The following is a 115,343-nucleotide window of genomic DNA, read 5'->3' on the forward strand; positions in this document are numbered from 1 at the left end:
TTGCACAGCCTATTAAATCACCTTGATTGCAAGCTATATAATTTAAATCTAGTAATCCTAGTTTATCTTTATTTAGTCCAAAAACATTGTATGTATTGCTAAGTAGCCCAAGATTATAACAACCAAGAGAGCTTCCAGCATCACAAGCAAATTTATAATATTGCAAACTCTTAAAATAATCTTTTTCTACACCAAGTCCATTTGCATACATGTATCCAAGATTATTACAAGCAAAGACATCTCCACCATTGCATCCAACCATATATAATTCGCTTGCCATGAATCTATCTTGTGGAATATTTTCTGTTCCATTATCATATATTGATGCAAGATTTGAGCAAGCAAGTGCAACACCACCACTACAAGCTTTTTTGTAATAACTCATTGCCTTTTTATGGTCTCCATTTGTGCCGACTGCATACATATACATAAGCCCTACACCAAGACAGCCATTAGCATCGCCTTCTTCATTACAAGCTTTATTAAATAATGAGAATGCTTCTACATAATTTCCTTTTTGTGCAAGTGATATGGCTGCATTTGTCGCTGGAGAATTACCAAAAGAAAAACCAATTAAAAATATCACACAAATAATGTATTTCATAAATATAAACTCCATAATAAGCTTGAGATATTTTAAGCAAAAAGAGTGCCAAAATGTCTATTTTAGTTTATCACTTTTTGTAAATTTTATTAAATCATGCACACTTTTTATATCACAAGGTAGATTTAAAAGCCCCTCTTCAAATACTCTAAGAGCTATATAACAATCAGCATAAGCCCTATGTCTAATTGGATAATTTATACCTAAAAATTCATTTAAAAATCCAAGTCCATATTTTTGTGCTTTTAGCGTTTTTCTTGCAAGTGCAAGCGTGCAGATTACTTGATTTTTCATTATTGGGATTTTTCTTTGGGCTAGTTGTGCATTAATAAAATTAAAATCAAATATTGCATTATGTGCTAAAAAAGTAGAATCTTCTAAAAAAATTTTAAATTCTCTTAAGACTTTATCTATCATCGGTGCATTTGCTACCATAGATGAGCTAATACCTGTTATTTCAGTGATTTTTTCTGGTATTTCTTTTGCAAAGACATAGCTTTCAAATTTATCTAGAATCTTTCCATTTTGATATTTTATCGCCCCAATTTCAATGATATTATTTGTTTGAGGAGAAAATCCTGTTGTCTCAATATCAACAATACAAAAAATATTATTAAATATGCTATCGTGGGTTTTTATAGATATATTATCATCTTTAATTTTTAGTGGGATTCCAAGTGATTTTGCGATTTCTATATTTATTTCATAATCATCACCCAAAATATCTTTAACCTCATTAAAATTTATAGAATCTTTATTTTGTAATATATCTATTAGTTTGTCATATATTTCTAGAGAATCTTGCATTATCTAAGTGAATTTATAGCTTCTTGATAGTTTTGTGATTTAAAAATATAATTTCCAGCAATAGCTATATCAACACCAGATTCTTTTAGCATATTTATATTTTGGCTATTTATTCCGCCATCCATTGATATTTTACAATCAAAATTGCCATCTTTTATTATTTCTTTTAATCTTATAGCTTTTTCTAATGTGCTTGAGATAAAATTTTGTCCTCCAAAACCAGGATTGACAGACATAAGTAATACAAAATCAATATATCTTAATATATATTCTAAAGAATCTTGTGAAGTATGAGGGTTTAGAGCGATACCTGCTTTAATACAATTATCTTTTATTAAATGCAAGATTCTATTTATATGTTTTTCTTCTTCTACATGAAAACTTAAGCTAAAAGGTTTGAGATCTATCATCATTTTTACAAAAAAGTCTATATTTTGCACCATTAAATGTATATCTAATGGTTTTTTTGCTCTTTTTGCGACAGCTTCAATTACACATTTTCCAAAGGTTAGGTTTGGCACAAAATGTCCATCCATAACATCAATATGTATATAATCGCAATCTGTTTTATTTAATTCATCAATTTCTTCATTTAATCGTCCAAAATCTGCAGATAATATACTTGGTGCAACTAACATGTTTTACTCCATATTTAGCTTAAAAATTAAAAGATCATTATATTATAAATATGAAAATATAATATAATTTTGTTTATAAACTATAGGAGTTTTGATGGCATCTGTTTTAGAAGTAAAGAATCTCAGTAAAAATTTTGGCAATATTAATGCGATAAATGATATATCTTTTAATATTAATAGTGGTGAGATTGTTGGGCTTCTTGGTCCAAATGGCTCTGGAAAAACAACATTAATAAAAATTATTACAGGATTGATTAATAATTATGATGGCAAAGTTCTCGTATATGGCAATAAGGTTGGTGTAAATACAAAAAAATACACAGCATATCTCCCAGATAGCAATTTTATTCCACCATCATGGAGTGTGTTTCGCTGTATTTCTTATTTTGCAGATTTTTTTGATGATTTTGATAAGACAAAATCTATATCTTTATTAAAAGATTGCAATATTTCATTAAACTCAACATTTAATACTTTATCAAAAGGAACAAAAGAAAAACTTCAACTAATATTAACTCTAAGTAGAAAAGCAGGATTGTATATACTTGATGAGCCAATTGCAGGGGTTGATCCAGTAGCTCGTGATCTTATTTTTAAATTGATTTTAGAAAATTACAACAAAGAGGCTCCTATGCTAATATCTACACATTTAATATCTAGCATAGAATCTATTTTATCATCTGCTATTTTTATCAAATATGGTGAAATTATAGAATATGACAATGTTGTAAATTTGAAAGAGAAATTTGGCAGTAAAGATTTAGAAAGCATTTTTAAGGAGCTATTTTGAAATTTTTTAAATTATTAAAATATGAATTTTTAGAAAATATTGTCTCTATTGCTTTGATAAATATTTTATTATTAGGATTATTTTATATTATGACAATTTATCTAAATGGTGATATTGATGATTTGTCATGGATATTTGGCTTTGTTTTTGCTCTAACTCCAATCACTATATTTTTCTTATTTATATTTTTACTTAATATAATCATTAAAACACTATATGCAAGATTATTTAATCAAGAAGGATATTTGACTTTTAGTTTGCCTGTTAGTATTGATGCAATACTAGTATCTAAGATTCTAATAAGTATGCTTTGGGTGTCAATTAGTGCTTTTGTTTTTTGTCTATGGTTTGTTGTAGGTATAATTGATAATAAATTCAATGTTATATATAATTTTTTTCATATCATTATAGAAAATTACAATTTATTAGATATTGTAAAATTTATTATGTTTGGATTATGCATTATATCAAAGCCTATAGTTTTAGTGCTTTTGGTGCTATCAATGTTACATATTGGAAAGATTACTAGATTTAAGCAGATTATTGGCATTGTATTGTTTTTTGTTATATGGCTTGCTGAAAATTTTGTTTCAATTTGTTTATTTATGTTAATAAATAATATTTTTCCTTTTGATGCTTCATATAGTCCTCTTTCACCAATAAGTCGCATGCAGGGTGATAATATTGCTCTTTTTATAACTTTACATTTTATAATCAGCATATTACCTACATTTGTATATTATTATTTGAGTAGATATTTGATTAAAAATAAACTAGAGATTTGATTAGGAGATTCTATGCTTTATTCTATAATAGATGCTTTGCAAAAAAGTGCAGTTTGTGTAGATGGTCTATTAAAAAAATGTGACTTTGATTATTTGGAGAGCACAAATATTACAGGTGATAATCAACTTGGTGTAGATGTCGAAGCAAATAATATTTTTAAAGAAGTATTATTAGGGCTAGATTCTGTTAAGGGGATTTGTAGCGAAGAAGAAGATGAAGCAATTTATAAAAAAGATTCAAATGGCATGTATTTAGTTGCATTTGATCCACTTGATGGCTCATCAATTGTATCATCAAATTTAAGTGTTGGTAGTATTTTTGGAATTTATAATGAAGATTTTAGTGCTAAAAATTTAATAGCAAGCGGATATATTATATATGGTCCAAGACTAGAAATGGTGATTGCCCAAGATAGCGTAAATCATTATATTTATAATAATGAAGAATGGAGAAATATAGGAAGTTTGATATTAAATGATAAAGGAAAGATAAACTCTCCAGGTGGAACACAAAAAAATTGGAGTACAAAGCATAAAATCTTGATAGAATCTCTATTTCTAGAAGGATATCGTCTTAGATATTCAGGTGGAATGGTGCCAGATTTGCATAATCTATTATGTAAAGGAGGAGGATTATTTAGCTATCCTTCAACAAGTGATGCACCAAATGGCAAACTTAGAGCTTTATTTGAAGTATTTCCATTTGCTTTTATTTTTGAAAAAGCTGGTGGAGAGGCTGTTGGTAGTATAGGTGATAATCTAAGTTTGTGTAGAATCTTGGATTTAGAAATAGATTCTATTCATCAAAGTTTGCCTTGTTTCTTTGGTAGTAAATATGAAATAGATAGAGTAAAGCTAGCACATAAATAGAAAGGAATGATTTGAGTGATAATTTTGAAGAAAAATTAGACGAAAATATATTAAAAATAAAAGAATGCCAAAAGGAGCATAGTATTGATACTTGCTTTAAATGTGAGCTTATCGTTGGTTGTAAGACTAGAAAAGAATATGTAGATTCTGTTTATTCTAGTATGAACAAAGGAAGCGGTGGATTTTTTAATTTTGAAACTGAATAATGAAAGGGCAGCAATGATAAAGTATGTTACAACTCCAATTTATTATGTAAATGACATTCCTCATATAGGACATGCTTATACAACTATATTGTGCGATATGTTTAAACGTTATCAAGTATTAAAGGGAAAAGAGTGTTTATTGCTAACAGGCACTGATGAACATGGACAAAAGATCGAGAGTTCTGCAAAAGCAAGAAATAAAACACCTAAAGAATATGTTGATGAAACTAGCTTTAAGTTTCAAAATTTATGGAATAAATTTGATATAGCATATGATTATTTTGTCCGCACTACAAATGAAGCACATGATATGGGTGTAAAAAGAGCATTTGAAGAAATGTATAAAAATGGTGATATTTACAAAGGACATTATGAAGGAAATTATTGTATTAGTTGTGAGACATTTTTTACGAAACGACAATTAGTTGATGGTATTTTTTGTCCTGATTGTGGTAAAGAAACAAATTCTATTAAAGAAGAAAGCTATTTTTTTAGATTAAGTAGGTATGAAAAGAAGCTACTTGATTGGTATAAAGCAAATCCAGATGTAATTATGCCACTTAATAAAAAAAGTGAGATTATCAACTTTATAGAAGGTGGGCTTAGTGATTTATCTATTACTAGAAGTGGTTTTAAATGGGGTATTAGTCTTCCGCCTTTTATAGATGATAGTAAGCATATTATGTATGTATGGTTGGATGCGCTGCTTAGTTATATTACTCCACTTGGTTATGGAAATGATATACCAAATAAAATTTATTTATTTAATAATGCTACTCATTTTGTGGGAAAAGATATATTAAGATTCCACGCTATTTATTGGCCTGCATTTTTGATGAGTTTAAATTTACCATTGCCAAAGCAAATATATGTTCATGGTTGGTGGACTATAGATGGTGTAAAAATGAGTAAAAGCATAGGAAATGTAGTAAATCCAGATGATATTGCAAATACTTATGGATTGGAGGTAATGAGATATTTCTTAATTCGTGAAGTTCCATTTGGTCAGGATGGTGATTTTAGTCATAAGGCTTTAGTCGATCGCGCTAATGCTGATCTTAGCGATACTTTAGGAAACCTCGTAAATCGCCTTCTTGGTATGAGTGAAAAATATTTTGATTTAAATATAGAATCTGAAAATTTTGATTATTTAAAGGATGAGATTAATGAAGTATCTACAATTATTAAATCATTAGAATCTTATATGACAAATATGACGCCTCATAAATATTTAGAAGAATTGTGGAAAATTTTTGATATAGCAAATGCAAGTATTGCAAAATATGAGCCTTGGGCGATGATGAAAGCAGGAAAAAAAGATGAAGTCCAAAGTCTTCTTGTATTTATTTCAAATATTTTATCAAAAGGGGCGTTGCTCTTTTATCCTATTTTGCCACATGCTGCACGAGAAATCATGAAATGTCTAAAAGTTGATTTTTCTTATTTTGGAAAACTAATAGAAGATGATGGATTGCTAAATAAATTTAGTCTAACAAAAATTCCTCCATTATTTCCAAAGTTAGAAATAAAAACATCAAATGTGATAGAGAAAAAAAGTGATATAAAAGAAGAAATAGATATTTCACAATTTAATAAGATTGATATTAGGGTGGGAAGAGTTGTTGAAGCTGATATACTAAAAGATTCTAGCAAGCTTTTAGTATTGAGGATTGATTTTGGTGAAAATGTAGGTATAAGACAAATAGTATCTGGCATAGCAAAGCATTATTCGCCAGATGAGCTAAAAGATATGCTTGTCTGTGCTATTATAAATCTAAAACCTGTAAAACTTATGGGAATCTTAAGTGAAGGTATGATTTTGAGTGCAGAAGATTCTAGCGGCATTTTGCGTCTAATTAGTGCTAATGATATTGAAGCTGGCAGTGTGGTTAGATAAGCTTTGTATCTTGATAACTTTGTAGAGATAATTTCAGGAAAAATTCTCAATTCACCTTGTATCTCATCGATAAATAAATTTACTTCAAAACTTGAATGCGTGCAAATAGGCGATGCTTTTATTGCTAAAAATCAAGATGATGCAAAAGAAGCTCTAAATCGCGGTGCATACGCTATCATAACTGATACTTATATGGATATGATAGATGATGAAGTTGCATGGATTTTAATAAGTGATATTGAAATGTCAATATTAAAATTTATCAAATATATTAGATTGATTAATCCTATTGAGATTATTTTTTTTGATGAAATATCAATTTTGCTTGCCAAAAATATCATAAGAGATAGAGAAGTAAGCATCGTATCAAGCATAGAAGAATTGCTAGAATCCTTGGATAAAAAATATATTATTATCAACTTTGATATTTTATTATTTGATATTTCTTATTTGCAAAATTATGATGATTATTTATTTTCTATTACTAGACAAACATTATTTGAGACAAGACTAGAATTTGATGGTGAATCATATAATCTAACCCTGCCAAATATTTTTATAAAAGATTTAAATAATGTCATTACATTTTGTATCAAAAAATTTATAAATATTATTTTGCATATTGATAGCAGTATTTTTCTACCAATATTTATTAGTTCAAATGCAACAATATCGAGTTATGGCTGTGGTATGAGATTTGTATATGGCACGATAGATTCTAATTTGATAAAACGATATATAGAATTTGTCCATAGTGCAACTTGGGGAAAATCATTGTGTATTACAAATAATAATTATGACAATATCGAATGTATTAATTTTTCATCTCTTCAATCCCTAAAAAAAATATTTAAAGATTGTAAGTATCATTTTTTTATTGTTGATGGTGTAAGACAAAATGAAATATTAAATGTCCTTCAATATGATATAGATTCTTCTAACCTTTTTGACTAATAAAATAAAATTGTAATAATCTAACTTTAATTAAGTATAATATTCAAGCTTGATATTGCTTAAGCTTGAATTTCTAATTTGAGGAGGAAGTTTGTCGATGAATAAGGTGTTTAGCTATGTATTGTGGGCTATAATAGCATTTATAGGAGCTAGTTGTTTTGCGGTATTAGCAATGCATACTGGTGAGAGTATCAATGCTATATGGTTTGTTGTGGCTGCTGTATGTATTTATGCAATTGCATATCGATTTTATAGTAAATATATTGCATTTAAGGTTTTAGAATTAGATGACAATAGGGCAACTCCTGCAGTTGTAAAAAATGATGGTAGAGATTTTGTTCCTACAAATAAAATAGTGTTATTTGGGCATCATTTTGCAGCAATTGCTGGTGCTGGTCCGCTTGTAGGTCCGATTCTAGCTGCACAAATGGGTTATTTGCCAAGTATGATTTGGCTTGTCGTTGGTGTTGTATTAGCTGGTGCTGTTCATGATTTTGTAGTGTTATTTTTATCAACAAGAAGAGATGGAAAATCTCTTGGTGAGATGATAAAAATGGAGCTTGGAAATGGTGTAGGAACAATTGCAATGATTGGAATCCTAGGCATTATGATGTTAATTATTGCAATACTTGCTCTTGTTGTTGTAAATGCACTAGCAGAATCTCCTTGGGGATTATTTACAATTGCAATGACTATTCCAATAGCAATATATATGGGAATCCATATGAGATTTTTAAGACCAGGAAAAATAGGCGAAGCAAGTATCATAGGCTTTGTATTATTAATCCTTGCTCTTTATTTTGGTAATCATATAGGACAAGATCCATATTGGAGTGCAGTATTTACAATAAGCAATATAAACTTAGCATATATTATGATAGCCTATGGTTTTATTGCTGCGATACTTCCTGTTTGGTTTTTGCTTGCACCAAGAGATTATTTAAGCACTTTTTTAAAGATTGGTGTTATTGTTATTATGGCTATTGCAATTTTGATTGTAAATCCACCGGTTGATATGCCAAAAATAACACAATATATAGATGGAACTGGTCCTGTTTTTGCTGGAAAACTTTTTCCATTCTTATTTATTACTATTGCTTGTGGTGCTATTAGTGGATTTCATGCTCTTATTTCTAGTGGAACAACTCCAAAAATGCTAGAGAAAGAAACTCATGCAAGAATGGTTGGATATGGCTCTATGCTTATGGAATCTGCAGTTGGTGTTATGGCTTTGATTGCTGCAATTATCCTTACTCCAGGTTTGTATTTTGCTATAAATGTTGCACCTGCTGGATTAGGAACTGCTGGTATGCAAAATTTAAATGTCATTACAAATCCTGATGCATATTTTGTTGCTGCTTCAGCTGCTGCAAATACTATCAATAGCTGGGCTAATGGAATCTTTAGTATCAGTGCAGATGATATTGTTGCATTTACTAAAGAGATAGGCGAGCCAAGCATTTTAAGTAGAACTGGTGGTGCACCTACATTTGCTATTGGTTTTGCAAGTATCATTGCTGAAATGCCATTGTTTAATGCTGGCAGTATGGCATTTTGGTATCACTTTGCTATTCTTTTTGAGGCATTATTTATTTTAACTGCTGTTGATGCTGGAACTCGTGCAGGTAGATTTATGGTGCAAGATGTATTAGGCAATGTTTATAAACCAATGAAAAATATTAGCTCATATCCTATGGGAATTATTGCAACTCTTATTTGTGTTGCTGCATGGGGATATATATTGTATCAAGGTATTACTGACCCACAAGGTGGAATAAAATCTCTATGGACATTATTTGGTGTTTCAAATCAACTTTTAGCAGGTATTGCGCTTTTACTTGGTGTTAGTGTGTTATTTAAAATGGGTAAAGGAAAACTTGCTTGGGTTGTTATTGTGCCTGTAGTATGGGTGCTTGTATCAACAATGACAGCTGGCGTTCAAAAACTACTTCCTGCAAATGGAGAAAAAATACATGATAGCGTAAGCCATGTTGCAGTTTATCAAATACAAAGTGCAAAAGCTAATGATTTATTAGCACAAGGCAATGAAGCAGCTGCTGCAAGTGCACAACTAATTGCAAATAATAACCTTATAAATGCAATACTATGTGCATTATTTATGGTTATTACATTGATTGTCCTTTTTGCAACACTTAAAGTATGTATAGTGGCAATAAAAGGAGGAAAACATAATCCACCGCTAGCAGAATCTCCATATTTAGATGCTAAGGATTATGAAGGTAAAATTGGTGCGCATGGGTGATATTTTAAAATCGATAAAAAAGATATATAAAAAATCTGATAGGTTTTTCCACCTTTTGGTGGGAATGCCAAGTTATGATAAATATTTAGAACATATGAAAATTCATCATCCAGATAAGATTCCAAAAACACAAAAGGAATTTTTTAAAGAGGCGATGGACAATAAATATGGTCCGGGTAGCTCAAAATGCTGATAATAAATAAGGGTAAAGTTTTACCACTACTTATAAAAACCCCAGCCTCAAACATAAGCAAAGTATCATAAAAAATAATATAGCTATACAAAAATAAACTTTCTTTTTTAAATAATAAAGTTAGACTTAAGTCTGTTATCATCACTTTTTTTAAATCCTTTTAAATGATAAAATTTAAATTTTTGTGATACTTTGCCCCAATATTTAGTATGACATGGAGATTCTAGATTACTTTGCAATATCCCTAATTTCACTATAAAACTTACTTATTTTATGGATATTTTGGGCTAAGATTAGAGAGATTTGACTTTGCTTATAATTTTATCTATTAGAATCTACTTGGCACTTTTATCCTAGTCAATCTAACGCCTCGATAGAATCTATTTAGGCTAATTTTTGGCTTATTTGATACTTTGTAATGAATATGTCTTAGATATTCTTTTATATCATTTTTTTTGATTTTTGTTAGATTCTCATATTTGTTTAATATATATTGTGGAATCTTTATGTTTTGATTATTAAATGACTTTGAGAGTTTATTATAAAATTTTTCAAATTTATTACAGCATAGCAATCCAAATACAAATGGAAGTCTGTGTTTTTTATACCATTCTAATCCCAAATCTATATAATCTTTATTTATTGTATGTCCTAGCTTATATTTGAGCGCTCTATCTCCTATTAGAATCTCACCATCAATTTTTAAAACAATAGACAAAGCATTTGAGCTTGCTGATTGATAGTCAAATTTATTACCATTTTTTATTGCAATAACACTCCACACTTCACCATATGATATTATCGCACTTTTGGTTTTTTTTGCTTTTATTCCTGCTATTGATGATATGAATCCTGCATCAATTCTTTTAAATAAAAATTCTTTATTTAGTTTTGCAGGATAATTTTTGTGATGATTGATGAATAATTTAAATGAACTTTGAGTTGGATATTTTTTTATAAAAATATCAAATGGTGCTAAATTTAGATAATTTATTTTTCCAAAACGCATTTATTCTCTTATTTTATTGTCTTACTCTTATGTATTCTATTTTTGTGCTTGCTTTTATTTTATCAAAATATTCATTAAGCAATTCATTTTCTTTCGCCTCTGCATATCTTTGCATTACATTTGGTTTGATCTCTTCAAATGGCATTAATTCTTTGTTTGTTTTTTCTTTTATAAAAAATACAATCAAAGTATTTCCAGAGTTTAAAACAGGTGTAAATTTTTTATCTGGTGTGTTTAAAAATATATTTATAATTTGTGGAGGTAGGCTTTTGATATCTATTTCTTCATCTTTTGATTGCACTTCGGGATTTACAATAAGCGGATTTGATAGAAATTGTTGCAATGCTGCATCATTTATCGATGTATAGCTTGTGACTTTTATAAGTGTTGGAAAGGTAAATAATTCTTGATTAGAATCATAATATTTTTTCAAATCTTCATCATTTGCTAGATTAATGTTTGTTTGTAATATTTTTTGCATTAATTCCCTATTTAATAAATGCTCTCTTAATTCATTTTTATAATCATCAAAATCAACACCTTGTGATTTTAGCGCATTTATTAATTCATCTCTTGTAATATTATTTGCAGAAGCAATATTGCTTATTTCTTCATTTAATTTTGCATCATCAATTTTTATACCAAGTCTTTTTATTTCATTTTCTCTTAATTTATCTCTTAATATTTGTTCTACTGCTTCTTTTTTTCTAATTTTTGCACTCTCTTGTAATTTATGTATTTCATGCATTGTTATTATATTGCCATTTACCTTGATTGCTATGCCATCTATTGTATTTGCCATTATTATTTCTAAAGCAAGTGATATAAATATTATAAATAATTTCATTATTTAACCTTTTTATTTAATAAATTCATCATTAAAGAAATTGATAATGCAATCTCTCATTTCTTTAGATTCTGTCAATGAATTGATTTTGATTCTAAATTCATGTGCATTTTGATGATTTTTAGCATAAGTATGTAAATTTTTTCTAAACATTATACATCCGCGTTCGCCATATTCATCAATCATATTGTCAAAATGCTCTAGCACTATATCTTTTTTTAGCAATTTTGGAAGTTCTTTTGTGTCGTATTTTAATTGATAAAATATCCAAGGTTCTTTTAGTGCAAATCTACCAATCATCACTCCATTTGCATTTGTAATCTTTAATACTTCTTTTGCTTTATCATAGGAATCTATCTCACCATTTGCAATAAGTGGAATCTTTATCTTTTCTTTAATAAGAGCAATCGCATTATAATCAATCTTTTCTTTTTTATATGCATCAATTTTTGTTCTTCCATGCACTACAACAAAATCCGCCCCACAATCATTAATCATGCTTGCAAGTTCAAGTGGAATCTTTTTATCAAAGCCAAGGCGAATTTTTATGCTTGTATATTTTTTGTTTGAATTGAGTTTTATTGTATTTACCAAGCTTGCAAGTAGATTTAAATCTTTTAATAATCCACTTCCATTACCATGAGAGCTTACTTTTGGTGCAGGGCAGCCACAATTTAGATCAATAATATCAATACCATCTTGTGTATTTAAAATATCAATGCTTCGCTTTATGATTTCTTTATTGTTGCCTGCAATTTGGACAGAAAATGGAGATTCAAGAGGGCTTTTTTTAATCATTCTTAGTGTTTTTTTTGAATTAAAACTAAGTGCATACGCACTTATCATCTCGCTTACACTTATATCTACACCAAATTTTTTTACCATACTCCTAAAAGGCAAATCTGTGTATCCAGCAAGTGGAGCTAACATTAATAGATTATTAAAATTAATCACTTGCTTTCCTCGTAATTTTATTTAAAAAATAAATCTGTTGGATAAGATTTTCCTGCTGCTTTTAAATCAAGATATGCACGTATATTTAAGAATTCATACGCAGGTTGTGCCCTTAGTCTTTCTTTTGCGCTATCTAGCATTTCTAATTCTAATAAAACATAGAAATATGCATTTTCTGCATTTTCATCATTATCAGCTAAATATTCAAATATTTTTATCCATGCATTTGGATCGAGTTTGCCCTTTGTGGATTTTACAAAATTTAGATAATCACCCTTTGTAAATTTTGCATTTTTGCACATATCACTTATTTCTTGGTTGCTTAAAGAGATTTTGCCTTCTATAAATATATTTAATAGCTCAAGCGTTATTTCTCTATCATAGCTTATTTGATCTTTGTATTTTTCTATCTCTTTACTAGGTGCATTTTTTATGAGTGCAATAAAAGCAAACTTTTTTAATTCATATATGTAATTTTTATTTTTTATTATTGGAAGTCCATTTTTATAGTTTTTTGAAATACTATTTTTTACATTTAATGTAAATAGAGAGCTTGTTTTAGGTATATTAAATTTATAGACATCTATTTCTTCACCACTTTTTAGATTTGAATACATTGCTAATAATTTTTTTATTTCTGCATTTTGGCATTCTGTAGAATCTTGCTTTGGTGATATATCAAATTGATCTATTATGTCCCCTATTTCTTTAAATAAGCTTGTTTTTAGGATTAGATTCTCATCTTTTCTTTCTATGATTTTATTTTTAACTTTTTGTATAAAGGTTTTTTTGTCGTTTTTTATTGCATTATTGCTTAAAAATTTTCCCATTCTATCTGAAAAGATAAATATAATAGTAATAAAGAAAAATGTATAGATTATTATTACAACCCAAAGTGCAACAGGCATATCATATGTCAAATTGCTAAAAGGTAGTGTATATTCAAATGTAGTACTATCAAGATTGTATATATAAAGACCAAGTAAAGCACCAAGTATTAGTATTGTTAGTGGATAGTATTTATAAAACATTCATTGTCCTTTTATTTTTACTTTTTGTTTTTTCATATATTTCTCTGCAAGTTATACAGAATCTTGCATAAGGTTTTGCCCTTAGACGTCTTATATCAATATTTTTGTTACACATTTCACATTTTCCATATTGATTATTTTCTATCTTTTTTATTGCCCTATTTATATCTTCTAAATACATATTATTATTTTTTAATATATTTTCATCAACATATGCTATTGATTTAAAACTACTGATATCAGCTTCTTCGCTTGTACTTATGCTATTTAGAGTATTAATAGTGTCATTGGAATCTTTTATAGAATTTATAGCATTACTTTTTAATAAATTAAGTTTATTTTTTAGTTCCTCAATCTCTCTTTTTCGCATATTACTCCTTTATTCTTTATGATATGGGTGATTGTTTATGATGCATAATGCTCTAAATATTTGTTCAAATATAATAATTTTTGTGATTTTATAGCTAAAAGTAAGTTTGCTTAGTGATATATTTGTAGTTTTTGATAAAAATGTATCATCAAAACCATATGAACCACCAATAAAAAAATTTATTTCATTTTTATCTCTTAAGAGATTACTAAACTCAAATGTGCTTACTTCTTTGCCATTTGGGTGAAGTGCTATATTTGGCACATTATGTTTAAGATATTTACTAAATTCTATTCCATAAGATTCTTTTGCACTTATAGCAGAATCTTTTTGTGCTTTTTGTATATTAGCATTAAATATGCTTATATCTTCCACTGTTACCCCAAATTGTTTAATTTGTTTTATAAATTCATCACATTTATTTTGTTTTTTTGCTATTGAGTAAATTTTTATTTTCATTTGTTAGCATTTCTAATAAATCACTTAAAGTCTTTTTTAATTCTTTTCTATGGACTACCATATCAAGCAGTCCGTGTTCTAAGAGAAATTCTGCTGTTTGGAATCCTTGTGGTAAATCTTCACCTATTGTTTGTTTTATCACTCTAGCTCCTGCAAAGCCTATTGTAGCTCCTGGTTCTGCTATGATAATATCACCTAAAAATGCAAATGACGCACTAACGCCACCCATCGTAGGATCTGTCAAAATAGAAATATAAGGAAGATTAGCCTTGGATAATTTATCCAGGGCGGCACTTGTTTTTGCCATTTGCATTAAAGAAAATGTGCTCTCTTGCATTCTTGCTCCACCACTTGATGAGCAAATTATCAATCCTTGTCTTTTTTCAATCGCTCTATTGATAGCTCGAAGTATTTTTTCACCCTCAACTGATGCAAGACTTCCACCCATAAATTCAAAATCAAAGATTACAGTTTGCACATCTATTCCATTGATTTTTCCTTCTATGCTTATTGCTGAACTCTCTCTTCCACCTGTTTTTTTTGCATATTCTTCGATTCTTTGTTTATAGCTTTTTTTATCTACAAAATTTAGCGGATCAGTAGGCAATAGATTCCTATCATGTTCTATTGTGCTACCTTCATCAAAGATTAATTTTATCCTATCAAGGACATTTATCCTAAAGTGATAATTACATTTTGGACATACAGAGTTTTGACTTAGCACCTCTTTATAATACATCAATGCATTGCATGAATTGCATTTTATCCATTGTGTTTGTGTTTCTTTTGGTGCAGTTTCTGTTGGTATTTGCTTATTTTTTTTATTAAAAATTCCTAAAGCCACACTCCTTGCCTCCCCTATATAAAAGTTTTGAAAATATTATCAAATAACTTCTTATCTTTACTAAGTTAGTAAAATATATATTTTAGTATCATTAAAATAATTTGTTAATTAAAGATTTATGGAGTTATTTTTTGCAAGGATTTATAAGTGGCATTACGAAGCTAAAAAATGAAGATATCATAGTCCAAATCATCACACAAAATAAATTTTTGAGTTTATATCGATTTTATGGGCTTAGGCATAGCATTATTAGTATTGGTCGCAAAATCGATTTTGATATAGAATATAACGGACAATTTATTCCAAAATTACGCAATATTATACAGCTTGGATTTGCTTATGAGAGTGATTTTACTAAGCTTTATTATTGGCAGCAATTTTTAAAGCTATTAAACAATCATCTACGCGATACAGAAGATATTCCTAGTTTTTATTTTGAAATGCTAAATAATGGCGCTATTATCTTAAATAAGCAGAATCCATCAAGGGTATTAATAGAAATGTATGTAAAATTACTGCATTTTGAAGGCAGATTAAGTTTGGATTCTAATTGTTTTATTTGTAATGAGGAATTATCTAACAAAATAGCTGTAACTAGAGGATTTCTATGCGCTCATAATAGTTGCCTAATAAATAATATTGAAGTAATTGATAAAGATTTATTTTTTGGTTTTATTAAGCTTAAAAAAAGCATATTTCTAAATGATAGTGAAGTTGAATACTTATTGAACGCACTTTTGCTTGGAATCTAAAATAAAATTTTAAAGCTTATAGCAATAAGATTTAGCCTTCTTTTTAAGTGAAATAATGATATTTCTAAGAATCTAGAATCTAAAGGATTTTAGATTCTATTTAGCCTTGCTTCTTGCGATTTTTCTTTGTTTTGCTGCTTCATAACGCCTTTTATCTTCTTTTGTTGTTGGTATTAGTTGATCGATTTCTAGTGGTATTCCATCTGGATCTAGTGCTACCATCGTAAAATACGAACTATTTGTATGTGTTGCTGTCCTATTTTTTATATCTTCACTTATTACTTTTATACCTACTTCCATTGAGCTTTTTCCTGTATAATTTACTCTAGCTAGAAAAGTCACTAGATTTCCAATTGGGACAGGTTGTCTAAAACTCACACTATCTACATACACAGTCACTACATCAACACCGCAATATCTAGTCGCACATGCATAAGCTACTTGATCTAGCATCCTCATAATATGTCCGCCATGGACAACACCGCTAAAATTAGCCAAATCTGGTGACATCAAAATAGTCATAGATAAAGATCGTCTATCAAAAATATCTTCCATAACTCTAACCCCTAAAATGATAATTTTGTAATGATAATTTTATTTTATTATTAAAATTTTGGATATTAACAAACTATTAAAACTAGATATTAATAAAGCTTAATAATAAAAAAGTAACACTCTAAAATAATCTGCTTATATTGTATAATTTTATAGAAAAAGTTATCAAGGAATAGCATTGAAAAATATACTTTTTACTGGTGCAGCCGGATATATCGGCTCTTGTAGTGCTTATCATTTTTTGAAAAATACTTCTTGTAATATTTTTATCATTGATAATTTAAGCAGTGGTTTTGTAGAAAATATTAGTTTCTTAGAATCTAATTTCAAAGATAGAATCTGCTTTATCAACCTTGATTTAAATAATACTTGTGCATTAAAAAAAATATTACAACAAAATAAATTTGATTGTGTAGTGCATTTTGCTGCTTCTTTAATCGTCCCAGAATCTGTTGTAAATCCGCTTTTGTATTATTCAAACAACACTAAAAATACGCTAAATTTGATTTCATTATGTATAGAATCTAAGATAAATAAATTTATTTTTAGTTCTACTGCTGCAGTTTATGGTGAGCCAAAAGTATTGCCTGTAAAGGAAGATTCTATGTTGGTTCCTATAAATCCTTATGGCACTTCTAAAATGATGAGCGAGATGATTTTAAGAGACACATCGATTGCATATAAAGATTTTAATTTTGTTGCACTCAGATATTTTAATGTAGCAGGTGCATTAAGTGATAGTGATTTTAAAAACAAATTTGGACTTGGACAAAGAAGCAAAAATGCTACACATCTAATAAAAGTAGCTTGTGAATGTGCTGTTGGAAAAAGAGAGAGTATAAGCATTTTTGGTGATGATTATGATACAAAAGATGGTAGTTGTATTCGAGATTATATTCATATTGATGATTTAGCATTAGCACATTTAAGTGCTTATGAATTCTTAGATTCTCATAAAAAAAGTGAAGTTTTTAATGTCGGATATGGCAGTGGATATAGCGTAAAAGAAGTGATTGATATTGTAAAAGAAGTTAGTGGAGTTGATTTTAGAGTAGTGCAAGGTAAAAGGCGAGAAGGCGATCCAGCAAAACTAATATCTGATAATGCAAAAATCTTAAAAGAGACTTCTTGGAAGCCAAAATATAATGATTTAAGACTGATTGCAAAAAGTGCATATTTATGGGAGTGTGCTCTAAAGGATGAAAATGCCTAAATATGAGATTGTATATTTTTGCGAGGTATTTTTTCTATCACTCATTATTGCATTTGTAGTTGATAGTTTTATCATACGATACGCACAAAAAAGTGGTTTGTTACTTGATAGAGATTCTTCTATAAAACCACAAAAAATGCATTATGGTGATATTCCTAGAGCAGGCGGAATAGGCATATTTCTAGCTCTTTGTTTTATTATTTTCTTTGGATTAAAATACTTTAATCTTTTACTATTTATTCCTATATGTTTGGTATTTTTAAGTGGAGTATTAGAAGATATAAAAAATTCTCTAAGCCCAAAACAGCGGCTTTTATTACAAGTTTTAGCCTCTATTAGCGCGATTTATTTTTTTGATTGTGTGATTACTGATATTGGATTATCTTTGCCTTATTATATTGGTGTTATTTTTAGTGTATTTTGTATTGTTGGGATTATTAATGCTATAAATATTATCGATGGTTTCAATGGATTAGCTGGAGGATTTAGCATTCTTGCATTGCTAAGTATTACATTTGTTTCATATATCGTTGGTGATATAAAAATATTTTATATTTGCATTGGGCTTATTGGCGGAATCTTGGGTTTTTTACTTTTAAATTTTCCAAAAGGCAGAATCTTTTTAGGTGATGGTGGAGCATACTTGGTTGGCTTCATCTTGGCGTTTTTGCTTATTTTGCTTACTCAAAATAAAGATAATGGAGTTAGCCCATGGTATGGAATCTGCATTATGATATATCCTATTTTTGAAGTCCTATTTTCTATTTATAGAAAGAAAATAATACGCTCTATGTCTGCTATGGAGCCAGATTCTATTCATTTTCATATGTTGATTTATAAGCGAATAACTCGCTCAAATTATAAAACTTCAATATTAATATGGATTTTAAATATTCCATTTATATTTTTACCAATTTTATTTTTTGATAATACATTTATGCTTATTGCTATTTCTATAGTTTTTATTTTTATTTATTTATTTATTTATTTTAGAATTATTAAATTTGCAGGGATAAAATTGCTTTAAAGAGAAATTAAATAAAAATTCATAATTTTGTTTTACAATTTTTTCTATATAAATTTATTTTTAAAAAGAGAATCTTTATGAGAACTATTTTTATTTTGTTTATATTTTTTTTAACGCTAAAAGCAGATTTTTTAGGTAACTTTTATATGGAGTTACAAAAGCTTAAGCTTTCAAGAGAGCAGCAAATACAGCTAAATAATGCCGTAAGAAAGCATCACTCATTTTTATACAAATGGTATGATGATTTCAATAAAGTCAATAATGAGATTGTAGATAGTTTTTCAAACTCATCACTTAGTGCAGATTCTGCTATACTTAATAGAAGCATAGATTTGGAGTCTCAAAGAGTTTCAGCTGAAAGAAACTTTTTGCTTAATGTATATGAGATATTAAATAAAGAGCAAAGAGCGATTTTTGGTGAAAAGATTAGAGAAAGAGAAAATTATAGTAGAATCTTGCAAAATAGGTTTGAAAATTCACAAAGACTTCGTCAAGCTGAAAATAGTGGCAATCCGTTTGAAGAAATAGGAAAATAGAGATTGAATTTTGGAGCATTTATGACACATAAATTATTATTGATTGAAGATGATTTGGAGATGCAAGGACTTATAGTAGCATATTTGACTCAATCAAAATATCAAGTGATTGCGACACATTTGCCAAGTAAGGCATTAGAAATATTAGAAGGCAAAAATAATATAGATTTAATCATACTAGATTTAACACTTCCTGAAATGGATGGATTTAAACTCTGCAAAAAGATTCGGGCAATCACACAAGTGCCAATTATTATATCAAGTGCTAGAAGTGATATTTTTAATAAAGTAGAGGGATTTGAAAGAGGCGCAGATGACTACCTTGCAAAACCATATGAACCTGTTGAGTTATTAGCGCGCATAAATGCAATGTTAAGAAGATTAAAACCAAAAAATCTTGAATTTGGAAATATGGGCATAAATATAGAACAAAGAAATGTCTTTATTGATGGAGTAAATGTAGATTTGACACCAACTGAATTTGATATATTGCTTTTTTTGATAGAAAATAGACAAAAACCTATGAGTAGGGAACAGATTGCAAATAGCATTTCTGCTATAAATGAAGATTCTACACTAAGAAGTATCGATACGCATATAAGAAATATTAGATTTAAGATTAATGATAATGCAAAAGAACCAAGATTTATACAATCAGTTTGGGGGATAGGGTATAGATTTTGCAGTTAAAACATGAATTTGTAATTATAATATTTGTGTTATTTTTCATCACTATAGCTTTTTTTATACAAACAGATAAGATTTTGAAAGAAAGCCAAGATGATAGATTAAAAAGCGAAATGATTGTTTTTGTGCAAACTTTGATGCCTTATTATTTAAGCGGTAATCTTGATGCTGTTTATAGAATAGGAAATAGTTTTGGATATACACAAGTTGTAGATGTCCCTAAAAATGCGACTACATTGTATGAAGATTTTAATAATATGCTATATTTTAGAATCTTCTCTTATGATTCTTTTATGGGCTTTAGTATAGTTTTTTTAGATAATAAAATCACCTTTGTTAGGCTTGTAAGCAGCAATGAGTGGGATAATTATAAGACTATAGTATTATTATTTCACTTAAGTATTATTGCGCTTCTTGCATTTTTCTTATTTCACAAAGTGCTTCGTCCGCTAAATAGATTAAAAAATGCGATTGATGAATTGAAAGCTGGAATCTATGCAAAAATGCTTACTACAAATCAAAAAGATGAAATAGGGCAATTAATGCTTGCTTTTAATGAAATGAATGAAAAAATATCTCGCCTCATTAAAGCAAGAGAGCTCATCACTAGAAATATCGCACATGAGTTAAAAACGCCACTTGCAAAAATAAAATTATCACTTAGCTTAAAAAATGGAGATGAGCTAAAAAAAGATTTAAATCGATATATAGATTCTCTTGATAGGATTAGTCAAAATATGCTTGAATATGAGAGAATCCAAGAGGGAGATTTTAGATTAAATTTTAGTGAATTTATGAGTGAGAGCGTGATATTTGAAGCATTGCGTGATTTTGAAAATGAAAAAATAGTATTGAATGTCATTAAAAGTGTCAAGATACATGGTGATTTAAGATTAATTAGCATTGCTGTTAAAAATTTGATAGAAAATGCAATCAAATATAGCGATGATGGTGTTGTTAATATAGAATTGAGTGAAAAAGGTATTATGTTTTGCAATAATGGTAAAAAATTGCAAAATGATATATTGTATTATTTCGAACCATTTTATCGCGGTGAGATTATAAAAAGTGGATATGGGCTTGGATTGTCGATTGTAAATGAGATTGTTAAATTACATAAAATGAATATCGAGTATAGCTATAGTGGTAATACACATATATTTTATATAAGATTCTAATGGAGATATAAAATTTGAAAAATATAAATTTTGTATATGAAAACAAAGAGCAGCTACAGAATAAACTTAGTATTTTTAGTGATGAAAAAAATATTTTAATACAGATTTTTGATGGAAAATTTGATATTGCCTTTACAAACGATGTCATTAAGAACCTAATTGAAATATTGCCTCATAGTGAGATTATGCTAAGTAGCACTATTGCTGGAATCGCAGATTCTAATGTATATGAAGGTAAAATTACTATTTCTGTATCGATTTTTAAAAAAACAAAAATAAAAGTTCTTAGCTTTTATGGTGATGATGATAATGCAATCGCAAAACAAATCATAGGCAATATAAGCAAAGATACAAAATTATTGATTTTATTTGGTGATAATAATAAAGCTGATTGCAAAGTAGTGCTGGATAATATAGCCTTGCAATCTCCAGAGACTATTGTTTCAGGTGGTGTCGCAGGTGATGATTTAAGCAATAGTCATATATATCTTGGTGATAAAAGTGGAGTTGGAGAGTTTTCATTTGTATGTGTGATACTTGATTCGACTGATTTGAAAGTATATACAGATTTTATATTTGAATTTATAAATATTGGCACTGCTATGACGATAACAAGCATTGGCGATGGCGGTATAGTAAAGACCATAAATAATATTCCTGTAAGAGAAATATATAGAAAATATCTTGGTGATTTGGTGGCTGATAACTTGCCTATGAGTAGTTTTGAATTTCCTCTTACATTATTCGAAAATGGAATGCTTGTCGGCAAGGTAGTAACAGAAATATTTGATGATGGTTCTGCTAGATATTCAAGCGACATTAAGCTTGGGTCAAAAGTCAGCTTTGGTGTCAGGTCTATCATTGATACAACAAACAAAGTAGTCAGCCAAATAAATAATTTAAAAGAATTGAACATAGAGGGAATTTATTTATATTTATGTATTACCAGATATATTTATTTTAAAACTACCGGATTGCAATCACATCAAGTAGAAAAATTTGACAGTATCGCACCATCTGGCGGCTTCTTTGCTTATGGTGAGTTTTTCCATAGTAAAAATAAAAATCATGTATTTAATGTTTCTAGCTCACTTGTGGCGTTAAGTGAGGGTTGTGAAGAGATAAATAATATTAAATCTATAGAATCTCCTACTTCAATATTTAATCAAAATGATATGGCTATATATAGCATAAGTCATTTAGCCAATGTTGTAAATGATGATTATAGGGCTATGGTAAAGGTGTTTGGGCAATATAAGGAGCTTTTAGAAGAAAGCTCTATAATATTGTATATAGATAAGCATGGTGTGATAATAGGTGTCAATGAAGCATTTTTAGCGACTTCCAAATATCAAAAGAGTGATATTATAGGAGAGAGATTATCAAGATTTATATATGAAGATAGCAAATCTACTATTCAAGTGATTTGGAATTGTATTAAAGATAATAAAACTTGGCATGGAAATATAAAGAATCTCGCAAAAGATGGGAGTATTTTTTATACAAGGACTACTATAAAGCCAATAGTTGATTCTAAAAATAATTTATTGATGTATATTTGTAGCATGGATGATGTTACAGAGTATGAGTTTAAAAATCAATCTTTTGAACATAGTATCAATTCAGTTGTAGAAATATCACTTGAAAAAGAAAAAATAATACAAGAATACCAAAGTCTATTAGATAGAAGCACTGCGATGATTAAAATAAAAAATTATTGTTTTGTGGAAGTAAATCAATATTTTGAACAAATTGTAGGCTATACAAGAAATGAAATTTTAAATAAACCTATATCATTATTATTGGATATACCAAAAGATAATATTCAAAATTTTATTGCTGAAAATGAAAAGATTCTCTATACAAAAGGTTTTGTCAATCTAAACTTAACTTGTCTTGCTAAAAATGGAAATAAGTTGCATATACAGGCTTATTTAATGGGTGTAAATATTGAAAATATAGAAGAGAGAGAAATCATTGGAATCTTGCATAATACTACAGAAATATACACAATGCAAAAAGAATTAGAAAATATTCAAAAAGAAATTATTTATGCTATGGGTGCAATTAGTGAAGGGCGAAGTAGAGAAACAGGAAATCATGTAAAAAGAGTTGCTGAATATTCGTATCTTTTAGCTAAATTATATGGATTAGATGAAGAACAAGCAAAGTTACTAAAAATCGCCTCTCCAATGCATGATATAGGAAAGATAGCAATTCCTGATGCAATTTTAAATAAGCCTGGCAAACTTACAGATGAAGAATTTGAAATCATGAAAACACACGCCCAAAAAGGCTATGATATGCTTCATTATTCTGATAGAGATATTCTAAAAGCAAGTGCAGAGATAGCCGTAACTCACCATGAATGGTGGAATGGAAAAGGATATCCAAATAAACTTAGCGGAGAGGAAATACCGCTATTTGGCAGGATTACGGCTGTAGCAGATGTCTTTGATGCATTAAGTAATGATAGATGTTATAAAAAAGCATGGCCTATGCAAGAAGTAATAGAACATATGCTTAAATTGAGAAATGTCCAATTCCAAGGTGAGTTGGTTGATCTATTGGTTGAAAATTTGGATAAATTCATAAACATAAAAGATAAATTTGCAGATAAGTTTTAATCATTCTTTGTGTTAGAATCCATTTAAAAAAAATATTTTGGAGTTTTTAATGCTTCGTTTTGCGCCAAGCCCGACAGGTGATTTACATATAGGCAATCTTCGTGCTGCAATATTAAATTATATCATTGCAAAGCAAACAAATGATGAGTTTTTAATCCGTATTGAAGATACTGATAATACAAGAAATATTAATGGAAAAGATAAAGAGATTCTCTCAATTCTAAATCTTTTTGGCTTACTTTGGGACAAGCTTGTATATCAAAGTGATAATTTTAAGCAACATAATATCATTGCAAATGAATTAATAAAAAAAGGAAAAGCATTTTATTGCTATTGCACAAAAGAATTTTTAGCTCTTAAAAAAGCAGAAGCAATCAAAAATGGCAAGGCATTTAGATATGATGATTCATGGGCATTACAATGCAAAGATACAAATCCAAATCCTGTTATTAGGCTAAAAGGTGCTAATTGTGATATTAGTTTTTTTGATGAAATAAAAGGTGAGTGTAAATTTTCTAAAAATGAAATTGATAGTTTTGTAATCATTAGAGAAGATGGAATCCCTACTTATAATTTTGCTTGCAGTATTGATGATATGATTTATGATATTAGCTATATTATAAGAGGTGAAGACCATACTTCAAATACTCCAAAACAGATTCTAATTCGTGATTCTCTAGGGTATTTAAAAGAGATAAAATATGCCCATTTGCCAATCATATTAAATAAAGATGGTAAAAAAATGAGCAAAAGGGATAATGAATCAAGCGTAAGTTGGCTTTTATCACAAGGATTCTTGCCACAAGCAATTATTAATTATCTTTTATCTATGGGAAATAAACCAAAACAAGAGATATTTAATCTAAAAGATGCGCTAACATGGTTTGATATAAAAACATTATCAAAATCTCCTGTCAAATTTGATATAAATCAGCTAAGACATATAAATAGAGAGCATTTAAAAGCACTAAATTTAAAAGATATGACAAATTTATTAGAATCTAGTGATTTATCTATTGGAGCATTGGCTAAAATTTATCTTGAAGAGGCAAGCACATTAAACGAGCTAAGAGATAAAATTGCTTTGATATTTTCTAAAAAAGATATAACAAGTAATGATATGAAACTCATCTATGATACTCTCATAAAGCTAATAGATGAAGATTCTGAGAGTTTAGAGGATTTTAATTCTCTTAAGGCAAAATTAATAGAGCTAACAAAATTAAATGGAAAAGCTTTGTTTCATCCACTTAGATATTTGCTTACAGGTGCAAATAATGGACCATTGCTAAATGATATTTATATTTATTTAAGATTCTATTTAAAAGAAATTTTAAGGAGTGAATAATGGTGTTTGCTACATTTTTAAATGCCATTACTGAAATACTGCATATTCTTATTAATACTTATATGTGGATTGTAATCATATCAGCACTTATTACTTTTGTGCGACCAGACCCATATAATCAAATCGTTCAGATTTTATATAGGCTTACAGAGCCTGTATTTATGCAAGTGCGAAGAGTGTTGCCTACTATTTTTAATGGCATAGATTTTGCACCTTTGATTGTTATTATATTTTTAAAATTTATTGATTTGTTTTTGATTGGAATACTTAGAAATTATGTTGCTAGTTTTTAGTCTTATATCGCTATTTAGTGGAATCTTATATAGCAATAGTCTTGAATTTATAGAATCCAAACCACGAGGCATTGCTAGGGACTTTTATATATATGAATATTTGCAAGGTAATATATCGCAAGATGAAGCAATAAAGCTATATCCACTAATTGAAAATAAAAGTCCAAAAATGATTAATGCGCTATTGGATAAGATTCCAAAAGAAAAATTGCAAAAAGATTTATATTGCAAAAACTTATCATATAAAGAATTATTAAATAGCGATGATGAATGTTTCAATCTTGGATTTAAGCTAGTTTATGCAATTAATGAAAAGATTGATAAAAAAACGCTCTCTAGGATAAATAGTAAAAAAATACTAAATCAAGTCAAGATTCTAGAATCTAAAAATATACTAGATTCTATAATAGCTGCTAGTGGAGAGGATTTTAGTGATATTTATTTTACATTAGGAAGTGCTAGGGCAAATGTCTTTAATAATACTCCAAAAAAATCCCAGTTATTATCAAATAAAAACTACAATAAAGCTTTATACCACTTAATCATCTCTAATCAATATCCAAAATTCACACAAGCATTATTAAAAGTAACGATAAAAGATGTAAATGATTGGAGTTTTTTTGCACTTGGGCTAAATGAGCTAAATGCTAAAAATACCAAAAAAGCATTAGATTATTTTCTAAAAGCTTCTAATTCTAAGAATCTATTTTTACGAGATAAATCTTTATTTTGGGTGTATAAATTAAGCAACAACAAAGATGTATTAAATCAATTAGCAGATAGTCATAATTTCAATCTTTATTCTTTATATGCAAGCAGATTGCTAAAAAAAGCACCAAATTTAGAAATTATTACTATTGATGATCCTATTTTTAGAGGATTGATAAAAGATAAAAGTCCATTTGATATATCAAATCCATTTGAATGGCAAATCCTTAGCCAAAATATAGCCTTAGTAAAAGATAAAGAAAATTTGCTTCATATTGCAAAATTATTTTATTATGAAAATACATTACCTCATTTAATTTTTATCTTGAATAGATATTTTAATTATTCAAAGAAATTTTTTGTTATGCCATATAGTGATGAAATTGATGTTGATGCAAATACAAAAGCTCTACTTTATGCTGTAGCAAAGCAAGAAAGCAAGTTTTTACCATCTGTTGTATCTAGATCTTATGCACTTGGTATAATGCAAATTATGCCTTTTAATGTTTCATATTTTGCTAAAAATATTGGCATAGAAGCTACAAAAGAAGATATGTTTAATCCAAAGATAGCATTGAAATTTGGTGCTTATTATTTAGAGCATTTAAATAAAGAATTTAAACATCCATTATTTGTATCATATGCTTACAATGGTGGTCCGACATTTATAAGAAATCATCTAAAAGATATAAAAGTATTTAGCAAATCTAATAAATATGATCCATGGCTTAGTATGGAATTTATTCCTTATGAAGAGAGTAGAATCTATGGCATAAAAGTTATGGCAAACTATATTATGTATAATGAAATTGCTGGGAATTATATAGATATAGATGAGTTTTTAGATTCTGCACTTAGATGATTATTTGCCAAGACAAAATTCACTAAACATAGAATCTAACATTTCATCATTGCAAAATGGCTTTGTAAGCAAATCTAGCGAGTGTAAAGCAGTATTTATATGAAAGCTAAATATCTCAAAATCAATCATATTTTCTTTTGCATTTTGTAATTCAACAATACATGATTTTATACACTCAATTTGCCTGCTTGATGATAGTATGATATCTTGATTATTGATTGTATCACTACTTATTTTTTGTCCTATCATATCTTTTAATTTAATCACACTAGAATCTAACATAGATATTTTTATCATTTCAAAATCTTTTAGCTTGCATTCATCAAATAATTGCTCTTTATCGATTTTATTTATAGCAGCAATGATGATTTTATCTTTATTTTGGTTTAGAATTTCGATGATATTTTCATCATCAAATTCCCTGCTTCCATCAAATAGTGCAATGATAATAGTAGCTTCCTTTGCATATTGCAAGGATTTATTTACACCAATTTGTTCTATTTTGTCGCTTGTTTTTCTTATTCCTGCTGTATCTATTATTTTTATTATTTGATTATTTATTGTTATAGATTCTTCTAGTGCATCTCTTGTTGTGCCCGCAATATTAGAAATAATTGCTCTATCTTTTAATAATAATTTATTTAAAAGCGAGCTTTTTCCAACATTTGGACGCCCAATGATAACAAGTCTATGCCCATCTATGATATGCTGCTTGCTAAGCGAGTGCTTATATATTGTATCTAGTTTATCAATAGAATCTTCTAGCTTTTTTTGGATAGAAGATTCTAGATCTTTTGGTAAATCTTCTTGTGCATAGTCAATTAAAACTTCAATATGAGCCAAAATCTCGATTAAATCTTTTCTAAAAGATTCTATAAAATTACCCAAATCGCCTTTTAATAATCTAGCTAATATCTCGCTTGCTTGTTTGCTTTGAGCTAAAATTAGCTTTGATATGCTTTCTGCTGTGCTTAAATCTAGCTTGTTATTTAATATCGCTCTTTTGCTAAATTCACCTGGTTTTGCAAGCTTTGCACCAAGTAGAATGCATTCATCTACTATATTTTTAGGCACAGCAATGCCACCATGACTTTGAAATTCAACAATATCTTCACCGCTAAAACTATGTGGTGCTTTAAAATATATCACTATGCACTTATCAATAATATTTCCATTTGTATTATATATATATTTTAGATGTGCGTATCGTGGGGTAAAATCATTTGATTTTGTGAGTTTTTTGGCTATATTTAGGGCATTATTACCGCTTAATCTAGTAATGCTTAAAGCACTAATCCCAATTGGAGTTGATATAGCAACAATAGTGTCATTTATTGTCTGCATTATTACTTGTAACTACTATGTAGGTTTCGTTATATTCGTTTGTTTTTATCATAATAAATCTATCTGGAAGATTCTCTCGTAAGATTTTTAATGCAATATACACTAGCACCCCATCAAATGGCTTTGTGCTAAAAGTTTCATTTGTTTTTTTAATCTCTTTTATGATTGGTTCTAAATATGTCCCAATCATTTCTTCTTGATTTGCTAAAAATCGTTCAATCTCAAGACGGATATTAAATCCATATTTTGGATTAATCCAATTAAATAATAAATATGATATAGCTTTGTATCTATATCCTTTTTCACCGATAAGCAATGCAGAATCTTCACCTTTAAAATATATAGAGATTGTATTTGAATCGTATTTTTCTACATTTATTTCGTTAAGCTTAAATGGCAAATGTGAGAATAATTCATTTATTTCTTCTTTTATTTCTTTGATTGCATCTTCTATTTTGTATTTTTTAGTTTCAATAGGTTGTGGAGTAATTTTTTGTCTTTCTTTTATAGATGCAACAATAATCGCATCTTTTTTACCAAAGCATCCAAAGAATCCATTGCTTGGCTCTTGCACAACTTCATATTCTAAATCTATGCATGAACAATTCAATTCTTTTGAAGCTTTTAGTAAAGCTTCTTCTACATCACTAGCACTAATTTTTATCACTTTTAGACCTTTTGTGTTCTTCTATCTCTTGAGCTTTTTTATTTTGCATTACTTTATTTATAATCATTTGCTGAATTATTGAAAATATATTATTAACTGTCCAATATAGTATCAATCCTGCTGGAAATGTGATTAGAAATATTGTAAAAAATACAGGCAAGAGCTTGAATATTTTTTCTTGTGTTGGGTCATTAAATGTTGCTGGGCTTAAGTGTTGTTGTAAATACATAGTCGCACCCATAAGTATTGGCAATATAAAATATGGATCCATCGCAGATAAGTCTTGTATCCAAAATAGCCACGCAGAATCTTTTAGCTCGACTGCATTGTATAATACACGATAAATTGCAAAAAATACAGGTATTTGTAAAAGTAGTGGCAAACATCCGCCCATAGGATTTACTTTGTGTTTTTTGTATAGCTCCATCATGTGAAGTTGTAGCTTTTGTGAATCGCCTTTGTATTTTGTTTGGATTTCTTTTAGTTTTGGGCTTAAATCTTTTAATTTTTGCATTGATACCATACCTTTATAAGTCAAAGGATATAGCAAGATTCTAACAATTAGTGTCAATGCGATGATTGCCCAACCCCAATTGCTAAAAATATCAAAAAGCCACTCTAAAAGTAAAAATAATGGCTTTGCAAAAAATGTAATAACCCCATATTCCACCACATCGCCAAGATCGCTTGAGATATTGCTAAGGTCTTTATAGTTTTTTGGTCCAATATATCCGCTAAAACTTACATTATCATTGAGTATTACATAAGGTAGAGCATTTCCATTGCTAGTAGAATCTGTGATAATATCAAATCCATCTTTATTGAAAAATAAAGTCGTGTAATATCTATCAACACTTGCTATAAATTTTGCTTTATTAAATGTAAGCGTTTCACTACTATCGCCATCTTCTATTTTTTCTAGTTTGTCATCATTTTTCTTGACTATCACACCTTTGAATACATAAGGTGAGCTATCAGCAATCGGACGCGCTCCGTTTGATATAAAATATTCTACTTGTCGGCTTAGCTCAATTTTTATATCATAGCTTAGATTGTTATGAAATGTAAGAATCTTTTTTATCACAAGATTGCCTAAATCTTGGGTTAATGTAATACTTTGAGAAGTAGAATCCAAATTTAGATTACTAGTGCTAGCGGTATATGGAGTATCAAAAGCTTTTTTATTGATTTCACTATCACTAAATCGCATTTCAAGTGGTTTGATAGAATCTTTGCTAAGTAATTCAAGTGGCTTGCCATCTGGATTTAGAAACTTTTTGTCTTTTAAGAAGATATTTGAGATTCTACCAAGTTCGTCAATTTCAATATCTACTTTTTGAGATTCTATTTTTGCAATGATTTTTGAGCTACTTATTGGTGCTTTTGTTTCATCTTTTATTGTTGGAGTTGTGCTTATTGCTGGAGCATTATTTTGCTCTATTGTTTTGTTTGCAGAATTTATTACTTCTTTTGTTTTTGTATCTGGAGAAAAAAAATACATATATGGTATCAAAAATAGTATTGATAATACCGCTGCAATTATGAATCTCTTATTTGAATTATTGTCATTCATCAATTTTTCCTTAAGCTTTTAATAACATAAAAATTATTTTTATCTTTTGGTACTAACCAAAAGTCTATATTTTGTTGTTTTTTGTTGGTATGTAATATTTTTGTATTTTGTATTTTGTATTTTACCACAGGGTAATCAATGCCACCATTAAAAAGTTGATTGCAACGCAAGATTCTAAGTGTAGTTTTTATAAATGCCAATAAAGGATTTTGGAATCTAAATTGAGTATTAGCATAACAAGAACAAGTAGGGTAGAATCTGCAACTTGGTGGATTTAATGGAGAAATATATTTTTTATAAAATCTAAATATACAATCAATTTTCATAATCAATTCTGCTATTTGATTTATTTGCAAGCAAGAGCTGATTATAAACTTGCTCTTTTAGATTTAAAAATGGAATTTTTATGATTTCATTTTTTGTGATAATGATAAATATATATTTCATTTGTTTTTGATTTATACCAACTAAAAATTCTTTACAAATCACTCTAAGTCTTCTTTTTATCAGATTTCGCTTTACTGCATTGCCAATCTTTTTTGAGACACTAAGTCCAATTGTATGTGTTTTTTGCACTTTTTTAAATTTATTATAAAACTTATTTATCGCTTTATTTTCTAATATACAAATATCACAAATTTGACTTCTGTATTTTTTAGAATTTTTATATACAAAGTCAAATTCTTTTTTATTTTTTAGTGTTTGTATGTATTTCAAATTTTTAAGCAGCTAATCTTTTTCTACCCTTAGCGCGTCTATTTCTAATCACTCTTTGACCATTTTTTGTTTTCATTCTAGCTCTAAAACCATGAGTTGTTTTTTTTGGTTTTTTATGTGGTTGATATGTTCTTTTCATCTTTATTCCTTAAACTTTTTTTGGCTTTAAAAAAGTTGAAATTATACTAAGATTAAACTTTGCATAAACTTTAAAATAAAGATTCTTATTAAATAGAGTGCAAGAATTATTAGAATCATGATTGTTATCAATCTAAGTGTGTTTCCAAATATTTATTTAATATTCTTGCTATTAAAAAATACTCTTTTTAAAAATCTTTAATAATTTCTTTTTTATATTTTGATTAATATCCTGCTTTGATAGCAATAGCCGCTGCAATAGCTGCTGCAATATCATCTTTGTTTATCGTTTCATTTGGCATTAATTCTTGCATTTTAGATTCTAGATACAAAGTATCATAGTTTCCTTTTCTAAAGTCTTTATCTTTTGCGATATTTAATAAAAATGGAATTGTTGTTTTTATTCCTCTTATGGTAAATTCTTCTAATGCTCTAATGAGTTTATTTACCGCTAGATCGTAGCTTGAGGCTCGAACGATTAATTTTGCTATCATTGAATCATAATTTGGTGGTATTGTATAGTCCTTATAAACAGCACTATCTATGCGGACAAATGGTCCAAGTGCTGGATAGTATGTCGTAATTTTTCCTGGATTTGGTTTGAAATCATTTGCTACATCTTCTGCATTTATTCGCACTTCTATTGCATAACCTTGATGTAAAACTTCACTTTGATTTAAATCCAATATTTCCCCTGCAGCACATCTTATTTGCCTACCAATTAAGTCAAATCCTGTGATTTCTTCTGTGATTCCATGTTCGACTTGGATTCTGGTATTCATCTCCATAAAGTAGAATCTTCCTAAATCATCGACTAAAAATTCAATTGTCCCTGCATTTGTATATTTTGCAGCTTTTGCAGCAGCCACCGCAACAGAGCCCATTCTCCTTCTTAAATCAAGACTCATTGTAGGGCTTGGTGCGATTTCTACTAGCTTTTGATGTCGTCTTTGAATTGAGCAATCTCTCTCTAATAAATGAATAATATTTCCATAATTATCACCTATGATTTGAAATTCTATATGCTTTGGATTTTCAATATATTTTTCCATAAAAACATCATCATTTTTGAAAAATGCCATAGCTTCTCTTTTACAAGCATTTAGATTTTCCTCTATTTCATGATCACTTCTAACTACTCGAATCCCTTTGCCACCGCCTCCATTGCTTGCTTTTAGGATTACAGGATAACCGATTTTATTTGCCATTGCTTTTATTTCTTGAATACTGCAATTATTTATTATATCTGTGCCTGGCACTATTGGGATTCCATTTTTTTGCATAAGATCTCTTGCAGCTTTTTTATCTCCCATTCTTGCAATAACGCTAGAATCTGGACCAATCCACACAAGCCCTGCTTCACTTACTTTTTTTGCAAATTCTGCATTTTCACTTAAAAATCCATATCCAGGGTGAATTGCCTCTGCTCCGCAAGATAGTGCTACTTCTATTATTGCATCACCATCAAGATATGCCTTTAGCGGGTCAGCACTCACTTCGTGGCTTTCACTTGCCATTTTTACATGCATACTTTCTTTGTCAATCCTAGAATAAATAGCAACACTTTTTATATGTAAATCATTGCATGCACGAATAATTCTAACAGCAATTTCACCTCTATTTGCTATTAATATTTTTGAAAACATTTTAAACTCCCTAAATGCAAAATGCTAAATTATCATAAAATTGTAGTGTTTTAACCTTTGAATGTTATAATTTTAAATTGTTAGCTAAATAAAATTTTAGGATTTATTATGAATATTGCTGATGTAATAATTTTGAGTATTATAGAAGGAATAACCGAGTTTTTGCCCATATCTTCCACAGGACACTTAATCCTTGCTTCAAACTTGCTAGGAATAAATCAAGATGATAATTTTACTAAAAGTTTTCAAGTTGTTATTCAATTAGGCGCAATTTTGGCAGTATTGGCTTTATTTTGGAGGAAATTTTTGGATTATAAGTTGCTTTCAAAACTATTTGTTGCATTTTTGCCAGCTGGAATTTGTGGATTATTTTTTTATAATTTTATAAAAAGATTGTTTCATCCACACACGGTTGTTTATATGTTAATTATTGGTGGAATTTTATTTATAATATTGGAATTATTTTTAAAAAATAAGCCCTCAAAAGTAAATTCATTAGAATCTATTAGCTACAAAAAAGCATTTTATATAGGCTGTTTTCAAGCTCTTGCTATGATTCCTGGCACTTCTCGTAGCGGTTCTACTATATTTGGAGGATTAGTTTTAAAATTAAATAGGAAAATTGCTACAGAATTTTCATTTCTCCTTGCTGTGCCTACGATGTTTATAGCAAGTGGATATGATATTTATAAAAATATAGATTCTCTTAATACACAAAATTTTTTATATATATTGCTTGGTTTGTTTGTGACTTTTATCTTTGCTATTTTTGCTATTAAAATATTATTAAAATTTATTTCAAATTTTAGCTATATTGCTTTTGGTGTTTATCGCATCATCGTGGGCTTACTCTTTTATTTCATCGTCTTTTAAAAGTTCTTTTAGATATTTTTTATCATTTTCTAAATGAATATTGATATTATCAAGACTACCTTGATAATCAGGCTTATAATGGGCTTTTACTTGCATTTTGAGATTTTTTATATTTGTATTTAAAAAATTCTCAATACTAATATGGTCATCATTTTCTTTACCCTGTGCTAAAAAATATCTCTTTATCATTCCTAGATGCACCCAAAAACAGCCGATATTTCGCACACCTTTATGTCCTATTCCGTTTTGAGTTTCTACTCCGTGATCTGCAAAATAATAATACAAATTCTTAGAATCTGGTGCAAAGATAGAAGTATCTACCCCACCATTTAAACAATAGAATCTATCATAATGAATTTTTAGAGGAATAAACATTTTTTTTAAAAGCGATTTTTTTAATGGAGAACATAGAATCTTATTTATGCTAGATTCTATATCTTGCTGCTGCCCCCCCCCTATTTAATAGTGCAGATTGATGAAGTGTAAGCTGGATTCCACTAAGTCCAAAGCTCACTTTTTTGTTTATCAAAGTTACTAATTTTACATAAGTTTTAAGTGGCAAGATTCTAACCAAGATATTATAAAATGGATTACATAATTTGCCTATTACTTTATCAAAAAAGCTTCGATTGGCTTTTGTATAAATATCACTTGAGAGTATTGCTTCTCTTAGTTCAAGTAATTTTTGCGTAAAATATATTTGGTCAGCATCAATTTTCATATAATATTTATAGCTTATTTCTTTTAATCCAAAATTTGAATAATGTGCAAAACTATGGATGCTTCTATTGTCATTGCAACTATTATCATCATTTTTTATGTGTGAGCCGATAAATGTGCCTGTTTGTAGTGTGTAGTAAAATAGTTTTATTTTATCCCCATATCTTTCTTTTGCCTCTTTTGCTATTTTATAAGTCTCATCAATGCCACTTTCATTTATATATGGCTGGATTGTGATTATTAATTCATCAAGAGCAGGCATAGCAGAATCTATAGCTTCTTTTATGCTAAAGACTTCATTTTTTGCCCTTAAATGTCCGCTAATGCCAAGTGGGCGACTAGAATCTAGTGCTTTTATCTCACTATTTTTGATAGTAAATGGTGAATGTATCTCTTTTGAGAAATATTTAGAGCTAAAATCATAAGATTCAAATACTAAATCTGGAGATTTTTTCATTTAACGCCTTATTATTTAGATTTTACAATAGCTTTTAATTGTTTATTATTATGTAGCTTGTTTTTGATTTTAATTATATAATAGTTTTTTTGTATAATGCGAATTTACTTAAAATTGAAGCATCATAAACAAACTGCATCTACCAAGGAGAAATTTATGAGTGATAAAATTGCTAAAAGAAAAAAGATTTATAATCCAGAATCTAGTGAAAGTGTAAATGAAAGAAAGGTATTTAATGGCGATCCAACAAGTATGTTTGATTTAAATAAGATTAAATATCAATGGGCTTACAATCTATGGAAAGTGATGCTTGCAAATACTTGGTTTCCAGAAGAAGTTGGCATGGCACAAGATAAAAGAGACTATGTAAGCGGACTAACAGAGCAAGAAAAACTTGGCTATGATAGGGCTTTAGCACAGCTTATTTTTATGGATTCTTTACAAACAAATAATCTAATTGACAATGTAAATCCATACATAACAAGCCCAGAGCTTAATTTGATATTGGTTCGTCAAGCGTATGAAGAGGCTTTGCATTCACAAAGTTATGATGTTATGGTGCAAGCAATCAGTGATAATAGCGATGAAATATATGAAATGTGGCGTAGAGATGTAGAGCTAAGAAATAAAAATGATCATATAGCAGATGTTTATATGGATTTGGCAAAGAATCCAACAGAACAAAATTTATTAAAGGCATTTTTTGCAAATCAGATTCTAGAGGGCATATATTTTTATTCGGGATTCTCATATTTTTATACACTTGCAAAAAGTGGAAAAATGCTTGCAAGTGCAAATATGATTAGATTTATTCAAAGAGATGAAGTAACTCATCTTGTGCTATTTTCATCACTCATTAATTCTGTAAAAAAAGAGAGACCAGATTTATTTACCAAATCATTAGAAGAAGAAGTGATTGAGATGTTTAGAAAAGCTGTAGATTTAGAATCTTCTTGGGGTGAATATATCACACAAGGGCAGATTCTAGGGCTAACAATAGAAATTATTAGACAATATATAGAATATTTAGCTGATGAGAGATTAGAGAGAGTTGGTATGAAAAAACTCTACAATGTAAAACATCCTATAAAATGGGTAGATCAATTTAGTAGCTTTAATGATCAAAAAGCTAATTTCTTTGAATCTAAAGTTACAAACTATTCAAAAGGGAGTATTTCGTTTGATGACTTTTAATAAACGGCTATATGCTCTGCAGCTTAAAACAAAATTTGATTTTGAAGACAATTTAAAAAATATCGAAAATATATCAAAAGGTTGTGGTGAAAATGCGATCATTGTAACTCCAGAGGTTGCTATTAGCGGATTTTGTTATCAAAGAATGGATAAAGCAAGTGAATTTTCAAAAATAGCAACAGAAAGGCTTATAAAAGCTAGCGAAGATAAGACTATAGTAACTACAATGATAGAAAAATACAATAATAAATATTGGAATAATCTAAAAGTCTTTTCACGCGGTGTTATGGTGCATAAACAAACAAAAAGTAAGCTTTTTCCACTTGGCAATGAACATCATCACTTTGGCAGTGGTAAAGAAAGTGAGATTTGTTTATTTGATATTGATGGTATTAAATGTGGAGCATTAAATTGCTTTGAGATTAGATTCCCGCATTTGTGGAATCTTATACGCGGTGCAGAGATTATATTTGTTCCAGGTCAATGGGGCAAGGAGAGAAAAGAGCATTGGGAGACTTTAAGTAGGGCATTGGCTATTGCAAATCAAGCATTTGTTATTTGTGCAGATTCTGCAAATTATTCTATGGCTAAAGGAAGTGCTATAATCTCTCCTTTTGGTGTTGTTATCAAAAATGATAAAAGAGAAGTAGTATCTAGCGAAGTAGATTTAAGCGAAATTAAAAAAATGCGTAAATATATCAATGTAGGGCTTGCATGAGTATTCAACATCGCCAACTAGAACGTATGGTAGATAATATAGATTCTAAATTTAAACTATCACCAAAAGTAAAAGAAGCAATGCTTAAAGTGCCAAGAGAGGTTTTTGTGCCTTCTGCAATGCATCATAATGCATATAATCTTGATGCATTGCCTATAGGGCTAAATCAATTTATTAGCTCACCTTTCACGGTTGCAAAAATGACAGAATATCTTGAAAGCAATGGCTGTGATAGCGTGCTTGAAATTGGTTGTGGTAGCGGATATCAAGCTGCAATTTTGTCTAAATTATTTAGAAGAGTATTTAGTATTGAGAGAATTGATAAGCTAAGAAGAGAAGCTGCAGAGCGATTTAGAACTCTTGATATTATGAATGTTAGCATTAGATTTGATGATGGACAAAATGGCTGGGAGATGTATGCGCCATTTGATAGGATATTATTTTCTGCAGCAGCCTCAAATATATCAGATAAATTAGCAAGTCAATTAGCAGAAGGTGGAATCCTAGTAGCCCCGATGATAGAATCTAATGATAAACAAGTGATAAAACGATTTATAAAAAAGAATTCAAAATTACAATTATTAGACATTAAGGGTGAGTGCTCATTTGTCCTTATAAAGAATAATGTGGAGAATTATTGATGTTAGATTTGATTGCAATATTGCTTGGGCTTTGCTTTGGCTCATTTTTAAATGTCGTAATTATTAGAATCCCTCAAAATAAAAGTGTAATACTCCCATCAAGCAGCTGTCCTCATTGTGGAAATAAACTAAAACCATATCACAATATCCCTGTTTTATCATATATATTTTTAGGCGGAAAATGTGGATTTTGCAAAAGTAAAATTTCTATTATGTATCCTATTGTAGAATCTGTTTCAGCAGTCCTTGCATATGCTATTTATTTAAAATTTGGATATAGCTTCGCGGCATTATTTATCGCTCTTAGTGTTTTATTATTTTTTGCTTTGTGCATAATTGATCTAAAAACACTAGAAGTGCCAGATAGCGTGAATTTTTCTGCATTTATATTTGCATTAATTGGTGGAATCTTGCATTTTGGAGATTTTTTGTTTGTTGTAGCTAGTGCATTATCTTTGGCAGGATTTATGACTTTGCTTCGATTTGCTATGCAAAATATAACTAAAAAAGATGTTTTAGGTGAGGGAGATATCATCATTATCGCAACAATGGGGGCATTACTTGGGTGGAAAATCACATTTTTTGCTATTTTTTTATCGGCATTGTTTGCTTTAGTTGTATTATTGATATTATCTAAAAAGGATTACAAAGTCCCATTTGTTCCATTTTTATTTTTAGGAACATTGCCAACTTTATTTTTTCCAGAGTTTTTTAATGCCTATATTGAAAATTATATTATCCAAGCCTAAATGAAGTCTAAAGAGTTATGATTACAGATTTTTTTCACAATAGTGTAAGGTATTATTTATTTTCATCATTTGCAAAATTATTTTTTGTATTTTTTATTATTTTATTTTTTATATCATCAATAGTAGTTTTAATAGGCATTGCAGGGGTTACATTTGTTGTAAAAATATCTTTTGGTGAGTTGCTATATTTGTATTTATATTCTTTACCAAATAGTATATTTTTCATACTTCCAATAACTTTTTTTGCCACAGCAGTTTTGTCTCTATCAAAATTATCTTATGATTATGAATTATTAGTATTTTTTTCATTAGGCATTAGCCCTAGTTCAATAATAAAAGTATTTTTGCCAATTAGTATTTTAATCAGTATGACTTTGCTTATTTTTTCCCTTGCTATCGTGCCATTATCTAATTCTGCTTATAGAAATTTTATTGATGAAAAAAAAACAAATATAGATGTAAATATCAAGCCTGGTGAGTTTGGGCAGCAGCTTGGAAATTGGCTAATTTATGTAGATAATGTTGAAAATAGAGAATATCAAAATCTAGTCTTATTTTCTAAGAATGGTTTGGAATTTGAAAGTTTTATTCTTGCAAATAAAGGCAATGCAAAAAATGCTTTTGGTGTTTTTGAAATGGATTTGCATAATGGTATAGCTTATATTGCAGATAGTGATAATTTTAAAAAAATTATATTTGAAAATATGATTGTTAGGAATAAATTAGGCGAGGCACGTCTTAGAAGTTATGATTTATTTGATTATTGGAGCAAAGCTTTTGATGGTAGCTCAAAAAAATTATCGCAGCTATTTTCACAATCTGTTTTAATATCACTTTTTCCTTTGTTTAGTATCGCTTTGCTTCCTTTATTTGGTATCGCAAATCCTAGATTCCATAAAAATTTTTCTTATCTTTATATCATTGTATCAATCCTTATTTTTTATACATTTACATATATTATTTCAAGCAATATTCCATTGCTTGGGATTCCTATTTTATTGCTATTATGGGGATTTGTATCATATATTCTTTATAGGCGATTTATTTTAAAATTTTATTAAAGGAGCGAGGTTGGATCATAATATTGGACATTTTGTGATAGAAAATGCAAATTATATTTCTATTTTTATTATAGCTTTGAGTGCTTCATTTTCACATTGCCTTGGAATGTGTGGTGGGATAGTGATGGCATATAGCAGGATTGGAGTGCAAAGCAGGGCTAAGAGATTTGCTTCGCATTTTATATATGGTTTTGGAAGAATTACTACATATATGATTATCGGTGCAATAAGTGCATTTTTAGGCAGTGGAATTGCTGTATCACAAAGCACAAAAGGCGGTGTTTTTATAATCATTGGTTTTATTATGATGTTGTTTGGAATCTTTTTTTTGCTAAATCCTAAGGTATTGGCTTTTTTTGAGATAAATATAATAAATAATAGAATCTTTAAAAAACTTTTTTCTTATTTTTTGAGTAAGAATAATTTATCTAGCTTTTATTTTTTAGGTTTATTAAATGGTGCTATTCCATGCGGTATAGTATATTTTTTCGCTCTTAGTGCAAGTGTAAGTGGTGGAATCTTTAATGGTGCTATTGTCATGTTCATATTTGGTATAGCTACGCTTGTGCCTATGGTTTTATTTGGATTATTTAATTCATTTTTATCCAGTATAAAATATAGAAATATTATGAATAAAATATTTGGTATTTTGATTTTAATTTTTGGTGTTTGGACTATTATAAAAGGTTTTAGAATCTTATTTTCTTAAAATAGAGAGGAATTATGCAAAAGGCTGTATTTTTTGATAGAGATGGCATTGTAAATGTTGATACACAATATATTTATAAAATAGAAGATTTTGTATATGTAGATGGGTTTTTGGATTTATTTAAATCTTGTAAAAACAAAGGTTATTTGCTATTTATCGTTACAAATCAATCTGGGATTGGCAAAGGATATTATTCATTGCAGGATTTTTTAAAATTAAGTTCATTTATGCAAGATGATTTAAAATCTAGGCTTGGATTTTCTTTTGATAAGATTTATTATTGTGCTCATGATGTAGATTTTAAATGTGAATGCAGAAAGCCAAATATTGGGATGATAAAGCAAGCATTGAATGATTTTGATATAGATTTAAAGCAATCTTATATCATTGGCGATAAAGAAAGCGATGTTGAAGCTGGTATAAATAGTGGCATAAATACAACTATCTTGTTTTCTACAAAAAATGTAGCTTCAAAAGCGGATTTTGTTGTAGATTCTCTTTATCAAGTAAATAGTATAATAAAATAATCTTTTTTATATATGAAGGGTGTATTGTGAAATATATTTATGATGATTTAAAAGATAAAAATATTTTAATTACAGGTGGAGCAGGGTTTATTGGTAGTAATATAGTGCATTATCTAAATAGATATCATGGAGAATCTAAAATATTTATATTTGATAAATTTAGAGATAATACAACTTTTGAAAATGGAAATTTAACTTCGCTTGGGCATTTTAAAAATCTATTAAATTTTAAAGGTGAAGTTATAGTTGGAGATTTGGCAAATAGCAATGATTTGAAAAAATTAGATAAATATAAATTTGATTATATTTTTCATGAAGGTGCGATTTCTGATACTACTTGCAAAAATCAAGAATTGATAATAAAGACAAATTTTGAGAGTTTGGATTATTTTATAAATAAGATAAAAGAGAGTGAAGGGGTATTGATTTATGCATCATCTGCTGCGACATATGGCAATTCAAAAGCTCCAAATATAGTCGGTAGTGGAGAATCTCCAGAAAATGCATATGGATTCTCAAAGCTATTAATGGATATGAAACTTCGTGAAATTATTCAAAATAATGAAGATGAAAATTTTAAAATTATTTCCCTTAGATATTTTAATGTATATGGAAGTAGGGAATATTTCAAAGGCTCTACCGCGTCAATGATATTACAGCTTGCTCTTCAAGCCCTAAGAAACAAAAAGGTTAAGTTATTTGAGTTTGGTGAGCAAATTAGGGATTTTGTATATATCAAAGATGTAGTTCAAGCAAATATAAAAGCCATAGAAGTAAATAAAAGCGGAATCTACAATGTAGGAAGTGGAGTTGCTAGAAGTTTTAATGATATTGTAGATATTTTAAAATTGCATATTGGTGATTTTGAAGTAGAATATATAAAAAATCCTTATAGCTTTTATCAAAATCATACACAAGCAGATATATCACAAACTATAAAAGATTTATTTTATGAGCCTAGATATACTCTAGAATCTGGAATAAAAGATTATATTGATGAAATAAAAAGGATATACAAAGATACAAAATGAATGATTTATTTAATTACAAGCCAAATATTTTAGTTGTAGGTGATTTGATGCTTGATAGCTATATTTATAGTGAATGTAGTCGAATTTCACCTGAAGCACCTGTGCCTGTATTAAATATCAAAGATGAAAATAATCGTCTAGGCGGTGCATGCAATGTAGCAAATAATCTTTTAGCTTTTGGTGCAAATGTGTCATTGTGTGGCTTTATAGGTGATGATTATGATGGCAAGATTCTGTTATCAATGCTACAAAATATCCATATTGATACAAAATTTATAAAAATTTTATCAAATTATCATACGATTAAAAAAACAAGACTAATAGCACAAAATCAGCAAATAATGAGAGTTGATAAAGAATGCGATAAGGTTTATTTTGATTTTTCTACTCTTTTAGATGATATAGCTTTAAGTATTCAAAATTTTGATAGCGTGATTTTAAGCGATTATGCAAAAGGTGCTCTACCTACGCAATTTACACAAGATTTAATCACTCTAACAAATAAATATAATAAGCCAATTTTATGCGACCCAAAAGGCATAGACTATTCAAAATACAAAAATGCAACCATTATCACTCCAAATAAAAAAGAAGCCCAAAGTGCAACTAATATTAAAATAGATTCTAATACCTCTCTTTTTGAAGCAGGGTTTAGGCTAAAAAATGAGTTAAATTTAAAATATTCAATTATCACCCTTAGTGAAGATGGTATGGCTATTTTTGGTGATGATATGATAAAGATTCCAACTCTTGCTAAAGAAGTATTTGATGTAACAGGTGCAGGCGATAGTGTGATAGCAGCTCTTGCTTTTGGGCTATCTTGTGGGCTTGATATAAATGAGAGTGCAAAATTTGCAAATGCAGCAGCAGCTGTAGTTGTAGGTAAAGTTGGTAGTGCAACTGCAAAATTATGCGAAATAATAAATTATAATTACGATTTATCATATATTGATGATAAATTGCTAATTAAGAATCTAAAAAAAGATGGCAAAAAAATCGTATTTACAAATGGTTGTTTTGATATCTTGCATCGCGGACATATAACATATCTAAAAGAAGCAAAAAGTTTTGGTGATATTTTGGTTGTTGGATTAAATAGTGATAATTCTGTGCATAAATTAAAAGGTGATAATCGACCTATTAATAACCAAGATGATAGATTATTTATGCTTAAAAATTTGTCTTGTGTTGATTTTGTGATTCTTTTTGATGAAGATACACCTTATAATCTAATCAATGAAATAAGACCAGATATTTTGGTAAAAGGTGGAGATTATAAGGATAAAGAGGTTGTCGGTAGTGATATTATCAAAGATGTAAGGATTGTTGATTTTGTAGCAAATAAAAGCACAACAAATATTATTAATAAAATCAAAGGAATTTAAAATGAAAGATTTTATACAAAGTGAGTTTTTTTCACATATTGATACTGCTCAAAGCACTTTGAAATTATTAGTTGATGATATATCTAAAGCTTGTGATATTATGATTAAGGCATTAAAAGCTGGTAATAAAATAATGGTTTGTGGAAATGGAGGTTCAGCTGCAGATTCTCAACATTTCGCAGCAGAATTAAGTGGTAGATATAAATTAAATAGAGAAGCTATAAGTTGTGTGGCTCTTAGCACTGATACTTCAGCAATAACTGCTATTGGTAATGATTTTGGATTTGAATTTATTTTTTCAAGACAAGTTGAAGCACTGGCAAAATATGGAGATGTTTTGCTAGCAATTTCTACAAGTGGTAATTCTGCTAATATCATAAAAGCAGTAAATGTGGCTAAATCAAAAGGTTGTAGTGTAGTAGGATTAAGTGGCAAAGGAGGCGGTGAGCTAAATGCTTGCTGTGATTTAAATATTGTTATTCCAAGCTCAAATACCCCTAGAATCCAAGAAATGCATTTGATTATTGAGCATACGATTTGTGATATTTTAGAGAGAGAACTTGCATGAGTAGTGAGATAGTATTTCCTAATATGCAAGATTTCTTTTTAGATAAAGCAAAAGATGGGATAATAATAAAATACGCAGATATATTTTTTGGCAAATATTTTATATATATCCTAACACCACAAAATATTTTATATCCTTGTGTCATCTATAGCCATACAATGCATCCAAATGAATACATAAAACACAATAAGCCTTTTGTTCATTTTTGTAATTGTAATGAGCTTTGGAGTATATATGATAAAGATTCTACGATACTAAAAGCTAAGATTCCAAGCAATAGATTGTTTGATTTTCAAGTAGGATTAGGAAGGCATAGCTCAAATAAATTATTTTATAATGTAGAGCTTCCATTTTGCACTAATTGCATAAAAATATATGAGAGATTATTTTTGAAGTTTTTTGCTAATGAAAAATTTGAAATATGGAATATGTTATTTTCAACAAAAAGAGTAATAAAGATAGAAAAAATAGCAATTGAAGATTCTATAAATTTAGATTCTAGATTCTGTGCATCAGATGTTGAAATTGGCAATGGTTTCTTTTATTTAAATAGAATAGATTAGAAGTATTTAAACAAAGGATATAAATGGCATTAGTTGGCAATCTTTATAATCTTGAAATGATGTTTAATAAAAGCGAGGCTTTGCAAGTTTTGTATAAATATTTATCAGAATCTCTAGATTCTAATTTAGATACTTATAAACGCATTACTAATCTTGATTGTAAAAATGATAGGATAGAAAATAGAGTAGATATAGGTTTTGGAATGATTGCAATTGAGCAAAGCTATAAAGTAAATGATGGAAATTTTGAATCTCATAATAAATATATTGATTTTCAGCTTATGATAAAAGGTGCTGAATATATGGAATTTGGCAGTATAAATGATTTTGAGATTTCTAGTGAATATGATGAAAATAAAGATGTCATTTTGTATCATAAAAATAATAATACATCAAAGATACTATTAAAAGAAAATACTCTAGCGGTATTTTTTCCATATGATGTGCATAGAGGTGGGCTTAGGGTTGATTGTGATATAGTCTATAAAAGTGTTATTAAAGTTCCACATAAATTATTAAAATTTTATTTTTAGATGTCTAAATTCGCCATAATTTTTATTTTTATTTGTTTTGCATATAGCAATGATTGCCCTAGTATAAATGATATAACTGGATATTGGCTAAGCCCAAAAGATGAAATAACAGGCAGAAGTGCTATTGTAAAGATTATAAAAAAAGATGGTAAATATTTTGGTTATAAAGTTGTATTTTTAGATTCCTTGCCTAGTCAAAATGATGTAAATAATGATAAATATTCTCTAAGAGATAGAGCTATTATAGGCAGTGTTTATATTTATAATTTAGAGCGTAATGCAAGCAATTCATACATAAATGGCAGATATTATGATTTTAATATAGGAAAGACATTTCATACTCGTTTGAAACTAGAATGCAATGAACTTATTTTTATCATTAGTGTAGATAATATCGGCATGCTTGGTTCAAAGCGGATTTATAAGTATATTTCAAAAGATGATGTAAAATTTTATATCAAAGATGAAGTGATGCCAGATTTTAGTGGTATAGATAATTAATTAAAGGAGACTTGTTTTGAGATTTGATAGAATGTTTTGGCAATGGATATTTGGTGTATTTTTTTTAGTATGGATTATCTTTAGTGCTCCAAAACTTAACTATTTAGGCTTATTTAATATCATTGGTATTTTTTTATTATTTATTGGAATCTTAGGCAGGCTTTATGCTACATTGTATATTGGTGGGATAAAAAATGGCGGAAGAGATGGCAATAGTTTTGTTAGTGATGGTATTTATAGAGTATGCAGGAATCCGCTTTATTTCTTTTCTTTTGTAGGATTGCTTGGAATTTTATTTTTAAAAGGACAATTGATTTTAGTGATAGTAGGGGCAATATTATTTTTGCTTATATATAGATTCACGATTTTAGGGGAAGAAAGATTTTTGAGTGATAAATTTGGAGATTCTTATAAGGAATTTTTAAAAAACACACCTAGATTCTTTCCTGATTTTTCTAGATTTAAATATAGTGAGAGATTGGAGATTAGACCATTTTTCTTGCATAAAGAAATAAAAAGAGCATTTGTATGGCTTCTTGGAGCTCTTTTTATATATATAATATCAATATTGCAGAATCTTGGATTCTTGCCTGTGTTAATTATGATTTATTAGGATATTTAATTCATATTCATTTAAGATTCTAATACCAAGCTCACGTGCTTTATCTAGCTTGCTACCAGCATTAATTCCAGCTATGAGCATAGTGGTTTTTTTGCTGATACTTGAGCTTATATTTGCACCTAGATTCTCCAATCTCTTTGCCATTTCATCTCTGCTTATTGAAAGTGTGCCTGTAATAACGACTATTTCTCCATTTAGTATGCCATTGTTTTTTTCTATTGTTGGTTGTATTATCTTTAATAATTCATTTATTAGTTCTTTATTTGTTTCCATAAAAATAGTTAATGACTTTGCACTTTCGCTTCCTATGCCATCTACTGCTATTAATTCATCATAGCTTATATCAAAGATTCTAAATCCAAATAATTCAACTAGCTTTTTGCTTGCATTTTCACCGATATGTTCTATCCCTAAGGCATTGATAAATCGCCATAGTTCGATATTTTTGCTTGATTGTATAGAATCTAATACATTTTGTATCTTTTTTTCTTTCCAGCCCTCTTTGTTTTCAAGCATTTCTCTAGTGATTTTGTATATATCTAATATATTATTTATGATTTTTTCTTCAAATAAAAAATCAATTATCTTATCGCCAAGCCCCATCATATTCATAGCTTTTTTGCTGCAAAAATGAATGATAGAATTTTTCACCCTTGCTTTGCATTGTAGATTCTGGCATTTTATAAGTATATTTTCTACCAACAGCTCGCTATTGCATATTGGACAAAAAGATGGCTTGCTGATTTTTATCTCATTTCCATTTCTTAGCTCTTTTATGGGTTTTATGATTTTTGGTATTACATCTCCACTTCTTATTATTAATACATTATCATTAATTCTTATATCTTTTTTTTCTATCTCTTCAAAATTATACAATGTAGCTCTACTTACGCTTGCACCTTCTATATTTATAGGTTCTAGCTCCGCAACTGGTGTAATTACTCCGCTTCTACCAACACTAAAACTAATATCTAGAATCTTTGTTTGTTTTTCAATAGGTGGAAATTTGTAAGCTACGGCAAATCTTGGATTTTTAGCTGTATATCCAAGTGAATTTTGTAAATTTAAACTATCAAGTCTTACTACCATACCATCAAGCATGATATCATATGTATGTCGAATTGAAATTAGCTTATTATAAAATGCTTCTACTTCATCTAAATTATTACATTTAGTGCTTAGTTTTGTATCTATAAAGCCAAATTTTTTAATCATATTTAATCTATTAAAAAAACTATTTTCATCAATATCAAAATATCCAAAACCCCAAGGAATAAATTTTAATTTTCTTTTTTTTGTGATCTTAGAATCTAGCTGTCTTAGGCTACCTGATGCGGCATTTCTAGGATTTGCAAATATACTTTCATTATTTTGCATTCTTTCTTTATTTATTTTTTCAAAGTCATATTTATTGATGATAACTTCACCTCTAATTTCGATTTTATCAAGATAAGGAATGCTAAGAGGGATAGAATTTATCATTTTTGCATTTTCTAAGATGCTTTCTCCTGTATTTCCATCACCCCTTGTTGCAGCACTAATTAATACACCTTTATCATATGTGAGATTCAAACTTGCTCCATCAAATTTTGCATCACACATAAAAGTAATATTTGTATCATATTTGTTGATTCTATTTTTCCAAGCATTCAATTCATCAAAATTAAATACATCATCTAAGCTCCACATTCGCTCAATATGTGTAATTTTTTCAAAATTTTCTTTTATCTTATCACCAACCCTTTGTGTTGGTGAAGTGCTATCTATGTGATTTGGATTATCTTTTTCATAAGCTACTAATTCAAAATACAATCTATCATATTCATCATCACTTGTAATCGGGTCATCTAAAACATAATAGTGATGAGCCATTTTTTTTAAAAGTTCTGTTTTTTCTTTATAAGTTTGAAAATCCATAATACTCTTTTTAAATACAAAATTTTAAAGTTAAAATTATATAATATCCAAATCTTTATTTAAGGAGATAAAGTTGATAAGGAAAGAAAATTGGTAAGTAAAATAGTAGAAAATACAGAGTTGCATTTGCTTAATGAAGTCCAATTTTTATGTTTTTTAATTGAAGAAGATGGTGAATTATATGCTACAAATGTATTTAAGGTTCGTGAAGTAGTTCATTATACTGATGTTATCACTAAAACAGAGGGTGAAGATAATGGTGTAGTGCTTGGTTTTATTACTATGCGCGGTGAATCTATTCCGCTGCTTGATTTGCGAAGATGGCTTTTTTATAATCCAGAATCTAAAGTCAATAACCTTAAAGAATTTTCCATTAATTCAAGTAAAGAACTTGTTGTTATTTGTGAATTTAGTGGATACACGGTTGGACTTAAGATTTATTCTGTAAAAAGAATCATACAAAGAAATTGGAATGAAGTGATTACTGGAAGTCAGTATGGATTCCAAAAAAATGGTAAAGTCATTGCTACTACAAAATTTGATGATGGTAAGATTATTCAGATTCTAGATGTAGAAAAAATGCTTAGTGAAGTATTTCCTATGGTTAGCGGTGATGAAAGTATTGGCATGCAGACACTTGAGCGCATAAATAGCAATAAGATTATTTTGCTAGCCGAAGATTCTGCATCTGTTACAAAATCAATGCAATTTATATTAGAAAAGTTTGGGCTTAGATATTATACTTTTCCAAATGGAAAGGGATTATTGCAGTTTTTAGAGCAAAGTGATAATGTCCAATCAATTGGAGCAGTTATCACGGATTTGGAGATGCCTGTAATATCTGGTTTTGAAGTATTAAAACAAATGAAAAATGATAAAAGATTTCAGCATATACCTGTGATAGTTAGCACTTCAATGAGCAGTGATTCAAATATACAAATGGCAAAATCTTTGAAGGCAGACGCATTTATCACTAAATTAAAGCCTATTGAGCTTGAATTTGAATTAAGAAAGATTCTAGAACATACTAGTTTGTAGTTTTTGCTACAATCGCAAAATTAAATTTTGATTGGATATTTTTATGCTTAGAACACATTTATGTAGTAATTTAGATGAAAAAAATATTGGAGAGAGTGTAACACTTTGTGGATGGTGTAATACTTATAGAGACCATGGTGGCGTTGTTTTTATTGACTTAAGAGATAAAAGTGGTATTATTCAACTTGTTTGTGACCCTTCTAGCCCTGCTTATGAAAATGCAAGTTTGGTTAGAGATGAGTTTGTATTGATAGCAAGTGGCGTCATTAGAAGTCGTGGCGATGGCTTAGAAAATCCAAAGCTAAAGACAGGAAAAATCGAGGTTGTATTAGATTCTCTTGTTATAGAAAATAAAAGCCAAACTCCACCAATTACAATAGGTGATTTAAATACAAATGAAGAGCTAAGGCTTAGATATAGATATTTGGATTTGCGTTCAAAAGAGTCATTTGACACTTTCAAGCTAAGAAGTGATATATCGCTTAAAGCTAGAGAATCTCTCTCAAATATGGATTTTTTAGAGGTTGAAACTCCAATTTTAACTAGAGCTACTCCAGAGGGTGCTAGAGATTATCTAGTGCCTAGCCGTGTGCATAATGGTGAATTTTTTGCTTTGCCACAAAGTCCGCAATTATTCAAACAACTACTTATGGTAGCTGGCTTTGATAGATATTTTCAAATTGCTAAATGTTTTAGGGATGAGGATTTGAGGGCAGATAGGCAGCCAGAATTTAGTCAAATTGATGTTGAAATGAGTTTTTGTTCTCAAGATGATGTAATAGAAGTCGCAGAGACTTTACTAAAAGATATATTTGCGATCTGTGGGTATTCTATACAAGTGCCATTTATTCGTATGTCATATCATGAGGCTATGGAAAAGTATGGAAGCGATAAACCAGATTTGAGATTTGATTTGGCTATGGTTGATGTTGGCGAGTGTTTTGTAGATTCTAATAATGATATTTTTAAAAATATTGCAAGTAATTTAGATAAAAATAGATTTAAAGCTTTGAGAGTGCCAAATGGGGATAGTCAATTTAGTAGAAAATTGCTTAGTGAATGTGATGATTTTGTCCGCAAATTTGGTGCTAAAGGACTTGCCTATATTCAAGCTAGAGATGGTGAGCTAAAAGGTCCTATTATAAAATTTTTAAGTGATTCTTCTTTGAAAAAAATGAAAGATTTATTAGATATAAAAGATGGTGATATTGTATTTTTTGGTGCAGGAGAAAAGCACTTGATATGGGATTATATGGGAAGGTTGAGGTTAAAAATTGCCTCTATTATGAATCTTATTAATAAAGATGAATTTAAATTTTTATGGGTTGTTGATTTTCCTATGTTTGAATATAGTGATAATAGACTAAAAGCTTTGCATCATCCTTTTACAATGCCAAGTAATATTGATGAAGAGAATCCTTTAAATATGAATTCTATTGCCTATGATGTAGTATTAAATGGAATCGAGCTTGGTGGTGGAAGTATCAGAAATCATAAGCTTGATATTCAAAAAAAGATATTTAATATACTTGGTATTGATGAAAAACAAGCAAATGAGAAATTTGGATTCTTGCTTGATGCATTAAGCTATGGTGCCCCGCCACATGGTGGATTTGCAATAGGTCTTGATAGATTGGTGATGTTGCTTGCAAAACAAAATAGTATTAGAGATGTTATAGCATTTCCAAAAACACAAAAAGCTACTTGTTTGCTTACAAATGCTCCAAGTAGCGTAAGTAGCGAGCAGTTGAGAGAATTAAATATTAGATTTAAAGAAAAAAGCAGTTCTTAATTTTTTAAAAAGATTCTTTTAGAATCTAAGCCTGCTATTCTCAATTTACCCTTTTTTAGCAGCTTTTTAACTCCAAATAAACACCTTTCTTGTAAATTGCCTAGCAAGAGGCAAGTTTTTCTAAATTTTAAAAAATCGTATAAATAAATGGTGCTACTGCACTGCCTTGAGCTAGCACGATAAGCGCACCAAGAAAAAGCATGACTAATATAAGTGGAAATAACCAAAATTTCTTTCTTGCGCGTAAAAAACGCCAAAGCTCTTTAATAAGATTCATAAACTTACTCCTTTTTTATTGATTGCAAAATAATTTATTAGAATTGCTCTTTCATTGAGTGCATTTTCTCTCTTCTTTCGATAAAATAACTCCTTTTATCGCGTTCAAATTGCTGAGTTAGGCAGTCTCGTCCAACAATACGAAAGATAATTGCAATTGGTGTAAAAATCCCAAAAAATAGCACAAATAAGATTGTGCGTGAAATGCAAAATCCCATAATCTCACCAAAAATAAGCCATATACGATATATAGGGCGAAGTGCTGTAGGGTAGGGTAAGCAAGCTATGCAAAATGCACATATCACAAGAAGCCAAAGACGCATTTGAACACCATTTAGCAATGGAGTAAGTGCAAAAATAAGGCATATAATAGACCAGATTCCTAAAAAGATGCGTAAATCTTTTGTGCTGATATTTTTGTTTAAAATTTGTGCAAAGTGTCTTTGCAGGGCTTTTAGTGTATTCATTTTGTAATCCTAGAATCTAAAATAATAGGATTTGCATTAGATTCTATAAATTGTGCAAGTTTTTTAGCAAGAAGATTATTCATAAGCATATTTGGGTGCAAATCACAACGATGAATAGCATATTTAAGGCGATTTCTTGCAAAATCATCTATCATATGACTTGCAAAAAAATAAGGAAAATCTTGATTTGCAAGCCATTCTTTAATGGCTTTTTCATCTTGCAACTCATTCTTATCGCTTAGATTATGTGAATCTATAAGGACAAAGTGCAATCGCGTGCCAAATTGCTCTTGCAGTGTTTTATCTATTTCATTTAAAATCCCAAAATATAAGTCATTGTAAGTTTTATTAGGCTTATAGCGAGGTTGTAGATATACAAAGAAATAACTTTTTTTGAGTTGATGAAAAATTTTATTTTTGATTTTTATCCAAGAATTTTTTTCTTTGTTTATCCATTCAATCCTTCCATCACTAAGCTTAAATCTAGGAGCATATGAATCCTCCCAAGGACTAATCCCATTTGCACGTTCTATATGTTGAGGAAGACTCTCATAAAAAGCTATTATTTCTATGCAATCTTTTGTTTGTTCTTGTACTATGCCATTTTTTAACAATGCAAGGGCTTGATGAGGTCCATATCCATGAAATCCAAGATTTATAATCTTATAGGAATAATTAAGATATCTATTGATATAGTATCCAAGCGTTTCATCGCCTTGCACGCCTTCACCAATAGTAAAACTATCTCCAAAAAGCACTATACATTTTTTAGAAGCAAGATTAGAATCTGGAGTTTTTCGATAACCATTTTCCCCGCTTTCATATATCACATCATAAATTACTTCATCTCCATTCATTCTTTTTGAAGAGGCTTTTATATTTGGGTTTGCTTTGTAGCCTGTAGTGGAATCTTGTGTCATATAATCAGTATTATAATTTCCTAAGGATTGTATTTGGCATTTATTTGTGCTTTGTGGTTTATATAAATATCCCCAAATCTCGCCTATACATAGACACAATGGAATAATGCTTATATATACAAAGAAAAGTTTATATTTTTTTGTATGCAATAGCGCAAAGATGATTACTCCAAACAAACAAAGTTCAATCCAAAAATAAGGTATTATAGAAAAACCATAATCACGCATAAATACACCATCAAGTTTAAGCAATATCGCACTTAATGGCATAAGCGCGATAAAATAAAATATTGGCTTACATACAAGCGATCTAAGTGATATATTCATTATTGCTCCTTTTAAAATTTATATTTGCATAGAATCTAAAAGTAACTCTAATAGCCTTTGTAGCTATTTTTAAGAATCTATCTTTAGTCAAGCTCATAGGATTCTTTTAAATCTTTGTATTTATACATATTTTCCTTACTTTGCTTTTCCTTATAAAGCACGAAATCTTCAATAACAAGCATATCCATTTCACAGCCCATAAAACATGCAAAGCTATGTTCTGGCGTGCAAACGATAGGCTCTCCTCGGACATTAAAACTAGTATTTACAAGCACAGGGCAATTTGTAAGCTTATAAAACTCATTTAAAAGTGCGTAATAGCGAGGATTTGTCTCTTTATGCACACTTTGAATCCGTGCTGAATAATCTACATGCGTAACGCTTGGAATCTCACTACGAATGCAATTTAGCTTATCAATCCCAAATAATTTTTCTTCTGTTTTACTTATTTTTTTACGCTTAGATTCTGCTATAGGTGCGACAAGCAACATATATGGTGATGCACAATCAATCTCAAAATATTCACTTATATGTTCAAATAATACACTTGGAGCAAAGGGACGAAAGGATTCTCGGTATTTAATCTTAAGATTCATTTGTTTTTGCATAGTGGTATTGCGCGCATCACCAAGAATTGAACGTGCCCCTAAAGCACGAGGACCAAATTCACTTCTACCTTGATGCCAGCCTATCACTTTTCCTTCACTCAAAGCATTTGCAGTAAGCTCAATCACTTTTGAAAATGGTAGATATTCATAAACTGCACCAAGAGAATCTAATATAGCTTTAACTTCAGTATTACTAAAAGATAGCCCTAGATACGCACCTTGCATAGAATCTTTTAGCATAGTAAGTGGATCTGTAGGCAATGCAGCAATATGGGATAAATTACTATGTATTGCTTTTGTTTTATAATGCACATTTAATTGTATATTTGTAGAATCTTTCTTATTATAAACCTTAGAATTTTGTTGTGTTGCAGGAGATTTATTGGTAGAGTTAAGAAACTTTTCTTTAGATTCTATATATGTTTGCTCTTTTAAAAATTCATAATAAAACCCAAGAGCACAACCTATCGCACTTCCTGCATCACCACTTGCAGGTTGTATCCAAAGCCCCTCAAGTATGCCTTCATTTTTAAGATTCTTATATATTTTTCCATTTCCTACGCAATTTAGTGCAACACCGCCACTAAGACATAGATTCTTAGAATTTGCAATCTTTAATGCTGTGCAAGACAATAAAAGCATCACCTCTTCAGTTACAGCCTGAATAGAGGCAGCTAAGTCCATATGCTCTTGTGTTAGCATGCTTTCGCTATTTCGTTTTAAGTGCAAGAATAATGAATCAAATCTTGCATTTGTCATTTTTAACCCATAAGTGTAGGAAAAATACTTCATATTTAATCTAAAACTTCCATCGGGTTTTATATCTATTAGTTCTTGCTTGATTAACTCTTTATATTTTGGTGTGCCATATGGTGCTAATCCCATGACTTTGTATTCACCAGAATTCACCTTAAAGCCTGTATAATATGTAAATGCAGAATATAAAAGCCCTAAAGAATGTGGAAAATGAAGCTCTTGTAAAATTTCTATATTTTTGTCTTCACCCTTGGCGATACTTGTTGTGCTCCATTCACCCACGCCATCAATCGTAAGAATGGCAGATTCTGTAAATGGGCTTGGATAAAATGCTCCGCTTGCATGGCTAAAATGGTGTTCGCTAAAACGTAAGCGCTCAATTACTTTTTTCTTAAAAGCCTTTATTTCATTTTTGCTTTTGTGTGGATAAATTGTAGCATATACTGCACTTAGCTCATTTGCAAGTGTTTCTTTTAAAAATAGCTTTTCTTTAAGCCACACTGGAATAGCTTTAATAAAGCTAGCAAATCCTCTTGGTGCAGTTGTTAGGTAAGTCTCAAGTAATCGCTCAAATTTTAAAAATGGCTTATCATAGAAAACAAAATAATCAATAGAATCTAAAGAAAAAGTAGAATCTAAAAAATTAGATTCTACTAAGCCATTATTAGAGGCTGTTTCTACCCCCCCCCATTATCGTCTTTTTATTTAAAGCCAAAAAATTAAGTGCAGAAATTAAAGCAAGCTTTGGAAAAGATTCATCGCCTTTTTTGCGAGAGAGACGCTCTTCTTGGAGTGCAAAAAGTATCTTATCATCGTGTAATACGCATATTGCGCTATCATGGTAGTAAGCAGAGATCCCTAAAATATACATACATAGCCTTGAAATAAGAGTAAGTAAAGCTACAATCATACAGAAAATTTGAGATTTTAGCAATAAAGTTTTTTGTGATATTGGTATGGTTTAATATTTAAAATAATATATCAGTCCTTTTATGCTTAAAATATGCCTACAATCAAAGCGCTAAAATAGATGGTATCACACCAAATATAGAAAATATAAACAACAAAAGCTATAAAATCTCACGTCCATTTAATATCATAACAAAAGATACAAACCCGCTTATAGAAGATTTCTTGAGTTATTCTATCAGTGCAAAAGAAGTGATTGAGAAAGCCGGCTATATCGCTACAAAAAGCACAAAATTTAGCTCTAAAAAAAGCGGAAAGATAGTCATTGCTGGTTCAAGCTCTATAACACCGCTAATGGAAAAGCTCGTAGAATCTTATAAGAATATAAACCCAAATGTAAGCATAGAAATCCAACAATCTGATTCTACAACAGGTATAAACTCCGTGCTTGAAGGGATAGCAGATATTGGTATGGTTTCAAGAGAACTTAAGAGTGCAGAGATTAACAAGGGTATAAAAGTGCAAGTGCTAGCTATCGATGGGCTTGCTGTGATAGTAAATAAAGCAAATACGATAGATAATCTCTCAAAAGATGCAATAAAAGCAATATATACAGGTGAGATAACTAACTGGGATAAGTTAAAGTAAGCTATTAAAGAAATAAAGGGTTTTTTAGATTCTTAGGTGGATATTTTGTTTTATTTTAAAAATTTTTATACAAGATACGCTTTTAAAGGAATATGATGAAAGAAACTATTTTTAAGGCTCTTTTTGCACTTTGTGGGCTTATCTCAATTTTTGCAGTAGGTATGATTTGCCTTTTTCTTTTTACAAATGCAATCCCTACAATTGCACAAATTGGTTTTTTTGATTTTATATTTGGGAGTGAGTGGTATCCTGAGGAGGAAATCTTTGGGATATTGCCAATGATTGTAGGCAGTCTGTATGTCACAGCACTTAGTATTATTTTTTGGGGTAAGCATTGGGATTTTTTGTGCGGTATTTCTCTCACAATTTTGTCCGCAGAAACTTAAATATTTTATTTTGCCTGCAGTTGAGTTACTAGGTGCGATTCCTTCGGTTGTATATGGATTTTTTGGACTTGTAGTAATTGTGCCTTTTATTGCTACAAGCTTTGATACTTCTGGTAAAAGCGTGCTTGCGGCCTCACTTGTGCTAAGTATTATGATTTTGCCAACAATTATTCTTGTATCAAAAGCCTCACTTGATAATGTGCCTAAAGCATATCTTGAGGGTGCACTCGCACTTGGAGCTAGCAAGGAGAGAGCAGTATTTTTTGCACTACTTCCTGCAGCAAAGTCTGGAATCTTAGCAATTGTTATTTTAGGTGCAGGAAGGGCTATTGGTGAGGCAATGTCGGTAATTATGGTAGCTGGTAATCAAGTGCAAATCCCAAGCTCAATCTTAGATGGTGTGCGAACACTTACAACAAATATAGTCGTAGAAATGGGTTATGCACAGGGTTTGCAAAGAGAAGTGCTTATCGCAAATACAGTAGTGCTTTTTACTATGCCTCTTGGAATCTTTGGTGCTATTTTTCTTGTAGAATATGCTAATAAAAAAGCAAGATTCTAAGTCTTATTTCAATTGCAAGTGAAACACTTGTAGGGATTCCTCAATTGTTTATGGGCTTTTTGGATATTTGGCATTTGTAATTTATTTTTGGGTTAAAAACAAGCTTTTTAGCAGGTGTGCTTACACTAAGCATTATGATTTTGCCACTAATTTTGCGTTCAAGTCAAGAGGCATTAATCGCTGTGCCTATGAGTTTTAGGGAAGGAAGTTTTGCACTTGGTGCTGGTAAGTTGCAAACAATCTTTGCTATTATCTTACCTGCAGCAACACCAGGGATTTTAGCAGGAATGATTTTAAGTATTGGCAAAATCGTAGGAGAATCTGCTGCACTTCTTTATACTTCTGGTTCTGTAGCACAGATCGCTGGACTTTTAGAATCTGGACGCACATTGTCTGTGCATATGTATGCACTCTCAAGTGAAGGATTGCATATAAATCAAGCCTATGCTACCGCCTGTGACTTTCAAACTTTATTGCCAAAAAGCTAACAAAACAATAAACAAAAACAAAGGAGTAGCTATGACAAAAAAACAATCTTGCTTTAGCATTAAAGATTTCAACCTTTTTTATGGTGATTTTCACGCACTAAAAAATATAAATATGGAGATAACAAGTAGTGAGGTTACTGCATTTATTGGTCCTAGTGGGTGCGGAAAAAGCACATTTATAAAAAGTCTTAATCGTATGAATGATTTGGTTGATTAATGTCATTTAAAGGGTAAGATTCTATTTTTTTGGGGATAATATTTATAAAAAATATGATGTAAATAGCTTGCGTAAAAAAGTAGGTATGGTATTTCAAAAGCCAAATCCATTTTCAATGAGTATTTATGATAATACCACTTTTGGTCACAAAACTCATGGCGTGCGGGGTAAAGAAAAGCTAGATTCTATTGTGGAGGAGAGCTTAAGAGATGTTGGGTTGTGGAAAGATTTAAAAGATAAGCTAAAACAAAATGCACTAAATCTTAGCGGCGGACAACAACAAAGACTTTGTATTGCAAGATGTATTGCAATCAATCCTGATGTGATATTGATGGATGAACCCACCTCTGCATTTGATCCAATCTCTACACTAAAAATCGAGGAACTTATTTTTAAACTAAAAAAGAACTACACAATAATAATTGTTACACATAATATGCAACAAGCCCATAGAATCTCTGATAAGACAGCATTTTTTTTTACTTGGTGAAATGATAGAATTTGATAGCACTCAAGTCTCAAAATATAGAGGCACAAGGATTCTCATGTGTAGAGGACTTTCAAGATACACTCAAAAATACAATACCAAAGATTGTAATCTTAGATATCATGCTTCCAAATACCAATGGCTTTGAGGTATTACGTCTGCTTAAACAAGATTTAAAGACAAAGAACATTTCAATGCTTTTACTTACAGCACTAAATAGCGAGGTGGATAAAGTAAAAGGTTTGGATCTTGGTGCAGATGACTATATCACTAAACCATTTGGTGTAATGGAGCTTTTTAGCGCGTGTGCGCGTAATGCTAAGACGCAGTGAGCAAAACAAGCAAGAAATAATGCTTGATGGGCTAAAATTCTCTCATATAAGGCATGAGATATATCTTGATGGACAGGAAATAAAACTTACATTAAAAGAATTTGAGTTGATAGGTTGCGTCAAAAGCTAGGTATTTGTGGAAAAAGAATAGAGACAATCCATGGTGTTGGATATAAACTCAAATGCTAAAATCACATTATCTTTAGAGCAATTATTTTATTGACTAGTGTTTGCAATAATAATTTAAAGATTCTTAATAAGGAAATTTATGACTAAAAAAATATTTTTTGCGATTTTTGCTACCTCCATGTTTATGCTTATACTCTCAAATGTATTTCTCTTTTTTTATTCAAGTCCTCACTGCAAAGTCAAGCTTTTGAAGGGCTAAAATATCAAGCACAAGCCATTGAGCCACTCATCCCACTAATTCTTGAAAAAAATTACTCTAAATCCCACACCTTATTGCTTTAGCCTTATTGATAAGAATGGCGAGGTATTATATGATAGTCAGATGAGAGATTTGGCAAATCATAAAGATAGGCAGGAAGTTCAAGATGCCATTATGTATGGTGTAGGGCAGAGTGTGCGGCATTCAAATACATTAGAAGATGATATGCTTTATTTTGCACTTACAAGCACACAAAATCCAAATCTCATCTTGCGTCTAAGTCAAAGCACAAGTAATGTTCGCGCTATTTTTTTAGCATTTATACCCTATTTTTTATTAGAGATTGTGCTTGCGGGCTTTGTATGTTATTTTATTGCACGATTTTTGACAAATTCTATTATTAAACCATTACTTAAATTTGATGTCGCAAATATAAAGCAAAATCCACCTTATAAGGAATTATCTCCATTTGTAGAGATGATAAAGCATAAGCATAAACTCCTTAAAACCAAATTTCAAGGGCTTAAAAAAAGCAACATCAAATGCTTGTGCTAACACAAAATATGCGCGATGGGCTAATGTTGCTAAATAAAAATGGCAAGATTCTGTTAAATAATACCTATATGAAACATTATTGTAAGCAAAGTGAGCATATCTCAAACCTCAAATCACCACTTTCTATACTTACACAAGACTTAGCATTGTATAAAAAGAGCAAAAAGCAAAACCAAAGCACACATCAAATTACACTAGATGATAAAGAGCATGAACTCCAAGTCGCACCAATCTATGCTAAGGGCAAGTTTCGCGGTCTTATTGTGATTTTACGCGATATAAGTGTGTTATATGTGGCACAAAAAATGCGTAAATAATTTAGTGCTAATGTAACCCATGAGCTAAAAACTCCACTTACGGCGATTTTAGCTAGTGCAGAAATGTTACAAAATAATCTAATAGCACATAGTGATATTCCAGAGTTTGCTAGTAAAATCACCCAAGAAGCAACAAGACTTTTAGATATGATAAATGAGGATTTTAAAACTTTCCTTACTTGATGAAGCACAGCCGCTAGAACCTTTTGTTATGCTTGATTTAGAGCCATTGATGAGATCTGTGCTTGCGCGTCTTTAGGTGCTTGCTAAAAAGAATTCTATTAGATTATATAGTGATCTTTTAAGTTGCTATGTGTATGGAGATAAAAAGCTACTTGAAGATTGTATTTATAATCTCTGCGATAATGCAATCAAATATAATAAGCCAAAAGGTAGTGTTCATGTAAGTATGCATAAAAATGAACATAGTGTAATTTTAAGTGTGCAGGATACTGGCATAGGGATACCAAAAGATTCTAAAGATAGAGTATTTGAACGTTTTATTGTGTGGATAAAAGCCGAAGTAAAGCCCTTGGTGGCACAGGACTAGGGCTTAGCATTGTAAAATCAATTGCAAAGGTGCATAATGCTAAGCTACAACTAAAAAGCATCGAAGGCAAGGGCAGTGAATTTAGCTTGATATTTGATTCTATATAATTATTAGCTTGATATTTTTAGAATCTATGATTATTTTAGTATTTAAAGTTATCAATTTGATTTGATTGCCCAAGTAGTATGATTCTGTCATTTTCAAAAAGTGGTGTTTCTTTGGCTGTATCAAAGCTCCACTCCATTTGATTACTTCGCTTAAAAGCTATTATCTTAATATTGTATTCTTGATTGTTTTGCAGACTTTGAGCAATATCTTTTGGACTTTTACCAACTAAACTTCTAGTGATTTTAATTTTTGCTATTTTAAGTGAGTGTGAGATGTGCATAGTCTCAATTTCTGGATTGGTGATAAAATTTGCAAGTAGGTGCTGTGCAGCTTCACGTTCTGGATATATTACCTTGCTTGCACCAAGTTTTGATAGAATCTTGCCATGTGTGGGAGTTATAGCTTTGGCTATGATATTTTTGACACCTATTTCTTTTAATGCCATTAGTGTTAGAATGCTAGATTCTATATTTTCACCAATACTTATAATTACAAAGTCAAGATTGCTAAAACCTGCCTCTTTTAGTGCTAATATATCTGAAGAATCTAATATAAATACACTATTGCTAAGATCAGCGATTTCTCTTACTGCAGCCTCATTCTTATCAGCAATAATGACTTTTTTGCCTTGTTTTAGTAGCTCTGTAGCTATATGAAAGCCAAATTTCCCAAGTCCTATTACACCATAACTCTCTGCCATTGCGTCTCCTTTAGATTAGAATCTTTGTTTGCGGGTATTGTATATGGCTTTTTTTCTGCCTTAGCATCATACTAATAGAAAAAGCAAAAATTCCAACTTTTCCACTTAGCATTAAAATGATAATAATACTTTTCCCAAAATCACTAAAATGTGCCGAAAGACTTAAGATTCCGCCATCTCCCATAGACAATCCCACGGTGCCAAATGCTGAGCATACCTCAAAAAGCAATGCTAAAAACCCACGCGCTCCGCCATCTTCAAATAAACATAGAGTTAGAAGCATGATTGTAATATACGCACTTGCAAGCACCATCACAACAAATGCCTTGCTGATACTTTGGAAATCTATTGTGCGTGAAAACACCTTTGTTTGTGCAGAACCACGAATCATTGCATATACATGCAAGAAAATAATTGCAATGGTAGTAACCTTTATACCGCCAGCTGTTCCACCGGGTGCTCCACCTATAACCATAAAAATTGAGCTAAAAAATAATGTTGGATCTTGCAAAAGGCTAAGATCAAGCGTATTAAAGCCTGAAGTGCGGTAATTTACTGCAGCAAAATATGAGCTAAGAATCTTATATTGTAGCGGAAGTTCGCCAATACTCTTTGGATTATTGTATTCAAGCAAAAATACAGACAGAAAGGCACTAAGTAACAAAATTGCAGTCATAATAAAAACGATTTTAGAATGGATAGAAAAGCCATTAGTGTGTTTTTTTAGCACTAAATGTGTTTCAATTAGCACAAAATAGCCGAGCCCACCAATAATAATAAGCATGGTGATTACCAGGTTTATCACAAGATCATCGCGATATGGCATAAGCCCTTCAGAAAGAATTGAGAATCCAGCATTATTAAAAGCTGAAATACTATGAAATATCCCTTGCCAAAGTGCTTCTTCTATAGACATATCAAGCATAAAACGCATAGTAAGGATTACTGCACCAATACCCTCAATGCTAAAAGCCATAATAAACATTTTCTTTAAAAACTCGCTAATGCCTTCAGTAGTTGGATATGCGAGATTTTCTTTTAGTGTTAAGACGTTTGAGTGATTTATATTTTTACGAAAAAGTATATAAAGTATGCTCCAAAGGCTCATATACCCAAGTCCGCCAAGCTGAATAAGGCACAAAATCAAAAGCTGTCCGGTAAATGTAAAATCAATAGCACTAGATTTTACAATAAGCCCTGTTACACTTAGCGCACTTGATGTAGTAAATAGTGCATCAATAAAACGCATCTGCCCATTATGCATAGATGGAAGCATTAGTGCAAATGCGCATATAAGAGCAATGATTATATATCCAATAAGCAGGATTCTTGCATTTTTTGTATCTATGAACATTAAACTTTAGCAAACCTTTTTTAAAAGTTGCGAATTATACAGAAAATTATAATTATAAGCCAAATTACATAAAATGCAATAAAGCTTAAACAAACAATCTTTAAATATATAAATTATATTTAGTTACCCAATTTATTTTTTAAAAATTCTGCATTCTAAAACACCAAAGTTTAAAATATTATTAGAATAAATATTTTGTATTTAAAGAAGTAAAAAATATATATAAAGATTATTAAAATTATATATTTATTTAATTTTAATGCCATTTTATTTAAAATTGCAGACTTTATTTTTGAGGGAATACAATGAAAAAATTATTTTTAATCATAGGGGCGCCAGGAAGTGGCAAAACTACTGATGCGCAAAATATTGCAAATAATAATAGCGATTTAATAGTGCATCGTTCAACTGGAGATTTATTAAGAGAAGAGATTGCAAAAGAAAGTGAGCTTGGAAAAACTATAGATAAATATATATCTAGAGGGAATCTTGTTCCATTAGAAATTGTTGCAAATACAATTCTTGGTGCAATAAAAAGTGCATCAAAAGATGTAGTGCTAATAGATGGTTATCCACGAAGTGTAGAGCAAATGCATGCATTAGATGATATGTTGAAATCTCAAGATGATGTAAAACTAATTAGTGTAATTGAAGTAGTCGTAAGTGAGCATACTGCAAGTGATAGAGTTTTAGGAAGAGCTAGAGGAAGTGATGATAATATAGAAGTATTTAAAAATAGAATGAAAGTTTATATAGAGCCACTAAAACAAATACAAGATTTTTACACTAAAATGGGAATCTTAAAAAAGATTGATGGCGAGAGAAGTATAGAAGATATTGTAAATGAAATGGAATCTTTTATAAAAAGTAAAATTTAAGGATAATGATATGAATTTAGATAAGATTGGATATGGAAGCAAGGATTCTGTAAATGCAGTAATAGAGATACCTTATGGCTCAAATGTAAAATATGAGATTGATAAAGAAAGCGGAGCAGTATTTGTGGATAGGATTATGTATAGTGCTGTGTATTATCCAGCAAATTACGGCTTTATTCCAAATACACTTGCAGATGATGGCGATCCACTTGATATTTTGGTATTAAATCAATATCCATTGCAAGCAGGTAGTGTTATTAAATGTAGATTAATAGGCGTGCTTATAATGGAAGATGAAAGCGGAATGGATGAGAAGATTCTAGCACTTCCACTTGATAAAGTCGATCCAAGCTATTCAAATATTAAAAGCATTGATGATTTATCAGAACTCACTCTTGCTAGAATTAAAAACTTTTTTGAGACATATAAAATGCTAGAAAATGATAAATGGGTGAAAATCAAAAAATATGAAGATAAAAATAAAGCATATGAGATTCTAGAATCTTGTATTAAAAAATACAAAAGCTAATATATGCAGGAGTTATACAATCTTGCGATAGAACGTTCTATACTTGCTGCTTTTTTGTATGACCCTATTATATTTAAAGATTATGAAGAGCAGCTAGAATCTAGTGATTTTAGCCATAAAAATCATAGTGAAATTTTTATGGCTATGAAAGAGCTAAATCACCTTGATTTGCCAATAGCTGAAGATTTTATACGAAAAAAAGTATCCTCAAATATAGATGATGATATGTTTGAGATACTATCTACTCCTCCCATCGTAGATATTCAATCTTATATAAAAGAGTTAAAAGATTTATCTCTAAAGCGAAAATTAAGCCATTTGGCAAATGTGATACACGAAAATAGCTTAAAAAAAGATTTGTCTTCAATTGAGATTATAAATAAAGTTGAAAGTGAGATATTTAAACTTCAAGGAAGCCATCATAATAAAGAATTTAGAGGTTTTAGTGATGTAATATCATCTGTAGTAGCTAATGTAAAAGAAAAAAAAGAACTTGGAAATTCAGTTTTAATTGGCACTGATACGGGATTTGGCGAATTAAACAAGATGACAACTGGATTTAATAAAGGAGAGTTGATTATTATTGCTGCGCGTCCTGCTATGGGGAAAACTGCACTTGCATTAAATATGATAATACCAACGCTTAAAGCTGGGAAGGGGGTTGCTTTTTTTAGTCTTGAGATGGATGCAGAACAGCTTGTCTCAAGAGTAATGTCTTTTATGTGTAGAATCCCACTTCAAAGATTGCGAATTGGAGACCTTGATGATAAAGAATGGCAATATTTTTATGATAAATGCAATGAATATTCATCATGGAAATTTTATATTGATGATACAGGCGGGATAAATATAACCCATTTGCGAAGCAAACTAAGAAAACTAAAGCTAAAAGATCCAAGTCTATCGCTTATAGTTATAGATTATTTACAGATTATGAGTGGGATAAATAATAAAGATAGGCACTTAGAAGTTGCAGAAATATCTAGGGGATTAAAGATTCTAGCACGCGAGCTTGAAGTGCCAATAATTGCCTTAAGTCAGCTAAATAGAAGTCTAGAGAGTAGAGGTGATAGACGACCAACTCTAAGTGATTTAAGAGAATCTGGCTCAATAGAACAAGATGCAGATATTATTTTGTTTATTTATCGAGATTCTTATTATAAGAGAAAAGATGCAAAAGAAAATATAGAGCGAGCAAAAAAAGAAGGAAAAGGAACTCCAAAAGTAGAGATTCCAACAGAACAAGAAGTAGAAGAAGTTGAAATTATTATTGGCAAACATAGAAATGGTCCAATTGGCACGATAAAAGTGCTTTTTCATACAATTTATACTTATTTTGCAAATATTGATAAAAATGAAATAGAATATCAAAATACAAAAGTTGAGGATGAAGTAGATTTGATGCCAATATGAGGAGGTTTAATGAGTTCTAATAAATATTTAAATATATTTTTTACATTTATTGTTGGGTTGTTTTTACTTACAAGTGCATTTCGACCAAGTGTGCAAATAGTAAGTATCATACTAGCTCTTTTTCTTTTGTATTATTATTTTTACTTCAAAGCTACAAAAAAAGGAAATATTTTTTCTCTAAATAAAAATGAAAAGCTATTATCTATAAGTTTAGTTTTGATGTTTGCAAGTATTTTGCCGCCATTGCTTACAAATAACTCTCTTTCAGTCGGCTTTAGAGAGCTTGATATTCCATCTAAATATTTATTGTTTGCATTGATTGCATTGCTATTATTTAAGCTAAAACCAAGAATCTCTAGTGATATTTTGATGTATCTTATTGGTATTTCTGGTTTTATTTTTGGCTTGATTGCTATTTTTCATATTTTTATCTTTCCACAAATGTTATATCATGGTAGATTTACTGGCTATAGCGGTATTAATGAACTTGGCTTTATGTGCGGTGTTATTAGCGTCATTAATATATCTTTAGCACTATATCGCAAGAATAAATTATTTTTCTTAAGTGCTGGTTTATTGTCATTTATAGGAGTTGTTGGCACTGGGCTTAGAGGTTCTGTGTTAGCTGTTTTTTGTAGTCTTTTTGTTATTTTTTTGGTTTATTGTTTTTATAATAGAAGTTTGTTAGTGTTTGCGATGAAAACATTGATATTTATTGCTATTTCATTTTTTGTTATTTCCTATGTTGTTTATGATAGCTTGCCAACTGATAGGATAAGTTATACAAAAGATGAGTTAGATTCTATTAGTAAAGGCGATTATAATACTTCAATTGGCCTTAGATTGGTGATGTATAAAGAAGCATTGGCAATATTTTCACTTTCACCTATCATAGGAATGAGTGCGAAAAGTCAACATGATAATGCAGAAAAAATAGCAAATATAAGTGGATTTGATCATATCATAGAGGCAGCAAAAAGTGGTCCGGTATTTGGTAAGAAACATAATGATATGTTAAATATATTAGCAACCAGAGGGCTTATAGGCTTTGCTAGTTTGGTGTTATTTTATTTTGCTATGACAAAGATGATTTTATTATCAAATAATAGCTCTATTCGTATAGTAGGGGGGGGCGGAATTTTATATTGCTTATTTGCAGGACTAAGTGGCGATCCTCTAAGTGGTCATACAGAATCTACATTTCTTTTACTTCTATTATTGTTTATATTCAATACGGAATCTTACGATTAAATAATCACCTTTTACAATCATCTCAATTATCTAATAGATTCTGCCTTTTTTACTGGGGCAGAATATGAGAATCCTCGCACGCAATAATGAATTGCTCACTATTTTATTATTTTGTATTGGAATATTTTTATATGGACTTGGCTTAAGTAAAATCACAGAAAATGGCTCTCTTAGCTCCCAGAGCTTTTTTATTGTCGGTGGTTTGGTATTTATTTTATATCATTATAAGAGATTTAATATCACCGATTTTAAGAATCTTTTAATTCCAATTATTACATTTTCTATCGTTTTTATACTAGGAATCCTTACATATTTTGATGATGTTATAAAACATTCTTTCTCTAGTGTCTTAAAATCTGCAAATACACATATTTTGAAGTATTTTATTTTTTTCATATTGTGTTATTTTGTAGCCAAGTATATAAAGAAATCATTAGCACATTTATTCTTATTATTCTTTGCTTTTTTATGTTTATTTGAAGTATTTGCTATGATATTTTTAGGAATAAAAAATGGTTTTTTGCACCATCCACTCAATGCCCCATTTTTCTTTAAGGCTGTATTTACATATAATATTTGGATATTAGCCCCATTAGCTATTAGTATAACTAGTATTGTTGTATTTAAAGGAAAATTTAAATTAATATCATTAATTCTTTTATCATTAAGTATTGCAGCGATGTTTGCAAATAGCGAGAGAAGTTTTATTGTAGCATTTTTGGTAATGATATTTATCCCATTAATATTTTGGCAATACAAATACAAAAAAATTATTATTTTTTTATTGCCATTTATATGGTTTATTAGCATATTTGGAATCTATCATATCAGCAAAGACTTTCTGCCAAGATGGAATGTCGCTTATATGATGGATAATTTTATATCAGTTTGGAATACAAAGCCTATTGAAATGGGTAAATACGATCCATCCTGCTTTGATAATAGTCTTTATTATGTGGATTGTTACGAAGAAAGCCTCAAAAATGGTAGAAGTCAAATACAATGGGAGCATTCATCATTATCAAGAATAGCTATGTCAAAATCCACTTTTTTGGCATTTTTAGATAATCCATTTTTTCCTAAAACTATAGATGTTTTTGAAACTGGTTATTATCTATATAAATATTACAACAATACAAATCACCAAAATAGAGCTTATATAAAAAATTTAGAACATGATGTAAATGGCTACAATCACCCTCATAATTATGCTATTAGCTTGCTTTTTGCTTATGGCTTATTTGGTTTTGCTAGCATTCTTGTATTTATTATATATATTTTATTTATGATGACTAGAGTTATTATAAATAGCAATAATCATATACAAAAATTTATAGCTTTATTTCTTTGTGTTTTTATTAGTGGTATATGCACACAAAGTATATTTGATGTATTTTATCCACTCATTCTTCAATCTATTTTTATTGTAATTGGCTTTGGCTTTGGCTTTTGTATGAGGAAGGATTGATTTGAAAATTCTTCTCACAATAAATGATATTACGCTTACAGGCGGAACTGAAAGAGTTGTGACAAATCTTGCTAATGCATTATATGATATTGGATATGAGGTTTGTATCTTAAGTTTTTTTCGTGCAAATGATACACTTCCTTATAAAATCAATGACAATATAGAGCTAATCTTTTGGTATAACTTATCTGAATCTAGCCATAGAGATAGATTTTTAAAATCTCGTATTCTAAAAATCTATTACAAGAATCTGCACAAAATTATATTAAGCATTCAACTTCATAAAAGATATTTTGATTGTTTTGCAATTATTGCTAATTGTTCTATTTTTAGACCATTATTTAAAAATAAAAATACCATTTATATAAAGATAATGCATCTAAATTTTAGTGCATTTAATAAAAGAAATTCATATTTTGATGATATTGTCATTCTTTCATCACGCGAGCTTGCTCTTTGGCAGCATTATTATAAAAGTATAAAAGTTATTCCAAATTTTATACCTCATATATCGCATAAATCAAGCAATTTAGATTCTAAGATGGTCTTAAGTATAGGTAGATTCTCTCATCAAAAAGGTTTTTTACGACTTATTGATATATGGAAACAAGTCATACAAGATAAAAATCTAAAGGATTGGAAGCTTTGTATTGTAGGCGATGGAGAGCTTAAGATAGAAATAGAAACTAAAATAAAAATGCTAAATTTGCAAGATTATATTATACTTAAACCTTTTACTAAAGATATAGAAAAAGAATATCTAAGAGCAAGCATTTATGTTATGACTAGTTATTTTGAAGGGTTTGGTATGGTTTTATCAGAATCTGCATCTTATGGTTTGCCTGCAATAGCATTTGATATAAATACAGGACCAAGTGATATTATAGAAGATAATGTAAGCGGCTATCTAATAGAGGATAACAATTTGGAAGATTTTGCTTTAAAATTGCAGAATCTAATGAATAATAAAGCCTTAAGAGATAGATTTGGGACTAGTGCAAAACAGATAATAAGACAAAAATTCTCTAAAGAAGTTATAATGCCTTTATGGGAAAAAATACTAAAGAAAAAACAATAAAGGTTTATTTTGATAAATATTAGTGTTTGTATCATCGTTAAAAATGCCAAAGATACGATAAAAGAATGCCTAGAGGCACTAAAAGGTTTTGATGAAATAATTTTACTTGATAATGATAGCGCAGATTCTACACTTGAGATTGTGCGTGAGATAAGCGATACTTGGATACGTGAGAGTAGTGATATAAAAAATATAAATTTAGCATGTGATTTGACAATAAAAGATTCTACAACCAATCTTACTAGTCAAACTAATTGTTTAAATCCTAGTAAGCCTGCAGAAATTCGTATTTTTAAAAGCCCATTTATAGGATTTGGCGCACTAAAAAATCTTGCTGTAAGCAAGGCTAGAAATGAATGGGTATTTGTAGTGGATTCTGATGAGGTTATTGAGCAGGGGATTTATGATGAGATTAAGACATTGGATCTAAATAACAAAAGCATAATCTATGCCCTAGAGCGTAAAAATCTCTATGCAGGTGAATGGATAAAGGCATGTGGGTGGAGTCCAGATTTTGTCTTGCGTATTTTTAATAAATCTTTTACATGTTTTAATGAGAATCTAGTGCATGAGAGTGTTATTCTCCCTAAAGATTCTACTAAGTGCTATCTAAAAACTGCACTAAAACATTATGCCTATGATGATGTTGCACATTTAATTGACAAAATGCAAATATATTCAAATCTCTATGCTAAACAAAATATAGGCAAATCCTCAAGCCCTACAAAAGCGTTTATGCATGGAACTTGGAGCTTTATACAAAATTATTTTTTCAAAAAAGGTATATTTTATGGTTACAAGGGTTTTGTGATTAGTTTTTGTAATGCCCTTGGGGCATTTTTTAAATATATAAAGCTTTATGAGCTAAATACCACCCCCCCCCCAAGAACATACGCACTTTGTTCGCTCATCATTACAACATATAATCAAAAAGAAAGACTCTCCCTTGTAATAGATTCTGTGCGAGACTTGCAGCCATTGCCCATTGAAGTAATTATTGCTGATGATGGAAGTTTGCAGGATACAAGGGATCTTATAGAATCATATATGCACGATTTTCCTTGTCCTTTAAAACATATTTGGCAAGAGGATAAGGGATTTAGGCTAGCAAAAAGTAGAAATAGCGCTATAAAAGTTGCTAAAGGTGATTATATTGTCATTATAGATGGTGATATGATACTTGAAAAATCATTTATAAAAGATCATCTCAATTTTGCTAAAAAAGGCGTGTTTTTGCAAGGTTCGCGTGTGATTCTAACAAAAAAAGAAACACAAAAAATTCTTAGATTCTGCAAATTGAGAAAAGATTCTGCCTACAAGATTGCTTTTAGGAAGTTTAATTTTAAGGCTTGGCGATGGTCTTTTCTTGCAAAGTTTATCTATAAAAAATCAAAGATTAAAGCAGATATTTTTGAACAAAGCGATTTTATTAAGGGCGTGAAAGGTTGCAATATGAGCTTTTTTAAAAGTGATTTTGAAGCTATAGGTGGGTTTAATGAAAAGTTTATTGGCTGGGGACGCGAAGATAGCGAATTTGTAGCACGTTTTTTATTTGCTGGAGGTGAATTTAGACGCTTGAAATTTGGCGCAATTGCATATCATCTCTATCATGATGAATCGCCAAAAGCAAGCCTAGAATCCAATCATAAACTTTATTTAGAAACAATTAAAGATAAAAGTAAATTTTGCAAGAATCCTCTATAAATTTAAGCTAATTTAAGATTCTATCTAAAGGATTTTTAGCTAAGGTGTATTGAAAAAAGTTTATTTGCTATAATCCAAATCACTCTAAAAAATAAATCCACTTGGGCTAAAAAAGGTTTAAAAGATGAAAGACCCTCTATTTTACATCATTATCCCAATCTATAATGTAGAATCCTATCTAAAAGATTGTCTAGATTCTGTGCTAAATCAAAGTTATAAAAATTTTAAAGCCATTATGATAAATGATGGAAGTATGGATTATAGTAAAGAGATTGCAAAAGATTATACACAAGATGATAGATTTATCCTTATTGATCAAGAAAATCAAGGCTTATCAATAGCAAGAAATACGGGATTAGACTATATCAAAAAAGCTTTAGAATCCAACGGGGGGGGGGTATATAGTCTTTTTAGATTCTGATGATTATTTGGAACTTAATGGGCTTGAAGTTCTAAAAAATATAATAATTCAAAATAATTCACCTGAAATCATCATATCTAATAGCAATAATTATATAGACAAAGAATATTCATATACAAATCAAGTATTTTTTAAGCAGGATGAGAATAGATTCTGTGGTTATAAAGATATTTTATATCTTTTTCCTAATATTCATTTTTATTGTGTTTGGCTTTTTGTTTATAGATGTGATTTTTTGTTTGATAATAATTTTAAATTTGAGCCAAATATTATGTATGAAGATGTTTTATTTACAAGCTATGTTTTTACTTTTTTAAATAATATTTATATATCAAATATCCCTATTTACAACTATCGTATAAATAGGGATGGTTCTATAATGAATACTAAAACAAAAGAGAGTTTTTGCAAGTCTGCATATAGTTATTTTGTATTGTCAAAAAGATTTTTTGAATTTTACAAAGTAAGTGATGATGAGAGAAAAAAATATTTTATGCATTGGGGTGTATTTTATTTAAAAGAAACATTAAGATGCCTTCAAATATTTGGTTATATTGATGAAATTGGCTTTAGTAAATCTCAATTAAGTATCTTTTATCCATATATGAGTGGTAAATATAAATTTTGTTTTCATTTTCCTAGAATCTATGGTTTTCCAAAGAGAATTAGGCTTTTTGTTACAAAATTGTTTTTTAAGCAATCAAAATGATTTATTTTTAAAAACTACAATCACACCCAAGTTATAATAAAAATCATTTAAAATAAATCACTTAAGGGGGCACATGAAGACAATCCATTCGCCACTAGAAGTTGATTTTATTAGTTCAAAAAAAGATATTTTTTATATTGCAATTTTAATTATTGTGATTTTTTGTCTATCTTTGTATTATGAATTTTACAAGTATCAGCAATTATCACAAACAAAAAATATAAATATCACTGCAAAAGTCTTGCTTCAATATAAAAAGAAAGATTATTTTGTATTAAAATTAAAAGATTCTAGTGGAGCTACTTTTTATACTACTTCAAGAGATGATTTGATTGATTTAAAAGGTAAATTTATCAGAATCTATGGAATCTTAAATAAAAACTGCAATTTTCTTAATTATTTAAAGTCATGTTATATTATCAGCTTTGAAATGTCCTTACTTCACAAGAAAGATTATAGAGATGGTATTATAGATTATATAAATTCACAGCATAATGATTTTTATTTTGATGGTGCATTTGATATAAATTTACTTGGCTCACTTTATAATGGTATATTTTTAGCTACTCCTATGGATAAAAAGATTCTTGATTTTAGTGCAAGTCTTGGAATCGCACATATTTTTGCAATAAGCGGATTTCATCTTGGGATTCTATCTTTTGTGCTTTATTTGATTTTATCGCCATTGTATAGAATATTTCAAAAGCGGTATTTTAGCTATAGAAATGAATTTTATGATATCAATTTTATTGTTTTATTTTTTGCTTTTTTGTATCTAATCGTGCTTGATTTTAATCCTAGCTTTTTGCGTTCATTTGCTATGTTTGCATTTGGATTATTTGTGCTTTATAATGGGATTAGTTTGCTTAGTTATAAACTACTATTTACTTGTATTGTTTTTATACTTGCATTATTTCCTAAGATATTTTTTTCTGTAGGATTCTGGCTTTCATGTGCAGGTGTGTTTTATATCTATCTTTATTTGCAATATTTTAAATCTATAAATAAAATATATTCATTATTTCTATTAAATATAATTGTATTTTTAAATATGCTCATAATAGCACATTATTTCTTTTATGTATTTAGCCCATGGCAGATAATCTCTCCATTGCTTACGATTGCATTTGTGGTGTTTTATCCATTGATGTTATTTTTGCATATTATTGATTTTGGATTTATCTTAGATTCTCCTTTGCTTTTACTTATTAATTATGATTTTTTTAATGTAGAATTACAAACGCCATTGTGGTTATTATGTGTATTTTTGATAAGTTCATTTATGGCTATTTTTAGTAAAAAAATATATTATCTTGTTTTACTTATTTCAATCTTGTATTTTTTATATGGTATTTTTTTAAGTTTTAGGGGAATTTGATGGATAAACTTTTATCACATATTTTTAAGGGCATATTAACATTACTTCCAATTATTATTTTAATTTGGTTGATTAAAATCGTATATAACTCAATTAGCGGCATTGTTGGCTATATCTTTTCTCTCTCCTCACAAAGTCTAGTTGCTACCATAATAGTGTGTATTTTAGTGCTTGTGCTATTCTTTTTACTTGGGTTTATTGTTGAGAGAAATAAAGAAGCCATATTTCTAAAAATAACAGAGTTGATAATAGGCAAGATTCCAGTGATTGCTTCAATATATTCTACTTTAAAAGAAGCTATAAATCTATTTTCAGGCAAAAATACGGAGAATTATTTGGGTGTTGTTTATATCACTTTAAATAATTATAAAGTTATGGGTTTTGTTACAAAAGAGGCTGATGATTTTTATTGGGTTTTTGTGCCAACTACGCCAAATCCTACATCAGGTTTTTTATTGCAAGTAAAAAAAGATAGTGTAGAAAAAAGTGATTTAAGCGTAGCAGATGGATTTAAAAAATTAGTTTCATTAGGGATAAAATAATGCTAAAACAACTTAAAAATCTAAGTGAGCTTGTAGTATTTGAGCATACGATATTTTCATCAGCTTTTATTTTGATTGCTATGGTGGTTGCCGCAAGAGGTTGGTTTGGATATGATATTTTATTGCTTTGTGCATTAGCATTAATTAGTGCTAGAAATTTTGCTATGGCAATAAATCGCTATGTAGATATCGATATAGACAAGCAAAATCCACGTACAAAATCTCGCCCAAGTGTAGATGGTAGAATCTCTCCTTTACAGATTCTAGTTTTTGCAGTGATTAATGCAGTTTTATTTGTGATTGTTTCATATTTTATAAATAATTTAGCTTTTATTTTATCATTGCCATTTTTATTTATTCTTGGAATCTATTCATATTTTAAGAGATTTAGCACTCTTGCACATTTTATTCTTGGAATCTCTCTTTCTCTTGCACCTATTGCAGGTGTTATTGCGGTATTAGGATATATTCCTTTATGGAGTATATTTTTAGCAATTGGTGTTATGCTTTGGGTTGCTGGATTTGATTTGCTTTATTCATTGCAAGATATGAATTTTGATAAGAAAAATGGATTATTTTCGATACCTGCTATTTATGGGGCTAAAAATACTTTGATAATTTCTAGAATCTGCCATATTTTTGCTTGTTTATTTTGGCTTTTGTTTGTTATATATAGCAATGGCGGAATCTTAGCTTATATAGGGTTAATGTGTGCTATACTTATGCTTTGTTATGAGCATTATTTAGTAAGGAAAGATTTTTTAAATATACCAAAGGCATTTTTTCAAACAAATGGCTATCTTGGTTTTATATTTTTATTATTTATTGTTTTGGATAATGTATTTTGAATGATTTAGCAACAAGATTAGTAAAAGCACCCTTAAAGATAGAATTTTCTAAGATAGATAATAACTATGATACTTTTAAAATGGAGTTTGATTTATTATCTCAAAATAATGACGACCCAATAGGTTTATGGCTAAAAAATATTCGTGCTAGAGGAAAAGTAGTAGATGAAAATGAGCCATTATTGCAATTATTAGTTGAATTGCATAGAAAGATAGATATTTTAAATGCAAGACTTAGCAATGAAACTAAAGAGTATATAAAGTTAGATTCTAGCCACAATCTAGATTCTGTAGGGCATAATATTTTAGTTTTTAGAGATGATTGTTTGGATATAGGAGAGCATTATTATTCAAGACTTGATATTGCTGTTTTTCCTATAAGAAAAATGCCTATATTTTTTGAATCATTTACAAAAAATCAAGCAAAGATTATTTTAATGCATAGTAGGGATATTATAGATTTTGATGGCTATATTGCTTCAAAAGAGAGGGCAAATATTAGAGAGGAAAAGTTAAAAAATAAAAATTAGGTTAAAATTACAAAAATCTATTTTAAAAACAAAAAAAGGAATTACTTGGGCGCTTTACTTGTTATTAATTTTGGAATAGTAGTTATTTTTGTGCTTGTATTTGTATTTTTTTATATAAAAGATGGCGAAGTGCAAAAAAGATTACTAAGATATGAAAAATCGCTTGATGATTTAAATAAAGAGATTTTTAAGATTCAAAAATTTCTAAAAAGTAATGAAATTGAAAATGGTTATAGCGAAGAAAGTTATAAGCAATTAAAACTTGATCTTAGAAATACTATTGATGATGTATATGCCATTATTGAAAAAGATAGAGAATATGTTGATAATAAACTTTTAATAATAGAAGATAAGATAAAAGAAGCTAGTCATTTTTCAGGAAGTTTGGGCAATGTCGATGATAGAAAAATCATATCTATGTTTAAAGATGGCTGGAGTATAGAATCTATTGCCAAAGAATTAATGATAACAAAAAGTGAAGTCGAATTTACCCTTAAACTTGCAAATTTAAACTAAGATTAGATTCTAAATTCCCCATAGAATCTTTAATAATACTGCAATCCCAAATGCAAATATACCAGCAATAATAGTGATATATTGACTGAAACGCTTTTTCTTTGCACCATTAATAAGTGTGATAATAACTCCTGTGATATAAAGTATAAATAGAGTGCATGCAAACCCTATAGCGAGCACATCAAAAATTGCTGCATCTTTTGCTTCATGCAAGCTCATAAGGACGCCAAGCAGAGATCTAGTTTGCACAATGACTTCATAACTAGATTCATTTAAAGGTTTAAGAGAGGCATTATAATATACGCTACCAATGCTAATAAGCACATTTTCATCTTTGCTATCTATGGCTATATTAAGTGGTAATGGGATATTAGAATCTCTTAAAAATTCAAGTATTGCAACAGATTCTTGCCCTTTTTTATATTTATATTTTCTAGTTTATAATGCTGATAGCTTGCATTGAAATCTGCATCAATTCCACAGATAAAAAATATACCAGTAAGTGCATAAAGTAATGCCATTGGTAGAAAAAAATAAGCTTAAATATATATGCAGATTTCTTGATAACTTTATCATTGAATAAGCCTTTTTGTAGTGATTTAATAATCATAAATTCTAGCAAAAAATAATAATAGATAGATATTTGTAATTGCCTCTATACATACAAGGCATTTAGTATATTTAGAAATTTATAAGTTATAATTTTAAAATATTTTAATTGAGGCTGGAGTGATTGTAAGATGACTTATAAAATGACTTTGTTTTTTGCTTTTTTATTTACTATGATTTTTATATTGGCAAATTATTGTGTTCAATTTAATATAGGTTCATCGAATCTAACATATGGTGCTATTATTTATCCATTTAGTTTTTTGTTACTTGATATATTGAGTGAAAAATATAATAAAAAAGATGTCTTTAAGATAGTTAGATATGGTGTGATATTATCATTTATTCCATCATTTATTATTTCACAGCCTTCTATTGCTATTGCTTCTTTTTGTGCATTTTTTGTATCACAGCATTTAGATGTATATATATTTTTTGCATTAAAGAAATTATTTCCAAAATTATGGTGGCTTAGAAATAATGCTTCAACGATAATTGCACAATTATTTGATACATTGATATTTTTTACTATAGCATTTTGGCTCACGCATTCATGGGAGTGGATTATTATCACAGCACTACTTGATTTTTGTGTAAAAATCATCTCTAGTTTTGCTAGCACGCCATTTTTTTATATTTTTGCAATACGAACAAAATACAAGATTCTAGCAAAGTGATTAATTACTTTTTGTAATATTTTTATTATCACAATTTAGTTTTTAATGTTGCTTTTATTGTGCTATGGTTGTATTATTATGAGTTAGTTATTTTAAAGGAGGTTTGAAAGAAATATGTTTAATGAAGATAACCAATCTTATAGCAATACTTTAAAGAGACTTGATGAATTAGAAAAAATGCCAGTGCAAGTTAATAAAGAAGGTGATATAAGAGAAATATTAGAAAATAATGGAATATCAAGAAGAGATTTTATGAAATGGGCTGCAGCAATGACAGCGACACTTGCTTTGCCATCATCATTTATTCCCCTTACTGCAAGAGCTGCAGAATTAGCAGGTAGAATCCCTATTGTTTGGCTTCATATGGCAGAATGCACAGGTTGCAGTGAGAGCTTGCTTAGAAGTAGCACTCCTAGCATAGATAGTATTATTTTTGATTATATCAGCTTAGAGTATCATGAAACGGTTATGGCAGCTTCTGGTTGGCAAGCAGAAGAGAATCTCCATAGTGCAATAAAAGATTATAAAGGTAAATATATATTAATGGTTGAAGGTGGGATTCCAAGCGGGGAGAGTGAATTTTATCTTACAATAGGTGCTGAAGGCACAACTGGTGCTAAGAGTGCAAGAGAAGCAGCAGAAGGTGCTATGGCTATATTTGCTATAGGGACATGTTCTAGTTTTGGTGGAGTTCAAGCAGCAGATCCAAATCCAACAAATGCAATGCCACTTAGCAAAATAACAAATAAGCCTGTTATAAATGTCCCAGGTTGTCCTCCAAGTGAAAAAAATATAGTTGGTAGTTTGCTTCATTTTATCTTATTTAAAACCTTACCTGCATTAGATGCTTATAATAGACCAACTTGGGCATATGGTCTTAGAATACATGATTTATGCGAGAGAAGGGGGCATTTTGATGCTGGTGAATTTGTTCAGCATTTTGGTGATGAGGGTGCTCAAAATGGATATTGCTTGTATAAAGTAGGTTGTAAAGGACCATATACATTTAATAACTGCTCAAGGCTTGGATTTAATGATCATACAAGTTGGCCTGTAAAAGCTGGACATGGTTGTATTGGTTGTAGTGAGCCAAATTTTTGGGATACAATGAGACCATTTGAAGAACCACTTGCAAATAGATTATATTCTACAAAATTTGATGGCTTAGGTGCTGATAAAACGGCAGATACTATTGGCGTTGTATTATTAAGTGCTACTGCTATTGGAATTGCTGCACACGCTGCTATTTCTAGCATGATTAAGAATAAAGAGTAAAAAGTAAAGAGATATTAGAGGAAATATAATGACAAAAAGAATAGTAGTTGATCCAATAACAAGAATTGAAGGACATTTAAGAATAGAAGTCGTAGTTGATGAAAATAATGTAATAACAGATGCTTTTTCTAGCTCCACATTATGGCGAGGTTTAGAAAAAGTTGTGCAAAATAGGGATCCTAGAGATGCTGGATTTTTAATGCAACGAATCTGCGGAGTATGCACATTTTCACATTATAAAGCAGGGATTAGTGCGGTTGAAAATGCTCTTAATATCACACCACCAAAAAATGCTGAACTTATTAGATCTTTGATGAATATTTCACTTGTATTACACGATCATCCAGTGCATTTTTATACTCTTCATGGGCTTGATTGGTGTGATATTGTTTCGGCTCTAAAAGCAGATCCACACAAAGCATCAAATATTGCATTTAAATATAGTAATTTTCCTATGAATACCGGTGCAGATGAATTAAAAGCTGTGCAAGCAAAAGTAACAGATTTTGTTAAAAAAGGTGCATTAGGACCTTTTGCAAATGCTTATTGGGGGCATAAAACTTATAGATTCTCTCCAGAACAAAATTTGATAGTTTTATCGCATTATTTAAAATTACTTGAAGTTCAAAGAGTTGCTGCTCAAATGATGGCTATATTTGGTTCAAAACAACCTCACCCGCAGAATCTAACCGTTGGTGGAATTACATCTGTTATGGATGTCTTAGATCCAAGCAGACTTGGTGAGTGGCTATCTAAATATCAATATGTAAAAGATTTTGTAGATAGGGCATATTATCCAGACATATTAATGGCTGCAGAAGTTTATAAAAATGAGCCAAGTGTGATTAAAGGCTCAGGTGTGCCAAACTTTTTATGCTATGAAGAAATTCCAATTGGCAATGGAGAATACCTATACAGCAGCGGTATTGTAAGGGATTATGATATTACAAAATTATATGATATCAATGAAGATTTGATAACAGAAGAAGCTACTCACTCATGGTATAAAGATAATGAGCCATTACACCCATATGATGGTAAAACAGAGCCAGAATATACTGGATTTAAAGATGGAAATAGCATTGGTCCAGATTTGAAAGATGTTAAAACAAAATTACTTGATGTAGATGGCAAATATAGTTGGATTAAATCACCAAGATATGATGGAGCTCCTATGGAAGTAGGACCACTAGCAGCTATTGTTGTAGGGCTTGCAGCAAAAAATCCACGAATTACTACTATTGCAGAGCAGTTTTTAAAAGATTCTAAACTTCCATTAAAAGCAGTATTTAGCACTTTAGGTAGGACTGCAGCAAGAGCATTAGAGTGTAAATTATCAGCTGATTATGGTATAGAAGTGTTTAATTCATTAATTGAGAATCTAAAAACAGATAAAGCTACATGTGCTAAATATGAAATAGATAAAAATAAAGAATATAAAGGTAGGTATATTGGAAATGTTCCACGAGGGACGTTAAGCCATTGGGTGCGAATTAAAAATGGTGTTATTGAAAATTATCAAGCTGTTGTGCCATCCACTTGGAATGCAGGTCCTAGAGATGCAAATGGGCAAAAAGGTCCTTATGAAGCAAGCCTAATTGGCATCAAAATTGCAAATCTCGCTCAACCTTTAGAAATTATTAGGACTATACATTCATTTGATCCTTGCATTGCTTGTTCTGTTCATTTGATAGATACAAAAGGTAATAAAATGGGTGAATATAAGGTGAATCCTGCAACATTGCGTGTATAAGGAAAACAATATGAAAACAAATAAAAAACTTTTTACAAGGACTATAACATTTAGTCCTTTAGTTAGATTCTTTCATTGGATTCGTGCATTTTGTATATTTTTCTTAATTTTTAGTGGATTTTATTTAGCGTATCCGTTTTTAATACCAGAAGTCAGTGCTACACCTACAAATTTTTTATATGCTTCATTTAGGAGTTTTCATGTTATAGCTGGCTTTTTGCTTATAGCTGTATCTTTTTTTAGAGTGTATTTATTTTTTACAAGTAAAAGTAAAGGAGAGAGGGTTTCTGCAAAAGATTTATTTGATACAAAGGTGTGGATAGGACAGATTAAAAATTATTTATTTTTAGGTGCTCACCCGCATATAAAAGGTGTATATAATCCAATTCAATTTTTTGCATATTTAGTTTTTGCAATATTAATTTTAATTATTTCTCTTAGTGGTGTAATTTTATATTATCATGTTTATCATGATGGTCTTGGTGGCATACTAGCTTATATGTTTAAATGGCTAGAAGTGGCAGTTGGTGGTCTTGCAAATGTGCGAATTATTCATCATATTGCTACTTGGACTATTATTTTATTTATACCAGTGCATGTTTATATGGTAGTATGGAATGCAGTAAAACATCCAGATGGAGGGGCAGATTCTATTGTAGGTGGATATAGATATCAAGAAGCTCATTTAAAAGAGTAGTATGAGAATACTTATTCTTGGTATAGGAAATATTCTTTTTGGAGATGAAGGAATAGGTGTTCATTTATCAAATCTATTAAAAATAAATTATAGATTTAGTTCAGCTGAACATAGCCTAGATATAATAGATGGAGGGACATTAGCTCAAGCTTTGATACCTCTTATCACCTCATATGATTATGTAATTTTATTAGATTGTATTAATGCAGTTGATGGTAAAGTAGGTGATGTATTTTTCTTTGATTTTGAAAATATACCAAATAATATTAATTGGCAAGGCACGGCACACGAGGTAGAAATGCTTCAAACTTTGAAGATGATTGAAATGTTGGGGGATTTACCAACAATAAAAATCATTGCAACTATTCCAGAAATAATAAATGATGATGCCATGTTTAATTTATCTATAAAAATACAAGATTCTGCATTGTTTATGCGTGATATTGCGCTTAAACATTTAAAAGATTTAGGTTTTAGCATAGATGAAGTTGATAATAAACACTTGCAAGAGATAGCCAATAATTCATTTAAAGGTTACGAGTGATATTAAAATTTGTTTTCTTGTATAAAAATTCAAATAAAGATTATTTTTTAAAAATTATGCAGAATCTTGCTAATGAATTTGACTTAAAGCATAGCAATATGACTTTGGATAGCGAATTTTTATTTTTTGTTAATGGTAATGATGACAATCTTGGCTTGTTTGCAGATAGTATTTCAAATAGGATTCCACTATCTCTTTATTTTATATTTAAAAGTGTTGATGTGGTAAAAGAAATACCAAAAGAAAGCCTCTCTATACTTGATAAAAGCTCGTCGTCCTTTGATTTTGATTTAATAGAGTTAAATAATATAAAAGATATTGATGGAGAATATTTTTGTGATATTTTTTCTTATCCAAAACATAAAATATCATTTGATATAACATTTAATCAAAAAAATATTAAGTCAAAACAAGATTTGCTAGATTCTATGCAAAATATCGTTTTAAATTTAAAATCAAGGCAAAATATTGAGATTCAAACTACAAAAGGCAAAATATCTTTATGTATTGATAATAAAAACTTTGATTTGATTTTAGCAAATGATATTTCTACAATAAGTCTTTATACAAGGGCAAATAAAGATGAATTAGATGCGCTTGCTACTTTTGAAAAGCCGATAGTAAAACTCAAGATAAAAGATGTATTTATTAATGAATTAGGATTTAAAAGTGCAAAGTTTATTTTACCATATGACCCGATATTATCGATATTATCAAGCTTTTTAATAAAATTTGATATACCATTTTTATATCTAAAATATACTAAAGATTCTAGCGATGGCTTGTATTATAAAAGTCAATATAGTGATAGATTTTTTGAGATTGTTCTTGGAGATAATGGATATTTTATAGAAAAGAATTTTTTAGATTCTAAAATTTCTTTAGATTCTTTTATAGAATCTAGCTTTATACATAATAATCCTATGCTAATTTTTTATATAAGCACAAATAATCCAAGTATATTTAGAATTCAAAATATTTCAAATCTTATTAAAATTGATTTTGATATAAACCCAAAAAATTTGTTAAAGCAATTATCACAACGTAACAATGGCACTAAATTGATTCAAAATTATAAAAATATTTATAAAGATAGAATCGATTATATCGATAGTTTTGGTGATGATATAATATTTAGTCAAAATATTCTTGATATATTACGCCCAATAAGTGTCATTCTTGGATATACTAAGGAATTAAAACAAGATGAAGTTTTTAGATATGCTGATAGATCTTTGCGAGATATTGGTCCAAGAATTGATTTTAAAACTATCAATGTAGAAGGCAATGTGTGTTATGACCCATTATCTACGATCAGTTCTACTATGAGCTTTACTCTTGCAGGGGTTGAAAATGAGGTGATATGCTATGGTATATTTGATAGTCTAGCAGATTTTTTTATTAACATTATTAGAGATGTAAATATAAATTATAATATTAAAGATATAGGAATTATTGGTAACTTATTTATTAATAAAATATTTTTTAATAAGATTACAAAGAAGTTTCCACAAAATTTTACATTACATTATCCAAAATATGTGGATTTGAAACAATGAGGGAGTAGGTGGTGTATAGCATAGGTGTTTATTTTAAGATTTTTTTATTTATTCCAATACTTATAGCATTGCTTATAAATATAGGTTGTGTTGTATTTGGTGTATTATTTGTTACACTTGTAGGTAGGCATAATTTAGTCTTATTTTCTGAAGTTTATACAGGATTTGTTGTTTTAATTAACATATTAATAGTTTTTGCTGTGATGTATTTATCAAATAGATTTATAAGAGATAATACAATAAATGCATTAAATAATTTTTATCAAGATATGCAGAGTTTTTATAAATCAAATCAAGATAGCTTTACTTCCTGGTCTCAAAGTATAATAACCTCTCCTGAAGAAGTAGTAGAAATATCAAGGTATTTTCATAATAATATTGCACAAAAAATATATGATTTGAATTATAGAATAAACCATGATCCACTTACTGGACTTCGCACTTATATGACATTAAGAGATGATTTGATGAAATATCAAAATCATGTAATAGCAGTTATGAATATAAGTAATTTTAAAGAAATCAATAGCTTTTATGGACTTGAACTTGCAGATAAGATTTTGGATTCTATTGCATCGATATTAAAAAATTATTTTAAGAGTGAAAATTATTTATTATATAGGATAGCAGGCGATGATTTTGCAATTCTTTGGGTGAATTATACAGATAGAAGTATTTTTGTAAAAAAGCTTGATGATTTTTTAGAATATTTAGGTAGAAAAGAAATATTAGTTGATGGTTATACTTGTATAAATTTAACTGCAACAATAGGTATAGCATTTTCTTATGATAGTGCAAAATATAGCATGGTAAATGCACTTATGGCACTTCATCATGCAAAAGAATATAAAAATCCAATAGTAATATATAATAAAAATCTACCAACGCTAAGCGTGCTTAAAAACAATATTCAATACACAGAAATCATCTATCACGCACTAAAAAATCAAGATGTTATTCCATTTTATCAAAGAATAGAAGCTGTTCAAGATTCTCTAATACAGCAAGAAAAAAAGCATAAATATGAAGCATTAATGCGTATTAAAGATAAAGATAATCATATAGTGCCACCTTCATTATTTTTAGAGATTGCAAAGAGATCTAATGCATATTTAAAATTATCAAAATTGATGATAGAAAAATCTTTTGCATTTCTTTCTACAAGAGATGATTTGATATTTTCTGTGAATCTATCTTTGGAAGATATGTCATCTCCTGAATTTTCTATGTGGTTTATGGATAGAATTGTTCGTTATAATTTAGAAGGAAGAGTGGTAGTTGAGATTACAGAACAAGAGAGTATAAAGGATTTTGATAGTGTTAGTAATTTTATTGCAAATGTAAAAGAATTAGGTGTCAAAATCGCTCTTGATGATTTTGGAAGTGGATATTCTAATTTTTCAATTTTAATGCAGTTGCAAATAAATTATCTAAAAATTGATGGCTCATTAATAAAAAATATAGATAAAGATCAAAATGCAAAAATCATTGTTGAGACTATTGCAAGATTTGCAAAATTATTAAATATATACACAATAGCCGAATTTGTAAGCTCCAAAGAAGTATATAATGTGGTAAAAGACATCGGCATTGATTATGTGCAAGGCTATTATACAGGAAAGCCATTGCAAAATATATAGCTATTTTCGAATCTGTCCATCTCCATATATTTGATATTTATAAGTAGTGAGGCTATCAATTCCCATTGGACCTCTTGCGTGTATTTTTGAAGTTGAGATTCCCACTTCAGCACCAAATCCAAATTCACCACCATCGCTAAACCTTGTGCTTGCATTTACATATACACAAGCAGAATCTACTTCATCTAAAAACTTTTCTGCCATAGCATAATCATCTGTTATAATGCAATCAGAGTGAAATGAGCCATAAGTTTTTATATGCTTTATTGCTTCATCTATATTATCTACTATTTTTAAATTTAGTGTATTATCGCCATATTCTTCATAAAAGTCATTATCATTTAAATGTGCTAAATTAAATTTATTTGCAATACAATCTTGTGCTTTTATCGTGATATTATTATTTTTTAAACTAGTAATCAAATCATACAACATATCAGAATCTTTATGGATTAATATCGTTTCTATACTATTACAAGCAGAAGGTTTTGAAGTCTTTGCATTAATTGCAATTTCTATTGCTTTTTTTTGATTACAAGTTTTATCAATATACATAGCACATACACCTTTATCGTGTTTGATAACAGGTATTTTTGAATGAAGAGATACAAAAGAAATAAGTCCTTCTCCACCTCGTGGTATCACTAAATCTATGTATTTATCTTCTTTTAGTAGCAATTCTATAGAATCCCTAGAATCTATAAAACCAATAATTGATGTTGGTAGATTATATTGTATAAGTGTGTCATGAAGTGCTTCTAAGATTGTTTTATTTGATTCTAGTGCTTCTTTACCGCCTTTTAGAATACATACATTTCCACTTTTAAAGCACAATGCTCCTACATCGCTTGTTACATTTGGACGCGATTCATAGATGACTGCAATCACACCAATAGGCACGCTAATTTTTCTTATCTTTAAACCCGCATAATTTTCAAAACCATCAATAACTTTTCCAAGAGGACTTTTTAATTTTGCAATCACTCTAATAGAATCTGCTATATCATCAATTTTCTTAGAATCTAATTTTAATCGCTCAATCATAGAATTTGATAGATTTGCCGCATTTTGGATATCTAATTTGTTTGCTTCTAGGATTTTATGTTTCATTTTTATAATATTATCTGCCATTGCATTTAATATTTCATTTCGCAAAATATCAGGTAAATTAGCTACGATTTGTTTTGCATTTCTTGCATTTTCTAATATATTTTTCATAAATATTATTCCAAAGTTTAGATTAAAAAAATTATACTTAATTAAAGTCCATTTTTGAACTTAAAATATATCGCACATTTTTATATACAAAATCTAGTTTTTGTGAATGCAACATAAGTCGCTTTGCCCCAAATAGCTTTATCCTGTCATCATCATTTAGCTTAGAATCCAAATAATCCCTAGCATAACAATCGCTTACTCCATATAGGCATTCTCCTAAGATTCTGTGTCCAATATGGCTTAAATGCAGTCTTATTTGATGTGTTCGTCCTGTTATTGGCAGGGCTTTTATAAAAGATATATTTTTGTCTTTATGATACGCAATAAGTTTTATTTTTGTAATAGATTCTTTGCCATCATTTGAAATAATTGATTTAATGCCTAAATCTTTATTTTTATCTTGTTCTTTAATCTTTAGATTGATAATGCAATCACTTATTTTTCCAAATACAAAAGCTAGATATTCCTTTTTTATACATTTTTCTTCAAACATTTGTTTTAATTCAATTTCGCTATTTTTATTTCTTGATACAAGCAAGATTCCGCTAGTCTCACTATCCAATCTATTTATAGGATTTGCTTCCTTGCCTAGATGGAATCTAATGCTATCTAGTAAGCTATGATGATAGAATCTCCCTTTTGGGTGGATTAAAATCTTTTCTGGTTTATCAAAAATTGCAAAATCTTTTGTGCTAAAAATCGGTTTTATTCCAATATCTTGCTCTTTGAAAATACTAATTTTTATATCTCCATACACAAAGGCACTTTTATCAAAAAATGGCTTATCTTGTATTTTTATTCTACCTTTATCTACGCATTTTTGGGCTTGTTTTTGTGTATAGTTTAGTGTATCTTGCAAAAATTTTATAATCTTTATTTTATTTTTTATATGAAATTCTTGCTCGATAAAAGGCATTATCTTATTAATATTTTCATTAAATTTAGTGCTCTAAATCTATGCGAGATAGAATCTTTTATATCGCTATCTAGCTCTCCTAGGCTCTTTTCAAATCCATTTGGTATGAAAATAGGATCATAACCAAAGCCCCTATTTCCTAGAATCTTATTTATCACTTTACCACTAAGAAACCCATGAGTTGTAAGAATCTGCTTATTTTTTATAACTGCTACGCAAGATATAAAGTATGCATTTGAAGATGTTATATTTTTATTATTTAGCTCTTTTATCACTTTGTTTATATTATCAATATCACTTGCATCTTTTGCATTATTGATATTTTCTTTATTATTAAAGTCATTTATATTTGCATATCTACTAGAATAGATTCCAGGTTTATAATCTAATTCTTCTATGCAGATTCCGCTATCTTCACTCATTAAAATATAATCTTTTAATATCTCTTTTGGCAATCTTTCTTGCAATGCCTTTACTTTTAGTATTGCATTTCCTTTGAAAGTGGTAGCATTTTCTATCACATCAAAAGATTCTACAAAATCGCTAAATATATTAACTTCCAAATCTAATATATTTTGTATTTCTCTTGCTTTATGCTTATTTTTGCTAAATAAGATAATTTTCACTCAATCTCTCTTTAGATATATTTTTGTAGAATTTGAAATTTTAAAGTTTATATAAAGAATGGTGAAAATATGTTTAAAGTTATAGGTTCTCTAAGCTTGATTGCAGGACTTAGATTTTTTGGCTTATTTGTTGTTATGCCGGTTTTATCATTGTATGCAATAAGTTTAAATATCGATCACAAAGATGATATGGCATTGGTTGGATTTGCAATAAGTGCATATGCAATAAGTCAGATTGTATTTCAAATTCCTTTTGGAATCTTAGGTGATAGATATTCAAAACGAAATGTTATTGCTTTTGGACTTGTTATATTTATCATAGGCTCTCTTATTTGTGCGTATGCCACAAGTATAGAAATGATAATTATAGGTAGAATTATTCAAGGAGCTGGTGCTATTGGAAGTGTAGTGAGTGCAAAGATCACAGATTTAGTGCTTGAAGAAAAACGTGGTAGTGCTATGGCATTTATGGGTATTGCTATATTTATTAGTTTTATATTAGCTATGATTGTTGGTCCTAGTGCAGGTATGAAATATGGTGTAGATAAGCTTTTTATCCTTACTGCAATATTGTCTTTTTTTTCTATCATTTTATTATATACACTTGTGCCAAAAGCTCCACATCTTGAATATTTATCTACTAAAGGTGTCTCAAAATATAAAAATATTATAAAAAATAAAAATATCATGATTTTAAATCTTAGTGTATTGATACAAAAATTTTTGATGACTTTTGCATTTACGATTATTCCTGTTGTTTTAGTGCATCATTTAGGAATGAATGAAAAAAATATTTGGATTGTATTTGCTCTATCTGCAATAATTGGGCTATTTATGATTATTCCAAGCATGATAATATCAGAAAAATATAAAAAACCAAAGATTGTTTTGCTTTTTGGAATTATTCTATTTTGTTTAGCATTTGTTTTTATGGGTATGGGCGATGCAAAACAGAATCTAATGATTTATTCAATTGGTGTTATTTTATTTTTTGGTGCATTTTGTATTCAAGAGCCTATTTTGCAGAATCTTGCTTCAAAATATCCAAAAATGCAAGAAAAAAGTCTCTCTCTTGGAATCTTTACTACTTTTGGATATTTAGGTTCGTTTTTTGGTGGAATTATTGGTGGAAAATTATTTAATCATATCGATTTTGTATATATTGCTATTTTTGTATTTATATTTATGATTGTTTGGTTTGTGATATTGCTAAGGCTCATAAATCCAAGTTTGCAAGAAAATCTATATATTTCGTTAGATAAAGATATAACAAATCTAGATTCTATAAATTCTTTAAATGGAGTGATTGAGAGCTATATAAATAAAAGCCAAAAACTTCTTATCATCAAATATAATAATAAAATAGTAAGCAAAGAAAAACTAAGTAATGAAATAAGGAAATTTTTATAATGATTAGCAAAAAGATTCTAAATACATTTGGTAGAACAAATGCTAAATACGGGCTAATAAAAGAAGGTGATAGAGTATTGTTAGGCTTAAGTGGCGGTAAAGATTCTATGTTGCTTGCTTTGATTTTATCTCGCCTTAAATCTCATGCTCCATTTAAATTTGATTTTAAAGCAGTTACGATTGATTATGGTAGGGGCGGGGAATATGAATATATATTTGAATATTGTAAAAAATATAATATTCCTTATGAATTATATAGGACAAAAATATATGAAGCATTAGAAGAAAAAAAGCGTCCAAATAGCTCATATTGCAGTTTTTGTTCTCGTATGCGAAGAGGAGCGCTGTATTCTAAAGCATTAGAAGGTGGATACAACAAAATAGCTCTTGCTCATCATCTAGATGATGCCGCAGAGAGTTTTGTAATGAATCTAAGTTATAATGGAGCACTTCGATCTATGCCACCTATCTATAAAGCACAAAATAATCTAATTGTAATTCGCCCTTTGATTTTTGTGCGTGAGAGACAGATTATAGATTTTATTGCAAGTAATGATATTTATATTGCTCCTGATTGCAACTGCCCGATAAATTGGCAAAGTGATGATAAAAAGCCTTATGCAAGAGAAAATGCAAAAAAATTACTAAAAGATTTAGAAGAATCTAATAGCGAGTTTTTTATCTCACTAAAAAAAGCAATGAGCAATATTCATATAAATTCATTTTGTGATGAGCGATATTTGGATGTATAGATTCTAAAAGAATCTATATTTTTCAATATAAAATGGTGTTAATAATCTAAAATCTACTCTTTTAAATCCCTTCTTTTTGGATAAAATTAATAATTTTTCTAGCTAAGTTATAAAATTAAGCGATACACTTTCTTTGTATTTTATGTCAAAAATAAAAAGCTTTTAAATTTTAGAGGCTTATAATAGATTTTAAAAAGTTAGATTAAGGGCATAAAGCCCTTTTTTAGAGTTTTGATATTTTTTTATCTATTTAGTTTCTTTTCTAGCTGTTCTACAACTCTCCAAGTAGGTATTACAGAATCTGGATTAAGAGATATAGAATCTATTCCTTCTTTTACTAAGAATTCTGCAATTTCTGGGTAATCACTTGGCGCTTGACCGCATATTCCACAATATTTTTTATGTTTTTTACATGCTGCAATAGCTCTTCTAAACATTTCTAGCATAGCTGGATTTCTTTCATCAAAAATAGAGCTTACAAGCTCGCTATCTCTATCCACACCTAAAGTAAGCTGTGTTAAGTCATTTGAACCAATAGAGAATCCATCAAATAATTGTAAAAATTCATCCGCTAGTATTACATTTACAGGCAATTCACACATCACATAGATTTCTAGCCCATCTTTGCCAGATTCAAGTCCATTTCGTCTCATTATTTCTAGGATTTTTTTGCCTTCTTCTGGAGTTCTTAAAAATGGCACCATAACTTTCATGTTTGTTAATCCCATCTCATCTCTTACTTTGGCTAAACCCTGGCATTCCCACTCAAATGCTGTTCTATAAATATCAGAATAATATCTATTTGCACCTCTATATCCAAGCATAGGATTTTCTTCATGTGGCTCATAAGGAGCTCCACCAATCATGCCTTTGTATTCATTTGTTTTAAAATCACTTGTGCGGACAATTACAGGATTTGGGTAGAATGCTGATGCAATCATACCAATACCTTCGGCGATTTTGCTTGTAAAGAAATCTTTTGGACTATCATATCCGCATATAATTTTCTTTATCACATCATAATCTTGCACATCTTTTTTGCCATTTTGCATATCTACTAGTGCTACTGGGTGAGCTTTGATATTATTTATTGTAATAAGTTCCATTCTAGCAAGCCCTACACCATTATTTGGTAATTGAGCAAAGCTAAATGCTTTTTCTGGATTACCAACATTCATATAGATTTTAGTTTTTGTTTTTCCCAAATCCGAAATATCTTCCACTTCTGTGTTGTATTCAAAGATTCCATTATATACAAATCCTTGCTCGCCTTCTGCACAAGATACAGTTGCTTTGATACCATTTGCAAGCTTTTCTGTCGCACCAGTTGCACCAACTATAGCAGGGACACCAATTTCTCTAGCGACAATTGCAGCATGGCAAGTTCTGCCACCTCTATTTGTAATTACTGCAGCAGCTTTTTTCATCGCTGGTTCCCAATCTGGGTCTGTATTATCAGTAACTAAAATATCGCCTTCTTTGATTTCTCCCATGTGTTCAATATCTTGGATAATTTTTATTTTACCATGGCTGATTTTATCACCAATTGCCATCCCTTTTACCAAAGTATGTTTTTTATCAACAGGTTTTTTAAAGCTAAATTTTTCTATTTTATTTATATTGTTTGTTTTTTTCTTTTGACTTTGCACGGTTTCTGGTCTAGCTTGCACTATAAATATATCCCCGCTTTTACCATCTTTTGCCCATTCCATATCCATAGGTCTATATTCGCCAGCTTCTTTTGTATAGTGTTCTTCAATGATTATTGCATATCTTGCAAGGGTTAGTATATCTTCATCAGTAATGGAGAATGTTGTTAGTTCTTCTATTGTTGTTGGTATATTTCTAGTTGGTCTTTCACTACCTATTGGTGCATATACCATTTTTATATCTTTTTTGCCCATTTCTCTTTTTATAATAGGTCGTTTTCCTTGTTTTAATGTTGGTTTAAATACATAAAATTCATCTGGATTTACGGTTCCACCAACTACATTTTCACCTAAGCCCCAACTTGAGGTGATAAATACAGCATCTTTAAATCCCGTTTCTGTATCGATTGAAAACATAACTCCGGAGCTACCAATATCGCTTCTTACCATTTTTTGCACACCAACACTAAGTGCAATTTTAAAATGATCAAAATTTCTACTAGCACGATAGCTAACAGCTCTATCTGTAAATAAAGATGCCATACATGATTTTACATAGTGTATTAAATTTTGTGGTTCGCTTATATTTAGGTAAGTATCTTGTTGTCCTGCAAAACTAGCATCTGGGAGATCTTCTGCTGTTGCAGAGCTTCTTATTGCTACATCGGCATTTTTCATGCCATATTCTTTGCTTAGGATTTCATAGGCTTCTAAAATTTCATCTTTTAAATCTTGTGGAAAAGGAGTAGTAAATATCAATTCCCGAATCTTTTTTGATCTAGCTTTTAGCACATCTATTTCTGATGTATCAACATTTTCTAATAAATCTTTGATTTTTTGTCTAATATTTCCACTATCTAATAGATACCAATATGCTTCACTTGTGATTGCAAATCCATTTGGCACTTTTATACCAACTTGAATAAGCTCTTGAAACATCTCACCTATACTAGCATTTTTCCCCCCAACTAAATGAACATCCTTGTTATTTATCTCTTTGAAAAACTTTATATATTTCATACACAAATCTCCAACCTAAAAAATTATCCTAACATTATAAAACAAATCTTTAATATTTTTTACTTAAAATAAATAAAAGTTACAAAAAAAGTATATGGAGTAATATGGTTAAACACATTAATATTAAAACATTAAGCAAAAATGGCATTAATAGTGCTATTGAAACATTTATTAATGATACTGAAATTCACATCATAATTAATAATTATGTAAATATTACATTTGTATGTATTGCAAATAATCTTGATTGTCTTGTCTATGGATGTTTAAGAGATATTAATAGAGATGATATAGAGATTGTCTCAATGGAAAATAATAATATTTTTGTAAAAACAAAGCTATCTAAGGATGAAGTGCTAGATGTAATAAAACAAAAAGAAATAGTTGGGACTTGTGAGAGTATAGAAATATCAGATTCCAAGCTAGAATCTAATAAGATTGTAATTCCATTTAATAACACTAGATATAAACTAAAAAATGATATTTTGCTAAATATATGCAATGATTTTTATACAAATTTAGATGATAAAAGGATGTATTACTCTAGGATAATATCACTAGAATCTTTAGCATATATGGATTGTAATGATACAAATATAAAAACAAACATTTATAAGATTCTAGGCATGAGTGATAATACTAATTTGTTAGAATCTATTATCTTGCTTGATTGCATATTAAATACAGAAATATTACAGATTCTAATTAGGGCAAAGATCACATTTATTATTGCAAAACAGATTGAAAATTTTGCTGTGTTAAGATTGGCACAAAAATTTGGTCTTACAATTGGATATTTTAATAAAGATGAAGTAAGGATATTAAGCCACAACTCAAGGATTATATAGTTTTTTATATTCATATCTTTTTAGCTGTGTTTGATTTCCACCTAATCCACCAGAGTGGATAAATAATCTATTTTTATATTTTTTAAATAAATGCAAATTATCAGCTATTGCTTGCCACATAATACAATCATATAATAAATCAAATTCGATATTAGCTTCTAACCATTGTTTATATATTTCTAGAATTTGTCTATGTGGCTTTGCAAAGCTAATTTTTTTATTTGTAGAAATGATATTTGGGTGCATATCTTTATCATTTTCAAGATGTAAAAATTGCTCTATTAAATATTCTTTTGTGCCAACACAATTTGTAGTCCAAACATCAATATTATATTGTTTTAAAAATTTAGATAAAAACAAGCTTGAAACTCCACTACCAGATGAGTAAAACACACAAAAGTTTTCCAATTTTAATGCAAGGATATGTTTTGCTAAAATTTCTAATCCAATTTGAGATTCTTTCATTGCTCCACCTTGCGGCACAAAGAGGGCATTGTTTTCTTTTGCAAAATCTAGAGATTCTATATTTGGATTTTGTGCATATTTGATATTCATGCCATGTTGCAAGGCAAGTTTTAAATTCCCATTTGTATTATTTTTTAGATAGTTTGATAATTGTGGTGTAAAATATGTAAATTTTATATTTTTTCTATTTGCGATATATGCAAGAGAGAGCATAGCATTACTTTGATTTCCACCATAGCTTACTATGTGATTACAATTTGTATCAAATAAAAAATAAAATTTATATGCTTTGTTTCCGTTGATTTTTTCATCTATTAAGTCATCTCTTTTTATTAAAAAAGTCATATCTCTAAAGATATGAGATTCTATTTTTGTATCAAAGTTCAATTTATCTTAAAACCTAATTTTTGTAATTCTATTTTTGCTCTATCTAGCACATCACCTTGTAAATTGATTATTATATAATCATCAATAGATTCTATATTTCCACCACAAGCTAATTTTTTCTTTAGGTAACTTAATACTTCTTTTTCATTTTCAATATAAAATGGATAAAAAGAGCTAATTAGATTATTTTGGACTTTTTTTAGCTTTGATTTTATTTTATGTAAATCTTTTGGAAGAATCTTTTTATTGGTATTATTGCAAATACATTTGCTTTTTAATTCACCACATTTTTTACATAATGTATCTATACCATCGCTAAAATCTCTCTCTAATATGAATTTCATTCTTTTAATAACTCTATTGCTTTTAGTAGGCTTAGCTCTTTCATTTGCATTCCTGAAGTCATATTTTTTAATGTGATTCCATTTGTTTTTAGCTCATCATCACCAATTACTACGACAAATTCATGTCCTTTTGCATTTGCATAAGCAAATTGTTTTTTGATTTTATTTATTTCTGGATAGACCTCTGTTTTTATCTTGCTTCTTCTAAAAGATTCTGCAATTTTATATGCATAGCTAAAATGCGTATCATTTAGGCAGATTATAAGCACTCTTGCAGAAGTTTGTTTATTGTTTTTACCATCCATTGCAGCAAGCAATCTATCAATCCCAATACTCGCACCAACCCCGCTTATTTTTTCGCTAGAAAAACTTCTTGTCAAATTATCATATCTTCCACCAGAACAAACACTTCCTAGATTTTTTTGTGCATTTAGGGTAGTCTCATAAACTATACCTGTATAATAACCAAGCCCCCTTGCAATAGAGAAATTAATCCTATAACTATCTCTATCCATTTGTAAATTTGATAGCATTTCATATAGCTTTTCTAATTCTTCAATACCAGTTTTTAAATCATCGTTCCATTCTTTTAAATATGCTATTTTGCTAAAAAATTCACTTGCATTGCCATGTTGTCTAATACTAGTGATTTCTATAATTTTTGTGGCATTATCTTTTGAAGTGATTTTTGATAGTTCAGCTATTACCTTATCTCCTCCTATTTTATCTAGCTTATCTATGATTCTTAAAACATTTGATATTTCATTATCACTTTTTATTCCAAAATATTTGCAGATTCCATTTAGAATCTTTCTATTATTTAGCCATATAGTAAATTCATCGATTTGCAAAGCTACCATTGAGGCATATATCACTTGCACGATTTCAGCATCACAAGCAACGCTATTGCTTCCAATAAAATCAAAATCACATTGTGTAAATTCTCTATATCTTCCTTTTTGTGCTCTTTCACCACGAAATACATTACCAATGGCATATCTTTTAAATGGCAAATCAATCTTTGCCCTATATTGTGATATAAATCTTGCAAGTGGCACGGTCTGATCAAATCTAAGTGCTACATCTCTTTGCCCATTATCTTTAAATCTATATAATTCTTTTTGAATCTCATCACTGCCTTGTTTTACAAGTATATCAGCATATTCTATATGTGGAGTTTCAATCGGCACAAATCCAAATGTCTCAAAAGTATGACTGACAATTGATAGTAGCTTTGATTTTGCCATAGCTTCCATTGGTAATCTATCTTTAAATCCGCTAAGTGTTCTTGGTATAATTTTATTTTGTGCATAATTTTGCATAATTAACCCTAGATTGTATAAATTGATATCAGGCGATTCTATCTATCTTTGTGTTAAAAGATTCTAAACTTGCTAAAATTAGCCTTTGAAATTCTCTTAAAGGGTGTTTTTGGAGAAAAAAGAATTAAAAATATTACTTAGATTGCCAAATTGGCTTGGTGATAGTGTGATGGTGTCACCTAGCTTTGAGATATTAAAAGAGTATTTTCCAAATGCTACATTTAGTATTGTTGGAAGTAAGGCAAGCTGTGGAATTTATAGTAGAGATTCTAGGATTAGTAATATTTATATTGATGAGACAAAAAAACAAAAAAATAGATTCTACTCCACGATGGAATTTGCAAAAAAAGTAGGTAAGCATGATATTGCAATAGCTTTTAATAATCACTTTTTTTCTGCATTATTTTTGTATGCCACAAAAAGCACTCTAAGAATAGGCTATGGTAAAAATTTTCGCTTCTTTTTATTAAATCAAAATATAAAGTTTGTTTATGGAATCCATCAAGTTTTATCATATATTAATCTAATTAGCAGAATCTGCAATAGAGAATTAATCTATCCAAATAGCAAGATTGATGAATTTATCAAACTAAAATTAATCTCACAAAATATCAAATATTTTCACAAAGACTATGCAAAAAGATATATAGGTATAAATGCAGGGGCAGCATATGGAAGTGCAAAAAGATGGGAAGAAAAATATTTTGTAGAAGTGGTGCTATATTTTTTAAAAAATGATTGCATTGTATTATTATTTGGAAATGATGATGATATAGGATTAAAAAGGATTTTAGATTCTATAAAGAAACAAGATAATAATAAGAATCTAATAAATTTAGTTGGCAAAACTGATATAAATCTACTTTGTGATTATATTTCTATACTTGATTTATTTATCACAAATGATAGCGGTCCTATGCATATTGCTGCTAGTTTTTGTGTGCCTATGATTGCAATATTTGGTCCAACAGATTCTAAAGAAACTAGCCCATGGGTCAATAATGCAAGTAATACAATTTTGCTAGATAAACATCTAGTTTGTGCGCCTTGCAAAAAGAGAGAATGTCCTCTTAGCCATCATAATTGCATGAAATTAATCACACCTGATGAGGTTATTATGCATGCAAATAAACTACTAAGATAAAGGTTTTTTATGAGTAAAGTTACAGCTGTTATAGATATAGGTTCAAACTCCGCGAGAATGGCTATTTTTAGGCGAACAAGTCGGTATGGATTCTCTCTTATTTTTGAGACAAAAAGCAAGGTTAGAATCTCTAGTGGTTGCTATGAAAATGGTGGAATCTTGCAACAAGATTCTATGAATAGGGCAGTTTGTGCTCTTCGTGATTTTGTAAAACTTGCTAAACATTATCAAGCAAAAAAGCTATTTTGCGTGGCTACAAGTGCTGTTAGAGACGCACCAAATAAAGATGAATTTATCACTTTGGTAAAAAAAGAAACAAAGATTCAAATAAAAGTTATTGATGGAAAAAAAGAAGCTTTTTTTGGTGCTGTGGCATGCTGTAATTTATTGCATAAAAAAGATGGAATAACAATTGATATTGGTGGCGGTTCTACTGAATGTGCATTGATTAAAAATGGAAAAATACAAGAATTGATATCGCTAAATATAGGCACGATTCGACTAAAAGAGTTATTTTTTGATTCTAAAAGTGATATAAAAAAACTCAAAGAATTCATCCAAAAAGAGATAGATAAAATCCCGCTTAGTTTTATTAATGACAATATTTTTGGCATAGGTGGCACGATAAGGGCATTATCAAAGATGATAATGAAAAAAGAAAAATATAAAATAAATTCAATTCATGGCTATGAATTTGACCCACGAAATTATTTTGATTTTTTCAAAAATATTTATAGCAGTGATATAAAAAAGCTAAAAGATTTCAATGTCCCGATTGAACGAGAAGACAATATTCGCGGTGGAGCGCTTATTTTTTCTATGTTGCTTGAGAGGTTTAATTCAAAGCTTGTTATTACAAGTGGTGTAGGTGTGCGTGAAGGTGTATTTTTAAGTGATTTATTGAGAAGACAAAATTATATTTTTCCAAATGGCATAAATCCATCATATAGAAGTGTGCTAGATAGATTTATGATAGAAGAAAAAGCGCAAAATAGTGTTAAGAAAAATTCTTTAAAATTATTCAATGCATTAAATGATATTCATAATATTGATAAAAAATATTTATTTCATTTAGAGACTGCTGCTTCTCTTACAAAGATTGGCAATTATCTTGGATTTTATGCAGCTCACGAACATGGAGCATATTTTCTGCTTAATGCACTAAGCTATGGATATAGTCATATTGATAGGGCTATTATTAGTTTGCTTGTAAAATATAGTAGCAAAAAGATTCCAAAAGATGATGAAATCGTGCATTTAGATAAATACATGCCAGATATTAGAATCTTGCAGTGGCTTAGCTTTATTTTAAGTATTAGCGAAGTGCTAAGTCTAATAAATGCTACATTTGATTTCAAATTTAAAAATAATATACTTTATATTTCTAGCAATGATGATTTTTATGTAATTAAAGAAAAAATACATTCATTGCATAAGCCAGATGATATAAATATAGAGTTTATGAATACATGAGAATAGCAATCATTAGACTTAGCTCACTTGGTGATATAATAAGCACAGCAGTATTTTTAAAGCTAATAAAAGAAGAATTTAGCAAGAAATTTGGCAGCATAAATATCACTTTTATAGTAGATTCTGCTTTTAAAGAAATATTGCAAAATTCTCCATATATTGATGAAATATGCGATATTCCACTTCGTGCAAGTAAGATTGATAAAAGATTGATATTATCTATTTTTTCAAAATTAAAATCACTGCAAAAATTTGACTTAGTCATTGATTTTCAAGGATTGTTAAAATCAGCACTCATTGGAAAAATACTAAAGAAAGATAAATTTGTAGGATACTCAAAAAATAGTGCAAGAGAAAAAATCGCAAGCTTTTTTTATACAAAAAAGATAGAAATCGCCTATAGCGAGCATATTTTAAAGCGTCAATATGAGATATTAAAAACTATATTAAATTTGGATTGTGCTTTTAGCTTTGAATTATTAAATAATTCAAAAGATGTTTTAGTTCCTTCAAGTGCTGCAAAAACCAAGATTGAGAATATAGTAGAATCTAAAAATACAAATATTTTATTTATTTTAGAAGCATCAAAGAGGGAAAAACAATATCCACTTTCTTTGTTTTATGAAGTTGCAATGGGATTAAAAGATAGGATTGATAATCTAGCAATATATCTTATTTGGGATAAACAAGAGCAAGAAATAAAAGAGCTTGGCGCAAAAGATAGCATATTTCGCGTGCTTGATAGATTGAATCTTGATGAGATAAAAGCACTTTTATCAAAGATGCATTTAATAATTGGTGGCGATACAGGTATCACTCATCTAGCTTGGGCGCTAAATATTCCTGCAATCACACTCTATGGCAATACACCACTAAAGCGATTTGAACTTTGTGGAGATAGATATATTTCAATTTCACATTTAAATACTACTAGAATCTTAAAGGGTGATTTTTCTATCAATAAAATAGAACCAAAAAAGATAGTAGAATCCGCTATATTGCTATTGGAGAAAAAGTGAAGATTACTGATTGTTTTATATATATATTTGCTAATGTTAGCGGATTTTTGCTCTCGCTTATGAGTGATAAGATATTTTATTTCAATGTCACATGTCTAGCTTTTATTTTTAAGATTCTAGATAAAAGACGCAAATATGATTGCCTTAATAACCTTACATTTGCATACAATGATACACTAGATTCTAGAAGTAAAAAAGAGATTTTAAATCGTAGCTATGAGAATTTTGCTTTTGTATTATTAAATAGTCTTAGGCTTTTATTTATGAAAAAAGATAAATATTTGCAAAAATTTAGAGTGCATAATATTGAAGTGATAGAAGAAGCACAAAAAAATGGCAATTTTATAGTATTAACCGCACATTATGGCGATTGGGAAGGGACTGCTAGATTTATTGCATCAAGATTTAAGGATATAAAGCTAAGTGTCGTAGGTAGGCTTACAAATTTTCAATCTATTAATAATTTGATGGAGAAATCAAGGCAGAATTTTGGCTCTGCATTTTTAGATAAAAAGGGCGTAAGTAAGCATTTAGTAAAGCTTCTATCAAAGCCAAATAATGCTATAGGGCTTGTAATAGACCAACATATTTCTGTAAATGAAGGAATTTGGGTTAAATTCTTTGGCAAAGATGTTACGCATAGTCCTATTGCTTCTATTTTGTCTAGAAAATATGATATTCCAATATTATTTGTGCATATGACATTAAGCAAAGATTATAGCCATTATGATATTTATTTTAATTTTTTGACAAATGCAATAAAAAGCGAAAATAGCAAAGATGATATAGCCAAGATGACGCAAATGCAAGCTAGCTTTACAGAGAAAATAATAAGGCAAAAAAAAGATGAGTGGTTTTGGTTTCACAAGCGATTTAAGGCAAAATATGATTATATTTATAAGCAAAAACCAACAGAATCTATAAAATAGATTCTAAGATTTTGACTTTTGTCATTTTAAATAAGATTCTCATCGTCATTACTAAAGAAACTTCGCCACTAGCGTCTCGTTTTGCAAGCAACGCAGTTGTGAATTTGAGGGATTCTGGCTTCATCGTCATTGCGAGCGTAAGCGAAGCAATCTATTTTGTAATTCTTTATGTGTTTTTTGGATTTCTTCGTCGGCTTCGCCTCCTCGCAATGACGAGAGGGAGCGATGGAATTTTCATAATGACGAGAGGGAGCGAAGCAATCCACAAATTTAACTTTATTTTTAAAGATTCTCTTTTTTAGAATCTCTTAGTTTTACTTAATTCCACTTAGATTTTTTGTGCTTTCTTTTTGCAAGGGGGACAAGGGGGGGGGCTTGAATTAGCAAGCTAGCTCCCTTTCCCCTTGCACCCCCAAACCCCCTAGAAGGTGCGTTCCGCACACCAATTCCATTTATTTGTTATGATTCAATAGTTTTTATCTCAGATTCTGTGAGATTGTAGAGTTTATAGACTAGAGAATCTATGTGAGATTCTAGCTCTTTGGTGTCTGTGGCTTTGTTTGTAGAATCTATCATATAGCTAATTCCTTGCATTTTTATATCCCTTTAATTTGGCACTATGGAGTTTTTTCTAATCGTTTTTATAAAAGAAAACAAAACAAAACCAAATACTATAGTGTAGATTCCGCCAAGAGTGCTTAGCGGGTCTAAAAGTGCTCTTTTGTCTGTGAAGATTCCCATTGCTGGTATGAGAATCTTGGGTGAGACAAGTAGGATACCAATCACAACAACATACGATACGACTATAAACAATCTCCTTAGGCTTTTCACACTTATTAGATAAACCAAAATGCCCAACAAATAAAAAGCTAGTATTAAAAAATCACAGGCGATTGTGTATAGAGTATGAGTCTTTATAAAGGATTGGATATGTGCGTCATAAATCTCTTTTACCATATAGAGATGAGACAATATCGGTTTATATCCCAAGCAATAGTCAAAGCCTACAATCACTCCCAAACCCATTAAACCAAAAAGCCCTATGACTAGCATTAGCGAATGAAAGCTTTGTAAAATATCTGTGTGATGGTCGCAAAGTTTGTAATAAAACCATAATTGCAATTTATCTACTTTGTCTCTTAGTGTTTTATTTTCTTTAGAATCTAGCTCGACTTCTTTGCTATAAAGCTCATATTTATGAAAATTTGAAGCGTCTAGTAAATTATTATCTTTTATCAAAGCACTTTTAAAACCCCTAAATGAATCTCTAAAGTCGTTTGCAAAATGTGCTAGGGGCTTTTGATATTTTTCTGTGTCTTTAGATGCTTTAGTAAAAAAGCTTATTAAGTATTTAAAAAATCTTTTTATATAACCCAAATTTTCCTTATTTTCCGAAGTAATATGATTATAGGTTTCATATTCTTCCCTGATTTTCTTATCCAAACTTTTAAAATCAAAATTAAGATTTGTATTTACTGCATTAAGACTTCCTTTAAATTGTGCTTGTGAGAAATTAGGGACTTTTTTAAACTTCACTCCATAAAAATTGGCTGTTTTTTCAAACTCACATTGACTAAAATCTACAGAATCTTGAAAAGTGGAGTTATTAAAAATGGCATTTTCTTTAAATTTTCCATGAATAGTAAGCGGTTTTTCAAATGTGCAATAACTCATTTGAAAACTATCTAAACATTCTCTAAAGCTTAAAGTTATTTTTCCTTTAAACTCGCATTGTATGAAACAAAGTTTTTTTAGATTTTCTATAAAATGAGTATTCAAGTTTTCGCACTGAAACACACAATTCATAAATAATAAAGGATATTTTCTAAACAAAATTGATAAATCACAACAAGATATGGGACACATATCTTGTTCTTGGAGATCTTTACTATCTTGTTGATTTTCATCATATGGTTGTATTTTTGGCTTGGGCATTATGCAAAATGTATTAGAGTGATACTGAATAGAAAAATATTCACCCAAAATAGCCTGAATCTCTTTTGTTCCAATAAACTCGTAAGTAATTTCTTTAATTCTTGCTAACATTTCATTAAATGTTGTCAATGAAAATTGCATCATTCCTTGATATATCGACTTAACCTTGTTAGAAACTTCATAAATACATTTAGATTTATCTAAAAAAGTATCAAGATTTTCAACTTCCTTACTTACTTTATCCCAAATCTCTTGTTCTTGCTCTTTGGTAAGATGTTTCATTATTTTCCCTCTATGATTTTTATTTCAGATTCTGTGAGATTGTAGAGTTTATAGACTAGGGAATCAATTTCAGATTCTAGTTTGCTTGTGTCGGTTGTGGAATCTTTTGCCTTAAGTTTTAGAATCTCATCAACTAAAGCAATGATTTGATTCACGATTGTTTGGTTTGCTTTGGTGGTTTTTGGGATAGGGAGTTTTAAAAGATTATTTGTTTTTAACTCACCTTCAATACCGCCTCCCATATAAAATTCACGCATAAGAAAATATACAAAAGAAGAGTTTAAAAACCCTGTAAGATATTTCATATCACATTCTTTGCCTGTAATGAGATTTGCGGGAGCTGGAGCAAAAAAGCCTTTTTCCTCATACACAAAACAAGATTTATTTGCCATTATGCAAGGATAAAGAATCTTACCTTGATATGCAACTTGAGATTCCATTGTAAAATTGTAAGTGAAATCATAAAATTGCGTATATAAACGATAAAGATTCTCAATTATTTCTGTTCTCTCTCTCTCTCTCTCTCTTGTTGATAATTCAGATTCAATTAAGTTTATCTCCTTTTCATTCAATCCATAGGCTTGATAAATCAAGGAATCAAGGCGAGATTCTAAAGCTTTTGTATTGCTTTTATGCTGTGATTTTTTGTTATATTGAGGGCTTTTGCCCGAAATATCTCTCTTGGATTTTATATGATTAGATTCTTCAGCTTGCAAGCAAGCTTCAGAATGACAAGAACAAGAATTGTTAGATTCTAAAATCTCATTTGCAAGACTTTCAATCTCTTTTAAAAATGTAGAATCTATTTTATGAGTTTCTACCACAGGTAGTTTTTCTACAAAGATTTTGCTCATAGAAAATCCACTTGCTCCAAGAGTGCTACAAATTTGTTTTAAATACCAAAATATGGTTTTTGAAGTAAGGACAGCATTAAGATATGTTAAGTTTTCACCCTTTATCATAAAAGCTGTTTTATCTAAAAAATATCCCATTTTATCAAGCATAAAATTCACATTTTGCGTTGTTTCAGGATAAATAATTTTTCCCTCATACCGATAGTTTGGCACTTGAAGCCCACCACAGAATTTAAAGGCTTCTTTTAACTCTAATTCAAAATTTTTACAAAGCGACTTCACTAAAACAATAAGTTGCGATTCCACACAGGCAAGGAGCAGGTAAGCTAAACTATATTTTGCCCCCCCCCGCACAATAATATTTATTTCTTTGTCATCTAATCCATAAAGGGAGAAAACCATAGAATCTAGCTTAGTTTCTAAACTTTCAAGTAAATCCTTTGTTGTAGGATTTTCTTTTTTGCATTGAATCATCGCATTTACAATTTTGCTAAATTCTGCTTCTTGGCTTTGAGTAATTTTAGGGATTGGGAGATTTTCGATTTTATCTTTTGCGCCATAAGCATATTTTCCCTCATCAATAAGATTTGTCATTTGAGTAATGAGAAAGCGGTAAAGCGTAGAATTCATAAGCCCTAAAACAAAGAGCAAAAACTCCTCTTTGTTTTGCTTGTGAGTTATCATAAAAAGTGAGTTATTAAAATACATTACTTCTTTTAAGTAACTAAAAAAATATTCTCCACTTACGGGATTCCATACGATTTTGGGTTTGGCAAATTCTTGATAATATGCAATGTTATCCTGCGTTTCAAACCATTTGTTGCTTGTTTTCTTTCTGCAACCTTTTTCACCACTTTGTGCTATGCGTGGCATAAAAGATTCTAAATAGCTTTTTACTGCTGGATACTCATCAATATCAAGTTTTAAGGCTGGAAAAGTGCCTATTATCCACAATCCCGCCCACTCATAACTATACCTCTTAATATCTCTCCCACGCAAAATAGGCTTAATAAGCTCCTTTGTCCTTGCTCTCTCCTCCTCATTAGCACACGCATTTAAAATCTCCTCACGCTTTTTAGTATCTATAATAAAGGCTTCATTGTAGCCTGTTTTGATACCATAATTTATATTTATATCCCAATCCTTTAGCGGTGTGCCGATTTTTTCAATCTTGGCTTTTAAGGCTGCAATTTCTGGGCTTGTGAAAATAAAGGAATCCGTGCTTAGGGAATCTTGGGGGATTTGAGTAAGCTCTAAGCTCTCCTCTAAAGGCTTGTTTTCTTTGGGATTATAATCCTTTGGGTTTGCATAGTTTAAGCTGTGGCTTGCATTAGCTTTTGCCTTATGAAATTCTAAAATACTCGTATCCACCGTGGCAGATTCAAAAACTTTCACACCATTGAAATCAAGATAGGTATTTATTTGCGTATTTTTAAGCAAAAATTCTCTCAAAGGCTCACCATAAGCAGCCCTGCACCATTTATTAGAAGTGATGAAGCTCAAGATTCCATTGTCTTTAAGAATCTTAAACCCAAGTTCGTAGAAGTAGGTATAAATATCACTCGTGCCTTTGTAAATGCTAAAGGCTTTTTGCAAATGAGGTTTTAACTCTTTAATCTCCTCTTGTCGGATATAGGGTGGATTCCCAATCACCAAATCAAAGCCTAGAAAGTCTCCATTAGAATCTAGCACTTCAGGGAATGCGAAACGCCATTCAAGTGGATTGTTGCTTTCAAGGTTAAAAAGTTCATTATAGGAATTTTGCAAAATTTGAAATTCTTTTTTCGCTTCGTTTTCATCAAAATCCTCTATAAACATTCGCTGTGGAACATAAAGGCTTAAATTTTTGTCCTCTTTTGCAAGAAAATTTCCATATTTTTTAGAATACTCCTCACATTTTGTCTCAAAATCCTTAGTTTGCTTTTTGAATTTATCCTTAAAGCAAAAGTTTCTAAAAGCTTGTAGTAAATCTTTGATTTTTCTATCTATTTGTGCTTTATTATCATAGAATCCCTCTTTATAGTTTTGCACGATTTGCTTGTATTCTTTCATTTTTGTTGCGATATTTGGATAGTGAGAAAGACTTGAGTTCATATCAAAGTAAGAAATAAGGCTATTCCCACACTTAATATTTATATCAATATTTGGCAGAGTTTGGAGCTTATGGATTTTAGAATCTTTATCTTTAGAAAAGTTAAGATAATAAGCGTTTTTAAGTAGCTCTATCCAAAGGCGTAGCCTTGCGATATTACACGAATTGGGATTAATATCCACGCCAAAGAGATTATTTTCAATAATAGATTTTTTAAGTTCAAAAAGTTCCTTTTGGATTTGGTGATTAGAATCTTCTAGCCTCTTGTAAGCAAACTTTTCACCCTCTTTGGTAATAAGGTGGATTTCATCGTCTTTAATTTGCAAATCTTTATACCCAAATCCCAAAAGCCCTAATTTGTGATAAATCGCAATCATTTCGTTTAAGGCAGAGACGAGAAAATGTCCGCTACCCACGCTTGGATCGCAGATTCTAATACTTTCTAAAAGCCGCTTAGCTTGGGATTCCACACGCCCAAAGTCCCTATCAATTTGCTTGCGTAAGGATCCTAAATCTTTTGCACTCCAACTAAAATCTGTATTGAATCTCTCTAACACAATTTTTTGCAAACTTTCCTTACACATATAGGAGGTAATGAAGTTTGGGGTATAGAAACTGCCCTCTTGATAGCCATTGAGCTTTTCAAACATCGCACCAAGCACACTTGAATTAATCAGTTTATTGCTTATGTTAGAATCGTGGTTTTTGCCAAAGTCAAAACATTCTAAGAAATCGAAGAGATAGGCAAGAAAACGGACAGATTCTCTTTTTTTGTATTCTGTTTGCGTAGTAGCAAAGGGCAAAATCTCTAAAGCATCATCAAGTGTGCTTAAGTCGCAAATTTCTTTTTCATCTCGGATAAAAAGTGAGGAGTTGAGGTAAGGCAGGAAGTTAAAGCCTTTATCTGACTTTCGCTCCTTATAATCCTTTGCCAAAACTTCAAAAAAGAGATGAGCCAAAATGCTAAAACTCGTGATTTTTGCAGAGGTTAAGAATCGCAAGTTTTTATCAAAATCATTGAAATGCAGCAAGTTTGCTTCAATGAGTTTCAAAAACAAAATGCGATTGAGCCACACGATAATATGGCTCATCGTGGTTTCAAAATCACTTGGTTTATTGTCGTTTTTTAGCCTGTCGGTGATATGTTTTGCAAAACTGCTTTTTTGTGTCTGGTCTATTTGAATAAGAATCTTGCCCCTAGTCTCTATTTCTTTTAAGCCCAAAATATGCAAAAGCTCATAGTAAAATTTGGGATTAAGTGCGTTGGGGTCTCTTTTGTATTCGTGGTGCAAGAAATCTCTATTTAGAATCTTGTGTGCGGTATTTAGGTGTTTGTCGTTGCGCAAGTCAAAATGTAAGCCTTTAAGCGCAATGTTAAATAAATCGCCCTCCCTGTTTTCCACGAGGTATTCCTCCAAAATGGGCTTTAATTCCCTATAAAAATCCTCTTGGGTTTTAATGTTTGAATTTTGCGGCGATTCTAAATCTTTATAGAGTTTTTTAATTTTGCTGTTATCATAAAAATACCGCTTAAACTCTCCTGCTTCAAAGAGATAGAATTGATAAAAGTCCGTAATAATGATAAATTGAATGTTTGTATTACGATTTAAGCCATTCTCGCGCTCCCTAAAATAATACAAAATGCACTCGTGCAATGCCTTGCAATTGGGGTTGCTTTCGCTCAACATTTCGGTTCTGTTTTCGGGCTTTTTTGTTTCAATAATGATTTCCACATTGCTATCTTTAAGTAACGCTAAATCAATTTCGCTATTACCTTTTTGTTTAAAAGCCGCTTGAGCGTGGAATCCTAACCCTCGCAAAAAGGGTGCAAGAACATTTGCAACAAGGGCTTTTTCATTTTGCTCTTTGTCTTTCTCAAGGGATTCCAAATATTTCGTAACTTTTTCTTTAAACTCCTCTAGCCCAAATACTTTAGAATCCGCATAATCCTTATTATGAGATTCTAAAAATTCTTTTAAAGGAATGGATTTAAAACTTAGAGACATTTTTATCCTTTTGTAGCTATTCAAATGTAATCTACTTATTGTTGGTTAAGAGAGTTAAAATTTCAAATTAATGCTTATAATACTTATTGAAAATGGCTTATTATAGCATTATTTGTGTAGCAAAATTATCTAAAAAGGTTATAAAAATAATTAGGCTTCCTTAAAACCTAATTATTTTTGGTTTTCATAGAGCTTTTTTCTATATCTATATAAAATTGAGCAATTTTGCCATAGGCTGCTTCCCAAGCCTTAAGCACTTCATCATTAGGGTTTAAAAGATTTTTAATAGCTTTTAAAAGGCATTCCCCAACAAGCGGATAATGCTCTTCTTTTACATTTAAACTTATATGAGTCTTAGCAACTTTCTCTACAAACTCTCTTGTATTCTCTAAATTTTCTATATTTTTAGCTGCCATTAATATGGCTAACGCTAAAGCCCTTGGCTGCTCACCAGATACTTGTTTGCCCTCATTAAACATTGGCTTTACTTTAGGATAGCTCTCAAATAATACCCTATAAAATTCTTTGGTTAAATCCTCACCATTTTTTTGCAAAATTGGCACACATTCTTTAATAATTACAATCTGTTCTTTTGTCATTTTTACCCTTTATATTGAAAGTTTAAAAAGATATTTTACATTACTAAAGGGCAATAACTAAAGGGCAATAAATTATTGATGTAGGTTAATTTTTAAGGTTAATGCAACAACTACTTCATTCTTTCATAGCAATAAATGTAGCAAAATTTACCCATTTAAAGAGGGTTTCTACATTCTTAAAACCGCAATCTCTTAGCATTTTTTTATCTTCTCTCTCACTATAAGGGACAAGGACATTCTCTAAAGCCTCTCTTTTTTAGTAATTTCAAATTCACTATAGCCTTGTTTCTTTTTGTTTTGTAAATAATAATCAATCATTGCAAAATCTAATCGTTTATCCTCACAAATAACTTTCTCTGAAAAGATAAAAAATCCTCCAGAAAAATTATAAAATTTTTACATAATTTCATTAAAATAACAATTCTCAAACATTTATTAAGGTGGAACTTTTGCAAGAGATAGATTATTATGAAATACTAGAGATTACCAAAACAAGCGATAAAGAGACTATAAAAAAAGCATATAGAAAATTAGCTCTTAAATATCACCCAGATAGAAATGCCGATGATAAAGGTGCTGAAGAAAAATTTAAGCTTATAAATGAAGCATATCAAGTTTTAAGCGATGATAATAGAAGAGAAATATATGATAAATATGGCAAAGCAGGACTTGAAAATAGTGGATTTAGCGGATTTAGTGATAGGGATTTTGGTGATGTATTTGGAGATTTAGGCTCGATATTTGAGAGTGTATTTGGTCAAGGATTTAGCAAGAGAAGCAAAAGAAGTGAATTTGAAGATGATATTGCATTAGAATTAAATTTGAGTTTTAAAGAGGCAGTTTTTGGCTGTAAAAAAGAGATAAAAAATAAATATAAAAAATATTGTAAAACTTGTAATGGAAGTGGGGCAAAAAGCAAAGAAAGATGCAAATATTGTAATGGAGAGGGTAGAGTTTATAGTAGAAATGGTTTTATGACTTTTAGTCAAACTTGTTCGCATTGTGCAGGAAGTGGAGAGTTGATAAAAGACAAATGCACTAATTGCAGCGGCAAAAAATATGAAGTAATAGAAGAAAAATTTAGCATTGATATACCAGAGGGAATTGATACAAATAATAGGATTAGGGCTTCATCTCATGGAAATGAATTACCAAATGGAAAAAGAGGTGATTTGTATATCATAATAAATGTAGAAGATGATGAGCATTTTATTCGTGATGGAAGCGATGTATATATAGAAATACCTGTATTTTTTACAAATATCATTCTTGGTGGTGTAATAAAAGTGCCATCTTTACGCGGTGAATTGGAATTAAAAGTGCCACAAAATGCAAAAGATAAAGAAAGATTTATATTTAAAAATGAGGGAATAAAAGAGCTAAATAGCTCACAAAAAGGTAGATTTATAGTGCAAATCAAGATTACTTATCCACAAGATAAGCTTACAATGGAGCAAAAAAAGCTAGTAGAGCAGCTACATAAATCTTTTGGACAGACAAGTGAGCCGCATAAAACGATATTTGATAATTGTATAGCAAAAATAAGAGAATGGCTTAATTAGAAATAAAATAAGATTTTATTATATAAGGTTGGAATATAATAAGTTTAGCTATTAAGGAGTGATTATGAGTGCGATTGATAAATGGAATCTAGAATCTTTATTTAAAAATCAAAATGATTTAGATGGTTTTGTAAAAAAATTACAAACACAAGCTACTTCATTTGAAAAAAAATATAGTGGCAAGCTATCTAATAGCGATGATTTTGAGGAGGTTATTGGAGAGTATGAGAGTTTGCTAGAGGGCATAGGTAGGATTATGACTTATGCTTTTTTGCTTTTTGCAAAAGATTCTAGCAATGGTGCTTATTATGCAAAATACGAGCTTATAGCAAACAAGATTCAAGATTCTTTGATTTTCTTTGAGATTGAGCTAACAAATCTTGATTCAAAAATTATAGATAATGCTATAAAATCAAGCAAAAAATATAAATATTTTTTAGAAAAATTAATAGAACAAAAAAAATATTTATTAAGCAAAGAAGAAGAAAAGATTCTCCTAAAAGTCTCACCTATTGGGAAAGAAGCTTTTAGCAGGCTATTTGATGAATATATGAGTTCTTTGAAGTTTAAATTTGATGATAAGATAATAAGCGAGGAAGAGATATTATCAAAATTGCATGTTGATAATAGAGATATTAGAAAAGCAGCACAAAAAGAGCTTACAAAAAGATTAGATAAATCATCACATATTTTAAAATATATTATAAATATCGTGCGAAAAGATTTGAGAATAAAAATGGATTTAAGAGGCTATGAAAAGCCAGAATCTTTTCGTCATATCGATAATCAAATAAGCCAAAAAAGTGTTGATAGCATGATTGATATCGTGGTAAAAAACTTTCCATTAGTGCATAAATACTACAAGATAAAATCTAAGATTCTAGGGATTAAAAAGCTAAAAGATTATGATAGATATGCTCCAATTAATATAGGCACAAAAGAAGCAACTTTTCCTTATGAAAAAGCAAAAAAAATGGTAATAGAATCTTATACGGATTTTTCTCCTAAATTTGGTAAAATCGTGCAAGATGCTTTTAAAGATGGCTGGGTAGATTCTCATCCTATAAAAAACAAAAGAAGTGGGGCATTTTCACATGGTGCTACGCCTCATGCTCACCCATATGTATTATTAAATCATACAGATGGAAGAAGGGATGTATTTACTATCGCACATGAATTTGGACATGCAATTCATCAAGAATTATCAAAAAGCGTTGGATATTTAAATATGGATACGCCTCTTACTACGGCAGAAACTGCATCTGTATTTGGTGAAATGCTTTTATTTGATAAGATGAAAAAAGAGCTAAAAGGAAAAGAACTACTAAGCCTTTATGCAGGTAAAATTGAAGATATATTTTCTACTTTATTTCGCCAAGTAGTTATGACAAATTTTGAGCGAGAGATTCACAAAAGAGATGGTGAGTTGCAAGTAAGCGATTTGAATGAAATTTGGTTTAATGAGAATAAAAAAATGTTTGAAGATTCTCTATTTTTAAGTGATAATTATAAATTATGGTGGAGTTATATTCCACATTTTATTCACTCTCCATTTTATTGCTATGCTTATAGTTATGGTCAGTTATTGTCACTTACTTTATTTGGATTATATAAAAGTGGAAATAAGGATTTTGTAAAAAAATATACAGAATTTTTATCTTGTGGTGGGTCAAAAACTCCAAGTGAGCTTGTAGGAATCTTTGGCTTTGATATAGAAGATGATAAATTTTGGGAATATGGTATTAATGAGGTTAAAAAGATTCTAGATGAATTTAGCAAAATCGCTAAAAAAAATTAATAAAAAAGGATGATAGTGAAGCTTGATATTGATGTTTTTAGATTTGATTGTCAAATCGACTATAATGAATATTATCAAAATATAAAAGTTGATATTGATGAAAATCTAAGATTACAAGAGTTGCTAGAAGAAATATCAAAAAAATTAGATAATTTTTCATATGATAGTGCTTCATTTGGGTTTAGGATTAATGATATTGTCGTATTTAGCAATATTAAAATTAATGATTTGGTTACTAGATTTGGCAAAAAGCTTCTTTTTAGTCCAATTTCAATTAAATATGCAAAAAAAGATTTACTAATTAATAAAGATGCTATCTTTGCAAGATATAAACCAATGCTAGATAAACTAACATTTTTAAGTGAAGAATCTAAGCTAGAGTTTAAAAAATATATTTTACTTAGCCTTATAAGCCCGCTTGATTTTGATGATTATATCGGTGATGGATACTGCTTGTATATAAAATGTATGATGATTCATTATAAAGATTATGCAGATAAATTATTAGATAGTATTTCTAATTTTGATGGTGTTTTAAATAGCATGAGTGTAAAATATATGATTTACCCACCTGATGGCTCTATTGATAATGATATAGAAGGATTGCAGAAAATGTTATTAGAAAAAGGAAAATCTAATAATGTTTTTTTGAATAAAATAATAAAAGAAGTAGAATCTTCATATAAAAAATTATCCAAACAGGGGCTATAATGAGCAAATACTTAGTATATCATAGTTATGAGAATTTATCTCTTTTAGATTCTGCTGCTGCTTTATTAGATGAGCTAGGTATTTCATTTGTAACATCTAATGATTTTAATTATTATGGCGGATATTATGGGAGACTTATTAATGAGGATAAGTTTTTTTTAGCAAATGCTTTAAGCATCGCCAAAGCATCAAGTCATAATGCAGATTTGCTTGTGCTAGAAGAAGATGCATTTTGTAATCTAATCTTAGCCAAGAGAGAAATAGAAGAGAATTCATCGCTTTTTACTACTATTGAAAATGCACTATCAAAACATAATCTAAAATACAATTCCAATACAAAAGTGGTTTTTGTAAATGATTTATTGATGCAGAATCTAGATTCTATAAAGGCTAAGATAAAGCTACCTTTTAGTGATTTTCGTGCAAGTGTATTTCATTCAAGTAGAAATATGAGTGATATTGCTTCTAGTAAGCTTTTTGAAATACTAGATTTAAAAATATTATATGATGATAGAAATGCCTATTTTCAATATGAGATATTTAATCCAGATTTAGCATATAAATATAGTGCAAGAGGTTTGGAGATGGCATTTGATTTGGGTAGTGATTTTGTTATCTCTAATTCAATAGGAGTATTTAGTATTTTTGATAAAAGAAGAAATAAGATAAGCAAAGTAATAAATAGAGATTTTTTAAATTTACCAGTGCTATTTTTGCCACAAGTTTTATTACTCTCTTTTGGTATCAAGGATGACACAAAGCTAGGACTTAGATATCATAAAGTGCCAGTGGATTTTGTATGATATTTTTAAAAGCTTTGATTGCCTTAGTATTAGCTTTAGTTTGGTATTTTATTGATGGCAATTTGGAGTTTGCTGTTATTTTATTTATATTTTTATTTGTTGTGTTATTATTTCAACCAAGAAAAACAAAGTCAATACAAGAGCAAGATTTTTTTAAAGATAAGATAAATAGAGCAAATGAGCGTAAAATCCATATAGAAGAGCAAAGACTACAAGAACAAAAAGATGCAAATAAACAAAAACATTTAAAGGAGATTTAATATTTTATGGAAATATTATTATTAATTATTGCTGGTGTTGTTTTATATTATTTATACAATGGATTCCAAGATTATATGAAGAATCCATATAAAATAGAAGACAAAGAGCAGTATAAAAAAGAATATAATATTGATGATACACCATATATGCCAGAAACAGAGCAAGATAGGATTAAAAAAACAGAATACGGAATCCTTACTATGATATTAAAATGCATTGCTAGTGCAGATGGAAAGATATGCAAATTAGAACAAGAATTACTTAAAGATATGCTAGATGATATTGCAAATGAGCTTAGTGATTATAAAGATGCAAGAGTGATATTGCAAGAGATTTTTGATAATAATGATGAGAATCTAGATGATTTAGCAAGTAAGTTTGCTAACCTCACTAAAGGCGAATATAAAAAACGTTTAAAAGTTATCGAGTTTTTATTTGCTATGGCTTATGCAGATGAGCATTTAGATGATAGTGAGAGAGAAAAAATCATTGATGTAGCTGCTATATTTGAGCTAAATAATGATGATTTTAATAGATTATATGATGATTTTGAAAATGAATATAGCCACAATATCGAAATAAGCAAAGAGAAAGCTTTGGAGATTCTAGGATTAGATGAAAATTATACAAAAGATGATTTGGAAAATGCTTATAGCAATAAAATCAAAGAAAACAAACAAAATGTATTATTAAATAAAAATCTAAATAAAAATTTTAATAACACATCAACAAAGATTCTCCGTGATATTGATAGTGCCTATAAAATATTATTACTAAAATTCAATCAAGATTGATATGAAATGCTCTCATTGCCATCTAGAATATGAGAAAAGCGCGCTTTTTTGCGTAAATATTGATGGCAATGATGAATATTTTTGTTGCAAAGGTTGCGAGGGGATTTTTAGAATCTTACAAGAAAATAATCTTACTTCTTTTTATGATAAATTAGCAGATACAAAGCTTTCTCCACCGATTGATTATAATGATGATTTAGCTCGTTTTGATAGTGATGTATTTTTTAAAAAATATATAAAAGAATTAGATAAAGATACCCTAGAAGTATCACTAATTATTACCAAAATCCACTGCATTGCTTGTGTTTGGCTAAATCAAAAAGTATTAAATAATACAGATGGCATTATAGATATTTCTATTAATTATACAAACAACAAAGCAAAAATTATTTATGATAAAAATAAAATCACACTAAGCAAGATAATTACAATCATTCGCTCTATTGGCTATGATGCGACTATATATGATCCAAAAATGCTAGAAACACTAAATTTAAAAGAGAGAAAAGATTATTATACACGAATGATTGTTGGAATCTTTTGTGTTATGAATATTATGTGGATTGCAATAGCACAATATTTGGGATATTTTCTAGGTATTGATAGTGATATAAGAGATATTTTAAACATAGCTGGATTCTTATTATCTACGCCTGCATTGTTTTATAGTGGTTGGATTTTTTTTCGTGGTGGATATTATGGGCTAAAAAATGGATTTATTAATATGGATCTTTTAATTAGTGCAGGTTCTACTCTCACATATTTATATTCTATTTATGCTGCAATAACGCGTAGTGGTGAGACATATTTTGAATCTGTTGCAATGATTATTACTTTTATTTTGATTGGTAAATTCCTAGAAGTTCGTAGCAGGAAAAGTGCTGGCGATAAAATAGATAGTCTTTTTGATGAGATTCCAAGTTTTATAAATATAAAAAAAGATGGCAATATCATATCAATTAGCCCAGAAGAAGTTCAAATTGGTGATATTATTTGCGTTGCCCCAGGTCAAAAAATAATTATTGATGGAATCTTGCTTAGCAAAAAAGCATTGCTAGATTCTTCTATGCTTACAGGTGAGAGTATGTTTGTAAAAAAAGAAGAACATGATGAAATCTTATCTGGTAGTATAAATTTGGATTATCACATAGAATACAAAGCCCAAAAGAGTATGCAAGATTCTACGATGAATAGTATCATCAATCTAATAAAAGATTCTATTGATAAAAAGCCAGATATTCAAAATAAAGCAAATTCTATTTCATATGTTTTTAGCACCTTTGTTTTATCTATCGCTTTTATTACATTTATTTTATGGTGGTATTTTGTAGGGATTGATAAAGCTATTATTGTTAGTGTTTCAGTCATTATTATTGCTTGTCCTTGTGCGTTAGCTCTAGCCACACCAATTGCTACTATTGTAGGTATTACAGAGACTTATAAATATAAATTACTTTTTAAAGAAGCAAGAATCTTAGAGAGTTTTGCTAAGGTAAATACAATAATCTTTGATAAAACAGGCACGCTTACTTTTGGCACTCCAAAGGTTGTAAATCTAGAAATATTTGATGAATTTAATCATGGACTTTTAGCATATTTTGTTCGTCTTAATAATCACCCAATAAGCAAAGGTGTATTTGAGTATTTAAATGATGATTCTATATTTGTTTTAGATGATTTTAGATTGATAGAGCAAAAGGGCATACAAGCAAAACATGATGGAAATATTTTGCTTGGCGGAAGCGCTGCTTTTATGCAA

At 29.6% G+C, this 115,343-nt stretch carries 120 protein-coding genes and 5 pseudogenes (2 of these 125 cut by a window edge); 81 read left to right on the top strand and 44 right to left on the bottom strand.

From position 1 onward, the window contains the following. The 3 genes in view from CQA42_RS07030 to rpe are tightly spaced (at most 57 nt apart) and all read right to left on the bottom strand, a layout consistent with a single transcriptional unit that may run on beyond the window. Nucleotides 1-604, bottom strand: partial view of a tetratricopeptide repeat protein gene (locus tag CQA42_RS07030; RefSeq protein WP_181881518.1) — the 5' portion only. Its footprint begins 275 nt before the window's first position; only the first 604 of its 879 coding nucleotides appear in the window; the start codon lies at nucleotides 602-604; the stop codon falls past the left edge of the window. A 57-nt stretch (nucleotides 605-661) separates the two neighbouring features. Then, nucleotides 662-1,411 (bottom strand): 3'-5' exonuclease, encoded by a 750-nt coding sequence (locus CQA42_RS07035; RefSeq protein WP_115583989.1) that lies wholly within the window; start codon nucleotides 1,409-1,411, stop codon nucleotides 662-664. Beyond that, complete coding sequence (rpe, locus tag CQA42_RS07040) at nucleotides 1,411-2,049, bottom strand: ribulose-phosphate 3-epimerase (RefSeq protein WP_115583990.1); 639 nt, start codon at nucleotides 2,047-2,049, stop codon at nucleotides 1,411-1,413. Before rpe ends, CQA42_RS07035 begins: the two co-directional genes overlap by 1 nt. A gap of 94 nt (nucleotides 2,050-2,143) precedes the next feature. Between rpe and CQA42_RS07045 the strand changes: the two genes are divergently transcribed. From CQA42_RS07045 to kcuS, 8 genes are all read left to right on the top strand, one after another. Then, nucleotides 2,144-2,839: an ATP-binding cassette domain-containing protein gene (locus tag CQA42_RS07045; protein WP_115583991.1), complete on the top strand. Its 696-nt coding sequence runs from the start codon at nucleotides 2,144-2,146 to the stop codon at nucleotides 2,837-2,839. Next, nucleotides 2,836-3,624 (top strand): hypothetical protein, encoded by a 789-nt coding sequence (locus CQA42_RS07050; RefSeq protein ID WP_115583992.1) that lies wholly within the window; start codon nucleotides 2,836-2,838, stop codon nucleotides 3,622-3,624. Before CQA42_RS07045 ends, CQA42_RS07050 begins: the two co-directional genes overlap by 4 nt. A gap of 12 nt (nucleotides 3,625-3,636) precedes the next feature. Next, a complete protein-coding gene (locus CQA42_RS07055; protein WP_115583993.1) occupies nucleotides 3,637-4,494 on the top strand; it encodes a class 1 fructose-bisphosphatase in 858 nt (285 codons plus the stop codon). 11 nt (nucleotides 4,495-4,505) lie between these two features. After that, nucleotides 4,506-4,700, top strand: coding sequence for a hypothetical protein (locus tag CQA42_RS07060; RefSeq protein ID WP_181881519.1), 195 nt, complete (start codon nucleotides 4,506-4,508; stop codon nucleotides 4,698-4,700). Nucleotides 4,701-4,713: 13 nt separating this feature from the next. Beyond that, nucleotides 4,714-6,597: a methionine--tRNA ligase gene (gene metG, locus CQA42_RS07065; RefSeq protein WP_115584189.1), complete on the top strand. Its 1,884-nt coding sequence runs from the start codon at nucleotides 4,714-4,716 to the stop codon at nucleotides 6,595-6,597. A gap of 3 nt (nucleotides 6,598-6,600) precedes the next feature. Continuing rightward, on the top strand, nucleotides 6,601-7,551 hold the full coding sequence (locus tag CQA42_RS07070) for a hypothetical protein (RefSeq protein ID WP_115583995.1): 951 nt from the start codon (nucleotides 6,601-6,603) through the stop codon (nucleotides 7,549-7,551). Nucleotides 7,552-7,648: 97 nt separating this feature from the next. Then, complete coding sequence (locus CQA42_RS07075) at nucleotides 7,649-9,814, top strand: carbon starvation CstA family protein (RefSeq protein WP_115583996.1); 2,166 nt, start codon at nucleotides 7,649-7,651, stop codon at nucleotides 9,812-9,814. Beyond that, nucleotides 9,807-10,007 carry a KCU-star family selenoprotein gene (gene kcuS / locus CQA42_RS07080; protein ID WP_115583997.1) on the top strand — a complete coding sequence of 67 codons (201 nt, stop codon included), beginning with the start codon at nucleotides 9,807-9,809 and terminating at the stop codon, nucleotides 10,005-10,007. The genes CQA42_RS07075 and kcuS overlap by 8 nt, the downstream gene beginning before the upstream one ends. Nucleotides 10,008-10,335: 328 nt before the next feature. On the opposite strand, the gene CQA42_RS07085 is transcribed toward kcuS, so the two are convergent. The 7 genes from CQA42_RS07085 to accD are packed head-to-tail and all read right to left on the bottom strand — an operon-like array spanning nucleotide 10,336 to nucleotide 15,521. Beyond that, nucleotides 10,336-11,016 (bottom strand): MqnA/MqnD/SBP family protein, encoded by a 681-nt coding sequence (locus CQA42_RS07085; RefSeq protein WP_115583998.1) that lies wholly within the window; start codon nucleotides 11,014-11,016, stop codon nucleotides 10,336-10,338. A 13-nt stretch (nucleotides 11,017-11,029) separates the two neighbouring features. Beyond that, entirely contained in the window at nucleotides 11,030-11,863 is an 834-nt protein-coding gene (locus CQA42_RS07090) for a peptidylprolyl isomerase (protein ID WP_115583999.1), read from the bottom strand. Between the two features lie 12 nt (nucleotides 11,864-11,875). Next, a complete protein-coding gene (locus tag CQA42_RS07095; RefSeq protein ID WP_408941444.1) occupies nucleotides 11,876-12,793 on the bottom strand; it encodes a tRNA dihydrouridine synthase in 918 nt (305 codons plus the stop codon). Nucleotides 12,794-12,834: 41 nt separating this feature from the next. Next, nucleotides 12,835-13,848, bottom strand: coding sequence for a hypothetical protein (locus CQA42_RS07100; protein WP_115584001.1), 1,014 nt, complete (start codon nucleotides 13,846-13,848; stop codon nucleotides 12,835-12,837). Beyond that, nucleotides 13,838-14,218 carry a TraR/DksA C4-type zinc finger protein gene (locus CQA42_RS07105; RefSeq protein ID WP_115584002.1) on the bottom strand — a complete coding sequence of 127 codons (381 nt, stop codon included), beginning with the start codon at nucleotides 14,216-14,218 and terminating at the stop codon, nucleotides 13,838-13,840. The genes CQA42_RS07100 and CQA42_RS07105 overlap by 11 nt, the downstream gene beginning before the upstream one ends. Nucleotides 14,219-14,227: 9 nt before the next feature. After that, the gene (locus CQA42_RS07110; protein WP_115584003.1) at nucleotides 14,228-14,677 is read right to left on the bottom strand and encodes a 23S rRNA (pseudouridine(1915)-N(3))-methyltransferase RlmH; all 450 of its coding nucleotides are present in this window, start codon (nucleotides 14,675-14,677) and stop codon (nucleotides 14,228-14,230) included. Beyond that, nucleotides 14,637-15,521: an acetyl-CoA carboxylase, carboxyltransferase subunit beta gene (accD, locus tag CQA42_RS07115; RefSeq protein WP_115584004.1), complete on the bottom strand. Its 885-nt coding sequence runs from the start codon at nucleotides 15,519-15,521 to the stop codon at nucleotides 14,637-14,639. Before accD ends, CQA42_RS07110 begins: the two co-directional genes overlap by 41 nt. Nucleotides 15,522-15,652: 131 nt before the next feature. Between accD and recO the strand changes: the two genes are divergently transcribed. Continuing rightward, the gene (gene recO, locus CQA42_RS07120) at nucleotides 15,653-16,273 is read left to right on the top strand and encodes a recombination protein RecO (RefSeq protein ID WP_181881520.1); all 621 of its coding nucleotides are present in this window, start codon (nucleotides 15,653-15,655) and stop codon (nucleotides 16,271-16,273) included. 96 nt (nucleotides 16,274-16,369) lie between these two features. Here recO and CQA42_RS07125 read toward each other — a convergent pair whose 3' ends face one another. Then, on the bottom strand, nucleotides 16,370-16,828 hold the full coding sequence (locus CQA42_RS07125; RefSeq protein ID WP_115584006.1) for an acyl-CoA thioesterase: 459 nt from the start codon (nucleotides 16,826-16,828) through the stop codon (nucleotides 16,370-16,372). 178 nt (nucleotides 16,829-17,006) lie between these two features. On the opposite strand from CQA42_RS07125, the gene galE reads away from it, so the two are divergent. The 9 genes from galE (at nucleotide 17,007) to CQA42_RS07170 (ending at nucleotide 27,307) form a co-directional block, all read left to right on the top strand. Then, a complete protein-coding gene (gene galE / locus CQA42_RS07130; protein WP_115584007.1) occupies nucleotides 17,007-18,041 on the top strand; it encodes a UDP-glucose 4-epimerase GalE in 1,035 nt (344 codons plus the stop codon). After that, nucleotides 18,034-19,068 carry a glycosyltransferase family 4 protein gene (locus CQA42_RS07135; RefSeq protein WP_181881521.1) on the top strand — a complete coding sequence of 345 codons (1,035 nt, stop codon included), beginning with the start codon at nucleotides 18,034-18,036 and terminating at the stop codon, nucleotides 19,066-19,068. Before galE ends, CQA42_RS07135 begins: the two co-directional genes overlap by 8 nt. Nucleotides 19,069-19,145: 77 nt before the next feature. Further along, nucleotides 19,146-19,604 (top strand): hypothetical protein, encoded by a 459-nt coding sequence (locus CQA42_RS07140; RefSeq protein ID WP_115584009.1) that lies wholly within the window; start codon nucleotides 19,146-19,148, stop codon nucleotides 19,602-19,604. A gap of 21 nt (nucleotides 19,605-19,625) precedes the next feature. Further along, nucleotides 19,626-20,294, top strand: coding sequence for a response regulator transcription factor (locus CQA42_RS07145; RefSeq protein ID WP_115584190.1), 669 nt, complete (start codon nucleotides 19,626-19,628; stop codon nucleotides 20,292-20,294). Next, nucleotides 20,285-21,469 (top strand): ATP-binding protein, encoded by a 1,185-nt coding sequence (locus CQA42_RS07150; protein WP_115584010.1) that lies wholly within the window; start codon nucleotides 20,285-20,287, stop codon nucleotides 21,467-21,469. Before CQA42_RS07145 ends, CQA42_RS07150 begins: the two co-directional genes overlap by 10 nt. 14 nt (nucleotides 21,470-21,483) lie before the next feature. After that, a complete protein-coding gene (locus tag CQA42_RS07155) occupies nucleotides 21,484-24,096 on the top strand; it encodes an HD domain-containing phosphohydrolase (protein ID WP_115584011.1) in 2,613 nt (870 codons plus the stop codon). Nucleotides 24,097-24,145: 49 nt separating this feature from the next. Further along, nucleotides 24,146-25,444 carry a glutamate--tRNA ligase gene (gene gltX, locus CQA42_RS07160; RefSeq protein WP_115584012.1) on the top strand — a complete coding sequence of 433 codons (1,299 nt, stop codon included), beginning with the start codon at nucleotides 24,146-24,148 and terminating at the stop codon, nucleotides 25,442-25,444. Continuing rightward, the gene (locus tag CQA42_RS07165) at nucleotides 25,444-25,737 is read left to right on the top strand and encodes a YggT family protein (RefSeq protein ID WP_115584013.1); all 294 of its coding nucleotides are present in this window, start codon (nucleotides 25,444-25,446) and stop codon (nucleotides 25,735-25,737) included. The genes gltX and CQA42_RS07165 overlap by 1 nt, the downstream gene beginning before the upstream one ends. Next, the gene (locus CQA42_RS07170) at nucleotides 25,721-27,307 is read left to right on the top strand and encodes a lytic transglycosylase domain-containing protein (protein WP_115584014.1); all 1,587 of its coding nucleotides are present in this window, start codon (nucleotides 25,721-25,723) and stop codon (nucleotides 27,305-27,307) included. Before CQA42_RS07165 ends, CQA42_RS07170 begins: the two co-directional genes overlap by 17 nt. Here the strand turns inward: CQA42_RS07170 and mnmE are convergent, their stop codons facing one another. From mnmE to CQA42_RS07205, 7 genes are all read right to left on the bottom strand, one after another. Next, nucleotides 27,308-28,651: a tRNA uridine-5-carboxymethylaminomethyl(34) synthesis GTPase MnmE gene (gene mnmE / locus CQA42_RS07175; RefSeq protein WP_115584015.1), complete on the bottom strand. Its 1,344-nt coding sequence runs from the start codon at nucleotides 28,649-28,651 to the stop codon at nucleotides 27,308-27,310. Next, nucleotides 28,635-29,318, bottom strand: a complete 684-nt coding sequence (locus tag CQA42_RS07180; RefSeq protein ID WP_115584016.1) for a Jag N-terminal domain-containing protein — start codon at nucleotides 29,316-29,318, stop codon at nucleotides 28,635-28,637. The genes mnmE and CQA42_RS07180 overlap by 17 nt, the downstream gene beginning before the upstream one ends. After that, nucleotides 29,305-30,891, bottom strand: coding sequence for a membrane protein insertase YidC (yidC, locus tag CQA42_RS07185; RefSeq protein ID WP_115584017.1), 1,587 nt, complete (start codon nucleotides 30,889-30,891; stop codon nucleotides 29,305-29,307). The genes CQA42_RS07180 and yidC overlap by 14 nt, the downstream gene beginning before the upstream one ends. Further along, a complete protein-coding gene (gene yidD, locus CQA42_RS07190; RefSeq protein WP_115584018.1) occupies nucleotides 30,891-31,217 on the bottom strand; it encodes a membrane protein insertion efficiency factor YidD in 327 nt (108 codons plus the stop codon). Before yidD ends, yidC begins: the two co-directional genes overlap by 1 nt. Next, the gene (rnpA, locus tag CQA42_RS07195) at nucleotides 31,207-31,608 is read right to left on the bottom strand and encodes a ribonuclease P protein component (protein WP_181881522.1); all 402 of its coding nucleotides are present in this window, start codon (nucleotides 31,606-31,608) and stop codon (nucleotides 31,207-31,209) included. The genes yidD and rnpA overlap by 11 nt, the downstream gene beginning before the upstream one ends. A 4-nt stretch (nucleotides 31,609-31,612) precedes the next feature. Continuing rightward, on the bottom strand, nucleotides 31,613-31,747 hold the full coding sequence (rpmH, locus tag CQA42_RS07200; protein WP_115584020.1) for a 50S ribosomal protein L34: 135 nt from the start codon (nucleotides 31,745-31,747) through the stop codon (nucleotides 31,613-31,615). 223 nt (nucleotides 31,748-31,970) lie between these two features. Further along, nucleotides 31,971-33,392, bottom strand: a complete 1,422-nt coding sequence (locus tag CQA42_RS07205) for an acetyl-CoA carboxylase subunit A (protein WP_115584021.1) — start codon at nucleotides 33,390-33,392, stop codon at nucleotides 31,971-31,973. 108 nt (nucleotides 33,393-33,500) lie between these two features. Between CQA42_RS07205 and CQA42_RS07210 the strand changes: the two genes are divergently transcribed. Continuing rightward, nucleotides 33,501-34,265, top strand: coding sequence for an undecaprenyl-diphosphate phosphatase (locus tag CQA42_RS07210; protein ID WP_115584022.1), 765 nt, complete (start codon nucleotides 33,501-33,503; stop codon nucleotides 34,263-34,265). Here CQA42_RS07210 and CQA42_RS07215 read toward each other — a convergent pair. Both CQA42_RS07215 and CQA42_RS07220 read right to left on the bottom strand, forming a co-directional pair. Beyond that, a complete protein-coding gene (locus CQA42_RS07215) occupies nucleotides 34,239-34,640 on the bottom strand; it encodes a hypothetical protein (RefSeq protein ID WP_115584023.1) in 402 nt (133 codons plus the stop codon). The genes CQA42_RS07210 and CQA42_RS07215 overlap by 27 nt on opposite strands. Nucleotides 34,641-34,689: 49 nt before the next feature. Then, nucleotides 34,690-35,442, bottom strand: coding sequence for a hypothetical protein (locus CQA42_RS07220; protein WP_115584024.1), 753 nt, complete (start codon nucleotides 35,440-35,442; stop codon nucleotides 34,690-34,692). A gap of 156 nt (nucleotides 35,443-35,598) precedes the next feature. On the opposite strand from CQA42_RS07220, the gene CQA42_RS07225 reads away from it, so the two are divergent. Genes CQA42_RS07225 through CQA42_RS07290 form a run of 14 tightly spaced genes read left to right on the top strand, consistent with a single transcriptional unit; the run spans nucleotide 35,599 to nucleotide 46,235 of the window. After that, a complete protein-coding gene (locus CQA42_RS07225; protein ID WP_115584025.1) occupies nucleotides 35,599-36,636 on the top strand; it encodes a ribonucleotide-diphosphate reductase subunit beta in 1,038 nt (345 codons plus the stop codon). Then, nucleotides 36,626-37,354 (top strand): carbon-nitrogen hydrolase family protein, encoded by a 729-nt coding sequence (locus CQA42_RS07230; RefSeq protein WP_115584026.1) that lies wholly within the window; start codon nucleotides 36,626-36,628, stop codon nucleotides 37,352-37,354. Before CQA42_RS07225 ends, CQA42_RS07230 begins: the two co-directional genes overlap by 11 nt. Then, on the top strand, nucleotides 37,351-37,995 hold the full coding sequence (locus CQA42_RS07235) for a protein-L-isoaspartate(D-aspartate) O-methyltransferase (protein WP_115584027.1): 645 nt from the start codon (nucleotides 37,351-37,353) through the stop codon (nucleotides 37,993-37,995). Before CQA42_RS07230 ends, CQA42_RS07235 begins: the two co-directional genes overlap by 4 nt. Then, complete coding sequence (locus CQA42_RS07240) at nucleotides 37,995-38,744, top strand: A24 family peptidase (RefSeq protein ID WP_115584028.1); 750 nt, start codon at nucleotides 37,995-37,997, stop codon at nucleotides 38,742-38,744. Before CQA42_RS07235 ends, CQA42_RS07240 begins: the two co-directional genes overlap by 1 nt. Before the next feature lie 17 nt (nucleotides 38,745-38,761). Continuing rightward, entirely contained in the window at nucleotides 38,762-39,805 is a 1,044-nt protein-coding gene (locus CQA42_RS07245) for an LptF/LptG family permease (protein WP_115584029.1), read from the top strand. 10 nt (nucleotides 39,806-39,815) lie between these two features. Continuing rightward, on the top strand, nucleotides 39,816-40,514 hold the full coding sequence (locus tag CQA42_RS07250) for a sulfite exporter TauE/SafE family protein (RefSeq protein WP_115584030.1): 699 nt from the start codon (nucleotides 39,816-39,818) through the stop codon (nucleotides 40,512-40,514). 14 nt (nucleotides 40,515-40,528) lie between these two features. Next, nucleotides 40,529-41,041, top strand: coding sequence for a D-glycero-beta-D-manno-heptose 1,7-bisphosphate 7-phosphatase (locus tag CQA42_RS07255; RefSeq protein WP_115584031.1), 513 nt, complete (start codon nucleotides 40,529-40,531; stop codon nucleotides 41,039-41,041). Nucleotides 41,042-41,067: 26 nt separating this feature from the next. Then, entirely contained in the window at nucleotides 41,068-42,072 is a 1,005-nt protein-coding gene (gene rfaD, locus CQA42_RS07260) for an ADP-glyceromanno-heptose 6-epimerase (protein WP_115584032.1), read from the top strand. Continuing rightward, a complete protein-coding gene (rfaE1, locus tag CQA42_RS07265) occupies nucleotides 42,069-43,457 on the top strand; it encodes a D-glycero-beta-D-manno-heptose-7-phosphate kinase (protein ID WP_115584033.1) in 1,389 nt (462 codons plus the stop codon). Before rfaD ends, rfaE1 begins: the two co-directional genes overlap by 4 nt. A gap of 1 nt (nucleotide 43,458) precedes the next feature. Beyond that, the gene (gmhA, locus tag CQA42_RS07270) at nucleotides 43,459-44,025 is read left to right on the top strand and encodes a D-sedoheptulose 7-phosphate isomerase (RefSeq protein ID WP_115584034.1); all 567 of its coding nucleotides are present in this window, start codon (nucleotides 43,459-43,461) and stop codon (nucleotides 44,023-44,025) included. Continuing rightward, nucleotides 44,022-44,588: a hypothetical protein gene (locus CQA42_RS07275; RefSeq protein WP_115584035.1), complete on the top strand. Its 567-nt coding sequence runs from the start codon at nucleotides 44,022-44,024 to the stop codon at nucleotides 44,586-44,588. The genes gmhA and CQA42_RS07275 overlap by 4 nt, the downstream gene beginning before the upstream one ends. 23 nt (nucleotides 44,589-44,611) lie before the next feature. Beyond that, the gene (locus CQA42_RS07280) at nucleotides 44,612-45,121 is read left to right on the top strand and encodes a YhcH/YjgK/YiaL family protein (protein ID WP_115584036.1); all 510 of its coding nucleotides are present in this window, start codon (nucleotides 44,612-44,614) and stop codon (nucleotides 45,119-45,121) included. Then, nucleotides 45,122-45,622, top strand: a complete 501-nt coding sequence (locus CQA42_RS07285) for a DUF2147 domain-containing protein (protein WP_115584037.1) — start codon at nucleotides 45,122-45,124, stop codon at nucleotides 45,620-45,622. A gap of 16 nt (nucleotides 45,623-45,638) precedes the next feature. Continuing rightward, nucleotides 45,639-46,235 (top strand): isoprenylcysteine carboxylmethyltransferase family protein, encoded by a 597-nt coding sequence (locus tag CQA42_RS07290; protein WP_115584038.1) that lies wholly within the window; start codon nucleotides 45,639-45,641, stop codon nucleotides 46,233-46,235. Here CQA42_RS07290 and ligA read toward each other — a convergent pair. After that, nucleotides 46,218-48,161 (bottom strand): NAD-dependent DNA ligase LigA, encoded by a 1,944-nt coding sequence (gene ligA / locus CQA42_RS07295; protein WP_115584039.1) that lies wholly within the window; start codon nucleotides 48,159-48,161, stop codon nucleotides 46,218-46,220. The genes CQA42_RS07290 and ligA overlap by 18 nt on opposite strands. A 90-nt stretch (nucleotides 48,162-48,251) precedes the next feature. On the opposite strand from ligA, the gene CQA42_RS07300 reads away from it, so the two are divergent. After that, a complete protein-coding gene (locus CQA42_RS07300) occupies nucleotides 48,252-49,199 on the top strand; it encodes a chemotaxis protein (protein WP_115584040.1) in 948 nt (315 codons plus the stop codon). A 43-nt stretch (nucleotides 49,200-49,242) separates the two neighbouring features. Next, nucleotides 49,243-50,991: an aspartate--tRNA ligase gene (gene aspS, locus CQA42_RS07305; RefSeq protein ID WP_115584041.1), complete on the top strand. Its 1,749-nt coding sequence runs from the start codon at nucleotides 49,243-49,245 to the stop codon at nucleotides 50,989-50,991. A 127-nt stretch (nucleotides 50,992-51,118) separates the two neighbouring features. Here the strand turns inward: aspS and CQA42_RS08290 are convergent, their stop codons facing one another. From CQA42_RS08290 to CQA42_RS07325, 6 genes and pseudogenes are all read right to left on the bottom strand, one after another. Further along, nucleotides 51,119-51,268, bottom strand: a complete 150-nt coding sequence (locus CQA42_RS08290; RefSeq protein WP_181881523.1) for a DUF5989 family protein — start codon at nucleotides 51,266-51,268, stop codon at nucleotides 51,119-51,121. A 37-nt stretch (nucleotides 51,269-51,305) separates the two neighbouring features. Beyond that, entirely contained in the window at nucleotides 51,306-51,734 is a 429-nt protein-coding gene (locus tag CQA42_RS07310) for an SxtJ family membrane protein (RefSeq protein ID WP_115584042.1), read from the bottom strand. Beyond that, complete coding sequence (locus CQA42_RS07315) at nucleotides 51,731-52,981, bottom strand: hypothetical protein (RefSeq protein WP_115584043.1); 1,251 nt, start codon at nucleotides 52,979-52,981, stop codon at nucleotides 51,731-51,733. The genes CQA42_RS07310 and CQA42_RS07315 overlap by 4 nt, the downstream gene beginning before the upstream one ends. 83 nt (nucleotides 52,982-53,064) lie before the next feature. Next, on the bottom strand, nucleotides 53,065-53,829 hold the full coding sequence (locus CQA42_RS08480) for a carbamoyltransferase C-terminal domain-containing protein (protein ID WP_309544427.1): 765 nt from the start codon (nucleotides 53,827-53,829) through the stop codon (nucleotides 53,065-53,067). Between the two features lie 225 nt (nucleotides 53,830-54,054). Beyond that, nucleotides 54,055-54,969: pseudogene (locus tag CQA42_RS08485) on the bottom strand (carbamoyltransferase N-terminal domain-containing protein); the annotation flags it as partial. A gap of 40 nt (nucleotides 54,970-55,009) precedes the next feature. After that, complete coding sequence (locus tag CQA42_RS07325) at nucleotides 55,010-55,216, bottom strand: carbamoyltransferase N-terminal domain-containing protein (RefSeq protein ID WP_115584045.1); 207 nt, start codon at nucleotides 55,214-55,216, stop codon at nucleotides 55,010-55,012. Between the two features lie 263 nt (nucleotides 55,217-55,479). Here CQA42_RS07325 and CQA42_RS07330 point away from each other — a divergent pair, with 263 nt between their 5' ends. From CQA42_RS07330 to CQA42_RS08555, 11 genes and pseudogenes are all read left to right on the top strand, one after another. Further along, complete coding sequence (locus CQA42_RS07330; RefSeq protein ID WP_258865594.1) at nucleotides 55,480-55,902, top strand: substrate-binding domain-containing protein; 423 nt, start codon at nucleotides 55,480-55,482, stop codon at nucleotides 55,900-55,902. 95 nt (nucleotides 55,903-55,997) lie between these two features. Continuing rightward, nucleotides 55,998-56,850: pseudogene (pstC, locus tag CQA42_RS07335) on the top strand (phosphate ABC transporter permease subunit PstC). A gap of 134 nt (nucleotides 56,851-56,984) precedes the next feature. Continuing rightward, complete coding sequence (locus tag CQA42_RS07340; RefSeq protein ID WP_258865597.1) at nucleotides 56,985-57,338, top strand: ABC transporter permease subunit; 354 nt, start codon at nucleotides 56,985-56,987, stop codon at nucleotides 57,336-57,338. Nucleotides 57,339-57,369: 31 nt separating this feature from the next. Beyond that, a pseudogene (pstB, locus tag CQA42_RS07345) lies at nucleotides 57,370-58,067 on the top strand (phosphate ABC transporter ATP-binding protein PstB); the annotation flags it as partial. Continuing rightward, nucleotides 58,057-58,374, top strand: coding sequence for a response regulator (locus tag CQA42_RS07350; RefSeq protein WP_258865598.1), 318 nt, complete (start codon nucleotides 58,057-58,059; stop codon nucleotides 58,372-58,374). The pseudogene pstB and the gene CQA42_RS07350, both read left to right, overlap by 11 nt. Then, entirely contained in the window at nucleotides 58,358-58,504 is a 147-nt protein-coding gene (locus CQA42_RS07355) for a response regulator transcription factor (protein ID WP_115584048.1), read from the top strand. The genes CQA42_RS07350 and CQA42_RS07355 overlap by 17 nt, the downstream gene beginning before the upstream one ends. 381 nt (nucleotides 58,505-58,885) lie before the next feature. Further along, complete coding sequence (locus tag CQA42_RS07365) at nucleotides 58,886-59,317, top strand: hypothetical protein (protein WP_115584049.1); 432 nt, start codon at nucleotides 58,886-58,888, stop codon at nucleotides 59,315-59,317. After that, a complete protein-coding gene (locus CQA42_RS07370; RefSeq protein ID WP_115584050.1) occupies nucleotides 59,305-59,634 on the top strand; it encodes a hypothetical protein in 330 nt (109 codons plus the stop codon). The genes CQA42_RS07365 and CQA42_RS07370 overlap by 13 nt, the downstream gene beginning before the upstream one ends. 12 nt (nucleotides 59,635-59,646) lie before the next feature. Beyond that, nucleotides 59,647-59,817 (top strand): annotated as a pseudogene (locus CQA42_RS07375) (histidine kinase dimerization/phospho-acceptor domain-containing protein); the annotation flags it as partial. 130 nt (nucleotides 59,818-59,947) lie between these two features. Beyond that, the gene (locus CQA42_RS07380) at nucleotides 59,948-60,184 is read left to right on the top strand and encodes an ATP-binding protein (protein WP_181881524.1); all 237 of its coding nucleotides are present in this window, start codon (nucleotides 59,948-59,950) and stop codon (nucleotides 60,182-60,184) included. Further along, a complete protein-coding gene (locus CQA42_RS08555) occupies nucleotides 60,142-60,291 on the top strand; it encodes an ATP-binding protein (protein WP_115584053.1) in 150 nt (49 codons plus the stop codon). The genes CQA42_RS07380 and CQA42_RS08555 overlap by 43 nt, the downstream gene beginning before the upstream one ends. Nucleotides 60,292-60,326: 35 nt before the next feature. Here the strand turns inward: CQA42_RS08555 and CQA42_RS07390 are convergent, their stop codons facing one another. Then, a complete protein-coding gene (locus tag CQA42_RS07390) occupies nucleotides 60,327-60,992 on the bottom strand; it encodes a TrkA family potassium uptake protein (protein WP_115584054.1) in 666 nt (221 codons plus the stop codon). Nucleotides 60,993-61,002: 10 nt separating this feature from the next. Beyond that, a complete protein-coding gene (locus tag CQA42_RS07395; RefSeq protein ID WP_115584055.1) occupies nucleotides 61,003-62,346 on the bottom strand; it encodes a TrkH family potassium uptake protein in 1,344 nt (447 codons plus the stop codon). Nucleotides 62,347-62,651: 305 nt separating this feature from the next. Between CQA42_RS07395 and CQA42_RS07400 the strand changes: the two genes are divergently transcribed. The 14 genes from CQA42_RS07400 to CQA42_RS07465 all read left to right on the top strand — a co-directional run bounded on the left by CQA42_RS07400 (nucleotide 62,652) and on the right by CQA42_RS07465 (nucleotide 75,611). Continuing rightward, on the top strand, nucleotides 62,652-63,224 hold the full coding sequence (locus CQA42_RS07400) for an adenylate kinase (RefSeq protein WP_115584056.1): 573 nt from the start codon (nucleotides 62,652-62,654) through the stop codon (nucleotides 63,222-63,224). Nucleotides 63,225-63,234: 10 nt separating this feature from the next. Further along, nucleotides 63,235-63,753, top strand: coding sequence for an inorganic diphosphatase (gene ppa / locus CQA42_RS07405; protein ID WP_115584057.1), 519 nt, complete (start codon nucleotides 63,235-63,237; stop codon nucleotides 63,751-63,753). 3 nt (nucleotides 63,754-63,756) lie between these two features. Continuing rightward, a complete protein-coding gene (locus CQA42_RS07410; RefSeq protein ID WP_115584058.1) occupies nucleotides 63,757-65,166 on the top strand; it encodes a replicative DNA helicase in 1,410 nt (469 codons plus the stop codon). A 9-nt stretch (nucleotides 65,167-65,175) separates the two neighbouring features. Continuing rightward, entirely contained in the window at nucleotides 65,176-66,417 is a 1,242-nt protein-coding gene (locus tag CQA42_RS07415) for an O-antigen ligase (protein WP_115584059.1), read from the top strand. Nucleotides 66,418-66,481: 64 nt separating this feature from the next. Then, on the top strand, nucleotides 66,482-67,885 hold the full coding sequence (locus CQA42_RS07420; protein WP_115584060.1) for an O-antigen ligase family protein: 1,404 nt from the start codon (nucleotides 66,482-66,484) through the stop codon (nucleotides 67,883-67,885). Between the two features lies 1 nt (nucleotide 67,886). Continuing rightward, complete coding sequence (locus CQA42_RS07425; protein ID WP_115584061.1) at nucleotides 67,887-68,963, top strand: glycosyltransferase family 4 protein; 1,077 nt, start codon at nucleotides 67,887-67,889, stop codon at nucleotides 68,961-68,963. Between the two features lie 9 nt (nucleotides 68,964-68,972). Continuing rightward, on the top strand, nucleotides 68,973-70,667 hold the full coding sequence (locus CQA42_RS07430; RefSeq protein WP_258865599.1) for a glycosyltransferase: 1,695 nt from the start codon (nucleotides 68,973-68,975) through the stop codon (nucleotides 70,665-70,667). A 124-nt stretch (nucleotides 70,668-70,791) separates the two neighbouring features. Next, complete coding sequence (locus tag CQA42_RS07435) at nucleotides 70,792-71,088, top strand: glycosyltransferase (protein WP_115584063.1); 297 nt, start codon at nucleotides 70,792-70,794, stop codon at nucleotides 71,086-71,088. Between the two features lie 7 nt (nucleotides 71,089-71,095). Further along, nucleotides 71,096-71,797 carry a hypothetical protein gene (locus CQA42_RS07440; RefSeq protein WP_115584064.1) on the top strand — a complete coding sequence of 234 codons (702 nt, stop codon included), beginning with the start codon at nucleotides 71,096-71,098 and terminating at the stop codon, nucleotides 71,795-71,797. Nucleotides 71,798-71,870: 73 nt separating this feature from the next. Continuing rightward, complete coding sequence (locus CQA42_RS07445; RefSeq protein ID WP_115584065.1) at nucleotides 71,871-73,175, top strand: ComEC/Rec2 family competence protein; 1,305 nt, start codon at nucleotides 71,871-71,873, stop codon at nucleotides 73,173-73,175. Then, nucleotides 73,175-73,717 (top strand): DUF502 domain-containing protein, encoded by a 543-nt coding sequence (locus CQA42_RS07450; RefSeq protein ID WP_115584066.1) that lies wholly within the window; start codon nucleotides 73,175-73,177, stop codon nucleotides 73,715-73,717. Before CQA42_RS07445 ends, CQA42_RS07450 begins: the two co-directional genes overlap by 1 nt. After that, nucleotides 73,717-74,565 carry a menaquinone biosynthesis prenyltransferase MqnP gene (mqnP, locus tag CQA42_RS07455; protein ID WP_115584067.1) on the top strand — a complete coding sequence of 283 codons (849 nt, stop codon included), beginning with the start codon at nucleotides 73,717-73,719 and terminating at the stop codon, nucleotides 74,563-74,565. The genes CQA42_RS07450 and mqnP overlap by 1 nt, the downstream gene beginning before the upstream one ends. Beyond that, complete coding sequence (locus CQA42_RS07460) at nucleotides 74,562-75,095, top strand: hypothetical protein (protein ID WP_115584068.1); 534 nt, start codon at nucleotides 74,562-74,564, stop codon at nucleotides 75,093-75,095. Before mqnP ends, CQA42_RS07460 begins: the two co-directional genes overlap by 4 nt. Before the next feature lie 45 nt (nucleotides 75,096-75,140). After that, nucleotides 75,141-75,611 (top strand): hypothetical protein, encoded by a 471-nt coding sequence (locus CQA42_RS07465; protein WP_115584069.1) that lies wholly within the window; start codon nucleotides 75,141-75,143, stop codon nucleotides 75,609-75,611. A 9-nt stretch (nucleotides 75,612-75,620) separates the two neighbouring features. On the opposite strand, the gene CQA42_RS07470 is transcribed toward CQA42_RS07465, so the two are convergent. Together CQA42_RS07470 and CQA42_RS08295 are read right to left on the bottom strand one after the other, a co-directional pair. Then, nucleotides 75,621-75,935, bottom strand: a complete 315-nt coding sequence (locus CQA42_RS07470; RefSeq protein ID WP_115584070.1) for a hypothetical protein — start codon at nucleotides 75,933-75,935, stop codon at nucleotides 75,621-75,623. Nucleotides 75,936-75,991: 56 nt separating this feature from the next. Further along, nucleotides 75,992-76,132, bottom strand: coding sequence for a hypothetical protein (locus CQA42_RS08295; protein ID WP_181881525.1), 141 nt, complete (start codon nucleotides 76,130-76,132; stop codon nucleotides 75,992-75,994). Nucleotides 76,133-76,351: 219 nt separating this feature from the next. On the opposite strand from CQA42_RS08295, the gene CQA42_RS07475 reads away from it, so the two are divergent. From CQA42_RS07475 to CQA42_RS07505, 7 genes are all read left to right on the top strand, one after another. Then, complete coding sequence (locus CQA42_RS07475) at nucleotides 76,352-76,897, top strand: queuosine precursor transporter (RefSeq protein WP_115584071.1); 546 nt, start codon at nucleotides 76,352-76,354, stop codon at nucleotides 76,895-76,897. Nucleotides 76,898-77,011: 114 nt separating this feature from the next. Next, on the top strand, nucleotides 77,012-78,172 hold the full coding sequence (locus tag CQA42_RS07480; protein WP_115584072.1) for a hydrogenase small subunit: 1,161 nt from the start codon (nucleotides 77,012-77,014) through the stop codon (nucleotides 78,170-78,172). Between the two features lie 28 nt (nucleotides 78,173-78,200). After that, a complete protein-coding gene (locus tag CQA42_RS07485) occupies nucleotides 78,201-79,925 on the top strand; it encodes a nickel-dependent hydrogenase large subunit (RefSeq protein WP_115584073.1) in 1,725 nt (574 codons plus the stop codon). 10 nt (nucleotides 79,926-79,935) lie between these two features. Then, on the top strand, nucleotides 79,936-80,622 hold the full coding sequence (gene cybH / locus CQA42_RS07490) for a Ni/Fe-hydrogenase, b-type cytochrome subunit (protein WP_115584074.1): 687 nt from the start codon (nucleotides 79,936-79,938) through the stop codon (nucleotides 80,620-80,622). A gap of 1 nt (nucleotide 80,623) precedes the next feature. Further along, the gene (locus tag CQA42_RS07495) at nucleotides 80,624-81,166 is read left to right on the top strand and encodes a HyaD/HybD family hydrogenase maturation endopeptidase (RefSeq protein ID WP_115584075.1); all 543 of its coding nucleotides are present in this window, start codon (nucleotides 80,624-80,626) and stop codon (nucleotides 81,164-81,166) included. After that, on the top strand, nucleotides 81,163-82,725 hold the full coding sequence (locus CQA42_RS07500; RefSeq protein ID WP_115584076.1) for a hypothetical protein: 1,563 nt from the start codon (nucleotides 81,163-81,165) through the stop codon (nucleotides 82,723-82,725). Before CQA42_RS07495 ends, CQA42_RS07500 begins: the two co-directional genes overlap by 4 nt. A gap of 8 nt (nucleotides 82,726-82,733) precedes the next feature. Beyond that, nucleotides 82,734-84,365 carry an EAL domain-containing protein gene (locus CQA42_RS07505; protein ID WP_147289273.1) on the top strand — a complete coding sequence of 544 codons (1,632 nt, stop codon included), beginning with the start codon at nucleotides 82,734-82,736 and terminating at the stop codon, nucleotides 84,363-84,365. On the opposite strand, the gene CQA42_RS07510 is transcribed toward CQA42_RS07505, so the two are convergent. The 3 genes from CQA42_RS07510 to CQA42_RS07520 are packed head-to-tail and all read right to left on the bottom strand — an operon-like array spanning nucleotide 84,366 to nucleotide 87,125. Beyond that, nucleotides 84,366-85,583 (bottom strand): glutamate-5-semialdehyde dehydrogenase, encoded by a 1,218-nt coding sequence (locus CQA42_RS07510; protein ID WP_115584078.1) that lies wholly within the window; start codon nucleotides 85,581-85,583, stop codon nucleotides 84,366-84,368. Between the two features lie 37 nt (nucleotides 85,584-85,620). Next, nucleotides 85,621-86,499, bottom strand: a complete 879-nt coding sequence (locus tag CQA42_RS07515) for an RNA pseudouridine synthase (protein ID WP_115584079.1) — start codon at nucleotides 86,497-86,499, stop codon at nucleotides 85,621-85,623. Then, a complete protein-coding gene (locus CQA42_RS07520) occupies nucleotides 86,499-87,125 on the bottom strand; it encodes a non-canonical purine NTP pyrophosphatase (protein ID WP_115584080.1) in 627 nt (208 codons plus the stop codon). The genes CQA42_RS07515 and CQA42_RS07520 overlap by 1 nt, the downstream gene beginning before the upstream one ends. Before the next feature lie 69 nt (nucleotides 87,126-87,194). Here CQA42_RS07520 and CQA42_RS07525 point away from each other — a divergent pair, with 69 nt between their 5' ends. Together CQA42_RS07525 and CQA42_RS07530 are read left to right on the top strand one after the other, a co-directional pair. Further along, a complete protein-coding gene (locus CQA42_RS07525; protein ID WP_115584081.1) occupies nucleotides 87,195-88,535 on the top strand; it encodes an MFS transporter in 1,341 nt (446 codons plus the stop codon). Continuing rightward, a complete protein-coding gene (locus CQA42_RS07530; protein ID WP_115584082.1) occupies nucleotides 88,535-89,287 on the top strand; it encodes an ATP-binding protein in 753 nt (250 codons plus the stop codon). The genes CQA42_RS07525 and CQA42_RS07530 overlap by 1 nt, the downstream gene beginning before the upstream one ends. Nucleotides 89,288-89,529: 242 nt before the next feature. Here CQA42_RS07530 and ppsA read toward each other — a convergent pair whose 3' ends face one another. Next, nucleotides 89,530-91,956 (bottom strand): pyruvate, water dikinase, encoded by a 2,427-nt coding sequence (gene ppsA / locus CQA42_RS07535; RefSeq protein WP_115584083.1) that lies wholly within the window; start codon nucleotides 91,954-91,956, stop codon nucleotides 89,530-89,532. Nucleotides 91,957-92,060: 104 nt separating this feature from the next. On the opposite strand from ppsA, the gene CQA42_RS07540 reads away from it, so the two are divergent. Beyond that, nucleotides 92,061-92,804: a hypothetical protein gene (locus CQA42_RS07540; RefSeq protein WP_115584084.1), complete on the top strand. Its 744-nt coding sequence runs from the start codon at nucleotides 92,061-92,063 to the stop codon at nucleotides 92,802-92,804. Here the strand turns inward: CQA42_RS07540 and CQA42_RS07545 are convergent. From CQA42_RS07545 to hisS, 3 genes are read right to left on the bottom strand one after another with little or no spacing between them, the layout of a single operon-like run. Next, nucleotides 92,790-93,656, bottom strand: coding sequence for a 1-aminocyclopropane-1-carboxylate deaminase/D-cysteine desulfhydrase (locus CQA42_RS07545; protein WP_115584085.1), 867 nt, complete (start codon nucleotides 93,654-93,656; stop codon nucleotides 92,790-92,792). The two genes, CQA42_RS07540 and CQA42_RS07545, sit on opposite strands and share 15 nt — an antisense overlap. Continuing rightward, nucleotides 93,653-94,000 carry a hypothetical protein gene (locus CQA42_RS07550; RefSeq protein WP_115584086.1) on the bottom strand — a complete coding sequence of 116 codons (348 nt, stop codon included), beginning with the start codon at nucleotides 93,998-94,000 and terminating at the stop codon, nucleotides 93,653-93,655. The genes CQA42_RS07545 and CQA42_RS07550 overlap by 4 nt, the downstream gene beginning before the upstream one ends. Next, a complete protein-coding gene (gene hisS, locus CQA42_RS07555; RefSeq protein WP_115584087.1) occupies nucleotides 93,997-95,322 on the bottom strand; it encodes a histidine--tRNA ligase in 1,326 nt (441 codons plus the stop codon). The genes CQA42_RS07550 and hisS overlap by 4 nt, the downstream gene beginning before the upstream one ends. Nucleotides 95,323-95,431: 109 nt before the next feature. On the opposite strand from hisS, the gene waaF reads away from it, so the two are divergent. Genes waaF through CQA42_RS07575 form a run of 4 tightly spaced genes read left to right on the top strand, consistent with a single transcriptional unit; the run spans nucleotide 95,432 to nucleotide 99,887 of the window. Beyond that, on the top strand, nucleotides 95,432-96,466 hold the full coding sequence (gene waaF / locus CQA42_RS07560) for a lipopolysaccharide heptosyltransferase II (protein WP_258865600.1): 1,035 nt from the start codon (nucleotides 95,432-95,434) through the stop codon (nucleotides 96,464-96,466). A 9-nt stretch (nucleotides 96,467-96,475) separates the two neighbouring features. Beyond that, nucleotides 96,476-97,939: a Ppx/GppA phosphatase family protein gene (locus tag CQA42_RS07565; protein WP_115584088.1), complete on the top strand. Its 1,464-nt coding sequence runs from the start codon at nucleotides 96,476-96,478 to the stop codon at nucleotides 97,937-97,939. Then, on the top strand, nucleotides 97,936-98,958 hold the full coding sequence (gene waaC, locus CQA42_RS07570) for a lipopolysaccharide heptosyltransferase I (protein ID WP_115584089.1): 1,023 nt from the start codon (nucleotides 97,936-97,938) through the stop codon (nucleotides 98,956-98,958). The genes CQA42_RS07565 and waaC overlap by 4 nt, the downstream gene beginning before the upstream one ends. Further along, on the top strand, nucleotides 98,955-99,887 hold the full coding sequence (locus tag CQA42_RS07575) for a lipid A biosynthesis lauroyl acyltransferase (RefSeq protein ID WP_181881526.1): 933 nt from the start codon (nucleotides 98,955-98,957) through the stop codon (nucleotides 99,885-99,887). Before waaC ends, CQA42_RS07575 begins: the two co-directional genes overlap by 4 nt. Here CQA42_RS07575 and CQA42_RS08495 read toward each other — a convergent pair. The 6 genes and pseudogenes from CQA42_RS08495 to CQA42_RS08505 form a co-directional block, all read right to left on the bottom strand. Continuing rightward, a complete protein-coding gene (locus CQA42_RS08495; protein WP_258865601.1) occupies nucleotides 99,877-100,011 on the bottom strand; it encodes a hypothetical protein in 135 nt (44 codons plus the stop codon). The two genes, CQA42_RS07575 and CQA42_RS08495, sit on opposite strands and share 11 nt — an antisense overlap. Nucleotides 100,012-100,346: 335 nt before the next feature. Continuing rightward, a complete protein-coding gene (locus tag CQA42_RS08500) occupies nucleotides 100,347-100,481 on the bottom strand; it encodes a hypothetical protein (protein ID WP_258865602.1) in 135 nt (44 codons plus the stop codon). A 12-nt stretch (nucleotides 100,482-100,493) separates the two neighbouring features. Then, complete coding sequence (locus CQA42_RS07580) at nucleotides 100,494-102,104, bottom strand: pentapeptide repeat-containing protein (RefSeq protein WP_115584091.1); 1,611 nt, start codon at nucleotides 102,102-102,104, stop codon at nucleotides 100,494-100,496. Further along, a complete protein-coding gene (locus CQA42_RS07590; RefSeq protein ID WP_181881527.1) occupies nucleotides 102,104-107,056 on the bottom strand; it encodes an Eco57I restriction-modification methylase domain-containing protein in 4,953 nt (1,650 codons plus the stop codon). The genes CQA42_RS07580 and CQA42_RS07590 overlap by 1 nt, the downstream gene beginning before the upstream one ends. 167 nt (nucleotides 107,057-107,223) lie before the next feature. Then, nucleotides 107,224-107,655 carry a single-domain globin Cgb gene (cgb, locus tag CQA42_RS07595; protein WP_115584092.1) on the bottom strand — a complete coding sequence of 144 codons (432 nt, stop codon included), beginning with the start codon at nucleotides 107,653-107,655 and terminating at the stop codon, nucleotides 107,224-107,226. A gap of 115 nt (nucleotides 107,656-107,770) precedes the next feature. Further along, nucleotides 107,771-108,030, bottom strand: a pseudogene (locus CQA42_RS08505) (tRNA (cmo5U34)-methyltransferase); the annotation flags it as partial. 74 nt (nucleotides 108,031-108,104) lie between these two features. On the opposite strand from CQA42_RS08505, the gene dnaJ reads away from it, so the two are divergent. From dnaJ to CQA42_RS07635, 7 genes are all read left to right on the top strand, one after another. Beyond that, the gene (gene dnaJ / locus CQA42_RS07605) at nucleotides 108,105-109,217 is read left to right on the top strand and encodes a molecular chaperone DnaJ (protein WP_115584093.1); all 1,113 of its coding nucleotides are present in this window, start codon (nucleotides 108,105-108,107) and stop codon (nucleotides 109,215-109,217) included. Between the two features lie 64 nt (nucleotides 109,218-109,281). After that, entirely contained in the window at nucleotides 109,282-111,015 is a 1,734-nt protein-coding gene (locus tag CQA42_RS07610; RefSeq protein ID WP_115584094.1) for a M3 family oligoendopeptidase, read from the top strand. A gap of 15 nt (nucleotides 111,016-111,030) precedes the next feature. Then, complete coding sequence (locus CQA42_RS07615) at nucleotides 111,031-111,726, top strand: DUF5644 domain-containing protein (protein WP_115584095.1); 696 nt, start codon at nucleotides 111,031-111,033, stop codon at nucleotides 111,724-111,726. Then, nucleotides 111,726-112,529: a hypothetical protein gene (locus tag CQA42_RS07620; protein WP_115584096.1), complete on the top strand. Its 804-nt coding sequence runs from the start codon at nucleotides 111,726-111,728 to the stop codon at nucleotides 112,527-112,529. Before CQA42_RS07615 ends, CQA42_RS07620 begins: the two co-directional genes overlap by 1 nt. Next, the gene (locus CQA42_RS07625; RefSeq protein ID WP_115584097.1) at nucleotides 112,526-112,789 is read left to right on the top strand and encodes an FUSC family protein; all 264 of its coding nucleotides are present in this window, start codon (nucleotides 112,526-112,528) and stop codon (nucleotides 112,787-112,789) included. The genes CQA42_RS07620 and CQA42_RS07625 overlap by 4 nt, the downstream gene beginning before the upstream one ends. A gap of 6 nt (nucleotides 112,790-112,795) precedes the next feature. After that, nucleotides 112,796-113,584 carry a TerB family tellurite resistance protein gene (locus CQA42_RS07630; protein WP_115584098.1) on the top strand — a complete coding sequence of 263 codons (789 nt, stop codon included), beginning with the start codon at nucleotides 112,796-112,798 and terminating at the stop codon, nucleotides 113,582-113,584. A gap of 1 nt (nucleotide 113,585) precedes the next feature. Continuing rightward, nucleotides 113,586-115,343, top strand: partial view of a heavy metal translocating P-type ATPase gene (locus CQA42_RS07635; protein WP_115584099.1) — the 5' portion only. It continues 627 nt past the right edge of the window; only the first 1,758 of its 2,385 coding nucleotides appear in the window; its start codon is at nucleotides 113,586-113,588; its stop codon lies beyond the right edge, outside the window.

This window comes from Helicobacter sp. MIT 99-5507, assembly GCF_003364295.1.
In the GTDB taxonomy this organism is placed as follows: Bacteria; Campylobacterota; Campylobacteria; order Campylobacterales; family Helicobacteraceae; genus NHYM01.

Bases quoted from the DNA above. Each gene is read 5' to 3' on its own strand.
- CQA42_RS07240 (WP_115584028.1), top strand. From the start codon at position 37,995: ATGTTAGATTTGATTGCAATATTGCTTGGGCTTTGCTTTGGCTCATTT.
- CQA42_RS07280 (WP_115584036.1), top strand. From the start codon at position 44,612: ATGGCATTAGTTGGCAATCTTTATAATCTTGAAATGATGTTTAATAAA.
- CQA42_RS07045 (WP_115583991.1), top strand. From the start codon at position 2,144: ATGGCATCTGTTTTAGAAGTAAAGAATCTCAGTAAAAATTTTGGCAAT.
- CQA42_RS07510 (WP_115584078.1), bottom strand. From the start codon at position 85,583: ATGAAAAATATATTAGAAAATGCAAGAAATGCAAAACAAATCGTAGCT.
- CQA42_RS07105 (WP_115584002.1), bottom strand. From the start codon at position 14,218: ATGCGAAAAAGAGAGATTGAGGAACTAAAAAATAAACTTAATTTATTA.
- CQA42_RS07325 (WP_115584045.1), bottom strand. From the start codon at position 55,216: ATGTATATTTTAGGGATCTCTGCTTACTACCATGATAGCGCAATATGC.
- CQA42_RS07580 (WP_115584091.1), bottom strand. From the start codon at position 102,104: ATGAAACATCTTACCAAAGAGCAAGAACAAGAGATTTGGGATAAAGTA.
- CQA42_RS07480 (WP_115584072.1), top strand. From the start codon at position 77,012: ATGTTTAATGAAGATAACCAATCTTATAGCAATACTTTAAAGAGACTT.
- CQA42_RS07630 (WP_115584098.1), top strand. From the start codon at position 112,796: ATGGAAATATTATTATTAATTATTGCTGGTGTTGTTTTATATTATTTA.
- CQA42_RS07095 (WP_408941444.1), bottom strand. From the start codon at position 12,793: ATGTTAGCTCCACTTGCTGGATACACAGATTTGCCTTTTAGGAGTATG.
- CQA42_RS07100 (WP_115584001.1), bottom strand. From the start codon at position 13,848: ATGTTTTATAAATACTATCCACTAACAATACTAATACTTGGTGCTTTA.
- CQA42_RS07475 (WP_115584071.1), top strand. From the start codon at position 76,352: ATGACTTATAAAATGACTTTGTTTTTTGCTTTTTTATTTACTATGATT.
- CQA42_RS07055 (WP_115583993.1), top strand. From the start codon at position 3,637: ATGCTTTATTCTATAATAGATGCTTTGCAAAAAAGTGCAGTTTGTGTA.
- CQA42_RS07445 (WP_115584065.1), top strand. From the start codon at position 71,871: ATGAAGACAATCCATTCGCCACTAGAAGTTGATTTTATTAGTTCAAAA.
- CQA42_RS07395 (WP_115584055.1), bottom strand. From the start codon at position 62,346: ATGTTCATAGATACAAAAAATGCAAGAATCCTGCTTATTGGATATATA.
- CQA42_RS07495 (WP_115584075.1), top strand. From the start codon at position 80,624: ATGAGAATACTTATTCTTGGTATAGGAAATATTCTTTTTGGAGATGAA.
- CQA42_RS07485 (WP_115584073.1), top strand. From the start codon at position 78,201: ATGACAAAAAGAATAGTAGTTGATCCAATAACAAGAATTGAAGGACAT.
- CQA42_RS07275 (WP_115584035.1), top strand. From the start codon at position 44,022: ATGAGTAGTGAGATAGTATTTCCTAATATGCAAGATTTCTTTTTAGAT.
- CQA42_RS07165 (WP_115584013.1), top strand. From the start codon at position 25,444: ATGGTGTTTGCTACATTTTTAAATGCCATTACTGAAATACTGCATATT.
- CQA42_RS07410 (WP_115584058.1), top strand. From the start codon at position 63,757: ATGCAGGAGTTATACAATCTTGCGATAGAACGTTCTATACTTGCTGCT.
- ligA (WP_115584039.1), bottom strand. From the start codon at position 48,161: ATGGATTTTCAAACTTATAAAGAAAAAACAGAACTTTTAAAAAAAATG.
- CQA42_RS07235 (WP_115584027.1), top strand. From the start codon at position 37,351: ATGAGTATTCAACATCGCCAACTAGAACGTATGGTAGATAATATAGAT.
- CQA42_RS07415 (WP_115584059.1), top strand. From the start codon at position 65,176: ATGAGTTCTAATAAATATTTAAATATATTTTTTACATTTATTGTTGGG.
- CQA42_RS07315 (WP_115584043.1), bottom strand. From the start codon at position 52,981: ATGAATATATCACTTAGATCGCTTGTATGTAAGCCAATATTTTATTTT.
- metG (WP_115584189.1), top strand. From the start codon at position 4,714: ATGATAAAGTATGTTACAACTCCAATTTATTATGTAAATGACATTCCT.
- CQA42_RS07610 (WP_115584094.1), top strand. From the start codon at position 109,282: ATGAGTGCGATTGATAAATGGAATCTAGAATCTTTATTTAAAAATCAA.
- gmhA (WP_115584034.1), top strand. From the start codon at position 43,459: ATGAAAGATTTTATACAAAGTGAGTTTTTTTCACATATTGATACTGCT.
- ppsA (WP_115584083.1), bottom strand. From the start codon at position 91,956: ATGAAATATATAAAGTTTTTCAAAGAGATAAATAACAAGGATGTTCAT.
- CQA42_RS07245 (WP_115584029.1), top strand. From the start codon at position 38,762: ATGATTACAGATTTTTTTCACAATAGTGTAAGGTATTATTTATTTTCA.
- CQA42_RS07230 (WP_115584026.1), top strand. From the start codon at position 36,626: ATGACTTTTAATAAACGGCTATATGCTCTGCAGCTTAAAACAAAATTT.
- CQA42_RS07255 (WP_115584031.1), top strand. From the start codon at position 40,529: ATGCAAAAGGCTGTATTTTTTGATAGAGATGGCATTGTAAATGTTGAT.
- CQA42_RS07135 (WP_181881521.1), top strand. From the start codon at position 18,034: ATGCCTAAATATGAGATTGTATATTTTTGCGAGGTATTTTTTCTATCA.
- CQA42_RS07090 (WP_115583999.1), bottom strand. From the start codon at position 11,863: ATGAAATTATTTATAATATTTATATCACTTGCTTTAGAAATAATAATG.
- CQA42_RS07170 (WP_115584014.1), top strand. From the start codon at position 25,721: ATGTTGCTAGTTTTTAGTCTTATATCGCTATTTAGTGGAATCTTATAT.
- CQA42_RS07140 (WP_115584009.1), top strand. From the start codon at position 19,146: ATGAGAACTATTTTTATTTTGTTTATATTTTTTTTAACGCTAAAAGCA.
- CQA42_RS07620 (WP_115584096.1), top strand. From the start codon at position 111,726: ATGAGCAAATACTTAGTATATCATAGTTATGAGAATTTATCTCTTTTA.
- CQA42_RS07035 (WP_115583989.1), bottom strand. From the start codon at position 1,411: ATGCAAGATTCTCTAGAAATATATGACAAACTAATAGATATATTACAA.
- gltX (WP_115584012.1), top strand. From the start codon at position 24,146: ATGCTTCGTTTTGCGCCAAGCCCGACAGGTGATTTACATATAGGCAAT.
- CQA42_RS07540 (WP_115584084.1), top strand. From the start codon at position 92,061: ATGGTTAAACACATTAATATTAAAACATTAAGCAAAAATGGCATTAAT.
- cybH (WP_115584074.1), top strand. From the start codon at position 79,936: ATGAAAACAAATAAAAAACTTTTTACAAGGACTATAACATTTAGTCCT.
- rpmH (WP_115584020.1), bottom strand. From the start codon at position 31,747: ATGAAAAGAACATATCAACCACATAAAAAACCAAAAAAAACAACTCAT.
- CQA42_RS07400 (WP_115584056.1), top strand. From the start codon at position 62,652: ATGAAAAAATTATTTTTAATCATAGGGGCGCCAGGAAGTGGCAAAACT.
- CQA42_RS07420 (WP_115584060.1), top strand. From the start codon at position 66,482: ATGAGAATCCTCGCACGCAATAATGAATTGCTCACTATTTTATTATTT.
- CQA42_RS07515 (WP_115584079.1), bottom strand. From the start codon at position 86,499: ATGCCTTTTATCGAGCAAGAATTTCATATAAAAAATAAAATAAAGATT.
- CQA42_RS08295 (WP_181881525.1), bottom strand. From the start codon at position 76,132: ATGGCATTACTTTATGCACTTACTGGTATATTTTTTATCTGTGGAATT.
- yidC (WP_115584017.1), bottom strand. From the start codon at position 30,891: ATGAATGACAATAATTCAAATAAGAGATTCATAATTGCAGCGGTATTA.
- CQA42_RS07145 (WP_115584190.1), top strand. From the start codon at position 19,626: ATGACACATAAATTATTATTGATTGAAGATGATTTGGAGATGCAAGGA.
- CQA42_RS07450 (WP_115584066.1), top strand. From the start codon at position 73,175: ATGGATAAACTTTTATCACATATTTTTAAGGGCATATTAACATTACTT.
- CQA42_RS07435 (WP_115584063.1), top strand. From the start codon at position 70,792: ATGAAAGACCCTCTATTTTACATCATTATCCCAATCTATAATGTAGAA.
- CQA42_RS07210 (WP_115584022.1), top strand. From the start codon at position 33,501: ATGAATATTGCTGATGTAATAATTTTGAGTATTATAGAAGGAATAACC.
- CQA42_RS07085 (WP_115583998.1), bottom strand. From the start codon at position 11,016: ATGCGTTTTGGAAAAATAAATTATCTAAATTTAGCACCATTTGATATT.
- waaC (WP_115584089.1), top strand. From the start codon at position 97,936: ATGAGAATAGCAATCATTAGACTTAGCTCACTTGGTGATATAATAAGC.
- mqnP (WP_115584067.1), top strand. From the start codon at position 73,717: ATGCTAAAACAACTTAAAAATCTAAGTGAGCTTGTAGTATTTGAGCAT.
- mnmE (WP_115584015.1), bottom strand. From the start codon at position 28,651: ATGCAGACAATAAATGACACTATTGTTGCTATATCAACTCCAATTGGG.
- CQA42_RS08495 (WP_258865601.1), bottom strand. From the start codon at position 100,011: ATGAAGCCAGAATCCCTCAAATTCACAACTGCGTTGCTTGCAAAACGA.
- CQA42_RS07125 (WP_115584006.1), bottom strand. From the start codon at position 16,828: ATGGAAGATATTTTTGATAGACGATCTTTATCTATGACTATTTTGATG.
- cgb (WP_115584092.1), bottom strand. From the start codon at position 107,655: ATGACAAAAGAACAGATTGTAATTATTAAAGAATGTGTGCCAATTTTG.
- CQA42_RS07370 (WP_115584050.1), top strand. From the start codon at position 59,305: ATGCTTGTGCTAACACAAAATATGCGCGATGGGCTAATGTTGCTAAAT.
- CQA42_RS07590 (WP_181881527.1), bottom strand. From the start codon at position 107,056: ATGTCTCTAAGTTTTAAATCCATTCCTTTAAAAGAATTTTTAGAATCT.
- CQA42_RS08290 (WP_181881523.1), bottom strand. From the start codon at position 51,268: ATGAATCTTATTAAAGAGCTTTGGCGTTTTTTACGCGCAAGAAAGAAA.
- CQA42_RS08500 (WP_258865602.1), bottom strand. From the start codon at position 100,481: ATGCAAGGAATTAGCTATATGATAGATTCTACAAACAAAGCCACAGAC.
- CQA42_RS07530 (WP_115584082.1), top strand. From the start codon at position 88,535: ATGATTAGCAAAAAGATTCTAAATACATTTGGTAGAACAAATGCTAAA.
- CQA42_RS07285 (WP_115584037.1), top strand. From the start codon at position 45,122: ATGTCTAAATTCGCCATAATTTTTATTTTTATTTGTTTTGCATATAGC.
- CQA42_RS07625 (WP_115584097.1), top strand. From the start codon at position 112,526: ATGATATTTTTAAAAGCTTTGATTGCCTTAGTATTAGCTTTAGTTTGG.
- CQA42_RS07355 (WP_115584048.1), top strand. From the start codon at position 58,358: ATGCTAAGACGCAGTGAGCAAAACAAGCAAGAAATAATGCTTGATGGG.
- aspS (WP_115584041.1), top strand. From the start codon at position 49,243: ATGCTTAGAACACATTTATGTAGTAATTTAGATGAAAAAAATATTGGA.
- rpe (WP_115583990.1), bottom strand. From the start codon at position 2,049: ATGTTAGTTGCACCAAGTATATTATCTGCAGATTTTGGACGATTAAAT.
- CQA42_RS07550 (WP_115584086.1), bottom strand. From the start codon at position 94,000: ATGAAATTCATATTAGAGAGAGATTTTAGCGATGGTATAGATACATTA.
- CQA42_RS07565 (WP_115584088.1), top strand. From the start codon at position 96,476: ATGAGTAAAGTTACAGCTGTTATAGATATAGGTTCAAACTCCGCGAGA.
- CQA42_RS07205 (WP_115584021.1), bottom strand. From the start codon at position 33,392: ATGTTTTCAAAAATATTAATAGCAAATAGAGGTGAAATTGCTGTTAGA.
- CQA42_RS07075 (WP_115583996.1), top strand. From the start codon at position 7,649: ATGAATAAGGTGTTTAGCTATGTATTGTGGGCTATAATAGCATTTATA.
- CQA42_RS07225 (WP_115584025.1), top strand. From the start codon at position 35,599: ATGAGTGATAAAATTGCTAAAAGAAAAAAGATTTATAATCCAGAATCT.
- hisS (WP_115584087.1), bottom strand. From the start codon at position 95,322: ATGCAAAATTATGCACAAAATAAAATTATACCAAGAACACTTAGCGGA.
- CQA42_RS07215 (WP_115584023.1), bottom strand. From the start codon at position 34,640: ATGTTTATTCCTCTAAAAATTCATTATGATAGATTCTATTGTTTAAAT.
- CQA42_RS07365 (WP_115584049.1), top strand. From the start codon at position 58,886: ATGAGAGATTTGGCAAATCATAAAGATAGGCAGGAAGTTCAAGATGCC.
- kcuS (WP_115583997.1), top strand. From the start codon at position 9,807: ATGGGTGATATTTTAAAATCGATAAAAAAGATATATAAAAAATCTGAT.
- rfaE1 (WP_115584033.1), top strand. From the start codon at position 42,069: ATGAATGATTTATTTAATTACAAGCCAAATATTTTAGTTGTAGGTGAT.
- yidD (WP_115584018.1), bottom strand. From the start codon at position 31,217: ATGAAAATTGATTGTATATTTAGATTTTATAAAAAATATATTTCTCCA.
- CQA42_RS08480 (WP_309544427.1), bottom strand. From the start codon at position 53,829: ATGCTAAAAGATTCTATGCAAGGTGCGTATCTAGGGCTATCTTTTAGT.
- CQA42_RS07390 (WP_115584054.1), bottom strand. From the start codon at position 60,992: ATGGCAGAGAGTTATGGTGTAATAGGACTTGGGAAATTTGGCTTTCAT.
- CQA42_RS07525 (WP_115584081.1), top strand. From the start codon at position 87,195: ATGTTTAAAGTTATAGGTTCTCTAAGCTTGATTGCAGGACTTAGATTT.
- CQA42_RS07310 (WP_115584042.1), bottom strand. From the start codon at position 51,734: ATGAATACACTAAAAGCCCTGCAAAGACACTTTGCACAAATTTTAAAC.
- CQA42_RS07110 (WP_115584003.1), bottom strand. From the start codon at position 14,677: ATGAAAATAAAAATTTACTCAATAGCAAAAAAACAAAATAAATGTGAT.
- CQA42_RS07340 (WP_258865597.1), top strand. From the start codon at position 56,985: ATGATTTTGCCACTAATTTTGCGTTCAAGTCAAGAGGCATTAATCGCT.
- ppa (WP_115584057.1), top strand. From the start codon at position 63,235: ATGAATTTAGATAAGATTGGATATGGAAGCAAGGATTCTGTAAATGCA.
- CQA42_RS07220 (WP_115584024.1), bottom strand. From the start codon at position 35,442: ATGAAAAAATCTCCAGATTTAGTATTTGAATCTTATGATTTTAGCTCT.